The 115343-nt window shown below is 70.6% G+C and carries 91 protein-coding genes and 2 tRNA genes (2 of these 93 cut by a window edge); 53 read left to right on the top strand and 40 right to left on the bottom strand.

Going from position 1 to position 115343, the window contains the following annotated elements; genetic code table 11:
• The 3 genes in view from OVA17_RS04135 to OVA17_RS04125 are tightly spaced (at most 46 nt apart) and all read left to right on the top strand, a layout consistent with a single transcriptional unit that may run on beyond the window.
• Positions 1 to 1606, top strand: the 3' portion of a protein-coding gene (locus OVA17_RS04135) for a circularly permuted type 2 ATP-grasp protein (protein ID WP_267788365.1). It extends 122 nt beyond the left edge of the window; 1606 of the gene's 1728 nt are visible here — the last part of the coding sequence; the start codon falls outside the window, past its left edge; it ends in the stop codon at positions 1604 to 1606.
• Complete coding sequence (locus OVA17_RS04130; protein WP_115917012.1) at positions 1600 to 2532, top strand: alpha-E domain-containing protein; 933 nt, start codon at positions 1600 to 1602, stop codon at positions 2530 to 2532. The genes OVA17_RS04135 and OVA17_RS04130 overlap by 7 nt, the downstream gene beginning before the upstream one ends.
• A 46-nt stretch (positions 2533 to 2578) precedes the next feature.
• A complete protein-coding gene (locus tag OVA17_RS04125; RefSeq protein WP_210076091.1) occupies positions 2579 to 3424 on the top strand; it encodes a transglutaminase family protein in 846 nt (281 codons plus the stop codon).
• 135 nt (positions 3425 to 3559) lie between these two features.
• Here the strand turns inward: OVA17_RS04125 and OVA17_RS04120 are convergent, their stop codons facing one another.
• Positions 3560 to 4195, bottom strand: a complete 636-nt coding sequence (locus OVA17_RS04120; RefSeq protein WP_267788362.1) for a TetR/AcrR family transcriptional regulator — start codon at positions 4193 to 4195, stop codon at positions 3560 to 3562.
• A gap of 72 nt (positions 4196 to 4267) precedes the next feature.
• On the opposite strand from OVA17_RS04120, the gene OVA17_RS04115 reads away from it, so the two are divergent.
• Positions 4268 to 5737: an MDR family MFS transporter gene (locus tag OVA17_RS04115; RefSeq protein WP_267788361.1), complete on the top strand. Its 1470-nt coding sequence runs from the start codon at positions 4268 to 4270 to the stop codon at positions 5735 to 5737.
• A 15-nt stretch (positions 5738 to 5752) separates the two neighbouring features.
• Here the strand turns inward: OVA17_RS04115 and OVA17_RS04110 are convergent, their stop codons facing one another.
• On the bottom strand, positions 5753 to 6748 hold the full coding sequence (locus OVA17_RS04110; protein WP_267788359.1) for a LacI family DNA-binding transcriptional regulator: 996 nt from the start codon (positions 6746 to 6748) through the stop codon (positions 5753 to 5755).
• A gap of 137 nt (positions 6749 to 6885) precedes the next feature.
• On the opposite strand from OVA17_RS04110, the gene OVA17_RS04105 reads away from it, so the two are divergent.
• From OVA17_RS04105 to OVA17_RS04080, 6 genes are all read left to right on the top strand, one after another.
• A complete protein-coding gene (locus OVA17_RS04105) occupies positions 6886 to 7266 on the top strand; it encodes an L-rhamnose mutarotase (RefSeq protein WP_267788358.1) in 381 nt (126 codons plus the stop codon).
• A complete protein-coding gene (rhaI, locus tag OVA17_RS04100) occupies positions 7263 to 8429 on the top strand; it encodes an L-rhamnose isomerase (protein ID WP_210076102.1) in 1167 nt (388 codons plus the stop codon). The genes OVA17_RS04105 and rhaI overlap by 4 nt, the downstream gene beginning before the upstream one ends.
• A gap of 2 nt (positions 8430 to 8431) precedes the next feature.
• Positions 8432 to 9748: an MFS transporter gene (locus tag OVA17_RS04095; RefSeq protein ID WP_267788357.1), complete on the top strand. Its 1317-nt coding sequence runs from the start codon at positions 8432 to 8434 to the stop codon at positions 9746 to 9748.
• A gap of 30 nt (positions 9749 to 9778) precedes the next feature.
• A complete protein-coding gene (locus OVA17_RS04090; protein WP_267788356.1) occupies positions 9779 to 11827 on the top strand; it encodes a bifunctional aldolase/short-chain dehydrogenase in 2049 nt (682 codons plus the stop codon).
• Positions 11824 to 13257, top strand: a complete 1434-nt coding sequence (locus tag OVA17_RS04085; protein WP_267788355.1) for a rhamnulokinase — start codon at positions 11824 to 11826, stop codon at positions 13255 to 13257. The genes OVA17_RS04090 and OVA17_RS04085 overlap by 4 nt, the downstream gene beginning before the upstream one ends.
• Before the next feature lie 66 nt (positions 13258 to 13323).
• A complete protein-coding gene (locus tag OVA17_RS04080) occupies positions 13324 to 14580 on the top strand; it encodes an alpha-hydroxy acid oxidase (RefSeq protein WP_267788354.1) in 1257 nt (418 codons plus the stop codon).
• Positions 14581 to 14992: 412 nt separating this feature from the next.
• On the opposite strand, the gene OVA17_RS04075 is transcribed toward OVA17_RS04080, so the two are convergent.
• The 5 genes from OVA17_RS04075 to OVA17_RS04055 form a co-directional block, all read right to left on the bottom strand.
• Entirely contained in the window at positions 14993 to 15988 is a 996-nt protein-coding gene (locus OVA17_RS04075; protein ID WP_267788353.1) for a S24/S26 family peptidase, read from the bottom strand.
• A 4-nt stretch (positions 15989 to 15992) separates the two neighbouring features.
• The gene (locus tag OVA17_RS04070; protein ID WP_267788352.1) at positions 15993 to 16583 is read right to left on the bottom strand and encodes a hypothetical protein; all 591 of its coding nucleotides are present in this window, start codon (positions 16581 to 16583) and stop codon (positions 15993 to 15995) included.
• Positions 16584 to 16714: 131 nt separating this feature from the next.
• Complete coding sequence (locus OVA17_RS04065) at positions 16715 to 18316, bottom strand: DHA2 family efflux MFS transporter permease subunit (RefSeq protein ID WP_267788351.1); 1602 nt, start codon at positions 18314 to 18316, stop codon at positions 16715 to 16717.
• 183 nt (positions 18317 to 18499) lie between these two features.
• A complete protein-coding gene (locus OVA17_RS04060; protein WP_267788350.1) occupies positions 18500 to 19873 on the bottom strand; it encodes an MFS transporter in 1374 nt (457 codons plus the stop codon).
• Positions 19870 to 20331, bottom strand: coding sequence for a MarR family winged helix-turn-helix transcriptional regulator (locus OVA17_RS04055; protein WP_210076118.1), 462 nt, complete (start codon positions 20329 to 20331; stop codon positions 19870 to 19872). The genes OVA17_RS04060 and OVA17_RS04055 overlap by 4 nt, the downstream gene beginning before the upstream one ends.
• A gap of 88 nt (positions 20332 to 20419) precedes the next feature.
• On the opposite strand from OVA17_RS04055, the gene OVA17_RS04050 reads away from it, so the two are divergent.
• The 7 genes from OVA17_RS04050 to OVA17_RS04020 all read left to right on the top strand — a co-directional run bounded on the left by OVA17_RS04050 (position 20420) and on the right by OVA17_RS04020 (position 29876).
• Positions 20420 to 21268: an alpha/beta fold hydrolase gene (locus OVA17_RS04050; protein ID WP_267788347.1), complete on the top strand. Its 849-nt coding sequence runs from the start codon at positions 20420 to 20422 to the stop codon at positions 21266 to 21268.
• 346 nt (positions 21269 to 21614) lie between these two features.
• Entirely contained in the window at positions 21615 to 22463 is an 849-nt protein-coding gene (locus tag OVA17_RS04045; protein WP_210111339.1) for a carbohydrate ABC transporter permease, read from the top strand.
• A complete protein-coding gene (locus OVA17_RS04040) occupies positions 22460 to 23389 on the top strand; it encodes a carbohydrate ABC transporter permease (protein ID WP_267788344.1) in 930 nt (309 codons plus the stop codon). The genes OVA17_RS04045 and OVA17_RS04040 overlap by 4 nt, the downstream gene beginning before the upstream one ends.
• Before the next feature lie 45 nt (positions 23390 to 23434).
• Entirely contained in the window at positions 23435 to 24754 is a 1320-nt protein-coding gene (locus OVA17_RS04035) for an extracellular solute-binding protein (RefSeq protein ID WP_267788342.1), read from the top strand.
• A 1-nt stretch (position 24755) separates the two neighbouring features.
• Positions 24756 to 26576 (top strand): BNR-4 repeat-containing protein, encoded by a 1821-nt coding sequence (locus OVA17_RS04030; RefSeq protein WP_267788341.1) that lies wholly within the window; start codon positions 24756 to 24758, stop codon positions 26574 to 26576.
• A 65-nt stretch (positions 26577 to 26641) separates the two neighbouring features.
• Positions 26642 to 28897: an FAD-dependent oxidoreductase gene (locus tag OVA17_RS04025; protein WP_267788340.1), complete on the top strand. Its 2256-nt coding sequence runs from the start codon at positions 26642 to 26644 to the stop codon at positions 28895 to 28897.
• 85 nt (positions 28898 to 28982) lie between these two features.
• Positions 28983 to 29876 carry a LacI family DNA-binding transcriptional regulator gene (locus OVA17_RS04020; RefSeq protein WP_267788339.1) on the top strand — a complete coding sequence of 298 codons (894 nt, stop codon included), beginning with the start codon at positions 28983 to 28985 and terminating at the stop codon, positions 29874 to 29876.
• 44 nt (positions 29877 to 29920) lie between these two features.
• Here OVA17_RS04020 and OVA17_RS04015 read toward each other — a convergent pair whose 3' ends face one another.
• Positions 29921 to 30715 (bottom strand): DeoR/GlpR family DNA-binding transcription regulator, encoded by a 795-nt coding sequence (locus OVA17_RS04015; protein WP_267788338.1) that lies wholly within the window; start codon positions 30713 to 30715, stop codon positions 29921 to 29923.
• A gap of 47 nt (positions 30716 to 30762) precedes the next feature.
• On the opposite strand from OVA17_RS04015, the gene OVA17_RS04010 reads away from it, so the two are divergent.
• Positions 30763 to 31761, top strand: a complete 999-nt coding sequence (locus tag OVA17_RS04010) for an acetylxylan esterase (protein WP_267788336.1) — start codon at positions 30763 to 30765, stop codon at positions 31759 to 31761.
• A complete protein-coding gene (locus tag OVA17_RS04005; RefSeq protein ID WP_267788334.1) occupies positions 31758 to 32729 on the top strand; it encodes an acetylxylan esterase in 972 nt (323 codons plus the stop codon). The genes OVA17_RS04010 and OVA17_RS04005 overlap by 4 nt, the downstream gene beginning before the upstream one ends.
• Positions 32730 to 32823: 94 nt before the next feature.
• On the opposite strand, the gene OVA17_RS04000 is transcribed toward OVA17_RS04005, so the two are convergent.
• On the bottom strand, positions 32824 to 33561 hold the full coding sequence (locus tag OVA17_RS04000; RefSeq protein ID WP_267788332.1) for a ferritin-like domain-containing protein: 738 nt from the start codon (positions 33559 to 33561) through the stop codon (positions 32824 to 32826).
• A gap of 293 nt (positions 33562 to 33854) precedes the next feature.
• On the opposite strand from OVA17_RS04000, the gene OVA17_RS03995 reads away from it, so the two are divergent.
• The 6 genes from OVA17_RS03995 to OVA17_RS03970 are packed head-to-tail and all read left to right on the top strand — an operon-like array spanning position 33855 to position 40856.
• A complete protein-coding gene (locus OVA17_RS03995) occupies positions 33855 to 35054 on the top strand; it encodes an inositol-3-phosphate synthase (protein WP_267788331.1) in 1200 nt (399 codons plus the stop codon).
• On the top strand, positions 35051 to 35917 hold the full coding sequence (locus OVA17_RS03990) for an SCO3242 family prenyltransferase (RefSeq protein ID WP_267788329.1): 867 nt from the start codon (positions 35051 to 35053) through the stop codon (positions 35915 to 35917). Before OVA17_RS03995 ends, OVA17_RS03990 begins: the two co-directional genes overlap by 4 nt.
• On the top strand, positions 35914 to 37425 hold the full coding sequence (locus tag OVA17_RS03985; protein WP_267788327.1) for an EboA domain-containing protein: 1512 nt from the start codon (positions 35914 to 35916) through the stop codon (positions 37423 to 37425). The genes OVA17_RS03990 and OVA17_RS03985 overlap by 4 nt, the downstream gene beginning before the upstream one ends.
• A gap of 1 nt (position 37426) precedes the next feature.
• Positions 37427 to 38311: a TatD family hydrolase gene (locus OVA17_RS03980; protein ID WP_267788325.1), complete on the top strand. Its 885-nt coding sequence runs from the start codon at positions 37427 to 37429 to the stop codon at positions 38309 to 38311.
• A complete protein-coding gene (gene eboE / locus OVA17_RS03975; protein ID WP_267788323.1) occupies positions 38308 to 39477 on the top strand; it encodes a metabolite traffic protein EboE in 1170 nt (389 codons plus the stop codon). The genes OVA17_RS03980 and eboE overlap by 4 nt, the downstream gene beginning before the upstream one ends.
• Positions 39474 to 40856 (top strand): nucleotide pyrophosphatase/phosphodiesterase family protein, encoded by a 1383-nt coding sequence (locus tag OVA17_RS03970; protein ID WP_267788322.1) that lies wholly within the window; start codon positions 39474 to 39476, stop codon positions 40854 to 40856. Before eboE ends, OVA17_RS03970 begins: the two co-directional genes overlap by 4 nt.
• A 222-nt stretch (positions 40857 to 41078) precedes the next feature.
• On the opposite strand, the gene OVA17_RS03965 is transcribed toward OVA17_RS03970, so the two are convergent.
• From OVA17_RS03965 to OVA17_RS03955, 3 genes are all read right to left on the bottom strand, one after another.
• The gene (locus OVA17_RS03965; RefSeq protein WP_103208346.1) at positions 41079 to 42083 is read right to left on the bottom strand and encodes a sugar phosphate isomerase/epimerase family protein; all 1005 of its coding nucleotides are present in this window, start codon (positions 42081 to 42083) and stop codon (positions 41079 to 41081) included.
• A gap of 38 nt (positions 42084 to 42121) precedes the next feature.
• Positions 42122 to 43312: a Gfo/Idh/MocA family protein gene (locus OVA17_RS03960; RefSeq protein ID WP_267789354.1), complete on the bottom strand. Its 1191-nt coding sequence runs from the start codon at positions 43310 to 43312 to the stop codon at positions 42122 to 42124.
• A gap of 92 nt (positions 43313 to 43404) precedes the next feature.
• Positions 43405 to 44454 carry a substrate-binding domain-containing protein gene (locus OVA17_RS03955; RefSeq protein WP_210076134.1) on the bottom strand — a complete coding sequence of 350 codons (1050 nt, stop codon included), beginning with the start codon at positions 44452 to 44454 and terminating at the stop codon, positions 43405 to 43407.
• Positions 44455 to 44753: 299 nt separating this feature from the next.
• Between OVA17_RS03955 and OVA17_RS03950 the strand changes: the two genes are divergently transcribed.
• The 3 genes from OVA17_RS03950 to OVA17_RS03940 all read left to right on the top strand — a co-directional run bounded on the left by OVA17_RS03950 (position 44754) and on the right by OVA17_RS03940 (position 48557).
• Positions 44754 to 46229, top strand: coding sequence for a sugar ABC transporter ATP-binding protein (locus OVA17_RS03950; RefSeq protein WP_210076136.1), 1476 nt, complete (start codon positions 44754 to 44756; stop codon positions 46227 to 46229).
• The gene (locus tag OVA17_RS03945) at positions 46226 to 47275 is read left to right on the top strand and encodes an ABC transporter permease (RefSeq protein WP_267788320.1); all 1050 of its coding nucleotides are present in this window, start codon (positions 46226 to 46228) and stop codon (positions 47273 to 47275) included. The genes OVA17_RS03950 and OVA17_RS03945 overlap by 4 nt, the downstream gene beginning before the upstream one ends.
• A gap of 100 nt (positions 47276 to 47375) precedes the next feature.
• On the top strand, positions 47376 to 48557 hold the full coding sequence (locus tag OVA17_RS03940) for an ROK family transcriptional regulator (RefSeq protein ID WP_267788318.1): 1182 nt from the start codon (positions 47376 to 47378) through the stop codon (positions 48555 to 48557).
• A 766-nt stretch (positions 48558 to 49323) separates the two neighbouring features.
• Here the strand turns inward: OVA17_RS03940 and OVA17_RS03935 are convergent.
• The 4 genes from OVA17_RS03935 to OVA17_RS03920 form a co-directional block, all read right to left on the bottom strand.
• Complete coding sequence (locus tag OVA17_RS03935; RefSeq protein ID WP_267788316.1) at positions 49324 to 50589, bottom strand: DUF916 domain-containing protein; 1266 nt, start codon at positions 50587 to 50589, stop codon at positions 49324 to 49326.
• A gap of 72 nt (positions 50590 to 50661) precedes the next feature.
• Positions 50662 to 51933 (bottom strand): hypothetical protein, encoded by a 1272-nt coding sequence (locus OVA17_RS03930; protein WP_267788315.1) that lies wholly within the window; start codon positions 51931 to 51933, stop codon positions 50662 to 50664.
• A 17-nt stretch (positions 51934 to 51950) separates the two neighbouring features.
• Positions 51951 to 52931, bottom strand: a complete 981-nt coding sequence (locus OVA17_RS03925) for a sugar phosphate isomerase/epimerase family protein (RefSeq protein ID WP_267788313.1) — start codon at positions 52929 to 52931, stop codon at positions 51951 to 51953.
• A gap of 134 nt (positions 52932 to 53065) precedes the next feature.
• Positions 53066 to 56599, bottom strand: coding sequence for a PQQ-dependent sugar dehydrogenase (locus tag OVA17_RS03920; RefSeq protein WP_267788312.1), 3534 nt, complete (start codon positions 56597 to 56599; stop codon positions 53066 to 53068).
• Between the two features lie 414 nt (positions 56600 to 57013).
• Here OVA17_RS03920 and OVA17_RS03915 point away from each other — a divergent pair, with 414 nt between their 5' ends.
• A complete protein-coding gene (locus tag OVA17_RS03915; RefSeq protein WP_267788311.1) occupies positions 57014 to 57253 on the top strand; it encodes a Sec-independent protein translocase subunit TatA in 240 nt (79 codons plus the stop codon).
• A gap of 46 nt (positions 57254 to 57299) precedes the next feature.
• Here the strand turns inward: OVA17_RS03915 and OVA17_RS03910 are convergent, their stop codons facing one another.
• The gene (locus OVA17_RS03910) at positions 57300 to 58223 is read right to left on the bottom strand and encodes a LysR family transcriptional regulator (RefSeq protein WP_267788310.1); all 924 of its coding nucleotides are present in this window, start codon (positions 58221 to 58223) and stop codon (positions 57300 to 57302) included.
• Positions 58224 to 58294: 71 nt separating this feature from the next.
• Between OVA17_RS03910 and OVA17_RS03905 the strand changes: the two genes are divergently transcribed.
• Positions 58295 to 59272: a DMT family transporter gene (locus OVA17_RS03905; protein WP_267788309.1), complete on the top strand. Its 978-nt coding sequence runs from the start codon at positions 58295 to 58297 to the stop codon at positions 59270 to 59272.
• On the opposite strand, the gene OVA17_RS03900 is transcribed toward OVA17_RS03905, so the two are convergent.
• From OVA17_RS03900 to OVA17_RS03890, 3 genes are read right to left on the bottom strand one after another with little or no spacing between them, the layout of a single operon-like run.
• A complete protein-coding gene (locus OVA17_RS03900) occupies positions 59220 to 59480 on the bottom strand; it encodes a hypothetical protein (RefSeq protein ID WP_267788307.1) in 261 nt (86 codons plus the stop codon). The two genes, OVA17_RS03905 and OVA17_RS03900, sit on opposite strands and share 53 nt — an antisense overlap.
• Positions 59477 to 60448 carry a WxL protein peptidoglycan domain-containing protein gene (locus OVA17_RS03895; protein WP_267788305.1) on the bottom strand — a complete coding sequence of 324 codons (972 nt, stop codon included), beginning with the start codon at positions 60446 to 60448 and terminating at the stop codon, positions 59477 to 59479. Before OVA17_RS03895 ends, OVA17_RS03900 begins: the two co-directional genes overlap by 4 nt.
• 44 nt (positions 60449 to 60492) lie before the next feature.
• Positions 60493 to 61101, bottom strand: coding sequence for a hypothetical protein (locus OVA17_RS03890; RefSeq protein WP_267788303.1), 609 nt, complete (start codon positions 61099 to 61101; stop codon positions 60493 to 60495).
• A 452-nt stretch (positions 61102 to 61553) separates the two neighbouring features.
• On the opposite strand from OVA17_RS03890, the gene OVA17_RS03885 reads away from it, so the two are divergent.
• The 5 genes from OVA17_RS03885 (at position 61554) to OVA17_RS03865 (ending at position 70525) form a co-directional block, all read left to right on the top strand.
• A complete protein-coding gene (locus OVA17_RS03885; RefSeq protein WP_267788302.1) occupies positions 61554 to 64901 on the top strand; it encodes a family 16 glycoside hydrolase in 3348 nt (1115 codons plus the stop codon).
• Positions 64902 to 64973: 72 nt separating this feature from the next.
• Positions 64974 to 67127, top strand: coding sequence for an MMPL family transporter (locus OVA17_RS03880; RefSeq protein ID WP_267788301.1), 2154 nt, complete (start codon positions 64974 to 64976; stop codon positions 67125 to 67127).
• Positions 67128 to 67232: 105 nt separating this feature from the next.
• Complete coding sequence (locus OVA17_RS03875; protein ID WP_267788300.1) at positions 67233 to 68282, top strand: lipoate--protein ligase family protein; 1050 nt, start codon at positions 67233 to 67235, stop codon at positions 68280 to 68282.
• Positions 68261 to 69226 (top strand): DNA-methyltransferase, encoded by a 966-nt coding sequence (locus OVA17_RS03870; protein WP_267788299.1) that lies wholly within the window; start codon positions 68261 to 68263, stop codon positions 69224 to 69226. Before OVA17_RS03875 ends, OVA17_RS03870 begins: the two co-directional genes overlap by 22 nt.
• 315 nt (positions 69227 to 69541) lie before the next feature.
• A complete protein-coding gene (locus tag OVA17_RS03865) occupies positions 69542 to 70525 on the top strand; it encodes an LLM class F420-dependent oxidoreductase (protein ID WP_267788298.1) in 984 nt (327 codons plus the stop codon).
• Positions 70526 to 70649: 124 nt separating this feature from the next.
• Here the strand turns inward: OVA17_RS03865 and OVA17_RS03860 are convergent, their stop codons facing one another.
• The 3 genes from OVA17_RS03860 to galT form a co-directional block, all read right to left on the bottom strand.
• A complete protein-coding gene (locus tag OVA17_RS03860) occupies positions 70650 to 72110 on the bottom strand; it encodes a carboxylesterase/lipase family protein (RefSeq protein WP_267788296.1) in 1461 nt (486 codons plus the stop codon).
• Positions 72111 to 72391: 281 nt separating this feature from the next.
• Positions 72392 to 73555, bottom strand: coding sequence for a galactokinase (gene galK, locus OVA17_RS03855; protein WP_267788294.1), 1164 nt, complete (start codon positions 73553 to 73555; stop codon positions 72392 to 72394).
• Positions 73552 to 74643 carry a galactose-1-phosphate uridylyltransferase gene (gene galT, locus OVA17_RS03850; RefSeq protein ID WP_267789353.1) on the bottom strand — a complete coding sequence of 364 codons (1092 nt, stop codon included), beginning with the start codon at positions 74641 to 74643 and terminating at the stop codon, positions 73552 to 73554. The genes galK and galT overlap by 4 nt, the downstream gene beginning before the upstream one ends.
• Positions 74644 to 74775: 132 nt before the next feature.
• Between galT and OVA17_RS03845 the strand changes: the two genes are divergently transcribed.
• Genes OVA17_RS03845 through OVA17_RS03835 form a run of 3 tightly spaced genes read left to right on the top strand, consistent with a single transcriptional unit; the run spans position 74776 to position 76327 of the window.
• Positions 74776 to 75741 (top strand): LacI family DNA-binding transcriptional regulator, encoded by a 966-nt coding sequence (locus OVA17_RS03845; RefSeq protein WP_267788293.1) that lies wholly within the window; start codon positions 74776 to 74778, stop codon positions 75739 to 75741.
• 47 nt (positions 75742 to 75788) lie between these two features.
• On the top strand, positions 75789 to 76052 hold the full coding sequence (locus tag OVA17_RS03840) for a hypothetical protein (protein ID WP_210077013.1): 264 nt from the start codon (positions 75789 to 75791) through the stop codon (positions 76050 to 76052).
• Positions 76049 to 76327 (top strand): hypothetical protein, encoded by a 279-nt coding sequence (locus OVA17_RS03835; RefSeq protein WP_267788292.1) that lies wholly within the window; start codon positions 76049 to 76051, stop codon positions 76325 to 76327. The genes OVA17_RS03840 and OVA17_RS03835 overlap by 4 nt, the downstream gene beginning before the upstream one ends.
• 239 nt (positions 76328 to 76566) lie before the next feature.
• Here the strand turns inward: OVA17_RS03835 and OVA17_RS03830 are convergent, their stop codons facing one another.
• The gene (locus OVA17_RS03830) at positions 76567 to 77820 is read right to left on the bottom strand and encodes an MFS transporter (protein ID WP_267788291.1); all 1254 of its coding nucleotides are present in this window, start codon (positions 77818 to 77820) and stop codon (positions 76567 to 76569) included.
• A 66-nt stretch (positions 77821 to 77886) separates the two neighbouring features.
• Here OVA17_RS03830 and OVA17_RS03825 point away from each other — a divergent pair, with 66 nt between their 5' ends.
• Positions 77887 to 78447, top strand: coding sequence for a CGNR zinc finger domain-containing protein (locus OVA17_RS03825; RefSeq protein ID WP_267788288.1), 561 nt, complete (start codon positions 77887 to 77889; stop codon positions 78445 to 78447).
• A gap of 12 nt (positions 78448 to 78459) precedes the next feature.
• Here the strand turns inward: OVA17_RS03825 and OVA17_RS03820 are convergent, their stop codons facing one another.
• The 7 genes from OVA17_RS03820 to OVA17_RS03790 form a co-directional block, all read right to left on the bottom strand.
• On the bottom strand, positions 78460 to 78900 hold the full coding sequence (locus OVA17_RS03820) for a cupin domain-containing protein (RefSeq protein WP_267788287.1): 441 nt from the start codon (positions 78898 to 78900) through the stop codon (positions 78460 to 78462).
• A complete protein-coding gene (locus tag OVA17_RS03815; RefSeq protein ID WP_267788286.1) occupies positions 78897 to 79466 on the bottom strand; it encodes a pyridoxamine 5'-phosphate oxidase family protein in 570 nt (189 codons plus the stop codon). The genes OVA17_RS03820 and OVA17_RS03815 overlap by 4 nt, the downstream gene beginning before the upstream one ends.
• A 206-nt stretch (positions 79467 to 79672) precedes the next feature.
• Positions 79673 to 81394: a glycoside hydrolase family 35 protein gene (locus OVA17_RS03810; protein ID WP_267788284.1), complete on the bottom strand. Its 1722-nt coding sequence runs from the start codon at positions 81392 to 81394 to the stop codon at positions 79673 to 79675.
• Positions 81395 to 81418: 24 nt separating this feature from the next.
• Positions 81419 to 82939 carry an alpha-N-arabinofuranosidase gene (locus OVA17_RS03805; protein WP_267788283.1) on the bottom strand — a complete coding sequence of 507 codons (1521 nt, stop codon included), beginning with the start codon at positions 82937 to 82939 and terminating at the stop codon, positions 81419 to 81421.
• Between the two features lie 74 nt (positions 82940 to 83013).
• A complete protein-coding gene (locus OVA17_RS03800; protein WP_267789352.1) occupies positions 83014 to 84354 on the bottom strand; it encodes an ABC transporter substrate-binding protein in 1341 nt (446 codons plus the stop codon).
• 145 nt (positions 84355 to 84499) lie between these two features.
• On the bottom strand, positions 84500 to 85435 hold the full coding sequence (locus OVA17_RS03795) for a carbohydrate ABC transporter permease (protein WP_373458832.1): 936 nt from the start codon (positions 85433 to 85435) through the stop codon (positions 84500 to 84502).
• Positions 85432 to 86355, bottom strand: a complete 924-nt coding sequence (locus tag OVA17_RS03790) for a carbohydrate ABC transporter permease (RefSeq protein ID WP_267788282.1) — start codon at positions 86353 to 86355, stop codon at positions 85432 to 85434. Before OVA17_RS03790 ends, OVA17_RS03795 begins: the two co-directional genes overlap by 4 nt.
• 110 nt (positions 86356 to 86465) lie before the next feature.
• Here OVA17_RS03790 and OVA17_RS03785 point away from each other — a divergent pair, with 110 nt between their 5' ends.
• The 3 genes from OVA17_RS03785 (at position 86466) to OVA17_RS03775 (ending at position 92778) form a co-directional block, all read left to right on the top strand.
• Entirely contained in the window at positions 86466 to 87512 is a 1047-nt protein-coding gene (locus OVA17_RS03785; RefSeq protein ID WP_267788281.1) for a LacI family DNA-binding transcriptional regulator, read from the top strand.
• 178 nt (positions 87513 to 87690) lie between these two features.
• Positions 87691 to 91551 (top strand): RICIN domain-containing protein, encoded by a 3861-nt coding sequence (locus OVA17_RS03780; RefSeq protein ID WP_267788279.1) that lies wholly within the window; start codon positions 87691 to 87693, stop codon positions 91549 to 91551.
• A gap of 180 nt (positions 91552 to 91731) precedes the next feature.
• A complete protein-coding gene (locus OVA17_RS03775; protein WP_267788278.1) occupies positions 91732 to 92778 on the top strand; it encodes an NAD(P)-dependent alcohol dehydrogenase in 1047 nt (348 codons plus the stop codon).
• Positions 92779 to 93235: 457 nt separating this feature from the next.
• On the opposite strand, the gene pgm is transcribed toward OVA17_RS03775, so the two are convergent.
• Positions 93236 to 94882: a phosphoglucomutase (alpha-D-glucose-1,6-bisphosphate-dependent) gene (gene pgm, locus OVA17_RS03770; protein ID WP_267788276.1), complete on the bottom strand. Its 1647-nt coding sequence runs from the start codon at positions 94880 to 94882 to the stop codon at positions 93236 to 93238.
• A gap of 101 nt (positions 94883 to 94983) precedes the next feature.
• On the opposite strand from pgm, the gene pheA reads away from it, so the two are divergent.
• The gene (pheA, locus tag OVA17_RS03765; protein WP_210076900.1) at positions 94984 to 95946 is read left to right on the top strand and encodes a prephenate dehydratase; all 963 of its coding nucleotides are present in this window, start codon (positions 94984 to 94986) and stop codon (positions 95944 to 95946) included.
• A 1341-nt stretch (positions 95947 to 97287) separates the two neighbouring features.
• Here the strand turns inward: pheA and OVA17_RS03760 are convergent.
• Positions 97288 to 98337 carry an LLM class flavin-dependent oxidoreductase gene (locus OVA17_RS03760; RefSeq protein WP_267788273.1) on the bottom strand — a complete coding sequence of 350 codons (1050 nt, stop codon included), beginning with the start codon at positions 98335 to 98337 and terminating at the stop codon, positions 97288 to 97290.
• Between the two features lie 203 nt (positions 98338 to 98540).
• Here OVA17_RS03760 and OVA17_RS03755 point away from each other — a divergent pair, with 203 nt between their 5' ends.
• On the top strand, positions 98541 to 98981 hold the full coding sequence (locus tag OVA17_RS03755; RefSeq protein WP_267788272.1) for an Asp23/Gls24 family envelope stress response protein: 441 nt from the start codon (positions 98541 to 98543) through the stop codon (positions 98979 to 98981).
• A 216-nt stretch (positions 98982 to 99197) separates the two neighbouring features.
• On the opposite strand, the gene OVA17_RS03750 is transcribed toward OVA17_RS03755, so the two are convergent.
• A complete protein-coding gene (locus OVA17_RS03750) occupies positions 99198 to 100568 on the bottom strand; it encodes a cryptochrome/photolyase family protein (protein ID WP_267788270.1) in 1371 nt (456 codons plus the stop codon).
• Positions 100569 to 100872: 304 nt separating this feature from the next.
• Entirely contained in the window at positions 100873 to 102162 is a 1290-nt protein-coding gene (locus tag OVA17_RS03745) for a diacylglycerol kinase family protein (protein WP_267788268.1), read from the bottom strand.
• Between the two features lie 176 nt (positions 102163 to 102338).
• Between OVA17_RS03745 and serS the strand changes: the two genes are divergently transcribed.
• Complete coding sequence (gene serS, locus OVA17_RS03740) at positions 102339 to 103604, top strand: serine--tRNA ligase (protein ID WP_267788266.1); 1266 nt, start codon at positions 102339 to 102341, stop codon at positions 103602 to 103604.
• Positions 103601 to 104500 (top strand): HAD family hydrolase, encoded by a 900-nt coding sequence (locus tag OVA17_RS03735; RefSeq protein WP_267788265.1) that lies wholly within the window; start codon positions 103601 to 103603, stop codon positions 104498 to 104500. Before serS ends, OVA17_RS03735 begins: the two co-directional genes overlap by 4 nt.
• A 41-nt stretch (positions 104501 to 104541) precedes the next feature.
• On the opposite strand, the gene OVA17_RS03730 is transcribed toward OVA17_RS03735, so the two are convergent.
• Complete coding sequence (locus tag OVA17_RS03730) at positions 104542 to 104832, bottom strand: PLDc N-terminal domain-containing protein (protein ID WP_267788264.1); 291 nt, start codon at positions 104830 to 104832, stop codon at positions 104542 to 104544.
• A 129-nt stretch (positions 104833 to 104961) separates the two neighbouring features.
• On the bottom strand, positions 104962 to 106221 hold the full coding sequence (locus OVA17_RS03725) for a DUF2254 domain-containing protein (RefSeq protein WP_267788263.1): 1260 nt from the start codon (positions 106219 to 106221) through the stop codon (positions 104962 to 104964).
• Positions 106222 to 106450: 229 nt separating this feature from the next.
• Here OVA17_RS03725 and OVA17_RS03720 point away from each other — a divergent pair, with 229 nt between their 5' ends.
• The 5 genes from OVA17_RS03720 to OVA17_RS03700 all read left to right on the top strand — a co-directional run bounded on the left by OVA17_RS03720 (position 106451) and on the right by OVA17_RS03700 (position 110930).
• On the top strand, positions 106451 to 107197 hold the full coding sequence (locus tag OVA17_RS03720; protein WP_267788262.1) for a cohesin domain-containing protein: 747 nt from the start codon (positions 106451 to 106453) through the stop codon (positions 107195 to 107197).
• A gap of 41 nt (positions 107198 to 107238) precedes the next feature.
• A complete protein-coding gene (locus OVA17_RS03715; protein ID WP_267788260.1) occupies positions 107239 to 109071 on the top strand; it encodes an amidase family protein in 1833 nt (610 codons plus the stop codon).
• Positions 109072 to 109171: 100 nt separating this feature from the next.
• Positions 109172 to 109259 (top strand) — tRNA-Ser (locus OVA17_RS03710).
• Between the two features lie 197 nt (positions 109260 to 109456).
• Positions 109457 to 110746, top strand: a complete 1290-nt coding sequence (locus OVA17_RS03705; RefSeq protein ID WP_210076911.1) for an LCP family protein — start codon at positions 109457 to 109459, stop codon at positions 110744 to 110746.
• Between the two features lie 95 nt (positions 110747 to 110841).
• Positions 110842 to 110930, top strand: a tRNA-Ser gene (locus tag OVA17_RS03700).
• A 259-nt stretch (positions 110931 to 111189) separates the two neighbouring features.
• Here the strand turns inward: OVA17_RS03700 and OVA17_RS03695 are convergent.
• On the bottom strand, positions 111190 to 111921 hold the full coding sequence (locus tag OVA17_RS03695; protein WP_267788259.1) for an FAD-binding oxidoreductase: 732 nt from the start codon (positions 111919 to 111921) through the stop codon (positions 111190 to 111192).
• A complete protein-coding gene (locus OVA17_RS03690) occupies positions 111918 to 112508 on the bottom strand; it encodes a molybdopterin-dependent oxidoreductase (RefSeq protein WP_267788257.1) in 591 nt (196 codons plus the stop codon). Before OVA17_RS03690 ends, OVA17_RS03695 begins: the two co-directional genes overlap by 4 nt.
• Before the next feature lie 244 nt (positions 112509 to 112752).
• On the opposite strand from OVA17_RS03690, the gene OVA17_RS03685 reads away from it, so the two are divergent.
• Entirely contained in the window at positions 112753 to 113640 is an 888-nt protein-coding gene (locus OVA17_RS03685) for a DUF808 domain-containing protein (protein WP_267788256.1), read from the top strand.
• A gap of 72 nt (positions 113641 to 113712) precedes the next feature.
• Here OVA17_RS03685 and OVA17_RS03680 read toward each other — a convergent pair whose 3' ends face one another.
• Positions 113713 to 114276 carry a flavin reductase family protein gene (locus tag OVA17_RS03680; protein ID WP_267788254.1) on the bottom strand — a complete coding sequence of 188 codons (564 nt, stop codon included), beginning with the start codon at positions 114274 to 114276 and terminating at the stop codon, positions 113713 to 113715.
• A 247-nt stretch (positions 114277 to 114523) separates the two neighbouring features.
• On the opposite strand from OVA17_RS03680, the gene OVA17_RS03675 reads away from it, so the two are divergent.
• Positions 114524 to 115343: the 5' portion of an ABC transporter substrate-binding protein gene (locus tag OVA17_RS03675; RefSeq protein ID WP_115917206.1), read on the top strand. 164 nt of this gene lie beyond the right edge of the window; only the first 820 of its 984 coding nucleotides appear in the window; the start codon lies at positions 114524 to 114526; its stop codon lies beyond the right edge, outside the window.

Below are 115343 nucleotides of genomic sequence, written 5' to 3'. Positions count from 1 at the left end.
CGAGGCGTACCGGGAGCTGTACCAGACGCTCGCGCAGATGACGCAGGAAGAGCTGCGCGGGCGCACCGAGTCGCTCGCCAGCTCGTACCTCGCGCAGGGCGTGACGTTCGACTTCGCGGGCGAGGAACGCCCTTTCCCGCTGGATGCCGTGCCCCGGGTCATCGCGTACGACGAGTGGTCGCGCATCGAGGCCGGCGTGAAGCAGCGCGTCAAGGCTCTCGAGGCGTTCCTCGACGACGCCTACGGCAATCAGCACTGCGTACGCGACGGCATCCTGCCCGCGGGTCTCATCTCGTCGTCGCAGTACTTCTACCGTCAGGCCGCGGGTATCCGCAGCGCCAACGGCGTGCGCATCCAGGTGTCGGGCATCGATCTGATCCGCGACGAGCACGGCGAGATGCGCGTGCTCGAAGACAACGTGCGCGTGCCCTCCGGCGTCTCGTACGTCATCTCGAACCGCCGCGTCATGGCGCAGACGCTGCCCGAGCTGTTCGTCTCGATGCGGGTCCGCCCCGTCGGCGACTACCCGAACAAGCTGCTCGCCGCCCTCCGCGCCTCGGCCCCGCCCGGGATCGACGACCCGAACATCGTCGTGCTCACCCCGGGTGTCTACAACTCGGCGTACTTCGAGCACACGCTGCTCGCGCGCCTCATGGGCGTCGAGCTCGTCGAGGGGCGCGACCTGCTCTGCATCGGCGGCAAGGTGTTCATGCGCACGACCCGAGGCCCCCAGCGCGTCGACGTCATCTACCGCCGCGTCGACGACGACTTCCTCGACCCGCTTCAGTTCCGCGCCGACTCGATGCTCGGCGCCCCCGGGCTCATGCTCGCCGCGCGTCTGGGAAACGTCACGATCGCGAACGCGGTGGGCAACGGCGTCGCCGACGACAAGCTGCTCTACACGTATGTTCCCGACCTCATCCGGTACTACCTCGCCGAGGAGCCGATCCTCAAGAACGTCGACACTTGGCGGCTGGAAGACCCGGGCGCTCTCGAAGAGGTGCTCGACCGTCTTCCCGAGCTGGTCGTGAAGCCCGTCGACGGTTCGGGCGGAAAGGGCCTGGTCGTGGGGCCCGACGCCTCGCCCGCCGAGCTCGACGCCCTGCGCAAGCGGCTTCTGGCAGACCCGCGCGGGTGGATCGCCCAACCCGTCGTCATGCTCTCGACCATCCCGACCCTGGTCGAAGACGGCATGCGCCCTCGCCACGCCGACCTGCGCCCCTTCGCGGTCAACGACGGCGACGACATCTGGGTGCTGCCCGGGGGCCTCACCCGCGTCGCCCTCCCCGAGGGGCAGTTGGTGGTGAACTCCAGCCAGGGCGGCGGCTCGAAGGACACCTGGGTCGTCGGCGGCTCGGCCCCCTCCCACGTGGAGTACGGGCAGGGCAACGGCGTCTCGGGACTCGTCGCCGACCAGGCCGCGGTGACCGAGGCGATCCCGATCGTCTACGACGGTCAGCCCGCCCCCTCGACGTCGCCGCGCGACCCGCGGCCCGGCTCGACCTCCGGCAAGGAGCAGCAAGAGCAACAGCAGCAGGATGCCGCCGTGCAGCACGGTCCGCAGGCCGAGCAGCAGCAGCAGTCGCAGGAGGTGCCCGGATGCTGAGTCGCATCGCCGAATCGCTGTTCTGGATCGGGCGCTACATCGAGCGCAGCGACGGAACCGCCCGCATCCTCGACGTGCACCTGCAGCTGCTGCTCGAGGACCCGTGGATCGATGAGGACACCGCGTGCCGTTCGCTGTTGAGCGTCATGGGTTCTGCCTGGCCCGAGAACGTCGACTCCGTACGCCGCGACGACGTCCTCGCCCGTCTCGCGGTCGACCGCATGAACCCGTCGAGCATCGCCTATTCGCTGACCGCGGCGCGCGAGAACGCCCGGCGCGCGCGAGAGATCGTCTCGACCGAGCTATGGGAGATCCTCAACACCACGAACGCCCGGATGCCCCGGCGCCTGCAGACCGACAAGGTGCACGAGTTCTTCCAGTGGGTGCGCGAGCGCGCGGCCCTCGCGATCGGCATCGTCGACTCCTCGACGAACCGCGACGAGGCCTGGCAGTTCTTCACCCTCGGGCGCAGCATCGAGCGCACCGACATGACCGCGCGCTTGCTGGCGACGCGCTCGCTCACCGAGGTCTCGGGCCCGTCGTGGACGACGATCCTCCGCTCGTGCGGCGCGTACGAGGCGTACCTGCGCACCTACCGCGGCATGCCGAGCGCCCGCAACGCGGCGGAGTTCCTCCTGCTCGACCGGCTCTTCCCGCGCTCGATCATCTACTCGATCCAGCGTGCCGAGGACTGCATGAGCGCCATCGACCCGCGCGCCGACCGCGTCGGTCACTCCAACACGGTGCTCCGGGCTCTCGGCCAGATCCGCAACGACCTCGAGTACCGCCCCGTCAGCGACATCCTGGCGGAGCTGCCCGAGCACATGCAGCGCGTGCAGACGGTGACCCGGGAGGCGTCGGAGGCGATCCGCTCGCGGTTCTTCCCGACGCAGGCCGAGCCGAGCTGGATCGGAGAGATCTCATGACGGATGCCGTGGCCACTGCCCGGATGACGACCTCGGGGAGCCGTCGATGAAACGTCTGCGCATCGAACACCAGACCGGGTTCGTCTACCCGGGCGACGTCGTCGCCTCGTACAACGAGGCGCGCATGCTGCCGCACTCGACCGACAGCCAGTTCGTGCTGAGCTCGTCGCTCGACATCGAGCCGTCGACCTCCGTCAACCAGTACGTCGACTACTTCGGCACGCGGGTGGCGGCGTTCGACGTGCTGTCTCCGCACGGGGCGCTCACGATCACCGCGCGCTCCCTCGTCGAGGTGCGTCCTCGTCCCATCGAACACGCCGACATCACGTGGGAGCAGCTGGCCTCCGAGGCCGCTCGCTCGATCACGACCGTCGAGCAGTTGACGCAGACCCGTCGCACGACCCCGCACCCCGAGGTGGCGGAGCTCGCCCGCTCGATCGCCGCGCAGCACGACCGGCCCGGCCCCGCGGCGCACGCGATCGCCGAGGCGATCGGCAACGCCATCGACTACATGCAGGGCGTCACGGGCGTGCATTCGACGGCGGTCGACGCGTGGGAGGCGCGAAAAGGCGTCTGTCAGGACATCGCCCACATCGCGATCGGGGCCCTGCGCGAGGTCGGCATCCCGGCCCGATACGTGTCGGGCTACCTGCACCCGAAGCCCTCCGCCGAGGTGGGCGAAGCGGTGACGGGGGAGTCGCACGCGTGGGTCGAATGGTTCGCCGGCGACTGGCAGGGCTTCGACCCGACGAACAACATCGAGATCGGCGACCGGCACGTGCTGGTGGGTCGCGGCCGCGACTACAACGACGTGCCCCCGCTCCGCGGCGTGTACGCCGGCCCCGGCAAGAGCAACCTCAAGGTCAAGGTCACGATCACGCGCGAGACCTGAGGTCCCCGGGCAGGTCCGGACGCGGGCCGTCGTGCGGAGCCTGTGCTCGACACGCCGGGAGCCGGCATCCCGGACAGGCGTGTCGACCACGACGTCCGCGGGACGGCGCGGCACGGTGGAACGGGATGCCGCGGGTCAATCCTGCGGGCCGACCGCGGATGCCGCGGCGCCGAGCAACCGCTGGACGTCGCGGTGCACGGCGAGCAGGTCCGCCGTCTCGCCGCGGTCGGCGCGGCGGGCCCACTCGTCGAGTGCGGTTCGCATCTCGAGCGCCGCGAGGCCGACGGCGGCCCGCACGGGGAGCTCGCTCAGGCCCACGCGTGCGGCGATCTCGGGGATGAAGCGGTCGGACGAGGTCGTCTCGCGGCGGATGGCGGCGCCCAGCAGTGAGGGCTCGTGACCGATCAGCCGGCGCACGCGGAGAAACCTCTCTCGCGCTCGGGCGTCCGCGTGCAGGCGCGCCAGTTCGAGGGCGAAGACGTCTCGGAGAGCGCGGGTGAGGGTGCCGATGTTGTCGCCGTCGGCTCCGACCTCGGCGAGGGCGGAGACGAAGCGCTCGTCGTCGATGAAGACGGCGTCTTCTTTCGTGCCCGCCAGGCGGAAGAACGTGCGCGCCGACACTCCCGCTCGAGCGGCGATCTCGTCGACCGTGGTGCGGGCGACCCCCTTCTGCTCGAAGAGGTCCAGGGCCGCTTGGCAGATCTCGAGGGTGGTCTCGCGTCGACGACGCTCTCGTAATCCCTCGCCGGCGGGTGCCGCTGCGGTCTCCATATCGGCTACAGTAGTCCATGTCTTATTGGCAGTAACTGCCAACTTGTCTTGAACTGCTCAGATTGGTCTCTCATGGTCGCCACCGGAACTGTCCCCACCGCCGCGCCACCCGGAAGGACCGCCGCCCGCCCGGGTGCGGTCATCGCCCTGCTGGTGGTCGCCGCCTTCGTCGTGATCCTCAACGAGACGATCATGGGAGTCGCGCTTCCCGAACTCATGCGTGAGCTCGACATCACCGCGGCCACCGCCCAGTGGCTCACCACGGCGTTCCTGCTCACGATGGCCGTGGTCATCCCGGCCACGGGCTTCCTCATCCAGCGCTTCCCCCTGCGCACCCTGTTCTTCACCGCGATGGGTCTGTTCACTCTCGGAACCGTCATCGCAGCCTCGGCCCCCGGCTTCGGCGTGCTGCTGATCGGACGCATCGTGCAGGCGTCCGGTACGGCGATCATGATCCCGCTGCTGTTCACGACGGTGCTCAACGTGGTGCCCGCGAACCGCCGCGGACGCATGATGGGCCTCATCTCGATCGTGATCTCGGTCGCACCCGCCGTCGGCCCGACGGTCTCGGGGCTGATCCTTTCGGTCTTCCCCTGGCGCGCGATGTTCATCGTGATGGTGCCGATCGCCCTCGTGGCGATCGCGCTCGGCGCCCGCTGGGTCAAGAACCTCACCGAGACGCGTCGCGTGAGCCTCGACGTGCTCTCGGTGGTGCTCTCGGCCCTCGCCTTCGGCGGCATCATCTTCGGCCTCTCGAGCATCGGCGAGGCGGCCGGCGGACACGCGCTCGTGCCGATCTGGGTCCCGCTCGTGGTCGGTGCGGTGGCGCTGGCCGGCTTCGTCGTGCGTCAGCTGCGTCTGGGCGCGACCGACCGCGTGCTGCTGAACCTCGCGGTGTTCCGCCACTCGACCTTCACCATCGCGGTCGTGCTCGTGGTGGTCGCGATGACGGTGCTCTTCGGGGTGTTGATCCTGCTGCCGCTGTATGTCCAGAACGTGCTGGGTCTCGGCACCTTGTCGGCCGGTCTCATGCTGCTGCCGGGTGGTCTGCTGATGGGGCTCATGGCGCCGCTCGTCGGCAACCTCTTCGACCGCTTCGGTGCCCGGCCGCTTGTTCTTCCGGGGGCGATCGTGGCGAGCGTGGCCCTGTGGGGCTTCGCGACCCTGTCGGTGGACACGTCGATCGGGTTCGTCATCGCCGTGCACTGCGTGCTGAGCCTGGGGCTGGCGTTCATGTTCACCCCGCTCATGACCTCGGCCCTCGGTTCGCTCCCTCGCCACCTCTACCCGCACGGCTCGGCGATCGTGTCGACCGTCCAGCAGCTCGCGGGGGCGGCCGGTACGGCGGTGTTCGTGACCCTCATGACGGTGGGCGCGGCGGCGTCGGCGGCGCAGGGCACCGGTGTCGTGGATGCCACGGCCTCCGGCATCCACACCGCCTTCTTCGTCGCGGCGTGCCTGTCGCTGGCGGTGATCGTGCTCGCGGTGTTCGTGCGGACGCCGAAGCAGGTCGAGGGCGCCGAGGCGACGCCCGCGCACTGACGGGCGGGCGGTGCGTCAGGAGCCCGTCGAGGCGCGCGCGATGAGCTCGGGGCGGTAGCGCACGGTCCGTGGCGCGGCGGTCGGGTCGACGATGCTCTCGAGGAGCAGGTCGACCGCCGTCGCCCCGATCGCGTGAGCGGGCTGCCGGATGGAGGACAGCGGGACGACCGTCGCCTGGGCGAAGTCGATGTCGTCGTAGCCGATGAGGGCGAGGTCGTCCGGTACGCGGACCGACCCGAGGATCGTGGCGCCCTGCAGCACTCCGACGGCGAGCAGGTCGTTGGCGCAGAAGGCGGCATCCGGTCGGTCCTCCGCCGGGCGGGCGGCGATCCGCTCGCCCACCGCACGACCGGCCAGGACCGTCAGTGCCGGCGTCGCCAGCACCTCGAGGGTGGCGCCCGGTACCTCGTCGAGCGCGCGGCGCGCGCCGGCGAGGCGGTCGGCGACCTGGCGGACGGAGGCCGGCCCGCCCACGAAGGCGATGCGGCGTCGACCGCGTGACAACAGGTGGCGTACGGCGAGATAGCCGCCCTCGACGTCGTCGACGGAGACGGCGGCGATGCGCGCGTCGGGCAGCTCGCCGTCGACGAGGACGAGGGGGATGCCGGCGGCGGCCAGGGTGGGTGAGGCGAGATCGCTGGGCGTGAGCAGCACGCCGCGTACGCGCTGCTCGCGGAAGAGATCGAGGTAGGCGCTCTCGCGGGCACCGTCATGGCCGCCGTTGCCGAGCAGTACCGTCATGCCGTGCTCCGCGGCGCGGTCTTCGGCGCCGCGGGCGACTTCGGCGAAGAAGGGGTTCGCGCTGTCGAGGACGATCAGGCCGATCGAGCGGCTGTTTCCGGCCCGAAGCTGGCGGGCAGCGTCGTTGCGCACGAATCCGAGGTCGTCGATGGCCTCGTGGACGCGCTCGACGGTCGCGGCGGACACCTTCTCGGGGCGGTTGAGCACGTTCGAGACCGTGCCCACCGAGACGCCGGCGGCGGCGGCGACGTCTTTGATGCTCGGCGTCATCGTTTCTTCCCGGTTGTTGACGAACGTGTGGCGTCCAGGTTACTCTCTGAAACGATTCACCGATTGGAACGATTCAACATCGAATCGTCGGGCACCGTCAGCCCCCTCCGATCCGTGGACGACCACGAAGGAGTGACATGACAGCCCGCGTTGCTTTCACGCTGCGCGTCCGAGCCGAGCTCGCCGACGCGTACGTCTCCCGGCACAGCCCGGTGAGCGCCGAGATGCTCGCCGAGATCGCCGCGGCCGGACGCCGCAACTACTCGCTGTTCCTCGACCGCGCCACCGGCACGCTGTTCGGCTACTACGAGACCGACGACGCCGCCGCCGCGCAGCAGTACCTCGCCGCCTCCCCGATCGCCGCGGCCTGGGAAGCCGAGATGGCCCCCTTCTTCGCCGACCTCGACGGCCGCCCCGACCAGGCGGCCACCCCCCTCGTCGAGGTCTTCCACCTCGCCGACCAGCTCGCGGACGCCGGATCCTCGGCATCCGCCCCGAACGAAAGCACCCAGCCATGACGACGCTGTCACCCGATGTCCTCGCGACCCTCGAGAAGCAGGCGATCGAGCTGCCCTCGTGGGCCTTCGGCAACTCCGGCACGCGCTTTCGCGTGTTCCCGACCGCCGGCACCCCGCGCGACCCCTTCGAGAAGATCGCCGACGCCGCCGAGGTCAACCGCCTCACCGGCCTCGCCCCCTCGGTCGCCCTCCACATCCCGTGGGATCTCGTCGACGACTTCGACGCCCTGCGTCGGCACGCCGAGGACCTCGGGGTGCGCCTCGGCACGATCAACTCGAACACGTTCCAGGACGAGGACTACAAGTTCGGCGCCCTCACCCACCACGACGAGCGGATCCGCCGCAAGGCCATCGAGCACCACCTCGCCTGCATCGACGTGATGGATGCCACGGGCTCGCGCGACCTGAAGATCTGGCTCGCGGAGGGGTCGAACTACCCGGGTCAGAACGACATGCGCGACCGCCAGGACCGCCTGAACGACTCCCTGCGGCAGATCTACGCCCGCCTCGGCGACGACCAGCGTCTCGTGCTGGAGTACAAGTTCTTCGAGCCGTCGTTCTACCACACCGATGTTCCCGACTGGGGGACCTCCTACGTGCAGGTGGCGTCGCTCGGTGACAAGGCGATGGTGTGCCTGGACACGGGACACCACGCACCCGGAACGAACATCGAGTTCATCGTGATGCAGCTGCTGCGGCTCGGGAAGCTCGGCTCGTTCGACTTCAACTCCCGCTTCTACGCCGACGACGACCTCATCGTCGGTGCGGCCGATCCGTTCCAGCTGTTCCGCATCCTCGTCGAGGTCGTGCGCGGTGGCGGCCTGAACAACCCCGAGGTCGCGTTCATGCTCGACCAGTGCCACAACATCGAGGACAAGATCCCCGGGCAGATCCGCTCGGTGCTCAACGTGCAGGAGATGACGGCCCGCGCCCTGCTGCTGGATCGTGACGCACTCTCATCCGCGCAGCAGGCGAACGACGTGCTCGGCGCCAACGCCGTGATGATGGACGCCTTCGCGACCGACGTGCGCCCGGCCCTGGCCGAATGGCGCACCGCGCGGGGCCTTCCCGCCGACCCGATGGCGGCGTACGCCGCCTCCGATTACCAGACCCGCATCGCCGCCGACCGTGTCGGCGGCACCCAGGCCGGATGGGGAGCCTGATCATGACCACGACCACCACCAAGCGGCCGCTCTCGGCCTGGAAAGCCACGATCGCCGTGGCGATGTCGAACTACATCGAGGCGGGCGCGATCATCGCCCTCGCCACGAGCCTCACGCTCTGGCAGGAGTCTTTCGGCTTCAGCGACGGCGTCGTCGGCGTCATCGCGGCCCTTTCGGCCAACGCCTTCGGCTCGGCGATCGGAGCCGCCATCGGCGGCCCCCTCTGCGACCGTCTCGGCCGCAAGTTCATCTACACCTACGACCTCATCGTGTTCATGGTCGGTGCCCTTCTCGTCGCCTTCTCGGGCAACGTCGGCGTGCTGCTGGCCGGAGTCATCCTCATGGGTATCGCCGTGGGCGCCGGGGTGCCGGCATCCTGGACCTACATCGCCGAGGAGGCGCCCAGCGAGCACCGCGCGGCCCATGTCGGAACCGCCCAGCTGGCGTGGTCGATCGGACCGGCCATCGGCTTCCTCCTCGCCGTCGTGGTGGCCCCCCTCGGCCTGTGGGGCTCGCGCCTGATCTTCCTGCACCTGTTCGTCATCGCCGCCGTCACCTGGTGGGTGCGGCGGGGCTTGCCCGAGTCGCGCCGGTGGAAGCAACAGCGGGAGGCGGCGACCAACGCCGGCGAGCGCATCTCGTTCTTCAGCGGTCTGGCGGGGCTCCTGCGCGAGCGGAAGAACTGGACGGCGCTGCTGTTCCTCCTCGGCGTCTACGGCCTGTGGAACACCGTCGCCGGGCAGGCGGGCATCTTCCAGCCCCGGGTCTACGACGCCTCGGGCCTGCACGACCCGGTGCAGCAGAACCTCCTGCAGGTGCTGGTGTGGACCCTCACCGCGGCCGCGACGTACTTCGGGTTCATGCGCTACGGCGATCGCGTGAGCCGGCGCTGGCTGTACTTCGGCGGAGCCGCTCTCGGCGTCGTCGCGTGGGCCGTGCTGATCTACGCCCCGCCCGGACTGGGCTCGCTGCTGTTCTTCGCGGTGGCGTGGGGTGTGTCGGCCGGACTCGGCGCGCAGGCCTTCTACGGCCTGTGGACGGCCGAACTGTTCGCGACCCGCTACCGGGCGAGCGCGCAGGGCGTGCTGTTCATGCTCGCTCGCGTGATGGTCGGACTGCTGAGCCTGGTGTTCCCGATCCTGCTGGCCCAGACCGGGCTGGCCGTGCTCGGGCTCATCATCCTCGCGCTGCTCGTGGCGGCGCTCGTCATCGGCACCGTGTGGGCGCCGAAGACCGAGGGCAAGTCGCTCGATGAGATCGAGCACGAGCGGTACGGCACCGGCGTGCCGCTGTCGACGCCCGTCCCGCCGAATCTCTGATCCGCTCCCGTCCGATCGAAGGGCTTCCCCATGACCAGTTCCCCCTCCGCCGACACCGCCGCCGCCCTCGTCGCGCGCAGCAACCGCCTCGGCTCCGACCCCAAGGTCACCAACTACGCCGGCGGCAACACCTCCGCCAAGGGCACCGACACCGACCCCGTCACCGGTCAGCCGGTGGAGCTGCTGTGGGTGAAGGGCTCCGGGGGTGACCTCGGCACCCTCACCGAGAAAGGGCTCGCCGTGCTGCGCCTCGACCGCGTTCGCGCGCTCGTCGACGTCTATCCCGGCATCGAGCGCGAAGACGAGATGGTCGCGGCCTTCGACTACTGCCTGCACGGCAAGGGGGGAGCAGCGCCCTCGATCGACACTGCCATGCACGCACTGGTCGATGCCGCGCACGTCGACCACCTGCACCCCGACGCGGGCATCGCGATCGCGACGGCCGCCGACGGCGAGGCTCTGACGCAGAAGATCTTCGGCGACGCGGTCGTGTGGGTGCCGTGGCGTCGCCCCGGTTTCCAACTGGGGCTGGACATCGCCGCGATCAAGGAGAAGAACCCGCGGGCGATCGGCACGATCCTCGGCGGCCACGGCATCACCGCGTGGGGAGACACCTCGGAAGAGGCTGAGCGGAACAGCCTGTGGATCATCGACACGGCGCAGGCGTACATCGACGAGCACGGCGCCGCCGAGCCCTTCGGCGGCGTGCGCGAAGGATTCTCCGCCCTGCCCGCGTCGGAGCGCCGCGCGAAGGCGGCGGCCCTCGCCCCGACCATTCGCGGCCTCGCCTCGACCGACAAGCCGATGGTCGGCCACTTCACCGACGCCGATGTCGTGCTCGACTTCTTGGCATCCGAGAAGGCTCCGGCCCTGGCCGAGCTCGGCACGAGCTGCCCCGATCACTTCTTGCGCACCAAGGTCAAGCCGCTCATCCTCGACCTGCCGGCCGACGCCGCGGTAGACGATGCGATCGTCCGGCTGAAGGAACTGCACGTCGCCTACCGCGCGGACTACCAGGCGTACTACGACGCGCACGCCGACGCCGACAGCCCCGCGATCCGCGGCGCCGACCCGCTCATCGTGCTCGTGCCGGGCGTCGGCATGTTCTCGTACGGCGCGAACAAGCAGACCGCCCGGGTGGCGGGGGAGTTCTACGTCAACGCGATCAACGTCATGCGCGGAGCCGAGGCCCTGTCGACGTATTCTCCGATCTCGGATGCCGAGAAGTTCCGCATCGAGTACTGGGCACTCGAAGAGGCCAAGCTCCAGCGGATGCCGAAGCCGAAGACGCACCAGGGGCGCATCGCGTTCGTCACGGGCGCGGCATCCGGAATCGGAAAGGCCATCGCCACGCGCCTCGCCGCCGAGGGCGCGTGCGTCGTCGTCGCCGACCTCGACCTCGACAAGGCCAGGGCGGTCGCCGCCGAGCTCGGGTCGACCGACGTCGCGATCGGGGTCGCCGCGAACGTGGCGGATGCCGAGGGCGTGCAGGCCGCGATCGACGAGACCGTGCTCGCTTTCGGCGGCATCGACCTCGTCGTCAACAACGCCGGACTCTCGCTGTCCAAGCCCCTGCTCGAGACCACCGAGAAGGACTGGGACCTGCAGCACGACGTCATGGCGAAGGGCTCCTTCCTCGTCTCGAAGGCCGCCGCGAAGGCGCTCATCGAGCAGCGCATGGGCGGAGACGTCATCTACATCTCGTCGAAGAACTCCGTCTTCGCCGGGCCCAACAACATCGCGTACTCGGCGACCAAGGCCGACCAGGCGCACCAGGTGCGACTGCTCGCGGTCGAGCTCGGCGAGCACGGTGTGCGCGTGAACGGCATCAACCCCGACGGGGTCGTGCGCGGCTCGGGCATCTTCGCCGCCGGCTGGGGCGCCAACCGCGCCGCGACCTACGGCGTCGAAGAGAAAGACCTCGGCCAGTTCTACGCCAACCGCACGATCCTCAAGCGCGAGGTCGTGCCCGAGAACGTCGCCGACGCGGTGTATGTGCTCACGGGCCCAGAGCTCTCGCGCACGACGGGCCTGCACATCCCCGTCGATTCGGGCGTCGCCGCGGCTTTCCTGCGATGAGCAGCGCCGAGCCGGTCGGGGCCGCGCCGATCGGAGCCGTCCGTGCCGTGGCGGCCGTGGACCTGGGCGCCACCAGCGGCCGTGTGATGATCGGTCGGGTCGGCGACGCGGTGCTCGAGCTCGAGCAGGTCGCCCGCTTCCCCAACGGGCCCGTCGAACGCGAGGACGGGTGGCACTGGGACATCGAGGCCCTGTGGCGCCACGTGCGCGCGGGTCTCGCCGAGGCGCTGCGCCGCGAGCCCTCGATCGAGAGCGTGGGCATCGACTCGTGGGCCGTCGACTACGGACTGCTGCGCGACGGCGAGCTCGTCGCCGAGCCGTTCCATTACCGTGACGACCGCACCGCGCGCGGAGTGGATGCCGTGCACGCGGCCGTTCCGTTCGAGCAGCTGTACCGCCGGAACGGGCTGCAGTTCCTGCCCTTCAACACGCTGTACCAGTACGCTGCCGATCCGCAGCTCGCTACGGCGGAGTCGAGCCTGCTCATTCCCGACCTGTTCGCGGAGCGTCTCACCGGCGAGCGGGTCGCCGAGCGTACGAACGCCTCGACGACCGGGTTGCTCGACGTGCACACGGGGGAGTGGGACGCCGCGCTCGCCGAGGCGCTCGGCACCCCCGCATCCGTCCTGCCCCCGCTCGTGGACCCCGGAGAGACGATCGGGAACGCGCCCGAGGATCTCGGGGGCCTGCCGGTCGTGGCCGTCGGCTCGCACGACACCGCCTCGGCCGTGGTGGCGGTACCGATGTCGTCGCCGCACGCGGCCTACATCTCGTGCGGCACGTGGGGCCTGGTGGGTCTGGAGCTCGAGGCGCCGATCGTGACGGATGCCGCGCGTGCGGCGAACTTCACCAACGAGGGCGGTGTCGACGGGCGCATCCGCTTCCTGCGCAACGTCACGGGCCTGTGGTTGCTCAGCGAGACCGTGCGGGCGTGGTCCGAGGCCGACGGCGCACCCGTCGACCTCGGACAACTGCTCGCGGCCGCGGCGTCGGTCGCGGCACCCGCGCGCCTGTTCGATGCCGACGACCCCTCGCTCGCCGCCCCCGGCGACATGCCCGCGCGGATCGCGGCCCTGCTCGGCGGTGCCGCCCCGGGGCGCTCGGGCCGCCCGATGTTCGCGCGAATCATCGTCGAGAGCATCGCCGAGGCGTTCGCGACGACCCTGCGCGCGGCCGAGAGGCTCGCCGAGCGCGAGATCGACGTCGTGCACCTCGTGGGCGGCGGGGCGCTCAACGCCCTGCTGTGCCAGGCGACGGCCGACCGTTCGGGCCTTCCCGTGCTCGCGGGGCCCGTCGAAGCGACCGCGCTCGGAAACGTCCTGGTGCAGGCCCGCGCGCGGGGGTGCTTCGGCGCCGACGCCTCTCTCGAAGACCTGCGGGCCCGCGTATCGGCGGCCTACCCTCCGAAGCGCTTCTCCCCACGATCCTGAAACCCCTTCCCGACCCGCCCGAGCGGGCATACGATGTGGTCAGACCACACGAAAGAGAGATCCCCCATGGTTCAGCGTCAGCTGCCGAAGGTCGGCGAGCTCCTCGAGCTCATGCAGTTCAAGAAGCCCGAGCTCGACGCGCGAAAGCGCCGTCTCGACGCGGCGCTGACGATCGCGGACCTGCGCGCGATCGCCCAGCGTCGCACCCCCAAGGCCGCTTTCGACTACACCGACGGTGCGGCCGAGGGTGAGCTGTCGCTCGACCGCGCGCGCCGCGCCTTCGAGGACGTGGAGTTCCACCCCGACATCCTCCGCCCCGCGGCCGACGTCGACACCTCGTGCGAGATCCTCGGCGGGCCCTCCGCGCTCCCGTTCGGTATCGCGCCCACCGGCTTCACGCGTCTGATGCAGACCGAGGGCGAGACGGCGGGAGCCTCCGCGGCGGCCGCCGCCGGCATCCCGTTCACGCTCTCGACCCTGGGGACGACCTCGATCGAGGACGTCAAGGCGGCCAACCCCGTCGGCCGCAACTGGTTCCAGCTCTACGTCATGAAAGACCGCAGCATCTCGTACGGCCTCGTCGAGCGAGCCGCCGCGGCGGGCTTCGACACCCTGCAGTTCACCGTCGACACCCCCATCGCCGGCGCCCGTCTGCGCGACAAGCGCAACGGCTTCTCGATCCCGCCGCAGCTGACCGTCGGCACCATCGTCAACGCGATCCCGCGGCCCTGGTGGTGGATCGACTTCCTCACCACGCCCAAGCTCGAGTTCGCATCGCTCAGCACGACCGGGGGCACTGTCGGCGAGCTGCTGAACGCGGCGATGGACCCCACGATCAGCTACGACGACCTCGACGTCATCCGCGGGATGTGGCCCGGGAAGCTCGTGGTCAAGGGCGTGCAGAACGTCCAGGATGCCGCGCGCCTGGTCGACCTCGGCGTCGACGGCATCGTGCTGTCGAACCACGGCGGGCGCCAGCTCGACCGCGCCCCCATCCCCTTCCACCTGTTGCCGAAGGTCGTGCGCGAGGTGGGCAAGGACGCGACGATCATGGTCGACACCGGCATCATGAACGGGGCCGACATCGTGGCATCCGTCGCTCTGGGGGCGAAGTTCACCCTCATCGGCCGGGCCTACCTCTATGGCCTCATGGCGGGCGGGCGCCAGGGCGTCGACCGCACGATCGCGATCCTGCGCAGCGAGATCGAGCGCACGATGACCCTGCTCGGGGTCTCGTCCCTCGCCGAGCTCGAGCCGCGTCACGTCACCCAGCTGACGCGGCTGGTGCCGGTGGCCGACCAGGCGGTCGACGCGCGGGTGTGACGCCGGCTGCGCGACCTCGATGATTCGCGCATCCTCCGGCGGTTCGGCATGGATGCGGCTGAGGTTGGGCGGATCGGTGAGGGTGCGGCGGTGTCGCGGCCGGGGTCGCGCCGCGCGAATCTCCGCGATTCGCGCATCCTCTGGTCGTTGGGGCGAGTTCGGCTGAGGATGTGCGGATCGCTGAGGGTGCGCCGGCGTCGCGGCCGGGGTCGCGCCGCGGGAGTCTCCGCGATTCGCGCATCCTCTGGTCGTTCGGGGCGAGTTCGGCTGAGGATGTGCGGATCGCTGAGGGTGCGCCGGCGTCGCGGCCGGGGTCGCGCCGCGCGAGTCTCCGCGATTCGCGCATCCTCTGGTCGTTCGGGGCGAGTTCGACTGAGGATGTGCGGATCGCTGAGGGTGCGGCGGCGCCCGATCACCGACAGAACGGCCGGCCGAACCCGAGCAGCACGCCTCCCACGGGCACGCTCTCACCCGACTCGGCCGACCACTGCTCGCCCACGTTCGTGCGCACGGTGACCCGGTCGGTGCGAAACAGCGAGTACGAACCGTCGTCCGGCACGCGGGCGGCCCGGAACCGCGGGGGGATGTCGGCGATCACGACGCGTCCGTTGACCAGCAGGTCGAAGCTGCGGGGCTCCCACCCGTCGTATGCCCAGGTCACCACCGCTCCGCCGTCGTTGTAGCAGCCGAGCGTTTCCGGACCGGTGACGCGACCCGCGGTGACGGTTCCGGATGCCGCGGACTCGTCGCTGAACGACGCGGAGGCCGGGGTGCTCACGGTCACCCCCGCTGTCGCGACGGCGACCGCGAAACCGAAGCCGCGTCGGAACAGGCGAGACCTGGCGGGTGGCGCGCGCAGAGCTCGACGGGTCGGAGGGGTGTCCTCGGGCGGCGGGGACGGGTCCTCAGGATCGTCGTCGACCCCGCGGCGCAACGCGACCGCGAGGCAGAGGGCGAATGCCGCCACGACGCCCGCGAGCGGGAGGACCTCGCCGGTGCGCAGCCACACGATCGGCATGCCGATCCCGGGCACCCGCAGCACCCCGACGCCGAGGACGGCATCGGGGTGCAGCGGGGTCGAATCGGCGTCGGGGTTGGCGTCGCCCTTCGTGACGAGATCGCCGTCGGGGCCGAGCTCGGCGATGCGGTGCAGGCGCAACCGGTCAGCCCAGTCGGGGTCTGTCGCCAGCACGACACGACCGGGAAGGAGGGCCTCCCGCGGAACGGGTCGTGACACGACGATGTCGCCCACCTCGATCGCCGGCGTCATCGACGCCGTCATCACGGTGGTCGGCAGCCACCCCAGGGCGACGGGTGCCGCCGCCCAGAACGCCAGCGCCAGTACCAGCGCCACGACCGCTCGCGCCGCCGCCACCCCCGCGATGGAAATGATGCGACCAGAGCGCACGGACTCAGCTGTTCTGGGCTTCCCAGACGAACGAGGCCGAGGCGGTTCCGCCCTGCACGGCATTGGGTGCGTCGTCGGCGAGCTTCCACGTGATGCGGAAGGTGCGCGTCTCGCTCCCGCCCCCGGTCGGGCTCCACGCGGTGACCCCCGAACCGTACGAGGAGAACGTTCCGGTGAAGCCGGAGAGGCGGCCATCGAACACCGTGCGCTGCGAGGCGAAACCGTCGCAGGTGCCGGAGCCTCCGCCGGTGCCCTGCTCCACGCGCAAGATCAGGTGATCGGCCAGGCCCGCGGTTCCCGAGACGTCCGCGGCGTAGAGGCGAACCTGCGAGGCGAGGGTGCCGGTCGAGGTGACCGCGATGCAGTTCGTCCCCCCATCTCCCGGCTTGGCGTTGCCGGCGGTGAACAGTGCGCGGCCCGCGTCGTCGTCGTCGAGCTGGACGGTCCCCGCCCGCCAGCTGTTCTGCCCGTTGGAGGTGGTGTCGGAGAAGGCGGCGTACGAACTCGTCGACACCAGCAGGCCCGCCGCGACGAATGCCGCGGGAAGGGCGATCGCGGTGGCGATGCGAGAGGAACGGCGTGTGAATTTCGGCATGATGAATCTCCCCACAAGATCAGTAAGCGAATTAGACACCGGCACGATAAAGGAGCCGCCGCGAGATGGGCCCGCGCGCCCACGGGCTTGACAGGCCCCACGGGGATATGGCATCCATTCTTCTGAATGGACTAATCGGTTCGCACGTCGCCGTCGTCGCGCCGCCGCGCACCCGTGCCGAGCGTGACGGTCGAGGCGAGCCCCAGGGTCAGGAAGGCGGCCGCGGTGAAGGCCGCCGCTCGGGTTCCGTCGCTGAACGCCGCGCGGGCGTTGATCGCGAGATCCTGCGTCTCCGGTGAGGCGCCCAGGCCCGCGATCGCGGCGCCGGCGCTGTCGACCACCTCCGAAACCACCTGGTCGCGCGGGGCCGCGGGGATCCCTCGCTCGTCGAGGGTGGATGCCAGCACCCCCGCCGTGGTCGAGAAGAGCACCGTGCCGAGGATCGCGACACCGAGCGCTGCCCCCAGCTGGCGCGAGGTTGACTGCGTACCCGAGGCCTGTCCGCTCGCCGAGGGAGGGACGTCGGCCAGGACGACGCCGGTGAGCTGCGCCGTGGCCAGGCCCACACCGAGTCCGTAGACGAAGAGGAAGGGCACGAGCGGCCCCCAGCCGGCATCCGGTCCGATGGTGAAGGCAACGCCCGCGACGCCCACGATCTCGGCGAGAAGCCCCCCGCGCACCACCCAGACGGGCGCGACCCTGCCACTGAGAGCACCCGCGAACCCGCTCGCCACGAACGAGCCGACGGCCAAGGACAGCAGCAGCAGGCCGGTCTGCAGCGCATCGAAGCCGACGACGAACTGCAGCCAGAGGGGCAGCGCCAGGATGATGCCGAACTCTCCCAGAGACACGACGGCCGCGGCGATGTTGCCGTTGCGGAAGGACGTGATCCGGAACAGGTCGAAGGCCAGCAGGGTCGAGAGTCCCCGACGCTGGCGCCGCAGGCCCCACGCGATGAAGGCGACCAGAGAGATCAGGGCCACCGCGAAGGCGATCGGGATGGGGGAGAGCGAGAGTGGCCAGGTCCAGCCGCCCACCGAGGGCGTCTGATCGAGCGTCCACCACCCGTACGTGCGGCCCTCGATGAGTCCGAAGACGAGCGGGGCCATCGTGAGCACCGAGAGCAGCGCGCCGACGCCGTCGATGCGCTGGGCCTTCTCGCTCCGGGACTCCGCGACGGTCAGGGCGACGCCGATCACGATGACGACGCCGAGGGGGATGTTGATGCCGAAAGCCCACCGCCAGGAGAACGACGTGGTCAGCCACCCGCCGAGGAGGGGACCCACCGCGGCCATGCCGCCGATGGTCGAGCCCCACACCGCGAAGGCGATGCCGCGTTCGCGCCCGCGGAAGGTGGCGTTGATGATCGACAGGGTCGTGGGCAGGATCATCGCGCCGCCCACGCCCTGGATCAGTCGCGAGAGGATCAGCAGGCCGCCGGTGGGCGCGAGGGATGCGGCGATCGATGCCCCCGCGAAGATCACGACGCCGAGCTGCATCAGCCGTCGTCGCCCGAAGCGGTCGGCGAGGCTGCCGAACACGAGCAGGAACGACGCGAAGACGAGGGTGTAGGCCTCTTGGACCCATTGCACCTCGGTCGAGGAGATCTTCAGCTCGTCGACGATCGAGGGCACGGCGACGTTGACGATCGTCGAGTCGACGATGATCAGCGACACGGCGATGCTGATGAAGACGAGCCCCGCCCAGCGGCGCCCTGCCTGTGTGTGGTTCATGTAGCTAGCTTATCTAGCTATGTCCAGGAGCGGGAGGGCTTGCGCGAGCGGCGACGATCGCCCCCGCGGCGGGGCGGCGGGGCGGCGGGGCGGCGGGGCGGCGGGGCGTCGGGGCGGCGGGGCGGCGGGGTGACGGGGCGGTGGGGCGGCGCGGCGGGGCGGCGGCGCGCTGGGGCGAGGGCGTCAGCCGCCGTGGCGTGGGCGCGGCGTCGCACGCGGCGAACGTTCGCCCGGCGGAAGCGGAATCGGCGTCGTGCCGGCGACCTCGTCGCTGAAGTCCTCGGGCTCGGCCGCGACGGTCGCGATGGGCCGAGTCTCGTCGAGCGTGAGGCGGAAGCGCTTGGTCTCGTGTCGGTGCAGACGGCCCGACATCGCGGTCCAGGTCGCGCCGATGGCGCACGCGACGACCGCCACGATCGCCGCCAGCGCGATGGCCACGCGAGGACCGAACTGCGCCGCGACCGCGCCGACGATCGGGGCGCCCACGGGGGTGCCCCCGAGGAGGATCGCCATGTACAGCGCCAGCACGCGACCACGCAGGAGGGGGTCGGTCGTGGTCTGCACGTAGCCGTTCGCGGTGGTCAGGGTCGTCACGACGCAGAAGCCGGTCAGCACGAGCGTGGCCGCGTAGGCGCCGTAGCTGGGCGCGAAGACCGAGAGGGCGGATGCCACGGCGAAGCCGCCGGAGCCGACGATCACCACCCGCATCCGGGCGCGCTCTCGTCTCGCGGCGAGGAGGGCTCCGGCAAGGGAGCCGATCGCGACGAAGGAGCTCAGGAGGCCGAAGCCGTCGGCGCCGCGATCGAACTCGAGGGCCATCGTCGAGGCGAAGATCGGGAAGTTCATGCCGAAGGCGCCGAGGAGGAACACCATCACGAAGATGACCACGAGGTCGGGTCGCCGTGCGACGTAGCGGAAGCCGTCGGCCAGGCGAGCGGGGCCGCCGCGGCGGTGACGGGCGACGAGCTCGTGCGGGCGCATGAGCAAGAGAGCGCCGAGCATCGCCAAGAAGGTGAACGCATTGACGAGGAAGACCCAGCCGGTGCCGACGAGCACGATCATGATGCCGGCGGCGGCGGGACCGATGAGGCGGGCCATGTTGAACGACGCCGCATTGAGGGCGACGGCGTTCGAGGCGTTCTCCTGTGAGACCAGGTCGGAGACGAAGGCCTGCCGCGCCGGGTTGTCGAAGGCCGTGACGACACCCAGGGCCAGTGCGAAGCAGAACATCAACGGCAGGGTCATCGCCCCGCTCAGCAGCAGGATGCCGAGTGACACCGCCAGCAGCAGAAGAGCGCTCTGCGTGCACATGATGAGCTTGCGGCGGTCGAACCGGTCGGCGACCCACCCGGTGACGCTCACCAGGAGCAGCGGGGGAGCGAACTGCAGGGCCATGGTGATGCCCATGGCGGCGGCGTCATTGTTCGTGAGCTGTGTCAGCACGACCCAGTTCTGGGCCGTGGACTGCATCCATGCGCCGACGTTCGAGACGAGGGCTCCGATGAACCAGACGCGGTAGTTGAAGATCGACAGCGACCGGAACATCGATGTGCTCATCTGTCGGCCACCTTCCTCATGATCGTCGTGGCGCGGGCCAGCGCCTGTCTTTCTTCGGGGGAGAGCTCGGCGAGAGCCTCTTCGACGAAGGCGTCTCGTCGCCGGACCGTCTCATCGACGATGCGGCGGCCGAGATCGGTGAGGTCGATGCTCACGCGGCGTCGGTCGACCTCATCGGGAATGCGGGTCAGGTATCCCGCGTCCTCCAGCAGCGACACCGTGCGGTTCATCGACGGGGCGGTGACGCGCTCGCGGTCGGCCAGCTGGCCGAGCGTGTGCGCCCCGTGCACCGTCAACGCGGCGAGGACGGCGAACTGCCCGTCGCTCATGGTGTCGACGGCCCGCTGCGCCCGAAGGCGCCGGGCGAGCCGGAACGTGGCCATGCGCAGCTCGGACGCCGCTGCGCTGTGGTCAGAACTCAAGTCGGGAAGGGGGGATTCGTCGACGCGATCATTCATATTCCTAGACGTCAGATTATCTCATTAGCCTTGCTAAAGGAACGGGCGGACCCCGTTCTCCCCGCGTCCGCCGCCCTAGACTCCCCCCATGCCCGAGTTCGTCGACGCCTATGGCATCTCGATCGTCTACGACGTCTACGAAGCGGCCGAGCCCCGGGCGGTGGTGCAGCTGCTGCACGGTGTGGGGGAGCACGCGGGGCGCTACGGCGCACTTATCGAGGCGCTCGTCGACGCGGGCTACACGGTCTATGCCGACGATCACCGCGGTCACGGGCGCACGGGGCTGCGGCAATGGAGCGGTGACCGCCGCAAGCTCGGACGGCTCGGGCCCGGCGGACTCGGAGCCGCCCGCGACGCGGTGTGGACCCTCACGCAGCGCATCCGCGCGGAGCACCCCGACCTGCCTCTCGTGCTGCTCGGACACTCGTGGGGTTCGTTCCTCGCGCAGATGCTGCTGGATCGGCATCCCGAGGCCTTCGACGCCGTGGTGATGACCGGCTCGGCCCTGCGGGTGCCCGGTTCGCTCAACGCCGGGGATCTGAACGCCCCGTGGAAGCACCTGCGGGGCTCGGGCATGCAGTGGCTGTCGAGCGATGAGCAGGTGGGTCGAGACTTCGTCGCCGACCCGCTCACGACCTCCACGCCGCTCGCGCGGCTCTTCGGTCCCCTCGAGACGGCGAAGCTCCTCGGGCGGCCGCGACGCGGCCTCGAACGCGACGTGCCCCTGCTGCTCATGGTCGGTCGCGACGACACCGTCGGCGGGCCGCGCAGCGTGCACAGACTGGCGGACGCCTACACGCGTCGCTCCGGACTGACGGATGTCACGATTCTCGTGTACCCGGGTGCCCGTCACGAGATCTTCGCCGAGCGGTGCCAGGCCGAGGTGCGGGCGGATCTGCTGGCGTGGCTCGACGAGCGGATGCCGCAGCGCCGCTGACCAGGATGGCGCACGTCGCTCTTTGTCGCGGAGTCGCTGTGTTCGTGCGCGGTCAATCGCGTGTGCTATTTCACACTTTGATAACACGTATGAACATGTACGAACACGCCGTAATTCAAGCGTTACCTCCTGCGAATTGACCCCGCGGCCGTGAACGGCCAAGCTGAAGCGGTCGATGGCGGCGCGTGGCGCCGCAAATGGGCCCTCGGGTCCCTCAATGCTGAGGAAAGCGCACACGGACGTGACGATGACAAACTCACAAATCTCAACAGAAGTAAACAACCCCAACAGGACGCCGAGGTGGGTTCAGGCTCGGGCTTCGCGCCCGGAGCGGCTCGGCAACGGCATGTTCGCCGTCCTGTTGGTGGTGCCGGGCATGGCGCTCATGGCCGTCGTCGTGGCGTATCCCCTCGTCTCGGCCTTGGTGACCGCCTTCTTCAAGCAGAGCCTGGTGCTGCCCGGTCGCGAGTTCGTCGGGTTCCAGAACATCGTCGACGTGCTGCAGGACGACTTCCTTCGCCTGCTGTGGCAGACGCTGGTCTTCACGCTCGGCACCACGATCGCCCCGTTCGTCATCGGCTTCGCGCTGGCGCTGGCCCTGAACACGCAGATTCGCGGGTCGAAGGTTTTCCGCGGGCTCATGCTCATCCCCTGGCTCGTTCCGGGGGTCGTCGTCTCGTTCCTGTGGATGTGGATCTTCAACGCCAACTACGGCGTGATGAACGCGATCCTCGAGCCGCTCGGGGTCAGCCCGCAGGCGTGGCTCGCCCAGCCCGGGACCGCGATGTTCGCCGTGATCGTGGCCAAGACCTGGCAGTCGTTCCCCTGGATGATGGTCATGCTCCTGGCCGGCCTGCAGACGGTACCGAAGGAGCTGCACGAGGCCGCCGAGATGGACGGGGCCGGTACCGTGCGCCGATTCTTCTCGATCACCGTCCCGCAGATCGGCGGGATCATCGGCCTCGTGCTGCTGCTGGAGTTCATCTGGAACTTCCAGCACTTCGACATCATCTACGTGCTCACCGGCGGCGGTCCGGCCGGATCCACCGAGACCTTCGCGACCTCGGTGTACGAGACGGCCTTCCACGGTTTCGATCTCGGTCACGCCGGTGCCCTCGGCCTGCTCTGGCTCATCCTGCTCATGGCGCTCGTCGTCGTCTACGTCCGATTCTCCGAGAGGGGCGAGAAGCGATGACCAGCACCGCACTCCCCACCGTCACCCCCGCCCCCGACGTGCCGCCCGTGGTCGCTCCGGCACCCGAGCGTCGTCGTCGCCCGAGCTCGGGGCTGCGCTCCGACCGCCCCGGCGTCCGGCTCGCGTCGTGGGTCGCGCTCATCGTCTGCGGCGGCTTCGCCCTGCTCCCGATCTACTGGCTGCTCGCCACCTCGTTGACCCCGCGGGACCAGGTCTTCTCGTACCCGCCGAAGCTGTTCCCCACCGAGATCACCTTCGACGCCTACACCTCGCTGACCTCCAACCCGCAGCTGTTCACTTACCTGCAGAACAGCGTGATCGTCTCGGTCATCACCGCTCTGCTGTCGGTGATCGTCTCGGCTTACATGGGGTATTCGTTCTCGAAGTTCCGGTACCGCGGGCGCCGCCAGCTGATGTACTTCGTGCTGGCCTCGCAGATGTTCCCGCAGGCGCTGCTGCTCGTCACCCTCTACAGCGTGTTCAGCGCCTACGGTCTGCTCAACACCTACACGGCGCTGGTGCTGTCGTTCACGACCTTCACGCTGCCGTTGTGCGTCTGGATGCTCAAGGGCTTCTTCGACACCATCCCCGACGAGCTGATCGAGGCGGCCCGGGTCGACGGTGCATCGCGCCTGCGCACGATCCATTCGATCGTGCTCCCGCTGGCCGCCCCCGGTCTGGTCGCCGCCGGTCTGTTCGCCTTCGTGCGCGGCTGGAACGACTTCATCTTCGCCCTGACCCTCGCCGGCCCCGACAAGCAGACGCTGCCCCCGGGGCTCGTCAACACCTATGTCGGTGAAGCGGCAACGGCGTGGCCCGAGCTCATGGCCGCCTCGCTCGTCGTGTCACTTCCCGTGGCGATCGCCTTCATGCTGCTGCAGCGCTTCCTCGTCAGTGGCATGACGGCCGGCGCCGTCAAGGGCTGACCGCCCTTCTCCCTTTCTTCTGCTCACCTGTCAAGGAGGACACCTATGTCAGCTTCATCGCTCCCCAACCCGTTGATCACCCGTCGTCGCGCGCTGCAGATGTTCGGCATCGGCGCCGCCGCCGCGGCCCTCGCCGGGTGCGTACCCAGCGGCAGCGCCGGTCCCGCAGCCGGCGCGGCCGGCCTGAACGGCGCCGACCCCACCGACTTCGCGTTCTCGTCGTGGTCGCTCACCGAGGAGTCGGCGAAGCCGGCGCTCGAGGGCACCCTCGCGGCCTACGAGAAGGCCCGCGGCGTCGCGATCAAGCGCACGGCGTTCCCGTACAACGAGTACATCAACCAGCTCATGCTGCAGGTCACGGGCGGTCAGTTCACCGGCGCCGCGCACGTCGACGTCGCCTGGCTCGGAAGCCTCGCGGCCACCGGCAAGCTGCAGGACGTCTCGGCCCTGGCATCCGGTCGCGGCTACACCTCTTCGGCCCTGCAGGCGGCCACCTTCGACGGCGTTCAGTATGCCTTGCCCTGGACCATCGGCGCGATCGGCCTCGTCGCCAACTCCGAGACGCTCGGCAAGGTCGGCGTCGCCCCCGATGCGTTCCCGACGACGGTGGACGAGTTCGAGAAGACCCTGGTCGCGCTCAAGGGCCTCGGAAACGGCCTCATCCCGTACGCCGCCTCGACGAAGGCCGCGCAGCTCAAGGACATCCTCATCTGGATGCAGACCTTCGGCAGCCCGCTGGTCGACGGCGACACCGTCACGATCGGCGATGACGCCAGCATCGAGGCGGTCACCTGGTACAAGGGGCTCTACGACCAGGGCCTGATCGCCGCCGACGTCGATCGCTTCGACGCGCGGAGCCTGTTCGCACAGGGTCGCGCCGCGATGTACGACGACGCCCCCGTGGGCCGTGCCGCGGTGACGAAGGAATCGCCCGACGCGAATCTCGCGAGCAAGCTCGCCCCTGTCTCACGTCCGGTAATGAAGGCCGGCGACACCCCGCGTGCCCTCGTCTGGGGCGGCGCGATCGCCGTGGTCAACGGAACGGGTGCGGCGACCGCGGGCGACTTCGCCCAGTACGCCACGTCCGACCTCGACGCGATCCTGGCCGACTACGCCCTGCGCGGTCTGCCGCCGGCGACCACAGAGGCGCTCTCGTCGTCGGAGGTCGCCGCCGACACCTTCGGTGCGCAGTTCGGCGAGCGCATCACGGCCACGGCCAGCTCGAACCCGCTGTGGAAGTTCACCGCGTACTCGCAGATCGAGTCGGCGATCGCCGACAACGTCCAGGCCGTGCTGATCGGATCCGCTTCGCCGGCGGACGCGATGAAGCGGGCCGGCGAGGCCGCGCAGAAGCTGGTCGGCTGACGTGCGGTTTCTGCGCGGAGGGAGCGCGGCGGCGATCGCCGCGCTCGCCCTCGGGCTGATCGTCGCGCCGTCGGCACACGCCGTCGGTGGGGTGCCGACGGTCGAAGAGCTCCCGTTCGCGGTCGACTCGTCGAACCAGGCGGCGTGGTGGAACCCCCTCGACGTCGTGGGGGACGTGACCTACTTCGCCTTCAACGCCCCCGCGGCCCAGGCCGCGCGGCACGAGGTGCATCTCGCCTCGCGTGCTGCCGACGGCACGTGGGCCGAGGGGTGCCTGCGCACCTCCCCGGGAGCGGCGTGCGTCACCTTCGTCGACGACAACGGTCACAACCAGCCCTCCATCGTCGTCGACGGTGACGGGGTCATCCACGCCTTCGTCTCGATGCACAACGAGCAGTGGAACTACTTCCGCTCCGACACCGCGGGCGACGTGAGCACGATGGTGGATCGCACCTCGACCATGCCCGATCTCGACGTCGACATCACCTACCCCGTGACCGCCCGCGGAGCCGACGGCGACGCGTGGGTGCTGGTGCGGACCGGGACGGATGCCGACGGTGCGCGCGAGGGCGTGCTCTACCACTACGACCGGAATGCCGGCTCATGGGGGCGCGAGACGACCATCGCCGCGGCGAAGGGCTACTCCTTCTACCCCGACGACCTCGAGGTCTCGCCCGACGGTCGCGTGCACGTGCTGTGGGAGTGGGGCCCGTTCCCCGCCGACCCCGCGCGCCACCTCGGCTCGTACGCCGTCTACGATCCGGCGACGGGGTCACTCGCGGACGCTGCCGGCGCCACGGTCCCCGGCCCGATCACCCCCGCCTCGACGGGCGCGATCGTCTGGCGACCGTTCCTCACCGGCGAGACGATCCGCAGCTACACCCCGGCGGTGCAGTCCGCGAAGCTCGCCCTCGACGGCTCCGCTCTCGCGGGCATCGGTTACCGCTTCGTCGAGAAGGACCGCACGGCCTACGACGCCCGCTTCGTGCGGTGGGACGGATCGTCCTGGATCGACGAGAAGGTCGTGGACTCCGCGGCCCTCGGCGACGGCGTCGCCACGTCGGCTGCCGTCGACCTCACCCGCGCCGGGTCGACGACGCGGCTCTACACCGTCGTGACCGCCCAGGTCTGCGGCGAGGTGCGCAGCCGCGCAATCGTCGCCGAGCGCGCCGACGCAGCCGCCGCGTGGACCTATGCCGCTGTCGGTGAGCCGCTTCTGGGCCAGCAGCGCCTGCGGGCACAGACGCGATCGACCGATGACGCCGACGTCGTCTACCTCTCCGCTCCTGCGGCGGCCCCAGCCCGTCTCACCCGCGCCGTCGTTCCTCGAGACGCGGCCGTCGGTCCCGCCACCTCGCTGTCGACCCTCGTCTCGGACCTCCGCGACGACCCGGGCGGCGTGAACGTCGCGCTGGGCGCGACGGCCACCGCCTCGTCGAGCCTGGGAGCAGACACCGGCCCCGCACTCGCCATCGACGGCGTCTGCAGCGACGCCAGCCGGTGGATCTCGGCGGTCGGTGGCACCGCTCCGTGGATCTCGCTGAGCATGACCGCGCCGGCGGCGCTCGACGAGGTGCGCGTGCGCAGCGGCTACAGCGCCGACTCGGGCTCCGCCGCCGTCCTGCGCTCCTTCGAGGTGCAGGTGCACACCCCCACGGGCTGGACGAGTCTCGGCTCCGTCACCGCGAACACGCAGCGCCTCGTGAGCGTCCCGGCCGGCGGCGTCGTCGCGGACGGCGTGCGGCTGCTCATCAGCGACCCGTCGGCATCCACCACCGACGTCGCCCGGGTCTTCGAGATCGAGGCGATCGCCGTGGACTGAGCCCGTCGATCTCTCCCCGCACCACATTCGGACGCCCCCGCGTCCCCAGGAAGGACACCCGCAGAATGCGTTCACACACGGCCGACTACGACGTGGTCGTCGTCGGCGGAGGACTCGCCGGAGTCGCCGCCGCCATCGCCGCCGCCCGGCTCGACCGGCGCGTCGCCCTCATCAACAACCGACCGGTCCTGGGCGGGAACTCCTCGTCGGAGGTCCGTGTCTGGGTGTGCGGGGCGACCGCGCACGGCAATCAGCGGTGGGCGCGCGAGAACGGCATCATCGGCGAGCTGTACCTCGAGAACCAGTACCGCAACCCCGACGGCAACCCCATCCACTGGGACGACGTGGTGCTGGATGCCGTGCGTGCCGAGCCGAACATCTCGCTGTACCTCAACACCGACGTGCGCGACGTGGCCGCCACCGGCCCCGAGGGTGCGCGCCGCATCGAGTCGGTGACGGGATGGACCATGGGAGCCGAGACCGAGACGCGCTTCGTCGCCCCGGTCTTCCTCGACTGCACCGGTGACGGACTCGTCGGCCACCTCTCCGGAGCGAGGGCGCGGCTCGGCAAGGAGTCGCGGGTGGAGTTCGACGAGGACTGGGCGCCGGAAGAGGCCGAGCGCACCTTCCTCGGCTCGACGCTGTTGTTCTACACGAAGGATGTGGGGCATCCGGTGCGCTTCGTCGCACCCGATTCGGCGAAGTCGATCCTCGAGACCCCGATCCCGTCGTCGCGCATCATCCGAAGCGGTGACAGCGGAGCGCACTACTGGTGGATCGAGTGGGGTGGCGAGCTCGACATCGTGCACGACAACGAGCGCATCCGCGACGAGCTGCGCTCGGTCATCCTGGGCATCTGGAACCACATCAAGAACTCGGGCGAGTTCGACGCCGACAACCTCGACCTGGAGTGGATCGGCAACGTCCCCGGCAAGCGCGAGTACCGCCGCCTCGTCGGCGACTACACGCTGCACCAGCGCGACATCATCGAGCAGACGCGTTTCGACGACGGCGTGGCCTTCGGGGGCTGGTCGATCGACCTGCACCCCAAAGAAGGGATGTACTCGACCGGTGCGGGCGCCGTGCAGCGCTTCTCGAACGGCGTCTTCGAGATCCCGTTCCGCTCCCTCTACTCCGCCGACGTCGAGAATCTCTTCATGGCGGGGCGCGACGTCTCGGCCACCCACATCGCGTTCGGCGCGGCGCGCGTCATGGCCACGTGCGCCGCGATGGGCGAGGCGGCGGGGACCGCGGCATCCCTCGCGCTCGCTCATCACACGAGCCCCCGCGGGCTCTACGAGAATCACCGTGAAGAACTCCGACAGCTGCTTTTGCGACAGGACGCCCCGCTCATCGGCGTGGCCGACACCGACCCGCAGAACCTCGCCGCCACGGCGCGGGTGACGGCCTCGGGCGTGCGCGGGGGGCTCGGACCCAGCGAGGCAGCTTCGGTCCGGCTCCATCCGCTCGAGCACGACCTCGGCATCGTCGTGCCCGTGCACCCGCGTCTCGACGGCTTCGACCTGCGGGTCACCGCTGAGCACGACGTCGATCTCGAGGTCGAGGTGTGGTCGACGGGGCTCCCACAGAACGTCGTCCCCGAGCACCTCGAGCACGCGGTCACCGTCGCCGTGACCGCGGGCCAGGCGCAGTGGGTGCACGCCCCGGTGCGGTGGGAGCCGCAGACCCCGGCCAACGCGGTCGTCGTCTTGCGCGCCCGACCCGGCGTGAGCGTGTTCGTGGCGGACGAGCTTCCGCCCGGCATCCTGACCCTCGTCCACACCTCGGATGCCGACGACCAGAACGTCCAGGTGAGCCTCGACGAGCTGCTCGTGCAGTGGCCGACCAAGCCGTTGCGGGGGCGGTCGGTGCAGTTCCGCGTGCCCACGCCGTCAGAGGCGCTGGCGCCCGAGCGTGCGTTCGGCGGCTACCAGCGCCCCTTCGGTGGTCCGAACCTCTGGGCCTCGGCTCCTCTGGCCGAGGGCGACGCGTGGCTCCGTCTCGACTGGGAGCGGCCGGTCGTCGCGCGCGAGGTCGTGCTGATCTTCGACGACGACCCCGACGTCGAGCTCAACACCCTCCACCACCATCGCGATCCCCACCTCGTGATGCCCTCGCTCGTCGAGGCCTACCGGGTCGAGGCGCAGACGGCCGGGGCGCAGGAATGGGTCGAGGTCGCGGCGGTGGCGCAGAACAGGCGTCGCCGCCGCCGGCACCCGCTACCCGAGGGGCTCGGCGCGATCAGCGCCGCGCGAGTGGTGGTGACGGCGACCCACGGCGCGCCGGAGGCCCGCATCGTGGCCTTCCGTGTTCAGGAGTGACATGCCGCGCGATACCGTAGCCCCCAGAACAGACCGCCCCGCGGCGCGCGCGAGCGCCGCCCGGTCCTCGACGAGGAGCCCCGCCATGACCGACACGCCCTCGGCGACGCGGCGGATCTCCCCCCTGTCGCGTCGCGAGCGCACGGGAATCGTCGCGCTGGCGGTGCCGAATCTCGAGGAACCGTACTTCGCCGAGCTGACGACCCTGCTGGCACGCGGCGCCGAGGCGCGAGGGCTGTCGATCCTCATCCAGCAGACCGAGGGTGACCACCAGCGAGAGATCGATGTCGCGAACGGGGTGGGGCTCCCGGCGACCGACGGCCTGATCCACATCCCTCGGTCTTTGACCGTCGGAGATCTGACGCGGCGCACCGACCCGGGTCCGCTCGTCCTGCTCGGCGAGCACATCGCCGTGAGCCCCTTCACTCACGTCTCGATCGACAACCGTCGCACGGCGGACCTGGCGACGGCGCACCTCGCCTCCTCCGGGTGCGGTCGGGTCGCCTTCCTGGGTCCTCGCGTGTCCCGTCCCTCGGATGCCGCGGACCAACGCTTCGCCGGCTACCGCGACGCCGTGTCGCGCCTGGGCTTGGCCGACGAGCCCGGCCTGATCGTGCCGGTCGACGCCTTCACCTCGGAAGAGGGTGCGGAGGCGCTGCGGCGTCTGCACGATTCCGGCATCGCCTTCGACGGCGTGGTGTGCTCGAACGATTCCGTGGCCTTCGGCGTGCTGGCGGCACTGAACGAGCGCGGGCTCGTGGTGCCCGGCGATGTCGCGGTGATCGGTATCGACAACGTACACGCTGCGCAGTTCTCGGTGCCGGCGCTGTCGTCGGTCGCACCCGACGACCACGGCATCGTCGAGGCGGCGTTCGCCGAGCTCGAGCGTCAGATGGCGGCTCGCCCGGGCGCCGACGTCCCGGTCCGGCACATCGTGGTCGACGCCACGGTCATCGCGCGAGCGAGCACGGCGCGGTGAGCGCGGCTGTCGCCGCCCGGTCTTCTCGAGGACGCGGGCGCGTCTCAGTCGTCGCCGTCGGCGGCCACCCACAGCTCGGCGACGTGCGCGCGCAGCGTCTCTTCGGCCTCCTGGGAGAGCCCCGCGTCGGTGACGACGAGGTCGACCTCGTTCAGGTCGACGATCGTGGTGAGTCCCACCGCTCCCCATTTGGTGTGATCCGCGAGCACGACCGCCCGGGCCCCCGCAGCGACCAGCGCGCGGTTCGTCTCTGCCTCAAGCAGGTTCGAGGTCGTCAACCCCGCGGTGAGGTCGATCCCACGGACGCCCAGGAAGACGATGTCGCAATGGAGGTGCTCGAGCGAAGCGACCGCGACCGGGCCGACGAGCGCGTCGGCGGGGGTACGGACGCCACCGGTGAGTACGACGGTCTGGGTGTAGGGCTCGTCCGCCCGGTCGGGGCGGGCGAAGACGTCGGCGACGGGCAGCGAGTTCGTCACGATCGTGAGGTCGTCGATTCCGCGCAGCTCGCGGGCGAGCGCCCAGGTCGTGGATCCACCGCCCAGACCCACCGACATGCCCGCCTCGACGAGTTCGGCGGCGCGGCGCGCGATGGCGCGCTTGCCGTCGCCGTTGCGGCGGGCCTGCGTGGCGAGGTCGCGAGAGCCGCCGATCCCGGGCTGCGGGCTGCGGGCTCCGCCGCGCACCTTGTCGACGCGGCCGTCGGCGGCCAGCACGTCGAGATCGCGCCGGACGGTCATCTCGCTCACACCGAGGGTCACGGCCAGGTCGGGAACCGAGGCGGCGCCCTGGCGGCGGACCTCGGCCAGGAGGCGGGATCGGCGTTCGGCGGCGAGCACGATCGCTCCTCTCGTTCGGGCCTCCAGTCTTCCACGGCGGTTCGCTTGTGAACGGCGTCATCGCCGATCCCGCGGGCGATGGAGCGTACGGCTTCGAGCTGCCGGCCCTGCGCGCGGTGCCACCGGTCGCCCCGCCTGCCGGATTCGCCGAGCGCTGGCGGGCCTGGGCGGCGGAGGCGATGCGGGTCGACCCCGACCCCCGCATGAGCCCCCTGGGGCGGGTCGCCGGCCGTGCCCTGTTCCTGGTCGAGCACACCGTCGCCGACGGCCTGCGCCTGCGCGGGTGGTTCGCCACGACCGTCGACGGGGTGCCGCCCCGCGTGGGTATCGTGCACGGCCACGGCTACGGCGGTCGAGAGGCGCCCGACGTCGACCGCGTCCCGGACGATGCGGCGGTGTTCTTCCCCGTCGCCCGGGGGCAAGGGGTGCTCAACGCCGGTCTCGGGGCGCCGACGCCCGCCGAGGGGCATGTGCTCCACGGCATCCACTCGATCCACGAGTACGTCCTCGGCAGGTGCGCCGTCGACCTCTGGCACGCCGGGTCGGCGCTGCGGGCGCTCGCCGGGTCCGTTCCCCTGTACTACGTGGGCGAGAGCTTCGGGGGCGGGATCGGCGCGCTGGCCCTGCCGTGGGACGACCGATTCGTCGGCGCGACGCTGATCGTGCCGAGCTTCGGTCAGTACGACCTGCGATTGCGCCTGCCGTGCGAGGGCAGCGGGGAGCGGGTGCGCGCCCACGTCGCCACCCACCCCGAGGCGCGCGAGGTGTTGCGCTTCTTCGACGCTTCGACGGCGGCGACCCACCTCCGGATACCGGTGCGTGTGGAGTGCGCGCTGCGCGACCGCCACGTTCCCCCGCCCGGCCAGTTCGCGGTCGCGAATGCGATCGACGAGGCGCCGGGCGCCGAGCTCGAGCTCGACGTGCAGCCCTACGGCCATCGCGAGTACGCCGGTCTCGACGAGGTCCGGACGCGGGCTTTCGCCGCCACGCGCGCTCACATCGACGGTGTGCTCTCGCGCCTCGTCGGAGAGAAGGAGAACTCGTGACCCAGTTCGATCTGCCCCTGGCCGAGCTCAAGGCGTTCTACCCGGAGCGCGAGGAGCCCGTCGACTTCGACCGGTTCTGGACCCATACGCTCGCCGAGGCGCGCGCGGGGGCATGGCCCGCGCGATTCACCCCGGTCGACGCGGCCGACAGCGGTGTGATCGGCGTCGAGGTCGACGACGTCGTCTTCGCGGGGTTCGCGGGACACGAGGTGCGGGCGTGGCTGCTGCGCCCGCGCGGGGCCTCCGGCCCCCTGCCGTGCGTCGTGCAGTACATCGGCTATAACTCTGGCCGCGGCTTCGCGCACCAGCACACGCTCCTGCCCTCCGCCGGCTTCGCGGTGATGGTCATGGACACGCGGGGCCAGACCAGCGGGTCGCTCCCCGGCGCGACCGCCGACCCCGTGGGCGGCGCTCCACACGTCGCCGGTCGCGTGACCGAGGGCCTCGACGACCCCGCCCGCTCCTACTACCGGCGCGTGTTCTGCGACGCGGTGCTCGCAATCGACGCCGTGCGGTCGCACCCGGCCACTGACGCGACGCGCGTGAGCGTGTGGGGCGGCAGCCAGGGTGGGGGCATCGCGCTCGCCGCGACGGCGCTGAGCGAGGGGCTGCGGTTCGCCGCGATCGACTTCCCGTTCCTGAGCGCGATGCGTCGGGCCGTCGCCATCACCGACGCCGCCCCGTACAGCGAGATCGTCACCTACCTGCAGACCCGGCGCGGCGAGGAAGAGGAGGTTTTCCGCACTCTCTCCTATTTCGACGGCGTGAACTTCGCCGCGAGGGCGAGCGTCCCCGCGCTGTTCTCGGTCGGGCTCCGGGATGCCGTGTGCCCGCCGTCGACCGTGTATGCGGCGTACAACCACTACGCGGGGGAGAAGAGCATCCGCGTCTACCCGTGGAACGGCCACGAGGGTGGCGGTCCGGCGCATCAGCTCGAGGTGCTGCGCGCGCTCGCTGTGCACGGCTGACGTGGCGCCCGGGGGCGCTGCTACGGCGTGGTGTAAACAGTGACGCTGGACGAGAGTCGGGTTCGAGACCAGCGGGCGTGACCGGCGCCGCCGCTCAGGACACCGTCGCCTCGACGGCCCGACGGAAAGAGCGCAACGCTGCTCCCCAATAGCGCCGCACGGGGAGGCCGCACGCGCGCAGAGCGGATCCGTGGTCGAGGGCCACGACGGTCGCCGCTCCGACGGCGACCACCCACCACAGGAGCAGGACGAGCGTCCGCACGGGCGTCGTGAGGGCGGCGAGCCCTCCTCGGAGCTGAGCAATCTGAAAAGCGAGGTGATGCTCTTCGTCCAGCGCGATGCGCGTGCCGATTCCGCGGATCACGGGGTCGGGCCCGGAACGCGCAAGGACGACGAAGTAGGGCATGGCGACGGCTTCGGCCGTCAGGAACAGGGCCAGCTCGGTGCGCAGCCCGAGCGCGCGCCGAAGTCGCGTGAAGATGAGGTCGGACCAATGATTGGTCAACGTGCCCGCTCCGAGGTGCTGGAGTCCGCGTCGGAACAGCGCCGAGTGTTTCTGCTCCTCCGCCACCAGGAGTCTCAGGGCCTCCCGTTGAGCGGTACCGCAGCCCTCTGCCTTGCGGAGCAGATGGAGCCCGTCGCCGCCCTCACCCAGCTCGAATCTTTGAAACGACCGCACGAGGATGGCCCGGACTCCGGTCGGTAGGCGGGCGGGAGCCTCCCAGTCGATCATCGCCTCGATCGCGTCGTGGCGTCGACGGTTCGAGGTGAAATGCGTCACCCACTTCTCGAACGCGACGTCGGACGCTGTCGTGTCTCGGTGGGCGGTCATGAGAGCAGTGTCGCAGGCGGCGCTCGAGAATCCTCCTCGACATGCACCCGGCTCCCGACGTCGAATCGGCGGCGAATATTGCACTTCAATGCAACATCTTTTGGTTGCCTTTCCGCAAAAGCCTCACTACTGTCGAACAGACCAGGACACCTCGACGACGAGTCCCCCCGACCACCCCCGGGCCGCCCTCCATCCCCCACCGGAGCGCCCCACCCCCACAGCTCCCACCCGCGGAGTCGCGCCGTCGCGCGTGCCCGGCAATCGACGTCCCTCAACGAAGAACGGACCCTCACGTGAACACTTCGGACACCCGACACACCGCCGACGTCGGCGCCTGGTTCATCGGCGCACGAGGCTCGCTCGCCACGACGGCGACCCTCGGCATCCACGCCCTCGCCGCGGAGGTCGCAACCCCCGTGGGGCTCACGACCGAGACCGACGCGGTGCGCGTCGACGAGTTCGCCGCGCTCGCCGATATCGTCGTCGGCGGCCACGACATCTCGACCACCCCGCTCGAGGAGCGGGCGCGCCAGCTCGCCGCGGGCGGCATGTTCCCCGCGGCCCTCGTCGACGCGGTCGCCGAACGCCTGCGCGAGACCGATCGGAACCTCCGCACCGTCCCCGCGATGACAGCGACCCAGCAGGAGGAGATCGACTTGCTGGCAGCCGACATCGTCGACTTCCGCGAGCGGCACGACCTGCGCGAGGTCGTCGTCATCGACGTCTCGTCCACCGAGCCCCTGCCGCCCTACCACCCGGGATTCGAAGACGACGAGCTGCTGCAGGCAGCCCTCACGACGCCGGGCGTGCGGGTGCTGCCGCCCAGCTCGCGCGCCGCCCTCGCCGCGATAGCCGCCGGAGCCGCGTACGCGGCCTTCACTCCCTCGGCATCCCTCAACCTTCCCGTCCTGCGCGACCGCGCCGAACGGGCGGGCATCGCGTACGCGGGTCAGGACGGCAAGACCGGAGAGACGCTGCTGCGCACCGTGCTGGCCCCGATGTTCACGGCTCGCGGGTTCCGCGTGCAGTCCTGGGCGGGCACGAACCTGCTCGGCGGAGGCGACGGGGCGACCCTGGCCGACCCCGAGGCGGTGCGCTCCAAGCTCGTGTCGAAGAACCGCGGTCTGCACGCCCTCGTCGGCGACGACGTCGTGACCCCCCTGCACATCGACAACGTGCCCGACCTCGGCGACGTCAAGACCGCTTGGGACCACGTCAGCGCAACAGGTTTCCTCGGCAGCCGCGTGACGCTGCAGACCACCTGGAGCGCGTACGACTCGGCTCTGGCGGCGCCCCTGGTCATCGACCTCGTCCGCGCCCTCTCGCTCGCGACCCGCGCCGGTCATGCCGGTGTCGTCACCGCCCTCGGCTGTTTCTTCAAGGACCCGTGGGGCAGCGACGTCCACGGTTTCGGCGAGCAGACCGCCCACTTCGTCTCGTGGGTGCACGAGACCGCCGCCGCCGTCGCGGCAGCTCGGGTCGCCGCACCGTGACCCGGGTCGCGGACTACCTCGACCTCGTCCGCGCCCCCGCCTCGCTCACCGTCCTCGGCGATGCCCTCGTCGGTGCGCTGAGCGCGCGCGGGCCGGGCGCGGACCGACCCCTGCGCGTCGGTGCCCTCGCGGTCTCGTCGGTCTGCCTGTACAGCGCCGGCATGGCGGTGAACGACTGGGCGGATGCCGACCTCGACGCGCGCGAACGCCCGGAACGCCCCATCCCCTCGGGGCGGATCAGCCGTGGCCGCGCCCTCGCGGTCGGCGTGTGCCTCACCGCCCTGGGGGTCGGCTCGGCGTTCGCCGCGGGTCGCGCCTCGGGCCTGGTCTCGGTCGCGTTGGCCGGCGCGCTGTGGGCGTACGACACCGTGTTCAAGCCCACCGCGGCAGGCCCCGTGGTCATGGCGGCGTGCCGGGGGCTCGACGTGATGATGGGCGCCGCGGGCCCGGGGTGGCGCTCGGCGGTGGTCCCCGCGGGCGCGGTCGCCGCGCACACCGTCGCCGTCACCGCGATCTCGCGGGGCGAGGTCGACGGGTCGACCGTGACCACCGGTCGCGCCGCCGCGGCCGCGAGCGTCGCCGTCGCGGCATCCGGTCTGCTCGGTGGGGGAAACCACCCCGCCACCGTGCTCGGGGGAGCGCGCTACCTCGCCGCGGTCCTCCCCGGGCAGTTGGCGGTCGCCCGCCGTCCCGGAGCCGGCGAGGCGCGAGACGCCACCCGCTCCGGCATCCGCGCGGTCGTCCCCCTGCAGTCGGCCCTCGCCGCCCGTGCGGGTTCGCCGCTGGCGACCGCCGCCCTGCTGGGCGTCGAGACTCTCGGCCGCTGGCTCGGCCGCCGCCGATCGAGGGGAGACATCACATGAGCTGGACCTGGGGTTACGGCACCAACGGCTTCACCGACCACCCGCTGCCCGCCGCCCTCGACGTGCTGCAGCACCACGGCTACGGGGCGGTCGCGCTGACCCTCGGCCACCCGCACCTCGACCCCTTCGCCGCCGATTGGCGTGCGCAGACCGAGGCGCTCGCCGCAGACCTGCGTCGCCGCGGCCTGCGCGTGGTGGTCGAGACGGGAGCCCGCTATCTGCTCGACCCGCTGCGCAAGCACCGCCCGACCCTCGTCGACCGCGAGGCCGGGCCGCGCATGCTGTTCCTGCGCCGTGCCGTCGAGATCGCCGCGATCCTGGGCGCCGACTGCGTGTCGCTCTGGAGCGGGGTCGTGCCCGACGACGTCTCGGTCGACCAGGCGCGCGTCCTGCTCGAGGAGCGTCTGCTCGAGCTCACCGGGTTCGCCGCCGACTCGGGCGTCGTCCTCGCCCTCGAGCCCGAGCCCGGCATGCTCGTCGAGACCGTGGCCGACGCCCTCGCGCTCCGCGCCCGCCTCGGCCACCCCGAGAACCTGGGCCTCACCGTCGACCTCGGCCACTGCGTGGTCGTCGAGCCCGAGGGAGTGGTCGGCGCCCTGCGCGCGGCGGGCGCCCTGCTGCGCAACGTGCAGGCCGACGACATGCGGTCCGCGGCGCACGAGCACCTGCCCTTCGGCGAGGGGGAGCTCGACCTGGATGCCGCCCTCTCGGCGCTGCGCGAGATCGACTACACCGGGGTGGTCGCGGTCGAGCTGCCGCGGCACGCGCACGCAGCGCCCGAGCTGGCCCGCGCGAGCATGGCCGCGCTGGTCGCGGCGGCGGAGCGCACGGCGTCCGCGGGACTCGCGGGGGGAGGAGAACCCGCAGGGGGAGAACCCCGCACCCCCGTGGCATCCTCCGTTCCCGGGTCGAGCGCCCCCGCGACACCGGTACCGCACCCCTGGACCACCCGCGCGGTCGAGCAGGTGCGGACGGATGCCACTCGTGCGCCGCGCCTGTTCGCCTCGGCGGGCCGCGAGGTGGGGCGCGATCCCCTCTCCGCCGAGCCCTTCGCGCCGAGCGCCGACGACGCCGCCCGCGCGGCCATCGTCGCGGCCCTGGCCGACAGCGGAGCCGACCCCGACGTGGTGCTCGCGCTGTACCGCCGCGGCGACGACGCCGAGCGCCGGGGCGTGCTGCGAGGGCTCGACGCGATCGAGGCGCCCCCGGCCCCCTGGCGCGAGGCCGGTCTCGAGCTGATCGCCGACGCCCTGCGCGCCAACGACACCCGGCTCGTCGCCGCCGCGCTCGGGACCTTCGCCGCGGAGCACCTCGACGACCACGCGTGGCGTCACGGCGTGCTGAAGTGCGTGTTCCTCGGCATCCCCCTCTCCGTCGTCTCGGGCCTCGGCGCCCGCGCCGACGACGAGCTCGCCGCGATGGCCGAGCGCTTCGCGGCCGAGCGCCGCGCCGCGGGCCGGCCCGTGCCCGACGACCTCTCTCTCCTCCGTGCTCGCGAAAGGGCCTGACATGCGCATCTTCGACCCCCACATCCACATGTCGGCGCGCACCACCGACGACTACGAGGCCATGTATCAGGCGGGCGTGCGCGCGCTCGTGGAGCCGGCGTTCTGGCTGGGCCAGCCGCGCACGAGCGTGGGGTCGTTCCTCGACTACTTCGACGCGCTGATCGGGTGGGAGAGGTTCCGCGCCGCGCAGTTCGGCATCCGCCACCACTGCACGATCGCGCTGAACCCGAAGGAGGCGAACGACGCACGCTGCCGCGAGGTGATGGCCGAGCTGCCGACCTACCTCGCCAAGGACGGGGTCGTGGCGGTGGGAGAGACCGGGTACGACTCGATGACCCCCGAGGAGGACGAGATCCTCCGCCAGCACCTCGCCCTCGGCATCGAGTTCGAGCTCCCCGTTCTCGTCCACACCCCGCACCGCGACAAGACCGTGGGCACGCAGCGCACGCTGGACGTGGTCGCCGAGTCCGGCATCCCGATGCAGCACGTGCTCGTCGATCACCTCAACGAGACCTGCGTCGATGCGGTGGCCGACAGCGGCGCCTGGATGGGTTTCTCGATCTATCCCGACACGAAGATGGACGAGCAACGCGTGGTCGCGATCATGCAGCGCATCGGCCTCGACCGCGTCATCGTCAACTCCGCGGCGGACTGGGGCCGCTCAGACCCGCTCAAGACCGCCAAGACGGGCCTGGCGATGCTCGACGCCGGTTTCAGCGACGACGACGTCGACCGGATCCTGTGGCGTAACCCCCGCGACTTCTACGCGCAGAGCGGCCGCGTGAACACCGATCCGATCGAGGGCTTCGCCCCCGCGAGCCAGGGCCCCGACCTGTTCGAGGGCAACTCAGTGCTGCGCGGCACCGCGTCGCGCCAGGGGGCGTGAGGGTGGAGCTGTCGTACTGCACCAACGTCCACCCCGCCGAAGACCTCGACGGCATCGTCCGCCAGCTCGACGAGCACGCGGGCCCGATCCGGCGGGCGGCGGGTCTCGACCGCCTCGGCGTCGGACTGTGGATGCCGGTGGGCGTGGCATCCGCCCTCTCCGGCGACCCGGGGGCCCGTGCGGTTCTCGCCGACGCCCTCGAGCGCAACGCTCTGGAGCTGCGGACGGTGAACGCCTTCCCGTATCGCGGGTTCCACGACGATGTCGTCAAGCTCGCGGTCTACCGCCCCGACTGGACCACGCGCGAGCGGCGGGACTACACCCTCGACTGCGCGCGCGCCCTCGCGGCCCTGCTCCCCGACGGCGCGGAGGGGAGCATCTCGACGCTCCCGCTGGGGTGGAGAGCGGGGTGGGATGCCGCGGCCGACCGCGCCGCCGACGAGAACCTCACCCGACTGGTCGAGGACCTCGCCGTCCTCGAGAGCGAGACGGGTCGGACGGTGCGGGTCGCGATCGAGCCCGAACCCGGCTGCATCCTCGACGACGTCGCCGACGTGGTGGCGTGGCTCGGCGCCCGCCCCCACCTCACGGACGGGGGGCGTCTCGGCCTGTGCCTCGACACCTGCCACCTCGCCGTCTCGTTCGCCGACCCCGCCGCAGCCGTCGCGGACGTCGCCGCCGCCGGCATCCGGATCGTCAAGGTGCAGGCCTCGGTCGCCCTCGAGGTGCCCGACCCCGCCGACCCGCGCACGATCGAGGCGTTGCGGCCCTTCGCCGAGGAGCGCTACGTGCACCAGGTGCGCGAGGCCGGGGGCACGCGACGGGCCGACGACCTGCCCGAGGTGCTCGATGCCGCCGAGCCGTGGCCGACCGACCGCCCCTGGCGTGTGCACGTGCACATCCCCCTGCACGCCCGGCCCGCAGAGCCGCTGCGCGCCACGACCGAGGTGCTGATCGCCGCGATCGACGCGGTCCTCGAGGCCCCCGGCGGCGGTGACGCTCACCTCGACGTCGAGACGTACACCTGGTCGGTGCTGCCCCGAGAACTGCAGCCCGAAACGCTCGTCAGCGGGATCGCGGCCGAACTGCGCTGGGCGCACACGCATCTTTCCCGCGCTCTCGCCGGGGTCCCGGCATCCGCGATCGACGAAAGGATCCGCGCGTGAACAAGGTTCTGCTGCTGGACATCGTGGGGCTGACCCCGCGCGCGCTCTCGGCGATGCCCCGGCTCTCCGCCCTGGGCCGCTCCGGCGGGCACCTGGGACTCGACACGATCCTCCCGGCCGTCACGTGCAGCGTGCAATCGACGATGCTCACCGGCACGATGCCCCGCGAGCACGGGATCGTGGGCAACGGCTGGTACTTCCGCGGTCTCGGCGACCCCCTGCTCTGGCGCCAGCACAACAGGCTCGTCGCGGGCGAGAAGGTGTGGGAGACCGCCCGCCGCTCGCGCCCCGAGCTGAGGACCGCGAACCTCGGCTGGTGGTTCGCGATGGGAGCGACGACCGACATCACCGTGACGCCGCGTCCGATCTACCACGCCGACGGGCGGAAGAGCCCCGACGCCTACGTGCGACCGGCCACCCTGCACGACCAGCTCGTCGGGGCGCTGGGGGAGTTCCCGCTGTTCCAGTACTGGGGTCCGACCGCGACCATCCAGAGCAGCGCGTGGCTGGCCGAAGCGACCCGGGGCGTGATCACCGAGCGGTGGGGGCCGGCGCCCGATCTGGCGATGGCGTACCTGCCGCACCTCGACTACGACCTGCAGCGCTTCGGACCGAACGGCCCCCAGGCCGACCACGCGGCCCGCGAGCTCGACGACGCGATCGCCCCGCTGCTCGACGACGCGGCCGACCGCGGCTACACCGTCGTGGCGGTCTCGGAGTACGGCATCGAGCCCGCCTCGCGCCCCGTCGACATCAACCGGGCCCTCCGCCGCGAGGGGCTGCTCGAGGTCTACGTGCAGGGCGGCCGCGAGCAGCTCGACCCCTGGACCTCGCGCGCCTTCGCCGTGGCGGATCACCAGGTGGCCCACGTCTACGTTCCGGATGCCGCCGACCTCCCTCGCGTCACGGCGCTGCTGCGCGGGCTCGAGGGCGTCGACGAGGTGCTCGACCGCGACGCGCAGGCGCGGTACGGCCTGGATCACGAGCGCTCCGGCGAACTGGTCGTGGTGGCCGAGCCCGGGGCCTGGTTCACCTACTACTTCTGGCTCGACGACGAGCGTGCGCCCGAGTACGCCCGGGGCGTCGACATCCACCGCAAGCCGGGCTACGACCCCGCCGAGCTGTTCTTCGACCCCGCCGACCGGCTCGCGAAGGCCAAAGCCGGGGCGAACCTGGTGAAGAAGAAACTGGGCCTGCGCTACGCCATGAGCACGGTGCCGCTCGACCCGTCGTGCGTGCGCGGGACGCACGGGCGACTATCGTCGTCGCGCCGCGACGGACCGATGCTGCTCACGAGCGACGCCGGCCTGCTGCCTGACGCCGAGTCGCTGCCCGCCGCGGGCGTGCGCGACCTCGTGCTGCGCGGGCTGGGCGTCTGAGGCGGGCGCTGCCTGTGGCGCGGGCGGTGCGCCGAGAACAGGGGATGCGCCGAGAACAGGACGTTCGGGGCGGATACGTCCTGTTCTGGTGGCATCCCCCTGTTCTGGTGACGCGCGACCCGGCCGCCCCCGCCCCCGACGAAGGTTACGGCCCGCACATGCGGAGGGGCCGGATGCCATGGCATCCGGCCCCTCGTTTCGCTTCCGACCGATCCCCCCGGATCAGCGCTGGCTGAACGCCGCGTCGAACGCCGCCCCCGACGGCTCGTACGACGACAGCTTCCGCACGAAGCCGAGCGCCTCGGGCGCTCCGACCAGGCGGTCCATGCCCGCGTCCTCCCACTCGACCGACAGCGGACCGTCGTAGCCGATCGCGTTCAGCATGCGGAACGCGTCTTCCCAGGGCACGTCGCCGTGGCCGGTCGAGATGAAGTCCCAGCCGCGGCGCGGGTCGGCCCACGGCAGGTGCGACGACAGTCGGCCGTTGCGGCCGTTGCCCAGTCGCTTCTTGGTGTCCTTGCAGTGCACGTGGAAGATCTTGTCCTGGAAGTCCCACAGGAACGCGACCGGGTCGATGTCCTGCCACACCATGTGCGAGGGGTCCCAGTTCAGCCCGAACGCCGCGCGGTGGCCGATGGCTTCGAGCGCGCGCTTCGTCGTCCAGTAGTCGTACGCGATCTCCGAGGGGTGCACCTCGTGGGCGAATCGGACGCCGACCTCGTCGAACACGTCGAGGATCGGGTTCCACCGGTCCGCGAAGTCCTGATAGCCGGCATCCACCATCGCTTCGGTGGCGGGCGGGAACATCGCGACGTACTTCCAGATGCTCGATCCGGTGAAGCCCGTGACCGTTTTCACCCCGAGCTTGGCGGCGAGGCGCGCGGTGTTCTTCAGCTCCTCGGCGGCGCGCTGGCGTACGCCCTCGGGGTCGCCGTCGCCCCACACGCGGTCCGAGACGATGTCGCGGTGTCGCTGGTCGATGGGATCGTCGCAGACCACCTGTCCTTTCAGGTGGTTCGAGATGGTCCAGACCTTCAGGCCGTTGCGCTCGAGGACGGCGAGCTTCTCCTGCACGTAGGCCTCGTCGTCCCAGCGCCAGGGGTCGAGGTGGTCTCCCCAGCAGGCGATCTCGAGGCCGTCGTAGCCCCATTCGCCGGCGAGACGGGCCACCTCCTCGAAGGGCAGATCGGCCCACTGGCCGGTGAAGAGAGTGATCGGTCGCGTCATCGCGTCGTCCTTTCGTCGGTGCGGGTGCGGGATCGGGTTCAGGATGCCGCGAAGGCGCGGTCTGCGGCAGGGGCGGCGGCGAGATCGGCGTCGACCCCGGTCCACACGCCCTCGCCCTCGGAGCTGCGCGCGACGGCGTCGAGCACCTCCTGCACGTGCAGGCCGTCCGCGAAGGACGGGGTGGGCGCGGTGCCCGCGGCGACCGCCTCGACGAAGTCCTTCGCCTGGTGCGAGAACCCGTGCTCGTAGCCGAGCATGTGACCGGTCGGCCACCACGCGGCGACGTAGGGGTGCTCGGGCTCGGTCACGAGGATCCGGCGGAAGCCCTGTTCGGCGGCGGGGGCCGTCGCGTCGTAGAACTGCAGTTCGTTGGGGCTCTCGAGGTCGAACGACAGCGAGCCGAGGGAGCCGGAGATCTCGATGCGCAGAGCGTTCTTGCGACCCAGGCGGAAGCGCGAGGCCTCGAACGAGGCGAGGGCGCCGCTCTCGAGACGGCCGGTGAACAGAGCGAGATCGTCGACGGTGACGGCTCCGCGCTCGGTGCCGGCGGAACCGGAGAGTCCGGACGCGGAAGCGAGGACGGGACGCTGGGCGACGATCGTCTCGAGGATGCCGGCGACGCGGACCACGCGCTGCCCGGTCATGAACTCGGTGAGGTCGACGGCGTGAGCTCCGATGTCGCCGAGGGCGCCGGAGCCGGCGCGGTCCTTCTGCAGGCGCCACGTGAGCGGGGCCTCGGCGTCGCTCAACCAGTCCTGCAGGTACTCGGCGCGCACCTGGCGGATGTCGCCGAGACGGCCGGCGGTGATGAGATCGCGGGCGAAGGTCGTGGCGGGCAGGCGTCGGTAGGTGAAGCCGACCATCGATCGGATGCCGCTGGCGGAGGCGGCCGCGGCGGCCTCGGCCATTCGGCGGGCTTCGTCGACGGTGTTGGCGAGGGGCTTCTCGCACAGCACGTGCTTGCCGGCGGCGAGGGCGGCGATGGCGATCTCGGCGTGCGAGTCGCCGGGGGTCACGATGTCGACGACGTCGATGTCGGAGCGGTGGATGACCTCGCGCCAATCGGTCGCACTCTCTCGCCATCCCCAGGTGTCGGCGGCCGTTTCCGTGCGGGCGTCGTCGCGCCCGACGAGCACGCTCATCTCGGGGGCGAGGGGGAGGTCGAAGAAACGAGGGGCGACGCGCCATCCCTGGGAATGCGCGGCGCCCATGAATCCCGCACCGATCATGGCGATGCGAAGGGGCTGGGTCACGATGACGTCTTTCTGTGGGGGGACGAGGGACGGGGCGCCCGCGACGAACGCGGGCGCCCCGGACCGGGTCAGGACTGGAACGAGAGGTCGATGAAGGACGCGACGTTGTCCTTCGTCACCACGGGGGCGTCCAGCACGATGCGGTTGGGAACGCTGGGGGTGATGAGGTCTCCCGCGGTCTTGCCCTGGGCGATCAGGCGTGCCAGCGCGATGCCGTCGGCGGCCTGCGTCGACGGGTAGATCACCGTCGCCTTGAGGACGCTGTCGTCGGCCTGGATGGACTCCATGGCGTTGCGGCTGCCCGCACCGCCGACCATGATGAACTCGTCGCGACCGGCCGCCGTGACGGCGGCGAGCACGCCGATGCCCTGGTCGTCGTCGTGGTTCCAAATGGCGTCGATCTTGGGGTTGGCCGACAGCAGCTGTGAGGTCGAGGCCTCGCCGCCCTGCACGGTGAAGTCCGCGGCGACGCGGGGGCCGACCTTCAGGCCGCAGTCCGACAGGGCGTCGGCGAAGCCCGCCGAGCGGTCCTGCGTGAGCGGCAGCGAGTCGATGCCCGCGATCTCGCCCACGATGGCGTTGCTGTTGCCCTCGAGCTGCGAGCAGATGTAGGTGCCGGCGCTGACGCCCATGCCGTAGTTGTCGCCGAGGATCGTCGAACGGGCGGCGAAGGGGCTCGAGAACTCGCGGTCGACGTTGATGACGGGGATGCCCGCGTTCATCGCCTTGATTGCGACCTCGGTCAGGGCGGCGCCGTCGCTGGGCAGCAGCACGATGGCATCCACGCCGTCGTTGATGAAGGTCTCGACGGCGGCGATCTGCGCGTTGACGTCGTTGGTGCCCTCGGCGACCTTCAGGTCGACGTCGGGGAAGCTCTCGGCGGCGGCGAGTGCGCCGGAGTTGATGGCGCCGAGCCAACCGTGGTCGGCGGCGGGGCCGGAGAAGCCGATGGTGACGGTGTCACCGGCGGCGGCGTTCTCCTCGGTCGTGGTGCCCTGGCCGACGATGTCCTCGTTGTCGCCGCCCGAACCGGTGCAACCGGCGAGCAGGCCGACCGAGGCGATGACGGCGATGCCGGTCAGGACGAGTCGCGAACGCGACTTCCACTGTGAGCGCATGTTTCCTCCTTGAAATGTGATGCAGCTGGGGTCATCGCGGCCCCGGGTCACTCCGGAAAGAGGGGTCCACTCTGACGCGGCTCACGCTAGCAGAAGTGTCGTCCCGGCGAGCATCTTTTGTTTTTTTATCCGCATAAGTACCGCTGGCGAGCCTTTGTGCCCGAAGAGTGCTCGCGTGCGCGCGGGAGACGGCCGCCCGCTTTCCCTCGGAACACGGGTCGCGCGACGACGAGGCGGCGTGTTATGTTCGCCGCGTGATCAAAGTTGACCATCAGTCGTCATTACTCACCGTCCGAGGCGTGACCAAGTCCTTCGCCGGCGTCCGCGCCCTGCGCGGTGTCGATCTCGACATCGTCGCCGGAGAGGTGCACTGCGTGCTGGGCCAGAACGGCGCGGGCAAGTCGACTCTCATCAAGACGCTCGCGGGCGTTCACCGCCCCGACGAGGGCGAGATCGTCTGGCTCGGCGAGAACGTCGAGATCGCCGATCCCGACGCGGCCATCGAGCTCGGGATCGCCACGATGTACCAGGAGCTCGACGTCGTCGACGGCCTGACGATCGCCGAGAACATCTTCCTCGGGCACGAGCTCGCGCGCGGCGGTTTCACCCAGCGCGCCGAGGCGGCCCGTCAGACGAAAGAGCTCCTTCGCCGACTCGGCCACGCCAACCTCTCGCCGAACACCGAGGTCGGCTCGCTCAGCGCCGCGAACAAGCAGATCGTGAGCATGGCGCGCGCCCTGTCGCACGACATCAAGCTGATCATCATGGACGAGCCCTCCGCCGTGCTCGACACCGAAGAGGTCAAGAACCTCTTCGCGGTCGTGCGGGAGCTCACCGCGGCGGGTATCGCCGTCGTCTACATCACGCACCGGCTCGAGGAGATCCGCGAGATCGGCGACCGCATCACCGTTCTGAAGGACGGCCGTACGACCGCGGTCGGCCTCTCCGCCGCCGACACCCCGAAGGCCGAACTCATCCGGCTCATGACCGGGCGCGAGGTCGCGAACGTCTTCCCGGAGCGGGTGCCCGTGGCATCCGATGCACCCGTCGTGCTCGACGTGCAGGGACTCGGACTCGACGGGGTCTTCTCCGACGTGTCGTTCTCGGTGCGCGCCGGCGAGGTCGTGGGGTTGGCGGGACTCGTCGGATCGGGCCGGTCGGAGATCCTCGAGACCGTGTACGGCGCCCGCCGCTCGAGCGCCGGCTCGGTTCGCGTGCGCGAGAAGGTGCTGCCGCGCGGGTCCGTCCGCGCCGCCGTCGGGGCGGGCATCGGGCTGTCTCCCGAGGAGCGCAAGAGCCAGGGGCTCGTGCTCGACGAGCCGATCTTCGTCAACATCGCCCTCGCCTCGATGAAACGCTTCGCCAAGGGCGGGTTCCTCGACGACCGCGCGGCGCGCAAGGTCGCGCGCGAGCAGATCGACGCCTTCGAGCTGCGCCCCGCCGATCCCGATCGACCCGCCCGCACCCTCTCGGGCGGCAACCAGCAGAAGATCCTGCTCGCCCGCTGGCTCGTGCACGGCACCGAGGTGCTGCTGCTCGACGAACCCACCCGCGGCGTCGACGTCGGCGCTCGCGCCGAGATCTACGCCCTCATCCGCGATCTCGCCGCCGCAGGCAACGCCGTCGTCGTCGTCTCGAGCGAGATCGAAGAGGTGCTCGGCCTCGCCGATGTCGTCCTCGTCGTCGCCGACGGTCGGATTCTGCGCACCCTCCCCTCCCACCAGATCGACGAGCACGGTGTGCTCGATCTCGTCATGAAAGGATCCGCCGCGTGAGCGAGCCGACCACCCCGACCCGTGCACGCACGGTCCCCACAGAGACCGGGGCCGTCGCGGCCCCGGCTCCCGCGCCGGCCTGGCGCCGCTTCCTCTCCGGTTCGGCCGGTCGAAACATCGGCCTCGTCGTCGCCCTGCTCGTGATCGTCGTCGTCGGCGCGATCACCGCCCCCGGTTCGTTCACGAGCGTCGACAACCTGCTCGTCATCCTCCGCCAGGCCTCGATCATCGGCGTGATCAGCATCGGCATGACCCTCGTGATCATCGCCGGCGGCATCGACCTGTCGGTCGGCTCGGTCATGGGCCTGGCCTCGGTCGTGGCCACCCTCGCCGCCGTGCAGGATCTCGCCGACAACCTGCACTGGAGCGTCATGGTCGTCATCGCTCTCGCGGTGGGCGTGGGCGCGGGCCTGATCAACGGCATCGTCATCGCCTACGGCAACGTCGTGGCCTTCATGGCCACCCTCGCCATGCTCGTGGGCGCCCGGGGCCTCGCCGAGATCCTCGCCGAGCGTCGCACGCTCGTCGTGCAGGACCGCGGCTTCATCACCTTCATGAACGCCGACATCCTCGGCGTCGACATCCTCATCTGGATCTTCGCGATCGTCGCGGCCCTGGGCTGGGTGCTGCTGAACCGCACCACGTTCGGTCGACGCACGGTCGCCGTCGGCGGCAACCGCGAGGCCGCGCGCCTCGCCGGCATCGACGTGCGCCGCCACACGATGTGGCTCTACGCCATCACGGGACTGTGCGCCGGCATCGCGGCCGTCATGATCCTCGGCCGCACCACGGCCGGCACGTCGACGCACGGTCAGCTCTACGAATTGGATGCCATCGCGGCGGTCGTCGTGGGCGGGACGCTGCTCGTCGGCGGCCGGGGCACGATCACCGGTACGGTGTTCGGCGTCCTCATCTTCGCGACGCTGTCCAACGTGTTCATCCAGAACAATCTCTCGTCTTCCGTCCAGGCGGTGGCGAAAGGTGTCATCATCGTGGTCGCGGTGCTCCTGCAGCAGCGCTTCTCCCGCCCGCCGGGGCGGGGCTGACGACCCCTTGTGCCGACGGCGGCTGCGTGATTCGCGTAGCCGCCGTCCGTAAGTGGATGGAATGCATTGCTACTAATGGTGTACTGAGGGCGTGAAGAGGATGACGACAGATTCGGTGCAGTCGGTCAACGGCGTGAGCCAGTTGTTCCAGCTGCTGCGAGACGGCGTACCGCGTACGCGTGCGGAACTGGCCAAGTCGACCGGGCTCGCCCGATCGACGGTCGCCGTCCGTGTCGACGAGCTCATGCGGATGGGCCTCATCACCCCGGTCGCCGACGCCGTGTCCACCGGCGGGCGTCCCCCGTCGCAGTTCGCCATCAACCCCGCCGCCAAGGTCGTCGTGGCCGTCGACCTCGGCGCGTCGCACGCCACGGTCGCGATCGCCGATCTCACCGGCAAGGTGCTCAGCGAGCGCACCGGCGAGATCGACATCGCCACCGGCCCCGAGCCCGTGCTGACCTGGCTCGTCGAGACCGCCATGGCGCTGCTGTCCGAATCCGGACGCTCGACCACCGACGTCGCCGCCATGGGCATCGGCGTCCCCGGGCCCGTCGAGCACTCCACCGGCCAGCCGGTGAATCCGCCGATCATGCCCGGGTGGGACCGCTTCGACATCCCCGGCTGGATCTACCAGCACATGCCCGTCCCGGTCCTCGTCGACAACGACGTCAACATCATGGCCCTGGGCGAGCGCAGCATCGCCTGGCCCGCCGTCGACCACTTCATGTTCGTGAAGGTGGCGACCGGCGTCGGCACCGGCATCATCTCCGACGGCCGCCTTCAGCGCGGCGCCCAGGGCATCGCCGGCGACATCGGCCACGTCCAGGTCGCGCGCGGCGCCGACATCCCGTGCCAGTGCGGCAACCGCGGGTGCCTCGAGGCCCTGGCATCCGGCCCCGCGATCGCCCGTGCGCTGCGCGCGCAGGGGATCGAGGCGCACACCGGCTCCGACGTGGTCGATCTCGTCAAGCGCGGCAACATCGACGCGATCCAGGCCGTGCGCCAGGCGGGTCGCGACATCGGCGAGGTGCTCACCACGTGCGTGAGCCTCATGAACCCCTCGGTCATCGCCATCGGCGGCTCCATGGCCCGCGTCGGCGAGCACCTCATCGCGGGAGTCCGCGAGGTCGTCTACACCCGCTCCACGCCCCTGGCCACCGAGTACCTGTCGATCGTGCAGTCGGTGGCCGCCGAGAAGGCCGCGGTGATCGGCGCGAGCATGCTCGCCGTCGAGCACGCCCTCGCCCCCGAGTCGCTGAACGCCGCGTTCCTGCGCGCCTGACCCGCCGCGGGCGGGGGGTCGCGGCCGGGCTCGGCGCGCGTACCCGACGGCGGAGTGTTTTTTCGACATGCCGGTTCGGGATGCCGGGTGCCCGGCGCGTCGTGATGGTTTCCGCCGTTGGGCTCACCGTGTTCGCCGGGGCCGGGGCGACCTGCGGTCTGGGCGCCTGTACCTAACGGCGGAGTGTTTGTTCGACATGTCGGTTCGGGATGCCGGGTGCCCGGCGCGCCGTGATGGTTTCCGCCGGTGGGCTCGGTGTGGCTTCCACGGTCGGCTGGGGGAGTCGGGTGACCCGCGAGCCGTCGGTCTCGGCGGTCGCCGGGGCCGGAGCGACCTGCGGGCCCGGCGCCTGCACCCAACGGCGGAGTGTGTGCTTGACATGCCGGTTCGGGATGCCGGGGGTCCGGTGCGTCGTGATGGTTTCCGCCGTTGGGCTCGCCGTGTTCGCCGGGGCCGGGGCGACCTGCGGTCTGGGCGCCTGTACCTAACGGCGGAGTGTTTGTTCGACATGCCGGTTCGAGATGCCGGGGGTCCGGTGCGTCGCGATGGTTTCCGCCGTTGGGCTCGCCGTGTTCGCCGGGGCCGGGGCGACCTGCGGTCCGGGCGCCTGTACCTAACGGCGGAGTGTTTGTTCGACATGCCGGTTCGGGATGCCGGGGGTCCGGCGTGTCGCGATGTTTTCCGCCGTTGGGCTCACCGTGTTCGCCGGAGGCGTCGGTCGGTCGCTCGCGGCGCGGAGTGTCCCTCTCCACGCCGCGAGCGGGTCTCAGGGCGAGCGGCGCGAGGCGCGAGTGATGGACGCGGGTGTGGTGGCATCCGGCGTACCAGGGTCGGCGCCCGCCCCGGCGGGCACGGGTTCTCGCCGGGCGTCCACACCCGTCCCGGCATCCGATCCACCCGACCCGGCATCCGATCCGCCCGACCCGGCGTCCACACCCGTCCCGGCATCCGATCCACCCGTCCCGGCATCCGCCCCCTCGGCATCCGCCCGCGCGGCGGCCACCGCGGCGGCGATCTCGCGCGCGTGAGCGGCCTTGCGTCGTCGCGCGGCGACGATGCGCCAGGCCACCAGCAGGGCGATCGCGGCGAGGATCGCGAGCGCGGTCCACGGCACGGCGGCGGTGGCGGCGGCAGCCTGCGACACGAGCGGGTCGAGGGTCGAGGGCTCGGCGCCGGCCAACGTCCGCGAGACCACCTGCGAGGTGGCCGTCACCTCGGCCGACAGCAGCACGAGGGGGACCACCCCGGCAACCTCGACGGTGCGCTGCAGCGAGCTGCCGGGGAGCAGTTCGGGGGCGTCGTCGGCCGCGGTCACGCCCGCCCAGCCGAAGGGCCCGCCCAGGGCGACCTCGACATCGGGGTCGAGCCGCGTATTGCCGGTGTTGGTGAGGGTGTAACTGACGGTCGCGGATCCCGTCTCGGCGGGGTTCGCGGTGCCGTGGTAGTCGACGAGGACGTCGCCCACGGCCAGCGCGGGTGCGAGGTCGCCCTGCACGCGCAGGTGCACGCGCGAGCCCAGGCGGCGTTCGGTGACGGTGCCGTTGTCGGCCGTCACGAGCATGGATGCCACGATGCCGGCCGCATAATCACCGGGGGCCGCGTCGGCCGGGACGACGACGGTGAAGGGGACCTCGGCGCTCGCGCCGCTGTCGAGCGTGAGCTCGGACGAGTCGATCGAGACCCAGCTGCCGAGGTCGGTGGACTCCACGCCTCCGGCGAGGATGTCGAGGGCTCCGTCTTCGGTGAGGAAGCCGTCGGCGGCGTAGACGCGCAGGGTGATCGGCTGGGAGCTGCGATTGGCGACGTACAGGGCATCGCCGACGGTGCCGCCCGGGAGGAGGTCGTAGGCGTAGTTGGGCCGGTCGCGCCCCTGAGCGGTGTCGGCGGGTTTGACGCTCCACGTCACCGTGGTCTCGGCGGAAGGAGCGGCGGCCGCGGTGGCGGCGACGGGGGTTCCCAGCAACAGCGCGAGGCCGGCGAGGAACGAGACGAGAGTACGGAGGGGACGGGGGGAGGTCTTCGCCTGGGACATGGGCGTGGCTTTCGTGTGGAGGGGTCCCGTCGGGGCCACGCTCTCGAGGAGCGCGACCCCGACGGGTGGGGATCAGCTGAGGGCGGTCAGCGTCACGGTCGCGGTGTAGGTGCCGCGGGGGGTCTCGAGCGGGAGCTTGAGATCCAGGTCGGCGCCCACGAGCGAGGAGCCGCGCTCGTGGCCGTCGTTCGCCTGCGCGAGGGTGCGCGCGACCGACAGGCCCTGGCCGCTGTCGAAGCCGGAGGGCACGGGAGCGCCGGCGACGGCGCCGCCCTGCGTCTCGAGGACCTCGGGCGTCCAGCCGAGGTACTTGCTCGACACCTCCTGGCCTCCGGCGGTGAAGTTCGACACCTGTGCGGTCAGCGACCACCCGGGGTTGCCGGCCCGGGTGTCCTGCACGCGGATCGGCACGATCTCACCGGATGCCGCGTAGTGGTCGAGGTTCTCGGTCGCAACTCCCAGGTCGACCAGGCGCGAGGTGCCCTCGATCGACCAGGTGAGCTCGCCCGAACCCTGGTCGGGGACGGTCACGGCGATCGACTGGTCGCCCGTGGGAGGAGCGGTCGGCGCCTCGCCCGTGTAGTCGCCCGTGGTCGAGCCGGCACGGACGCCCGCACCGAACGCGGCCGCCGGGGAGTTCCCGTCGAGAGCGAGAGCGCCGAACACCGTGGTGTTCGCCACGCGCAGGTTCGCGGTGTTCCCGGTGAGGGACAGGCCTCCGCCGATCGAGTTGGCGAACGCGTCGGAACCACCGTCGGCGGTGGCGCCGATGAGCACGTCGCGCGAGCTGCCGCTCACGGTGACGTCACCCTTGACGACGGCCCCGGTCATCGACACGCCCCAGCCCGCGCCGTCGACCGACACGTCGGCGCCCACCGAGGTGCGCACGATGTCGACGTAGGTGGCCTGCTGCGTGAGCAGCGAGCCCGAGATGGCGCTGTCGACGACCTCCACGTCGATGCCGCCGGCTTCCACCGAGCCCCCGACCTTCAGGTCGTTGACGTAGAGGAATCCCACGGTGGTGTCGGCGGAGTACGCGCTGATGTCGCCGGCCACGCTCGTGCCGTCGAGCGAGACGCCGTACGCGTCGGTGGCGACGACGTCTCCCGTGACGGTGACCGAGGTGGCATCCAGCCATCCGCCCGCCTCGACGACGATGTCGCCCTCGACGGTCGCGCCGCCGAGGATGCAGTCCGCGCCGCCGGGGACGATCAGGTTGCCCGAGACGCTCTGGCTGCCCAGGTCGTCGGTACAGGTGAGGTCGGCCGCGTACGCGGGCACGGCGACGACGCTGCCCCCGATGACGAGGAGGCCGACGGTGGTCAGTTTCGTGATTCTGTTCATCGGTTCTTCCTCGTCGCTCAGCCGCGCAGGGCTGCGATGTTGTCGTAGCTGCGGTCGGCGTTGGCGAGCGAGTCCCCGGGGTTGACCGGCACCGTGGAGGCGTTGTCCTGTTCGAACATGCCGAAGCGCTGGCCGCGGTCGCGCAGCTGCGACAGGAACGCCGTGTAATCGATGTTCCCGGCGCCGAACTCGACGATGTCGTAGCCGTTGGCGCTGCTCGGGTTGAGCTTGCCGTCCTTGAGATGCAGGATCGGGAAGCGGCGGGGGTCGCGCTTGATGTAGTCGATCGGCTCGAACCCGGGGTACAGGTGCTTTCCGACGTGCGCCCAGTAGACGTCCATCTCGAAGAACACCGTCTCGGGGTTGAGGTTGGCCCAGTACAGGTCGTAGATGCGCTCGTTCGTGTCGGTCGTGAAACCCCACTCCTGGGCGTGGTTGTGCAGGTAGAGCTTGATTCCCGCTGCGCGCCCCTTCTCGCCCATCTGGTTCCACGTGCCGATGGCCTGCATCCAGGCATCCTTGGCGAGGGGTCCGCCGTACCCGCCGGCGATGGGCCCGCCCTGACCCAGGTGCGGCATGCCCAGCACGTGCGCGATCTCGAGCTGCTGGTCGATGTTGGCCGGGGTGAGGTTGACGTGCGCGCCTGTCGCGCGCAGGCCGTTGTCGTCGAGCAGCTGGCGGATCTCCTGCGGGGTGATGGCGCCGACGCCTCCCTGCGTGTAGCCCGCGAACTCGATCTCCGAGTAGCCGATGCGAGCCAGCTCCTCGAACACCGCACGGAAGCCCAGCGAGCTGACCTTGTCTCGGACGGTGTAGAGCTGGATGCCGATGCGGTTGACGGGGACGAGACGCTTGCCGGCGCTGACCGGGGGAGCGGCCGCCGCGGCGCGGGCGCCGAAAGCGGTGGATGCCGAGGCGGCGGCGGGCATGGCGGCGGCGCCGATGCCGACGGCGACGGACGACGCCGCCAGGGCCTTGAGCAGGGTACGCCGGCTCATGGGTCGATCCGACACCGTGGGGTGCGCGTGGTCGTGGTGGTGACTCATGACTCTCCTTCGAGGTGGGTCCGCCCCGGGGTCGGGGACGACCGTGGGGGTGGTGGGGGCCGCGGTGCGCAACCCCCACCCGGGTGTTACTTCTTGACGGTCAGGTTCGCGCTGCCGCTGCTCTTCGCGATCCCGCTCGAACCGGTGTACGACGCCTGCACCTGGTAGGCGCCTTCCGCGCTCAGCTTGGGCAGGGTCACCTGGACGGTGCCGTCTGCGCCGAGCGTGCCGGTGAGGGCGGCGACGATCGCGTTGTTACGGCGGATGGTCACCGTGGCGTCGCCGGTCGGGACGATGCCCGTCGACGAAGCCACCTGGACCGTGGCGGTGGCCGCCACGGCGGGCTTGACCGGTGTCGGCGAGACGGCGACCGAGGTCGTCGACTTCGCCTGCGAGACCGTGAGACGACCGATGCCGGCCGAACCCTTGAAGGTCTCGTCGGCCCCGTAGGTGGCCCGCAGGGTGTGCGTGCCGACCGGGAGATCCGCCGGGAGGGCGACGACGGCGTTGCCGTCCGCGTCCAGCGTCGCGCGACCGAGTTCGGTCTCGCCGACGGTGAGCACGACCTCGCCCGTGGGGGCGCCGCCCTCTCCGCGCACCGACACCGTCACGTCGCCGGGGGCGCCGTAGGTGACGCGCGGGGAGCCGAGCGAGACGAGCGTGCGGGTGTCGACGGTCGGCTCGTTGGGAGCGTCGAGGTCGATCGTGAACGACACGGAACCGAGCTCCGAGACGTTGCCGCCGGTGTCGGTGGCCCGGTAGCGGATGTCGTAGACACCGTCCTGATCGAACGTCACCCCGTACTGCTGGTTCGCCGCGAGGTTCACCCAGGTCGCGCCGTTGTCGCGCGAGTACTGGACGCTCGCGAGCGTGCCGTTGTCCGCGGCCTGGACCGCGAAGCGGACCGGCTCGTTGAACACGCCGCCGACACCCGTCGGGCTGGCGGGGGACAGCGTGTGCGCGACCGTCGGCGGCGTGACGTCGCCGACCCCGTCGCCCACCATGGTCAGCGCGTCGACGGCGAGCTCGTCGGCCGAGGTGACGTAGAGCGCTCCGGAGCCCTCGGGGGCGTCGAAGGCGACCTCGACGTCCTGCCAGCCGCTGCCCGCGGGGATGGTCGCGGTCGCGAAGGGCTCGGCGTCGACCGCTCCCCAACGAAGCTGGACCTCTCCCGCACCGCTGGCGCGGACCACGGCACCGTCGATCCCGGCGAAGTTCACCGGGTCGTAGGCGAGGTAGTCGCCCGCTCCCAGGCCGCGGACGGCGTTGCCGCCCGAGGCGTCGGCGTCGGCGTACGTGGCGACGCCCTCGCGACGGATCGCGTGCTCGGCCTGCTGCAGCTTCGGGTTGAGGCGAACGGTCGCCTCACCCGTGGCGGGCGGCAGCCCGTTGGCGCCCGCGTCGGTGTAGGTGACCACGACCGCGCCGTACAGCAGGGCACCGGGGCCGTGCTCGGGCGAGTTCGGGTCGGTGCGGAACACGCCCGTGCATCCGGTCCCCGAGACCTCGGGGTGGGCGTGCTCGTCGTGGCCGAGACCGTAGGTCCACGTCACGCGGGAGCATTCCGTGGCGTCGCCGTCCTCGGCATCCGTCGTCGTGACCTGGAAGGGGATCGCCTGACCCCAGTCGAAGAACGCACCGTTGCCGGGGAAGGCCACGGTCACCTCGGGCGCCTGATTGCCCACCGAGATGGTGCGCGAGGTCAGGCCGAAGCGTCCGCCCGGGTCGGACACGCGCAGGCGGGCGCTGTAGTTGCCCAGTTCCGTGTACGTGTACGACGCGGTCGCGCCGGTGGCGTCGTAGGTGCCGTCGCCGTCGAAGTCCCACTCGTAGGTGAGGGTGTCCGCGTCGGGGTCGGTCGAGGTCGACGCGTCGAACTCGACGGTCAGGGGAGCCTGCGACGACGAGGTGGGCGTGGCGGTGAAACGCGCCTGGGGCGACTTGTTCCCGGCGACGTAGTCGATGCGGTAGAGACCGGCATCGGGGTTCGCGCGGAAGAAGCCGTCACCGTAGTCCAGCACGTACATCGAGCCGTCGGGCCCGATCTCCATGTCCATGGGGTTGTCGTGCGGCGGCTGGCCGAGGGTGCTCAGCGCGGCGTTGGGCAGGAAGTCCTCGATCGCGCTGACGTCGAAGGTGTCCCAGTCCAGCGTGAAGGCGGCGATGTAGTCCTGCGAGAACTCGCCCATGAAGGCCTTGCGGTCCCAGTGCTGGGGGAGCTTCGTGGGCGAGGGGTTCGTCTCGTCGTAGTGGTAGACGGGTCCGCCCATCGGGCCCTGGCCGCTGCCCGCGCCGAAGTTCACCAGTTCGTCCCACGGCTGGTCGCCGGGGTTGTCGCCGTACCAGAGGGTCGCGGGCTGCGCGGGAGGAAGGTCGGTGAGACCGGTGTTCCAGCGCGACTCGTTCTTGAGGTTGGCGGGGTCGAAGAACGCCCCCGGCGTCGCCGTGGCGAAGTCCCAGTCGTTGTACGCCTGGTTGTCGGCGTGCACGTACGGCCAGCCGGCGTTCTGCGGCTCGTCGAGGCTGATGGCGTTCCACTCCACCAGGCCCATGGGGCCGCGGCCCGCGGTCTGGGCGACGGCCTTCGTGGCGTCGGGGCCGTAGTCGCCCCACGACAGCGAGTTGGTCTCGACGTCGACCTCGATGCGGAAGGGGTTGCGCACGCCCATCACGAAGATCTCGGGGCGGGTGAGTTCGGTCCCGGGAGCGAAGAGGTTGCCCTCGGGGATCGTGTACGAGCCGTCGTCCTCGACGTGGATGCGCAGGATCTTGCCGCGCAGGTCGTTGGTGTTACCGGCACCGCGGCGAGAGTCGAAACCGGGGTTGTAGCCGGGGGCGTCGTTGTTGGGCGCGAAGCCGTTGGCGCCCGGGGTGGATGCCGGGGTGTTGTCGCCCGTGCTCAGGTAGAGGTTGCCGTCGCCGTCGAACCCGATGTCGGCGCCGACGTGACAGCACTGGCCGCGCTGGACCTCGACGTCGAGGACGACCTGCTCGCTCGCGAGGTCGAGGGCCTCTCCGTTCCACTGGAAGCGGGCGAGCCGGTTCACGCCGACCCACTGGTCCCAGTACGACTCGTCGGCTCCGGCGGGGAGGGTGTTGGGGGAGTTGCCCGCCGGGGTGTCGGCGACGCCGTCGCCGTCGGCGTCGCGCGGGGAGTAGACGAGATAGACCCAGTTGTTCTCGGCGAAGTTCGGGTCGAGGGCCACCGTCTGCAGACCGTCTTCGGAGTTGGCGTAGACGTCGAGCGTGTTGGTGACGCGTGTGACGCCCGTCGCGGGATCGGTCAGGCGCACGTCTCCGTTGCGAGCGGTGTGCAGCACGCGCTTGTCGGGGAGGACCGCGAGGTCGATGGGCTCGCCCACGTCTTTCGTGAGCAGCACGCGCTCGTAGTTGCTCCAGTCCAAAGCGCCGCCGTCTTCGCCGGTGTCGCCGGGGTCGGGGGTGCCGGGGTCGGTGGGATCGCCGTGATCGCCCCCGGGGTCAGTCGTGCCGTGGTCGTGCCCGTCGTGCGCGAAGGCCGGGACGGGTGCTGCGGCGATGGCGCCCAGGCCCAGTGCGGTGGCCGCGAGGACCGCCGTCAACCGGGACCGGACGACCGGATGCCGAGAAGTAGAGTTCATCGTGAAACAGCTCCTGTGAATGCGTTCGAGTTGTTTTCACCGGGTCGCCACACAGTCGGTCTCAACGACTGATCGTGGCGGCCCGGGCTCTTCCTGCGGTGGCGGTCGGCCACGCGCCGTGTCTGCTCCTTACTCTTCGTCGAGTGGGAGGGGTCGCCGATCACCGCCTCTCGGGCGGTTCGTGGGGCGAGCCTCGGGGGGATGAGGTGTCCGGTTGTGAGGGACGTCGCTCGTCGTCATCTTGACGGATGTTTTTCCATAGGTCAATCAAAAGTTGCGTAATGTGCACACAACAAAAGTGCGCTTGACGCGAGCCTTGTGGTTTGCTTTCGTCGCGGGCTACCATCGCCGCACGGTGCGTCTCGCGCCGCCCCCACTCGTCGGCGAAGAGGCCGGCACGGCCGAGGAGGCCCCATGCTTCATGGACTGACCGGATGGCACCTGCTGATCGTCCTCGCGGTGATCGTCCTGTTGTTCGGCGCTGCCAAGCTGCCGGCGCTGGCGCAGAGCGTCGGCAGGTCGGCCCGCCTGTTCAAGGGCGAGTTGAAGGCGATGAAGGACGACGACGCGGTACCGCTCGACCACGCGGTCGCGCCGGCGCACCCCGAGCCCCGGTCCACGGCGGTCGTCGCGGATCCGCCGCCGACGCGCTGAGCACCTCGCGACAAGGGGATCCACCCGCCACGCTGCGCTCCGCGGATCAGACGGGGTCGACACCGGAGATGTGCGCCGACGCCCGCGCCGACACGGTGCGCAGCGCCGACAGCACACGCCGCACCGCGGCGTAAGCGAGCGCGTCGGGCCGCGCCAGTGCGTCCACGTGGCGCACCAGGGCGAGGTCGGCGAGCGGTCGCAGCACCAGCCCGTCGACGGCGAGGGGCGTCGTCGTGGTGCGCGGCATGACGGCGATCGCTGCGCCGGCGCGCACGACCTCGGCCGTCACCGAGAACTCGTTGATGCGGTGGGCGACGTCGAGAGGGCGCCCCACGTGTGCGGCGAGATGGTCGAGAACGCCGGCGAGCGGGAATCCGGGGTGCACCGACACCCATCTCTCGGCGACGAGGTCGGCCGCACGCAGCTCGTCGCGTCCGGCGAGCGGGTGGTCTGCCGGCAGGGCGATGTCGAGCGGCTCTTCTAGCAACGGCACCGTGACCACGCGGTCCGCGGGCCACGGTTCGTCGTGCGCGAGGCGGTGCGCCACGACGAGGTCGTGGTCGGCGGTCAGCCCCGGAAAATCGCGGTGCGCCACATCGGCGTCGGCGAGGTGCAGTGGCGGCGTGCCGTCGAGTTCGCGCAAGAGGGGCCCGAAGAGCGCGAGTGCGGCGCTGTGGAAGGCCGAGACGCGCACGGGGCGGTCGCTCGCGTCGAGGAACGCACCCACGGCCTCTCGCGCCGACACGAGAGCCTCGTCGACCCGCGCGCCGGCGGCGGCGAGGGCCTCTCCGGCGGGCGTGAGGGCGAGGGTGCGCCCGCGCCGGGTGGTCAGCGGAACGGGCACGTGCGCCTGCAGCGCGGACAGCTGCTGCGACACCGCCGACGCGGAGACGTGCATGCGCTGCGCCACGGCGGCCACGCTTCCGCGGTCTCGGAGCTCGCGCAGCAGGCGAAGATGACCGACATCCATAAGGAAGAACTTACGACACGGTGAAGAAGGATCCCATTGTTCTTCCGCGTCGCCCGCGTCACGGTGGGGGCATGCCCCGCCGCGTCCCGGAACTCGTCGTCGACCTCCTCCTCGTCGCGGTCGCCGCGGTCTGGGGTGCCAGCTTCCTCGCCGCGAAGGAGTTGGTGTCCGAGACCGGCGTCGCCTCCGGCGTGGCGCTGCGCTTCGTCGTGGCCGCGATCGCCCTCGGCATCCTGTGCCTGATGAGACGGGAACGGATGCCGCGGGGGCGCGGCCTCGCGATCGCCGCTCTGCTCGGCTGCTCGCAGGCGGCGATCATCGGGCTCGAGACCGCGGGCGTGCACCTCACCTCGGCGACCAACGCCGGGCTCCTCATCAGTCTCGCCCTCGTCTTCACCCCGGTGCTGGAGAGCGTCGCCGCGCGCTCGTGGCTCCCGCGGACGTACTTCGTCGCGGCCGTGGCTGCGGTGGTCGGCGTGGCCCTGCTCGTCTCGGACGGCGGCCTCCGTACCCCCAACCTGGGCGACGCTCTCGTCATCGCCGCGGCGGTCGTCCGCGCCGTGCACGTCACCGCGAGCGGGCACCTCACCCGCGGCCGACACGACAGCACCCTCGCCGTCGTCTTCGTCCAACTGGTCGTGTGCGCCCTGGCCTCGTCCGCCGTTGCCGGCGCCGACCTGCCGCGTGCGGCCGCGGGGCTCTCGGCATCCGGATGGGTCGACGTGCTCTTCCTCGGACTGCTGTGCTCGGTCTTCGCGTTCGTGGTGCAGTTGTGGGCGGTGCGGCGCACCTCGGCGACCCGCGCGAGCATCCTCATGGGTACCGAGCCCGTGTGGGCGCTCGCCGTGGGTGTCGCCATCGGCGGCGAGGCGGTCGGTGCCCCCGGGCTGATCGGTGCCGCGCTGATCATCGCCGCGTCGTACGCGGGACAGGCGATCGAACGACGGCACCGCCGCTCGCGCGAGGCGGCGCAGGGTGGTGCCGTCGTCGGGCCGATCAGTTCTGCTCGGGTCTCGGTCGACGCCACCGCGCCCACGCCGTCGCCGTGAGACCCGCTCCGACCAGTGCGACCGCGAGGAGGATCGACGCGATCTCGCCACCGGTCAGGGGCAGGCCGCCCCCGGGGGATCCGGGACCCGCGCCGGGCGGTGGGGAGCAGTCGACCGTGCAGGTGGCGCTCGGCAGGGGGGTGATCTCGACGGTGATGCCGACGCCGTCGTCGGCGACGGCCGCGGGGAACAAGAGCGTGTCGCTCATGAGACCTCCACCGCCTCGCGCCGACCCTCTTCACGGGCGCGCGCCACGAGGTCGTCGAGGCGCCGGCGGGAACGGCGACGCCCGGACGCGGCGGCTGCGACGATGAGGGCGAGCCCGACCGCGGCGGCGAGGTGCAGCCACGGCACCGCCCAGACGGTGACGCTCTGCGTCACGGGCGTCGCGGCGAGCATCGAGTCGGGCACCGCGGCATCCACCGTCACGTCCTTCGTCAGCAGGAAGAGCGGCCACGCGGGCTGGGGCTCGGTTCGCACGTCCCGCGATTCGCCGGGCAGCAGCACACCGCGTTCCGTCGTCGTCGACTCCACCGCGTCGGCCACGGCGAGAGCGGTGTTCCCGGTGTTCTCCGCCGTGTACGCGTAGGTGATCGACCCCGGCGCGAAAAGGTTCCACGACGGCGTGTATTCCGCGCGGACCTCGCCGACGCCCACCGCGGGGGCGAGCTCGCCCGTCACACGGGTCGAGACGCGGAAGCCGACGCGGCTGTCCACTCCCACTTTCGTGCCGTCCGCTCCCGCGGAGGTGGAGCGAACGGATGCCGAGACCCCGGCCGCGTGATCGCCCGGGGTGGCGTTCGGTGGCACGACGATCTCGAACGAGACGACGCGCGTCTCGCGGGGAGCGAGCGTGACCGACGGTTCGATCGTGATCCAGGTGCCCGCATCGACCGAGGTGCGATCGGCCGGGAGCATCGTGAAGCGCCCGGTCTCGGTGTAGTAGCCGTCCGCCGCGTCGAGGGCGAAGGTCGCCTCGCTCTCGCTGAAGTTCTTCACGGCGAGATGCTCGGTGACGCGCTGGCCCGGATCGATCTCGACCTGCATGACCCGTCGACCGTCCGCTCCCTCGGCCGAGGCCGGGGTGACCGACCAGGTGACCGAGCCGGCGGTGTCGTCCGCCAGGACGGGAGGGGCCGCGGCGATCGCGGCCGCGGCCACGATGAGCCCGGCCACCGTGGCGGACCCTCCGCGTGAGAGCGCCGCCCTCATCGCGGCGCTCACCCCTCGAGCAGGGTCAGCGTGATGGTCGCCGAGTAGGCGCCGGGCGCGACGGTCGCCGGCGTCTGCAGCACGAGGCCGGCGGAGGCCGAGTACGCCCCACCCGCGGCGGCGGCGGAGTTGTCGGCGTTGGCGAGCAGTTCGGCGTCGACGAAGCCGCCGATGCCCGGGTCGACGGGGTCGCCGGGTGCGACGAGCGCGGAGTCGCCCGCGACAATGGTGGGATACCAGCCGAAGCTGTCGGCCGACGAGATCGCGGGCTGGCCGGCGTCGCCGGCGAAGTCGCTGATGGCGCCCATGACGTACCAGTACGCCTCCGGGTCGACATTCTCGGGAAGGCGGGTGTCGGTGACGGTGACCGTCGGCAGCGTGCCCGTGAAGGTGCGGTCGGTGCCCGACGCCTCTCCCTCGGTGAGGGTGGTGGCATCGTCGGCGACGGTCAGGGCCAGGACGCCGGGCTCGGCCGCGGGGGCGATCTCGACCTGCACGTCGACGGTGTCCTCATCGGCGGCGAAGGCGCTGCCGCCGCCCGCGGCTGCCAGGATGCCGACGCCGAGAGCGGCGACTCCGATGCGGGCCGTCAGGCCGCGACGCGAGGTGGGGGACATGGGTGCTCCGTTCTTCCACCGCGAGGCGGTGGAGTCGTCGGCGGGCGCCGGCGGGTGGTCGGGACGACCGGCGTCCCGCCGGTCGCTGAACGAGGGGGCCGTCGTTTCGGGCGGGCGCGGCGGACTCCGGGGAGCCTCGTGGCGGCGCTGTCACGGGTCGGTTCTGCGGGTTCGTTGTGACAGTAGTGCGGCTTACGCGCGGCGTCAAGCAAAAGATGACTGGCGTTCGGAAGCTCTAGGGGAGGCGCTTTTCCGGGGCAAACCAGGGCCGCGGTGGGCAGGAGCCCTTCCGTGAGCGGGACTGCGAGGGACAATTTCAGCAGTTCTTAACGGTATTTAGTCAAGTTTTGTAGACGTACCGGCAAAAGACTTCTACAGTGACCACGGTCGAGGGCGACCTGTGCGATCCGAGCGGTCGACGCCGTCCCCGCCGCTGATCCGAAGGAGCAATGATGCCCGTACCCGCTGTCTTGTCCGGCCCCCGCCGGCGCAGCACCCGCGTCGCGAGAACCCTCGTGGCCGGTCTCCTGGGCGGAGCACTCGTGGCCACAGGAGCGATCCTGCCCGCCGGTGCCGCCGTCGCCCCCGCCGTCAACACCCCGGCGGACCTGCCCAAGCAAGAACCGGGTGTGACGCTTCGCACCTACTCCACCCCGCCCCTCACCGAGCTCTGCACGCTCAAATCGGGACAGACCCCCAACGTCGACAAGCTCATGTCGACGATCGACTGGAGCACCGACGAGCAGTTCGGTGCGGGTGACAACTTCATCACGCACGCCCTGGCCAACCTCACCGTCAGCACCCCCGGCTCGTACGCCTTCCGTCTGACGAGCGACGACGGTTCGCGCCTCACTCTCGACGGCACGCAGCTGATCGACAACGACGGCCTCCACGGAGCGGAATCGGTCGAGGGCACCGTCACGCTCGACGTGGGCGTCCACGACCTCTTCGTCGAGATGTTCGAGGCCACCAACGGTCAGCAGCTCACGGTCGAGTGGAAGACGCCGGGCTCGTCGAGCTTCACCGTCATCCCGAACGACGTCCTCAGCACCGAGGCGGGCGTCGTGCGCGTCACCGCCCCCGGGACGAAGTACTGCGAGGGCAGCACCGACTCCGCCGGAGACGGTCTGCGCCTGGATGCCGTGAATCCCGACTACACGCTGGTGAACCTGCGCCCCGAGGGCTTCACCCCCAAGGTCTCGGGGCTGGCCTTCCTCGGCAACGGCGACCTCGCGGTGCTGACCACCGGCTCGGTCAACTCCGGTGGCTGGGACACCTCCACCCCCGGCAAGGTCTTCGTGCTCAAGGGCGCCCAGGCGGCCGACGGCCCCGAGGACGTCACCGTCGTCGAGGCGGCCGGCGGTCTGCTCAACCCCATGGGCATCGACGTCATCGACGACAAGATCTACGTCTCGGAGCGCTACCAGCTCACAGAGCTCAGCGACACGAACGGCGACGGCTCGTACGAGACGAAGCGCAAGGTCGCGGAGTACCCCTCGGGCAACAACTTCCACGAGTTCGCCTTCGGCCTGATCCACGACGAGGACAACTTCTACGTCAACCTCTCCGTCGCGATCGACAACGGCGGAGCCACGACCAACCCGCAGCCCGCGAAGAACCGCGGCACCTCCGTGAAGATCGACCGCGCCACCGGAGCGATCAGCTACGTGGCCGGGGGTCTGCGCACACCCAACGGCGTCGCCTTCGGTCCCGAGAACGAGCTCTTCGCGATGGACAACCAGGGTGCCTGGCTGCCGGCGAACAAGCTCGTCAACATCAAGCAGGACCGTTTCTTCAACCACTACACAAATCCCGCCGGTCCCTTCGACGCCAACCCGGTGACCCCGCCGGTGGTGTGGATCCCGCAGAACGAGATCGGCAACTCCCCGAGCACGCCCATCATGCTGAAGGACGGCCCCTTCGCCGGCCAGATGATGTTCGGCGACGTCACCTACGGCGGCCTGCAGCGCGCCTTCCTCGAGAAGGTCGACGGCGAGTTCCAGGGAGCGGTCTTCCGCCACTCCGCGGGCTTCGAGGTCGGCGTGAACCGCGTCATCGAGGGTCCCGACAAATCGCTCTACATCGGCGGCACGGGTGAGGGCGGCAACTGGGGCGAGGCGGGCAAGCTCACCTACGGTCTGCAGAAGCTCGTCCCGAACTCCACGCAGGACACCTTCGACATGAAATCGATGAAGGTCGTCGAGGGTGGGTTCGAGATCGAGTACACCCAGCCCCTGTCCGACGAGACGGTGGCGAACCTCGCCTCGGCGTACCGCGCCGAGCAGTGGCGCTACCTGCCGACCTCCACCTACGGCGGTCCCAAGATCGACGAGGAGATCCTCTCGCTGACCAGCGCCACGGCATCCGCCGACCGCAAGACGGTCACGGTCGCGTTCGACGGCCTCAAGCAGGGGCGCGTGGTGCACCTGCGCTCGCCGCAGCCCTTCGCCGCAGCCAGCGGTGACAAGCTGTGGAGCACCGAGGCCTGGTACACGCTCAACTCGCTGCCGGGCTACGTCTCGCCGGCCGACCAGGGATGGTACGAGGCCGAGGAGGCCCGCCTCATCGGCGGCGCCAAGTTCGACGCCGAGCACAGCGGCTACTCGGGCGCCGGTTTCGCCGGCGGCATGTGGCAGGCCGGTTCCGCGTTCGAGTTCACGGTGAACGCCGAGGACGCGGGCACCGTCCCGGTCAACGTGCGCTACTCCAACGGCCCCAACCCGGCCCCCGGTTCCAAGGACGTGAACCTCTACGTCAACGGGCAGAATCTCGGCCGGTGGGACTTCCCCTCCACGGGTGACTGGAAGACCTGGGCCACGATCACGCGGGACATGCCGTTGGTCGCCGGGACGAACACGATCGCGCTGAAGTACGACTCGGGCAACAAGGGCAACATCAACGTCGACGTCCTGTCGATCGGCACCGCCGACATCTGCGCTCCGGCGCAGGTCGAGGACGGGTACCGCTCGCTGTTCGACGGCACGCTCGAGAGCCTGAACGCCGGTTGGCGCATGGCGGGCCCCGGGGGCTTCGGTCGTCAGAACGACTGCAGCATCCGCGGCGAGGGCGGCATGGGGCTGCTCTGGCACAAGGCGCAGGAGCTGAACGAGTACAGCCTCAAGCTGGACTGGAAGCTCATCGCCGACCACAACGGTGGCGTCTTCGTCGGCTTCCCCGACCCGCAGAACGACCCCTGGATCGCGGTGAACCAGGGCTACGAGATCCAGATCGACGCCTCCGACGCCGCCGACCGCACCACCGGTGCGATCTACACCTTCCAGGGTGCGGATGCCGCGGCGGTCGAGGCTTCGCTCAAGCCGGTCGGGTCGTGGAACGCGTACGAGATCGTCGTGAAGGGGCAGAGCATCAAGATCTTCCTCAACGGCACGCTGGTGAACGATTTCACCAGCACCGATCCCGCGCGCGACCTGTCGCAGGGCTTCATCGGCCTGCAGAACCACGGCGGCGGCGAAGCGGTGTCGTACCGCAACGTCCGTGTCATGGAGATCGACGAGCCGGCACCTCTCGCGGTGACGGCCTCGGCCGAAGTCCGTTGCATGGCGAAGAAGGCGACGCTGACGGTGCGCGCCACCAACACCGACACGCTGCCGGTCGACGTGACCCTCGAGACGGCGTGGGGCGAACGGGTCATCCCCGCCGTCCAGCCCGGGAAGACGGTGTTCCACACCTTCACCACCCGTGCCGTGTCGGTCCCCGCCGGTGAAGCGACGGTGTCCGCGACCGGCGACGGTCGCACCGGCGAGGCCACGGCCTCGTACGCGGCCAAGAGCTGCGGCTGATCCCCCCCCGGCGCCCTCGGTGGCGGACTCGCGTCCGTCGCCGAGGGCGCTCCCCCTGTCCCAGAGGTCCCCATGCTCTCCTCCCTCGGCCGCCGCGTCAGCCGGCATCGCCTGATCGTCCTTCTCGCGTGGGCCCTGCTCGTGGTCGTCGGCGGCGCCCTCGCGGGTGACGTCTTCGACCGCACCGTCTCGGTCGCCGACGCCCCCGCCGGCAGCGAGTCGCTGCGCGCGAGCGAGCGCCTCGACGCCCTCGATCCCGAGGGCGAGATCGTCACCGCCGTCGTCCGCGGTGCGGACTTCTTCTCCCCGACGCTGCGCGACAGCGCGACCGCGGTGATGTCGTCGATCCGCGCCGTGCCCGGGGTGGCCGAGGCCACCGACGCCTACACGGCCGGCGGGGCGATCGGCGACGACGGGCGTTCGTCGCTGGTCGTCGTCGAACTCGCGCGGGGCCTCACCGGCGACGAGGCCGTCGCCACGGCATCCGCTGTCTCCGACCTGCTGAAGGGGATCGCCGCCCCCGAGGTGCTCGTCGGCGGCCCCCTCCTGGCCGAAGAGGCCTTCGTCGACCGCGCCACCGCCGACGCGGCCCTCGGCGAGAGCGTCGCGATCCTCGTCCTCGTCGTGTTGCTCACCGTCGCGCTCGGGTCGTTGCGCATCGCGCTCGTCCCCGTGGTCGCCGCCCTCGCGGCGATCGCACCGACCCTCGCGATCCTGGGCCTTCTCGCCCGCGTCGTCGACGTCAACGAGTTCGCGGTCAACGTCGTCACGATCCTCGGCCTCGGTCTCGCGGTCGACTACAGCCTGCTGGTGGTGCTGCGCCTGCGCGAGGAGCGTGCGGCCGACCCCGCCGTCCCCCTCGACGACCTGATCGCCCGTACCGTCTCGGGCGCCGGTCGGGCGGTGCTCGTGTCGGGTCTCGCCGTGACGGTGGCCCTTCTGGGCATCCTGGTGCTCGGCGACCCGTTGCTGTCGGGCATGGCGCTGGGTGGGGCCGTGGTCGTGGTCGTGGCGACCCTCGCGGGTCTCACCCTCGTCCCCGCCACGCTCTCGCTCCTGCACCGCGCCCTCCCTTCCGCCGGAGCGCGCACCTGGGCACGCCCCTGGGCCGGTCGCGCCGCGCGCGAGGGGGTGCTCGCCCGTTCCACGCGCCTCGCGCAACGGCGCCCGGGCCTCGTCGCCGTCGCCGCCGCGGCCCTGCTGATGCTGCTCGCCGCCCCCGTGGCATCCCTCGCCCTCGACGACTCCGACATCCGGTCCCTTCCCGCGGACGCCGAGGAGCGACGGGCGTACGAGGCGACGACGACCGGCTTCACCGGGATCGGGATCGAGCCCGTCACGGTCGTGCTCGACGGATCGATCCAGGATGCCGCCGTCACCGGCGTCCTCGATCGGATCGCCGCCCTGCCCGAGGTCGCCGACGCCGACGTGGTGCAGCAGCTGCCGCCCGAGGTCACCGCGGTCGCCTTCACCCCGACGGGCGACAGCGCGACGGGGCCGGCGGCGCAGAGCCTGGTCGAGGCGGTGCGCGAGCTCGACTCCCCGGTCCCCCTCGAGGTCACGGGGCCCGCCGCCTTCCTCATCGACACACGTGATCACCTGGCCTCGCGCCTGCCGTGGGCGCTCGCGATCGTCGCCGCCGCGAGCTTCGCGCTGCTGTTCGCCCTCACCCGCTCGGTCGTCGTTCCGGTGAAGTCCCTCGTGCTGGCGGGCCTCACCGTGGCCTCGACGCTGGGAGTGCTCACCGCGATCTTCGGGTGGGGGTGGGGCGCGCCCTTGCTCGGGTTCGAGCCGAGGGGCGCGCTCGATGTGACCACGCCCCTGCTCATCGGGCTCCTGGCCTTCGGGTTGACCATGGACTACGAGGTGTTCCTGCTGGCCCGCATCACCGAACGCTGGCGCTCACGCGATCTTTTTGTCGACCCGCGCTCCGCCAACGCCGAGGCCGTTCGCCACGGCATCACGCGCACGGGTCCGGTGGTGACGCTGGCCGCCGCGGCGATCTGTCTCGTCTTCCTCGGCTTCGCGTTCGGCGAGCTGGTCGCGATGAAAGAGATCGGGGTCGGGATGATCGTGGCCGTCGTCCTCGACGTCACCGTCGTGCGCGGGCTGTTGCTGCCCGCCGTGATGACGCTCCTCGGGCGCGCCAACTGGTGGCCGGGTACGCGACCGGCCGTCCCCGCCCCGCCCGCGCCGCTTCCGACCCTCGAGACCGCATCCCGCTGACATGTCGGCGTCGAGTCGACACCGTCTCGTCGGCGGGATGCCGTCTCGCGTTCCCCGCGGTCCCGGTCCGCCGCGCGCGCGGTCGCACCGCCGTAGGCTGGAGTCATGCACGGCGAGTACAAGGTCCCCGGCGGGAAGCTGGTCGTCGTCGACCTCGAAGAGCGCGAGGGGCGGATCCACGGCTTCCACCTCGCGGGCGACTTCTTCCTCGAGCCCGACGACGCTCTCGACGACATCGACGCGGCCGTCAACGGTCTTCCGGTGGAATCCGACGTCCCTACCATCGCCGCGGCCATCCGCGCGGCCCTCCCCGAGGGGGCGCAGCTCCTGGGCTTCACCCCCGAATCGGTGGCGACCGCGATCCGCCGCGCGCTCGTCACCGCCCCCGGCTGGGCGGACTTCGAGTGGGAGGTCGTCCACGACGCCCCCGTCTCGCCCCGCATGAACCTCGCCCTCGACGAGGTGCTCACCACCCGCGTGGGCGCGGGGCTGCGAAAGCCCACGCTGCGCCTGTGGGAGTGGGATGAGAGCGCCGTCGTCATCGGCTCGTTCCAGTCGCTGCGCAACGAGGTCGACCCGGCGGGCGCCGAGAAGCACGGCTTCGACGTCGTGCGCCGCATCTCGGGCGGCGGCGCCATGATGATGGCGGCGAACTCGATCGTGACCTACTCGCTGTACGTGCCGGCATCCCTCGTCGCGGGCATGACCTTCGCCGACTCGTACGCGTTCCTCGACGACTGGGTGCTCCAAGCGCTGCGCTCGCTCGGCATCGACGCGGTGTACCAGCCGCTCAACGACATCGCCGGCCCCCACGGCAAGATCGGCGGGGCCGCGCAGAAGCGCCTCGCCAACGGCGGAGTCCTGCACCACGCGACCCTCAGCTACGACATGGACGGCCAGGTGCTCACCGAGGTGCTGCGCATCGGACGCGAGAAGCTCAGCGACAAGGGCACCGTCTCGGCCGCCAAGCGCGTCGACCCGCTGCGCAGCCAGACGGGCCTTGCCCGCGCCGAGGTCATCGAGCGTTTCATCCAGACCTTCACGACTCTGTACGGGGCGACCACCGGGCACATCAGCGACGAGGAGTACGCCGAGGCCCGGGCTCTCGTCGACTCCAAGTTCGCCACCGACGCGTGGCTGCAGCGCGTCCCGTGAGCGCCGACGACCTCACCGACGCGCCCGCACCGGGCGGCGTCGAGATCCATCACGCCGACAACCTCAGCGTCACCCCGGCCTATGCCGACGGCTCTTTCGCGCTTGTGTACCTCGACCCGCCGTTCAACACGGGGCGCACGCGCTCGAAGGCGGTCGAGTCGGCGACGCGTAAGGCGCCGGTCGAAGAGGCCCCGGATGCCGAGCGGCTCGATCCCGTGGCATCCGATCCCAACATGCTCGAATTCCCCGCCGAGGAAGAGCCGCCGCCGCCGGTCGTGCAGCGCGGCTTCCACGGCCGCGAGTACGCGCGCCTGCGCGGCGACCTGCGCACCTACGACGACCGCTTCGACGACTACTGGGGCTTCCTCGAGCCGCGGCTCGTCGAGGCGTGGCGGTTGCTCGCCGACGACGGCACCCTGTACCTGCACCTCGACTACCGCGAGGTGCACTACGCCAAGGTCATGTGCGATGCGCTGTTCGGGCGCGACAAGTTCCTCAACGAGCTGATTTGGGCGTACGACTACGGCGCGAAGACCAAGCGTCGTTGGCCCACCAAGCACGAGACGATCCTGGTCTACGTGAAGAACCCGGCGAAGTACTTCTTCGACTCGGATGCCGTGGACCGAGAGCCGTACATGGCCCCGGGTCTCGTCACCGCCGAGAAGGCCGCGCGTGGCAAGATGCCCACCGACGTGTGGTGGCACACGATCGTGCCGACCACGGGTCGCGAGAAGACCGGGTACCCGACGCAGAAACCCGAGGGCGTGCTGCGCCGGATGGTGCAGGCGTCGTCGCGCCCCGGCGACAGGGTGCTCGACATGTTCGCCGGCAGCGGCACGCTCGGCGCCGTCGCCGCGCCGCTCGGGCGTCACTCGGTGCTGATCGACGACAACGCCGATGCGGTGGCCGTGATGCACAAGCGCCTGGAGCCGTACGCGAGCTGAGGCCCCGTCGCTCGCGGCTCGCTCGTGGGGTCGGTGATTCGCGCAACTTCAGTCGCGGTGGCTGTTGTGGGGGTGAGGTTGTGCGTATCGCGGAGGTGAGGGGCGCCCGCGTTGTGGTGCGCGTCGTGGCCCGTGGTCGCTCGCGGCTTGCTCGTGGAGTCGGTGATTCGCGCAGCTTCAGTTGTGCTGGCTGTTGTGGGGCTGAGGTTGTGCGTATCGCGGAGGTGAGGGGCGCACGCGCCGCATTCAGGCCCGCCGCGGCGGGTTCGGGCTCGACCGGTGTCCGATGTCGGTGCCCCCGCCTAGGGTGAGCCCATGGACTTCGGCATCTTCGTTCCCCAGGGCTGGCGCTTCGACCTCGTGGGGATCGACCCCGCCGAGCACTGGCGTGTGATGAACGCGCTCGCGCAGAGCGCCGACGACGGCCCCTGGACCTCGCTCTGGGTCTACGACCACTTCCACACCACGCCGGTCCCCAGTGCCGAGGCCACGCACGAGGCCTGGACGCTCATGGCCGCCTTCGCCGCCGCCACCGATCGCGTCCGCCTCGGCCAGATGTGCACCTGCATGGGGTACCGCAACCCGGCGTACCTCGCGAAGGTCGCGGCGACCGTCGACGCGATCTCGGGCGGCCGTACCGAGATGGGCATCGGCGGCGGCTGGTACGAGCACGAGTGGAAGGCCTACGGGTACGGTTTCCCGCCCATCGCCGAGCGCCTCGGACGCCTGCGCGAGGGCGTCGAGATCATGCACCAGGCGTGGACCACGGGCGAGGCGACCCTGTCGGGCACGTACTACGAGGTCGACGGAGCGATCGTCCAGCCCCAGCCCCTCCAGCCGGGCGGCATCCCGCTCTGGATCGCCGGCGGCGGCGAGAAGGTCACGTTGAAGATCGCGGCGAAGTACGCCTCGTACACGAACTTCGGCGGCTCGCTCGAGGAGTTCGACCACAAGTCCGAGGTGCTGCGCGGGCATTGCGAGGCCCTCGGCCGCGACGCGTCCGAGATCACCCGGTCGACGAACTTCAACACGATCGTGGCCGAGACCGAGGCCGAGGCATCCGACCGCCTGGCCGCGGTCGTCGCGCGCCTGCGCCCGCACGTGGGCGACGAGCGGGCGGATGCCATCGAGGCCGACTACCGCTCCTCCGACGCCTTCGGCACCCCGGAGCAGATCGTCGAACGCCTGCGCGAGCGTGCCGCCCACGGCCTCGGCTACGCGATCCACTACTTCCCCGAGGCCGCGTACGACACCTCGGGCATCTCGCTCTTCGAGCGCGAGGTCATGCCGCATCTCTGACCCCCCGGCGTCGGAGCGGCCCTCCGTGGCCGCAACGGATTCGGGTAAGTGCAGCGGTGAGCCCGCGGCATCCGATTCTGGTGCGCGTCTCCGATTCTGCGGCGCGCCCACCCCCGGTGAGCGCTCAGACCAGCGGGGCGACCTCGGCGTAGGCGTCGCGTTCGACGGCGGGGGCGGATGCCGGGGCACCGAACACCCGTGCCCGCCGGGTCTCGGCATCCCAGGCCGGCCACCCCGGGTCGCGGTCCCGCGCGAACGAGACCGCCGCCCCGTGCATGAGCGTGGCCAGGTCGGGCGGAGGGGTGCCCGCGATCGTGGCGACCCCGTCGGCGTCGAGGTGGTCGAACCAGAACGGGACGTCGAGGCAGTGGCACGCGACGCCGATGGTCGGCACGGGCGACGCCCACGCGAAGCGATACACCCAGGTCGGGCCCGTACCGCGCGCCCGAGCCGTCTCGAGCACCGTCGAGCGGATGACGCGGTCGGTGAAGAAGCCGCCGAGCACCGCCGCGGTTCCGCGTCTCCGGGTGCGCTCGAGGTAGGCGCGTCGTCGCGTGCGCCGCAGGCCGAGCACGGCCAGGGCGAGCGGAACCGGGACCACCCGGAGCGCGCCGGCGTAGCGCGCGGTGAGCGCCGTGAACTCGTCGTCGGTCGACCCGATCACCAGCGGTATGTCGGCGCAGGCGCCGTCGGAGAGAGCGTCGAGCGGATGCCGGGGCAGCACGTCGCCGTCGATGACCGGCCCGAGCGGCAGACCGTCGTCGAGCAGGGTCGCCAGCGACGTGATTGCCCGGGCGAGGTGCGGGGCGAGGGCGCTCCTCTGCGCCGCGAGGACGCGCTCTTCGGGCACGGAGGCGAAGCCCCGGCGGTCGGGGCGGACCCCCGCTCTGTCGGCGACACGAGCGGCGAAGCGCTCCGCCGAGGCGAGCGTCACCGCGCCGATCGCGGGCGAGATCGCCATAGCCCCCGAGAAGAGACCGGATGCCGCGGGGCTGGTCATCAGCGCCAGCACCGACCCGCCGCCGGCCGACTGACCCGCCACCGTGACCCGGGCCGGGTCGCCGCCGAAGGTGCGGATCTCGTCGCGCACCCACTCGAGGGCGGCGATCTGGTCGCGCAGGCCCCGGTTGGTGGGGGCGCCGTCGATGAGCCCGAACCCGTCGAAGCCGATGCGGTACGAGATCACCACCGTGATCACCCCGTCGCGCGCGAAGGCGTCGCCGTCGTACCAGCGGCTCGCGGGGGAGCCCGAGGTGAAGCCACCGCCGTGGATCCACACGAGCACCGGGAGGGCGGCATCCCGGTCCCGGTCCGCCGGAGCGAACACGTTGACGTTCAGTGTCGCCTCTCCCGGGACGCTCGGCTCGGGGATGAGGGTGATGCCCGTGTCGCCTCGCTGCGCGGTCGGTCCGAAGACGGTGGCGTCGCGCTCGCCCTCCCACGCGTCGATCGGCACAGGAGCGGCGAAGCGCAGCGTTCCGACGGGAGCCTGAGCGAACGGGATGCCGAGGAACACGGCGGTGGTGCCGCGCCGGAAGCCGCGGACGGCGCCCTTCGAGGTGTGAACGAGCGCAGCGGCATCCATGTCTTCATCCTGCCCTCGCGCAGCGGTGGTGCTCCACCCGCGCAGCGCGCCAGCGCGACGGTTCGCCGGTGGGGGCCGTCCGTCGTAATCCGTTCCGTCCCCGACCGGGTGGTGCCGGTGCCTGGCGCACCTTTCGACCCACGCAGAAACGCGATCCACGCGCAGAAACGCGAGCAGAGCGCGTTTTTGCGTGTGAATCGCGTTTTTGCGTGAGGGGTCCGGGCGGGGTGGGGCCCGCCGCGTGCGCAGGAGCTGGCGTCGTGGCCGGAACCGCCGGAGGGTCAGGCGTCGCGGCGCGCGCCCTCGGAGGCCGTCACCGTGAAGATGTTCGGAGCACGGAAGCCGGATGCCGCGAACGCGGCGCGCAGCGCGGCCGTCGCCGCCGGAACGAGTCCGGTGGGGATCAGTGCGATCGCCGCTCCGCCGAAGCCGCCGCCGGTCATGCGCGCCCCCAGCGCCCCCGAGGCGAGTGTCGTCTCGACGGCCAGGTCGAGCTCGGGGACAGAGATCTCGAAGTCGTCGCGCATCGAGACGTGCGAGGCGACGAGCAGGTCGCCGATCGCGGTGGGGCCGTCGGCGTCGAGGGCTGCGACCGTGTCGAGCACGCGTTGGTTCTCGGTGATCACGTGGCGCACGCGGCGGAACGTGACCTCGTCGAGGATCTGTTCGGCGCGCGGGAGGTCGTCGACGGTGAGATCGCGCAGAGAGGAGACGCCGAAGGCTGCGGCTCCGCGCTCGCAGGCCTCGCGGCGCTCGCGGTACCCACCGGTGGAGTGCGCGTGCTCGACGAGCGTGTCGGTGACGAGGATCGACAGGCCGGCGTCGGCGAAGCCGAGGGGCACCGCGCGCGTGGCGAGGGTGCGGCAGTCGAGGAAGGTCGCGGCGTCGGCGACGCCCAGCATCGAGGCCATCTGGTCCATGATCCCGGTGGGGGCGCCCACGGCGTCGTTCTCGGCGACGCGGCCGACGCGAGCGAGGGCGACCTTGTCGAGACCGGCCGTCCACACGTCGTTCAGGGCGGAGGCCACGGCCCCCTCGATCGCGGCCGAAGACGACAGGCCCGCGCCCACCGGCACGTCCGAGGCCAGAGCGATGTCGAGGCCGCGGGCCGCGGCATCCGGAGCCTCCCGCAGCAGCGCCCAGGCCACACCGAGCGGGTAGCCCGCCCAGTCGAGGCCACCGCCGGCGATGCGCGCGTCGAGGTCGGCGAGCGAGACCTCCACGGCGTCGGGAGCGAAGGTCGAGCGCACGCGGATCACGTCGTCGTCGCGCAGGGCGACGGCGGCCGCGGTGCGCTGGGCGATCGCGAAGGGGAAGACGAAGCCCTCGTTGTAGTCGGTGTGCTCGCCGATGAGGTTGGCGCGGCCGGGGGCCGACCACACTCCGACCTCGGCGGCGTCGGTCAGCGTGGTGAGCAGGGCGCGGGCGTCGTCGACGGCGGTCATGCCGTCACCTCCGGAACGGTGTCGAGGGCGGCGCGCAGGCGCTCGGCCTGCGACTCGGGGGTCACGTCGCCGATCCAGGCGCCCATGGCGGCCTCGCTTCCGGCGAGGTACTTCAGCTTGTCGGCGGCGCGGCGGGGCGAGGTGATCTGCAGGTTGAGGCGCACGGCGTCGCGGCCCCGTCCGACCGGGGCCTGATGCCAGGCCGCGATGTAGGGCGTGGGCGTGTCGTACAGCGCGTCGATGCCGCGGAGCAGCCGCAGGTAGAAGGGGGCGAGTTCGTCGCGCTCGGCGTCGGTCGTCTCGGACAGGTCGGCCAGGTGGCGGTGCGGCAGCACGTGCACCTCGATGGGCCAGCGGGCGGCGAAGGGCACGTACGCCGTCCAGTGCTCGCCGCGCAGCACGACGCGCTCGCCGGCTTGCTCGAACGCGAGGATGCGTGCGAACAGGTCGTCGGAGGTGCGCGAGATCGTGTCGAGCAGGCGGTGCGTGCGCGGGGTCACGTACGGGTAGGCGTAGATCTGGCCGTGCGGGTGGGGGAGGGTGACGCCGATCTCTTGCCCGCGGTTCTCGAAGGGGAACACCTGGCGGATGCCGGGCAGAGCCGACAGCGCTGCGGTGCGATCGGCCCAGGCCTCGATCACGGTGCGGGCGCGGGTGCGCGAGAGCGAACCGAACGAGCCCTCGTGCTGGGGGCTGAAGCACACGACCTCGCAGCGGCCCACCGAGGTGCGGGTGCGGCCGAGGCCGAGGTGTTCGAGGTCGTCGTCGCTGCGGGGCGGATCGACGGCCGCCGGGGCATCGCCGATCGCGGTGTCGAGGGCGGGGCCGAACGAGGGCGACTTGTTCTCGAAGACCGCGACGTCGTAGAGCGAGGGGATCTCGGACGGGTTGGTCGGCGTCTGCGGCGAGAGCGGGTCGAGGTGCGCGGGCGGCAGGAACGCGCGGTTCTGCCGATTGGATGCCACGGTGATCCAGTCGCCGGTGAGGACATCCTGACGCATGGTGGCGGTGGCGGGCCGGGGGTCGAGCGTGCGGGCGTCGACCGAGCGCTCAGCGCCGAGAGCCGTGCCGGGGTCGTCGAAGTACATCAGTTCGCGACCGTCGGCGAGACGCGTCGAGCGCTTGATCACGCCGGCGCTGAGGGTCTGCGCGGAGGGGGTGTCCGTGTTCACGATAACACGCTACATCTGGGCCGTGATATCGTCAACATAGGGGGAGCGATGCGCGTATCCATGGCCGATGTGGCCGCGAAGGCCGGGGTCTCGGCGCAGACGGTGTCGCGCGTGGTCAACGGCAGCCCCCGCGTCGACCCCGCGACGCGGGCGCGGGTCGAAAAGGCCATGGCCGACCTCGGCTACCGCATGCACCGTGCCGCGCGCGCGCTGCGCACGGGCCAGACCTCCACGATCGGACTCGTCGTGTCGACCCTCGCCTCGGTCGGCAACTCGCGCATGCTGCAGGCCATCTCCGAGGCCGCAGCCGCTCGCGACTACGCCCTGGCCGTCGTGACCGTCGGTGAACGCGGCATCCACGAGGCTTTCGCCCGACTCCGCTCCCAGGGCGTCGACGGCGCCGTCGTGCTGAACGAGGCGACCGAACTCGCGCGCGATGCCGAACCCCCCGCCGACCTGCACCTCGTGGTCGTCGACTCCCCGCCCGACGAGCGCTTCTCGATCGTGCAGACCGACCACGCCGGGGGAGCGCGTGCGGCCACCGCGCACCTGCTCTCGCTCGGGCACGCGAGCGTGCACCACGTCGCCGGTCCCGCCCGTTCGTTCGCCGCCGCCGAGCGCGAGCGCGGCTGGCGCGACGCCCTCGCCGACGCCGGGGTGGCAGCTCCCGCACCCGTTCGGGGCGACTGGACCTCGGCATCCGGGCATCGCGCGGCAGTGCATCTCAGTGACGCCACCGCCGTCTTCGTCGCCAACGACCAGATGGCGCTCGGCGTTCTGCGCGCTTTCGCCGACGCGGGTCGGGGCATCCCCTCCGACGTCGCCGTGGTGGGCTTCGACGACATCGTGGATGCCGCGGAGTTCCGCCCCCCGCTGAGCACGGTGCGCCAGGACTTCGACGCCCTCGGCGGTCGCGCCGTGGCCGCTCTCGTCGCAGCGATCGAGGGGGGAGCCCCCGTCGTCGAGACGGTGCCCGCGGCCCTCGTGGTGCGTGCGAGCAGCGGGGGCAGGTGACGAGTCAGAGGTGGTACACCTCGTTCGCTCGGTGGTACACTGACCGCATGCCGACCACCCGACCGCGCACGCAAGTGACGCACACGCGAGCGGTCGAACAGGCCCTGGAGATCGCGCGCTCTCGATGGCCCGACGAGTCGCCCAGCGCTTTGCTCATGCACCTGGTCGTGCGGGGTGGGCAGGCGATCCAGGATGAGCAGTCGCAGCGTGAGATTGATCGTCGCGCCGCCGTGGACGCGGCGGTCCAGCGACTGGCGGGGATCTATCCCGACGGGTATCTCCACGAGCTCCGCGGGGACTGGCCCGAGTGATCGTTCTCGATGCCGGAGTCGTCATCGCCCTGTTCAGCCCCGACGATGCCCACCACGACCGGGCGAAGGCTCTCTTCGCCCGACAGGCGGGGCCCTTCCTCCTGCATTCGCTGACCGTCGCGCAGACCCTCGTCGCCGCCGCACGTGTCGAGCGCGAGGGGGAGTTGTGGGACGCCCTGCGCAGCCTCGGGGCAGAGGCCTCGGGGCAGAGGTGGCGGCGATGGGGCCCGATGAGCCCCTGCTGCTGGCGCGATTGCGTGCCACGCACGCAATGAATATGCCCGACACGTGCGTTCTCGCGGTGGCGGTGCACCGGCGCGTACCCCTCGCCACCTTCGATACGCGACTGGCCGCCGTGGCCGACGAGATGTCGCTCTTGTTCTCCGTCGACTGACCCGGCGCAGATCCCCTCGTCTTGCTCGGCGCGCCTGGCCCTCTGTCCGTTGCGGGGCGAGGACGCACTCCCGGATGCCGCGGAGCCCGTGATCGCGACGCCGTGAGGCGCTGCCGTCGGTCAACCCAGAGCGATGCTCGCGGTGGTGCGGACGGTGCGAAGCGGCGAGGCCGCCACCCACACGACGGTGAGGGCCACCCCGACGCAGCCCGCGGCGATCCCGGCTCGGGTGCCCAGCGCTTCGCCGACGAGGCCGCCGAGGCCCGCACCGATCGCGACGACGCCGTACGAGATCCACCGTACGGTCGCGTTGACCCGCCCGAGCAGGAGGTCGGGCGTTCGCAGCTGCCGCAGGGTGAGGGCCACCACGCTCGAGAGCGAGGTGCCCGCGCCGTTGACCGCGAACACGCCCACGAGCACGCAGACGATCACGGGCGTCGACCACGCGGCATCCACGAACGGTAGGGCGCCGAGCACGAGGCTCTCCGCCCCCGCGCAGGCGATGAGCACCGGTCCGACGCCGAAGCGCCGCACGCTCGCGGGGGCGGCCGCAGCGCCCACCACGGCTCCCACCGCGCCGAGGCTGAAGACGAGGCCGAGATGCCCCGCCGTCAGGCCGAGCTCGCGAACGGCGTGCACGAGGAGCAGCACGGTGATCCACTGGGCGAACAGGTTGTAGATCGCCGAGAAGCCCACGAGCGAGACCAGGTAGCGGTCGCGTCGCACGAAGCTCAGTCCCTCTCGCAGTTCCGCGAGGGCGCCGCGCCGCTCGCGGAGGGGGTCGGGCTCCCCGGCGCGGATGCCGATGAGCGCGACGGCCGAGACGGCGTAGGTGACGGCCTGCGAGAGGAGGGCCCACGGGGCGGTGAGGGTCTGCACGAGCCACCCGCCCAGACCCGGCCCGCCGACCTGTGCGGCCGAGGCCGTCGCCTGTAACCGGCCGTTCGCCGCCTCGAGTCGGTCGCGGGCGGCGACCGTGGGCAGGAACGATTGGTAGGCCACCTCGAAGGCGACGGTGAAGGCCCCGATCACGAAGATGAGCCCGAGCAGCACGGGAAGGGTCAGAGAGCCGCTCACGGCAACGGCGACGAGCACGATGATGAGGGCTGCTCGAGCGGCATCGGCGGCGATGAGGACGGGTCGCCGCCGCCGGCGATCGACGATGACACCGAGGGGGAGCGCGAGCAGAAGGAACGGCAGCCACCGGGCGACCCCCACCAGTCCGGCCTCCGCCGCCGTCGCGTGCAGCACCACCACGGCCAGCAGGGGAACGGCGAGGTCGCCGATCTGGCTGCCCACGGCCGAGGTCGTCTGCGCCAACCAGAAGCGGTCGAAGTCGCGACCCAGACGTTTACTAACGTGTGTTTCCGTCATCACCCGTTAACAATGTCGGTCGCGAAGTAACGCGTCAACAGCTTTTCGCGCATTAGGCTGTCGGGTATGGGCGCGACGACGTTTCCGCGGGTCGGGGGCCACCCGGCCTTCGACCTGGTCGACACGGTGCACTGGCGACTCGACGACGCCCGCGCGATCGACACGCTGCCGGACTTCGGGGCGGTGCTCGAATGGTGCACCGAGATCGGGCTGATCGCCGATCCGGGCATCGTCCGCGCGACACCCCGAACGGCCGCGGCGGAGCACGCCGCGATCATCGCGCTGCGCGAAGCCGTCTACGAGGCCGTCTTCGAGGACTCTCCGGATGCCGTGGCCCTCATCGCCCGTGAGCACGTCGACGCTCTGCGCCGTTCAAGCCTGGAGCGCGGCGACGACCGGTGGCAGTGGCATCCGCCCGCCGATGTGACCGGTCCGCGCGCGGCGATCGCCCTCCTCGCCCACGACCTGCTGACCTCCGATCTACGCGCGGCGCGCCAGTGCGGCGACGACGCGTGCGGCTGGGTGTACCTCGACACCTCCCCCCGGCACAACCGCATCTGGTGCACCGCCGCCGGCTGCGGCAACCGCAACCGCGTCAAGCGCCACCACGCGAGATCGCGCGTCTGAGGGAAACCGCCGTCAGGCCTCGGCGCCCCACGGCATCGGCCGCTCGGGATCGCGAGAGCTGTCGTCGGGCAGGGGCGGAAGCGCCTCGCCACCCGCGCGGATGCACAGCCACCGCAGTTCGCTGTCGCCGCCCGGGGTCGCGCGCCAGGTGCGCCAGACGTTCTGCCCGACCCGCACGACGCTGCCGGGACCGACGTCGACCACGTCGTCGTCGAGGCCCATCTGGCCGCGCCCCTCGAGGAAGACGTACAGTTCCTCGACCCGGGTGTGCGTGTGCCAGTAACCGGCCTCTTCTCCGGGCAGCAGAGCGTTCGCCGTCATCCCGATGAACTGCATGGTCAGCTCCTGGTCGACGACGCGCCGCCCGTCGCGGGAGCGCGCCGGGGCGAACCCCCCGAAGTGGTCGCGCCAGTCGTCCAGCCCGCCGATCTCGGTGACCTCGTAGTCGCTCATCGGTTCTCGCTTTCGTTCGCGGGTTCGGTCAGCTGCCAGCCCTCGGCGGTGCGCCGGTAGATCGTGCGCAGGTGCCGGCGGTCGGGGGAGCCCTGCCAGAACTCGACCCGGTCGGGGACGAGTCGCCAGAGGACCCAGCCGCCCGGCTCGATGCCGTCGCGGGCGGCGGCGGACCGAGCGGCGAGGTCGGCCGCGCTGTCTTCGGCGGAGGCCTCGACCACTCGTCCGCGCACGCGCACGGCCCGCAGCACCGCCGGCCACCAGAAGTTCAGCGCCGCAGCGGGCTGGGTGGCGAGTTGCGCACCCTTGGCGGAGGCGCGCGGACCGGCGAAGGCCCACCCCTGCGGCCCCAGGTCCTTGAGGATCAGCGTGCGGGCGTCCGGGATGCCGTCGGCATCGACCGTCGCGAGGGTGGCGCCGTGCGCCTCGGCGACGCCGGCGTCTACGGCCTGCCGGATCCACCGCTCGAACAGGGCCTCCGGTGCGGCGGGGAGTGCCTCGGCATCCTGCTCGGGGGGAGTCCCGGTGAGGGAGGGGATCGACCGGAGCCACGCAGCCATCGTCATGCCCCCATCCTGCTCCTCCCGGGCACGCGCCTCTCCCGCGTGAGGCTCCAAGAATCGTCGCTTTCGGCGCTCCGGACGCGACAAAGGCGGCGCCTCACGCGCGAGCAGGCACGAAAGGCGCGACGAGGACAGGGGATGCCACGAGAACAGGCCGACCCGCGCGGGATCGGCCTGTTCTCGGCGCACGCGCCTGTTCTCGTGACGGACTACTCCTCGAGCTGCCCCAGCGACGGTTCGGCGACGAAGCGGGCGACGGTCTCGATCGCGTGCTCCAGCTCGAGCACGACGATCTCGTTGGCACCCGCACGGGTCGCGGGACCCGGGATGTAGAGCGTGTTCTGCGGCACGTTGTTCCAGTACCGCCCGAGGAAGAAGCCGTTGACGAAGGCGTAGCCCTTGCCCCACGAGGTGGTGTCGAGGAACAGATCGGCGGGCGCGTCCAGGTCGAACGAACCGCGCAGCAGCACGCGGCCCACCGAACCGGCTCTTGTTCCTTCCGCGGCTTCCAGGGCGACGGGCGTCGCCGTCCAGCCCGTGAGCGTCTCGCCGTTCAGGGTGACGGGTCCGAATAGCCCCTTGGCCTCGCCGAGGCGATCGGCGTAGTTCACGCGGCCCTGGTCCTCGACGAGGACCGTGAGCCGAGCACCCGCGGGGATCGTGAGGGCGCGCTCGTGCAGCGTCCGCGAGAGTCGACCCACGGGAGTGTCGTCCACGTGCACCCACGCCAGATCCCGCACCTCGCCGAACACGAGCGCCGCGGGACCCGAGAACGCGGGCAGCTCCACGTCGTACCGCACGAGCGGGCCGAGGTGGGCGATCTGCTCGAAGCTCGGCGGGTCGTCGGCGATGGCCACGGGCCCGGGGGCCGGCATCCAGTCTCCTTCTCCCGACAAGCCCACCTCGAAAGCGGGTGCCTGCGGGCGGGGAGCGGGGACGACCTCGGGCACCGGGGCGTACTTGGCGATGACGTCGCGGAAGGCGTGGAACTTCGCCGTCGGGTGGCCCGACTCGTCGATGGGGGCGTCGTAGTCGTACGAGGTGACGATGGGGTCGAAGCGGCCCTTGTCGTTCGCGCCGTTCGTGGTGCCGAAGTTCGTGCCGCCGTGCACCATGTAGATGTTCACCGAGGCCCCGGCGGCGAGCAGCACGTCGAGGTCGTGGGCGGATGCCGCGGGGTCGGTCGTGTGGTGGATGCTGCCCCACCAGTCGAACCAGCCGTCCCAGAACTCGCTGCACATGAGCGGGCCGGTGGGCTGGTGCTCGCGGAGGGTCGCGAGGCGCTCCTCCGACCGCGAGCCGAACGAGCCGGTGAGGTGGAGGCCCGGCAGGCTCCCGGCCTCGAGCATCCACGGCATCGGCTGGTCGACGGTCGTCAACGGGACCGTGATGCCGGCGTCCTCGGTCACGCGCACCAGCTCGCGCAGGTACGTCTTGTCGGATCCGTAGGCGCCGTACTCGTTTTCGATCTGTACGAGCACCACATTGCCGCCGCGATCGATCTGGCGGGGCGCCACGATCTCGTAGACCCGGCGCAGGTACTCCGACACCGCATCGATGAACTGCGGTTCCGAGCGACGGATGCCGATGCCCGGCGTCGAGGTCAGCCACACCGGCAGTCCGCCGTTGTGCCATTCCGCGCAGATGTACGGGCCCGGGCGCACGATCGCGTGCAGGCCTTCCTCGGCGATCAGGTCGAGGAAGCGGCCGAGGTCGTTCCACCCCGTGGCATCCCACTCCCCGCGAACGGGCTCGTGGGCGTTCCACGCCACGTAGGTCTCGATGGTGTTGAGCCCCATGGCCTTGGCGGTGCGGATGCGGTCGACCCAATGTTCGGGGTGGATGCGGAAGTAATGCAGCGTTCCGGAGATGACCTGGTGGGGCTTCCCGTCGAGCAGGAAGTCGGTCTCGCCGATGGAGAAAGTCGTCACGATGTCTTTCGGGTTCTCAGGGGATCAGTCGACGAGGCGCGCGCGCAGGCGTACCCACGACAGAGCGGGGAGGGTGAAACGCAGGATGCCGTCGTCGCCCACCTCGACGTCGAGTCCGACGGGGGCGACGGGCTCGCCGTCGGCGGAATTGGTGGTGTGGCGGTCCCCGCCCTCGGGGATCGTGACGACCACGGCTTCGACGGCGTCGACCCGGCCGAGGTCGAGCTCGACCGGGGTCGGGGCCTCGAGGTCGCGGTGCACGAGGAACACCGACACGGTGTCGCCGTCGACGGTGGCGACCGTGTCGACGGCGTCGACCGGGCCGAGCCGCGGGGTGTCGATGGTAGCGCCGTCGACACGCGGGACGACGACGCGACCGGATGCCGCCTTGGCCGTGAGGGCGAAGGGGTGGAAGGTGGTCTGCCGCCAGGCTGCGCCGCCGTCGGGCTCGGTGCGGATGGGGGCGATGACATTCACGAGCTGCGCGAGGTTCGCCATCGACACGCGGTCGGAGCGGCGGATGAGCGTGATCAGGAGCGAGCCCACGACGACGGCGTCGGTCACGGTGTAGTCGTCTTCGATCAGGCGCGGCGCGATCGGCCAGTCGCCCGTGAACACGCGCGGCTTGTCGACCTCGTTCCAGCGGGTCTGGTTCCAGACGTTCCACTCGTCGACGCTGATGCCGATCGGGCGGCCGTCGGGGGTCGTCGCCCCGACCTCGTCGATGATGTCGGCGACCTCGCCGATGTAGCGGTCCAGGGCGACTCCGCTGGCGAGGAAGCTGGCGGGGTCGGCGGGGTCTTCTTCGTAGTACGCGTGGACCGAGATGTGATCGATCAGTCCCGCGGTGTGGCGGAGCACGGTGCGCTCCCATTCGCCGAACGTCGGCATCTCGTGATTCGAGCTGCCCGCGGCCACGAGCTCGACCGTCGGGTCGATGAAGCGCATCATGCGTGCGGTCTCGGCGGACAGGCGGCCGTACTCGTCGGCGGTCTTGTGGCCGATCTGCCAGGGGCCGTCCATCTCGTTGCCCAGGCACCACAGGCGGATGCCGAACGGGTCTTCGCGGCCGTTGTCGCGGCGGCGGTCGCTCAGCGCGGTGCCGGCGGGGTGGTTGGCGTACTCGAGCAGGTCGGCGGCCTCGGCCACGCCGCGCGTGCCGAGGTTGACCGCCTCCATGACCTCCAGGCCCGCGGCATCCGCCCACTCGGCGAACTCGTGCAGGCCCACCTGATTGGTCTCGGTGCTGTGCCACGCGGCATCCAGCCGAACCGGACGCTCTTCGCGCGGGCCCACACCGTCCTCCCAGCGGTAGCCCGACACGAAGTTGCCGCCGGGGTAGCGCACGACGGTGGCGCCCAGCTCGCGCACGAGCTCGAGCACGTCGGCGCGGAAGCCCTGGCCGTCGGCGGTGTCGTGCCCGGGGGAGTGGATGCCGTCGTACACGCAACGGCCCATGTGCTCGACGAACGAGCCGAACAGGCGGCGGGGGACGTCGGCTCCGACGGCGGTGCGGTCCACGACGATACGGGTGGGGGAGGTCATTCGGGTCTCTCCTGGCGAGGGAAGGGAAGGGGCGGGCCGCATGCGTGCACGCGGACCCGCCCCCGGGGAACTGCTTACTTGTTGACCGAGAAGCCCTGGTCGTTGCCGTACTGGACGAGCTGGTCCTGCCACGCGGTGAGGCCCGCGTTCAGGTCGCTCTTCTTCGAGTAGGCCTGGCCCACGGTGTCGCCGTAGATGCTGTTGGCGTACACCTGGAAGGGCAGGTAGCTCCAGCCCTCGCGGACCTCGCTCGAGGCCTGCGTCAGCACCTGGTTGATCTGCTGGCCGCCGAAGTAGTCCGACTTCTTGTCGACGAAGGCGGGGTCGCTCAGCTGCGCGGTGGTCGAGGGGAAGCCACCCGACTCGGCGAAGATCTTCAGGCTCTCGTCGTCGTTGTTGAGCCACTTGAGGAAGCCGGCCGCGAGGGCGGGGTTCTTGCTCTGCTTGGTCACGGCCTGGCCGCCGCCGCCGTTCTCCGCCGTCACGGCCTTGCCGTCGTAGGTGGGGATGGGGGCCACGGCCCACTTGCCCGAGCCGTCCTTGACCGAGGACTCCAGGACGCCGGGCATCCAGGCGCCGATCACGAGAGAGGCGATCGAACCGTCACCGAGGCCCTTGAACCACTCGTCGCTCCAGCTGGGGGTGTTGGAGATCAGGCCGCCTTCGATGAGACGGTTCCAGTTGTCGGCGAACTTCTTCGAGCCCTCGTCCTGCAGGTCGATGGTGACGTCGGTGCCCGAGGTCTTGAAGGGCGTGCCGCCGGCCTGCCAGATCATGCTGGTCGTGAAGCCCGAGTCGCCGTTGTCGGCGGTGATGTACTTCGTCGGGTCGGCGGCGTGCAGCTTCTCGCCCGCGGCGACGTACTCGTCCCACGTGGTGGGGACGGCGATGCCGTACTGGTCGAAGACCGACTTGTTGTAGAAGAGGGCCATGGGGCCCGAGTCCTGCGGCAGGCCGTACAGCTTCCCGTCGAAGTTGACCGAGCCCCACGGGCCGGTCGCGTAGTCGCCCTTGAGGTCGGCGAAGCCGTACGACGACAGGTCGACCAGCGAGTCCGAGAGCGCGAACTGCGGGAAGGCGTAGTACTCGATCTGCACGACGTCGGGAGCGCCCGAGCCCGCCTTGATGGCGTTCTGGAGCTTGGTGTACTCCTCGGTGTTCGTGCCGGCGTTGACGTAGTTGACCTTGACCTTGGGGTACTTCGCCTCGAAGGCCTTGACCTGCGCCTCGGCCGAGGGGGTCCAGGACCAGTACGTGATCTCGCCGCCGGCCTCGAGGGCCTTCTCGATGTCGTCGGCCGATCCGCCGGCAGCACCGCCGGCGTTACCGCCCGAGCACGCGGTCAGCGCGCCGACCGTCAGGGCGGTGGCGGCGACGGCGAAGACGGCCCGCCGAGCGGCGGTGCTCTTGCGCATGAATGTCATCGGTTCCTTCACTTCGTTGTTGTGGATTCGGGGCCGAGGCCCCGGGGGTGTTGTGTGTTCCGGGGCAGGACGCTCCGGTGGTGTGGTGTTGCGGGTCATCCGGGGGGATACCCCGGTCAGGGGGAGCTGGGGGTGATCACTCCTTGACGCTGCCGGCGGTCAGACCCGACTGCCAGAAGCGCTGGAGCAGCAGGAAGGCCGCGACGATCGGGATGATCGAGAGCAGCGATCCGGTGATCACGAGGTTGTAGATGGGCTGCGCGGCGACGCCGGTCGCCTGCGCGTTCCACTGGTTGAGGCCGACCGTGAGCGGGTACCAGGCGGGGTCGCTCAGCATGATCAGCGGGAGGAAGTAGTTGTTCCACGTCGCCACGACCGCGAACAGCAGCACCGTGACGATTCCCGGGGTGAGCAGGCGGATCGAGATGGTGAAGAAGGTGCGGAACTCGCCCGCCCCGTCCATGCGGGCGGCTTCGAGCAGCTCGGTGGGGATGGCATCCGTCGCATAGACCCAGATCAGGTAGAGACCGAAGGGGCTGATGAGCGAGGGGATGATGATGGCCCACGGGGTGTTCGTGATGCCCAGCTGGCTGAACAGCAGGAACGTCGGCACCGCCAGAGCGGTACCCGGAACGGCGATCGCACCCAGGACGACGGCGAAGACCGCCTTGCGGCCGCGGAAGTTGTACTTCGCCAGGCCGTAGCCCGCGAGGGTGGCGAGCAGGGTCGCGCCACCCGCGCCGACGACGACGTAGAGCAGCGTGTTGCCGAGCCAGCGCAGGAAGATCCCGTCGCGGTAGGTCAGGGTCTGCACGATGTTGTCGCCGAGGGCGAAGTCGCTGCCGAACCACAGGCCGAACGTCGAGAAGAGCTCGGGCTGGGTCTTGGTGGAGTTGATGAGCAGCCACGCCAGGGGCACGAGCGTGTACAGCAGGTAAAGCGCCATGACGATGCTGAGGACCACGGACTTCTTGCTGTGCGTGGGGGAGCTGCGCGCGAAGCGGCGGCGCGTGCCCTGGCGGGAAGTGGTCACGGCCACGGTGTCGGTACGGGGTGCGGTCGCGGTGGTCATCGCGCCTCCTGACGGGAGCCGCGCAGCTGCACGACGTAAGCGATGACGGCGGTGATGACGCCCATGATGATGGCGATCGTGGCCGCGTAGTTGTACTGCTGGCCGGCGAACGAGAGGTTGTAGGCGTACATGTTCGGCGTGAAGAACGTCGAGATCACGTTGGGTGCCAGGGGCTTGAGGATGTTCGGTTCGTTGAAGAGCTGGAAGCTGCCGATGATCGAGAAGATCGTCGCGATCACCACGGCGCCGCGGACGGCGGGGATCTTGATCGAGAAGATCGTGCGCCACGCACCCGCTCCGTCGATGGATGCCGCTTCGTACAGCTCGTTCGGAATGGTCTTCAACGAGGAGTAGAAGATGAGCATGTTGTAGCCGACAAACTGCCAGGTGACGATGTTGCCGATCGACAGCAGCATCCACTCCGGCAGGAATGGCTGCACGACCTGTCCGCCGAGGAGGTCGTTCAGGTTGCGGGTCAGACCGAACTGGTCGCCGTAGATGTAGCCCCACATGAGTACGGCCACGACGGCGGGCACCGCGTAGGGCAGGAAGATCACCATGCGGTAGAAGCCGGCGGCGTGGAGGCGCGCGCTGTCGATGGCGAGGGCCGCACCGAGCGCGAGCAGCAGCATGATCGGCACCTGCACCACGAGGAAGAGCAGGACGCGTCCGAAGCCGTCCCAGAACTTCGCGTCGCCGAAGGCGGCGATGTAGTTGTCGAGCCCCACGAAGGCGTTGCCGCCGATCAGCTGGTCGCGGAACAGGCTGAGGTACACCGAGTACGCCAGCGGTGCGAGAAAGACGAGCGCGAAGACCAGGGCGAACGGGAGGACGAACAGCCAGCCGCGGTCGTCGATTCGGGTGCGCCGCTTGCGCCGGGGGGTGCGCAGGGCGGGCGGGGGTGCCGCGGTGGTCGTCATCGTCCAGTGCCTCTTCGTTGGTGCGCATTTCGGTCGGGTGGCCGAGATGTTGACGTAAACATAACTCGACACCGCTAGTGTGTCAACGTCAACATTCCGAGGGAGCCTGCATGAGCGAGACGACGACGACGTCGACCGCGATCCCGACACGCGAGCGGCGGCGCGAGGTGTCGATGGCCGACGTGGCGGCAGCCGCGGGGGTGTCGGGTCAGACCGTCTCGCGCGTCGCCAATGGCCGCACCAACGTCGACCCCGAGACGCGCCAGCGCGTGCTCGATGCGATGTCGACCCTGGGGTACCGCCCGAACAGCGCCGCCCGCGCGCTGCGTTCGGGGCGCTTCCGCAGCATCGGCGTGATCATGTTCTCGCTGAGCTCGTACGGCAACACGCGCACCCTCGACGCGTTGGCGTCGATGGCCGCGGCATCCGGATACTCCATCACCCTCATCACCGTGCAGTCGGCGTCTCAGTCCGATGTGTCGGGGGCGTTCCTGCGCCTTCACGAGCACGCGGTCGACGGAATCGTGATCTTGATCGAGACCCACCGGCTCGGCGAGAACGAGCTCTCGCTGCCGACGGGGCTGCCGGTCGTCGTCGTGGATTCGAGCGCCGACTACCCCTACGCCGTCGTCGACAACGATCAGGCCCAGGGCGCACGCCTGGCCACCGAGCACCTGCTCGATCTGGGGCATGAGAGCGTGTGGCACGTGTCGGGACCGCCCGAGTCGTTCGCCGCGGAACGTCGCCGCGACGCATGGCGTTCGGCCCTCGAGGATCGCGGATGCCGTGTGCCCGAGGTGCAGATCGGCGACTGGACGGCCGAGTCGGGGCATCGCATCGGGCGGGAGCTCGCGGAGGATCCGGCCGTCACCGCCGTCTTCGCCGCGAACGATCAGATGGCGCTCGGCGTCATCCGCGCGCTGCACGAAGCGGGACGCGACGTGCCACGCGAGGTCAGCGTGGTCGGCTTCGACGACATGCCGGAATCGGCGAACTTCTGGCCGCCGCTGACGACCGTGCGCCAGCGTTTCGAACGCGTCGGCGAAGAGGCGATGAGCGCCCTCATCGCCGACATCGAGGGCGACGCGGGCGAGCACACCCGCACCCTGGTGCCCACGTCGCTGGTGGTTCGCGCCAGTTCCGGCCCGCGCCCCTGACTCGCGCGATCGGGTGCGGCCGCGCCGGGCGACACATTCCGCGCACCCGTTGCGGTCATCCATAGCGCTCCCTTAGGCTCGGTGTTGACGTCAACATGTTGACGTCAACACCCCCCACCTGAGGTCGCACCGCTGCGGCCGGATCGGAATGACGATGAAGTCAGCTCGACTGTTGTCGATGACCTGTGCCGTGGCGCTGGCCGCCGGCGCGATCACCGCCACGGCCGCCGTGGCACCTCCGCCCGCCGAGGCGGCCGCCGCCGCCCCCGTGCGCATCACCCCCAACCCCGCCACCGCCTCCGAGAAGCCGTTCGAAGGGTGGGGCACGAGCCTGGTGTGGTTCGCCAACGCGACCGGCAACTACCCGGCCGACGTCCGCCAGAAACTCTTCGACGCCGTCTTCGGCGACGACGGGCTGAACCTCAACATCGCGCGCTACAACATCGGCGGCGGCAACGCCTCCGACGTCCCGTCGTACCTCCGCCCCGGCGGCGCGGTGCCCGGTTTCTGGAACCCCGACCTGAAGGCGACCGATGCCGAGGGTGCGATCACGTCGAACTACGCCGATCGCGAGCGCTACAAGGCGGCCTGGAACCCCGACGACCCCGCCGCCTACGACTTCACCAAGGACTCCGCCCAGCGGTGGTGGCTCGACGCCCTGAAAGGTAAGATCACCCACTGGGAGGCCTTCAGCAACTCCCCGCCGTACTTCCTCACGCAGAGCGGATACGCCTCGGGCGGCATCAACAACGCCACGAGCGAGCAGCTCGCCACCGCCGACATGGACAAGTTCGCCGGCTACCTCGTGAACGTCGTGGACGAGCTCGAAAAGGCCCACGGCATCACGTTCGACACCATCGACCCGTTCAACGAGCCGAACACGAACTACTGGCAGACCCAGATCCCCGACGGCGCGACCTGGCCGACCGGTGGGCGCCAGGAGGGCGCCCACATCGGGCCTCAGGCGCAGGATGCCATGGTCAAGGCCCTCGCGGCCCGCCTCGGGCAGTCGAGCACCACCACCGACGCCGTCATCTCGGCGATGGACGAGACCAACCCCGGGATCTTCGCGACCAACTGGAACACCTGGTCGGCGCAGTCCAAGAGCCAGGTCGACCAGCTGAACGTGCACACCTACGGCACCGACGGTCGACAGGTCGTGCGCGACATCGCCAAGGCCGCGGACAAGCCGCTGTGGATGAGCGAGGTCGAGGGCAACTGGACCGCCCAGGACAAGGGCTTCGTCACCGACGACATCGAGAACGGTCTCGGCATGGCCCAGCACATCGTGGGTGACCTGCGCGAGCTCGAGCCCGACGCCTGGGTGTTCTGGCAGCCCGTCGAAGACCTCTACAACATGGAGAAGGTCGAGAAGCTCAACTGGGGCAGCGTCTTCATCGACTTCGACTGCAACGCGCAGGGGCAGTCGGAGCGTCGACTGAAGGACGGCGACGCCGACCCCTCGTGCCGGGTGCTGACGAACGAGAAGTTCAACACGGTGCGCAACTTCACGCACTACATCGCGCCCGGTGACCACCTCATGGCCACCGACAACGCGCAGTCGACCGCGGCGATCGACGCCGACGGACAGGGCGCGACGATCGTCCACGTCAACGCCGAGGCCGCCGAGCGCACCGTGCAGATCGACCTGCGCGATTTCGGTACCGTCGCCCCCGGTGCGACCGTGACCCCGATCGTCACGACGCAGTCGACGGCCGACGCGCCGTCGGTCAACGCGTTGAAGACGGGGCAGCCGGTCGCCGTCGACGCGGCATCCCGCACCGCGACGCTCACCATCCCCGCGAAGTCGGTCGTGACGTTCGAGATCGACGGCGTCTCGGGAGTCTCTCCCGACGCCGCCGCGTTCCGAGACGGTCAGACGGTGCAGCTGTCGGGCCTGCAGAGTGGACTCGCCCTCGACGGCGGCTCGACGCTCGCCGTACGGACCCCCGCCACCACGGCCGACACCGCCCGCGCCCAGTCGTGGACCGTTCGCACGATCGACGGCAAGGGCACCAACCGACACCGGTTCACCCTGCAGAACGGGACGGGGAAGTTCCTCGCCTCGAGCGGCACCAGCACCGCCCTGGTGGATGCCGATCCGGCCGCGGCCGCGTCGAACCCCGCACTGCAGTGGATGGCGTCGACGACCGACGGCACCTACTACTCGATACTGAACGTCGCAGCCGAGCGCGTCCTCGACGTCAACGGAGCGAGCACCACCCCCGGCGCGTCCGTCGGACTGTGGACCTCGAACGGCGGCGGCAACCAGCAGTGGCGCATCGCCGGGACCTCGGTCGTCGGGGCGGAGCCGGTGACGGTGGCGACCGCCGTGGGCGTGAGCCCGACGCTCCCGAGCACCGTCGACCTCCGTTACGCCGGTCGTACCCTTCGCAGCGCCGTGGTGAGCTGGCAGCTCGATGGGGTGGACTTCTCGCGCGTCGGAACGGTCCAGGTGCGAGGGACCGGCACCGACCTGTTCGGCAACGCCTTCGAGGCCACGGCCACCGTCGAGGTGGGGCCCTACACCGCCACGCGGCCGGCATCCGTCACCGTTCCCGCCGGGAGCGCGCTCGACGTGGTGCGGAGCCAGGCCGACGGCAGCGTGCAGGCGGAGCTGAGCCCCTCGGGCTCGGGCTTCTGGGTGCCGGTCCAGTGGAGCTGGGACGGACTCACCGACGCCTCCTTCGCCCAGACGGGGACCGTCGGCGTGACGGGCGTGGCCACCGGGCCCAGCGGCGAGAAGCTCGACGCGCGCCTGACGGTGATCGTCACCGCGGCGTCGGAGCGCAACGTCGCCCCGCAGAGCCAGCCGTCGGCGACCTTCACCGAGAGCTCCCAGTACGGGGTGGGCAACACCATCAATGGCAGCTCCACAGACAAGGGGTGGTCGAACTGGCGTTCGGGCACGAAGAACGAGCAGGACACGCTGAGCTACGCGCTGAAGCAGCGCGAGACGCTCACCCACGTCGCCGTGCAGTTCTACCGCGACGGCAACACCATGAGCTGGCCCGCGACCCTGCGGGTGGACCGTCGCGTGAGCGGCGGGGACTGGATCCAGGGAGACCTGGTGACCGTGCCCACCCCCTCGAGCGGTGCGCCGAAGGTCGATGTGCCGGTCGCCGGCGCTGCCGACGAGGTCCGCGTGGTCATGAACGCCCGTTCGCAGACGCACATGATCGTGTCCGAGGTCGAGATCTTCGCGGCGGCCCCGGCTCCCGCGGGTATCGCCGATCTCGCCCGCCTCACCGTAGGTGACACGCCGGTCGAGGGGTTCGCCCCCGACGTGCTCGATTACACCGTCTCGTCGACGGGTGCGACCTGGCCGGCCCTGCACGCCCTGGCCGTCGACGAGGACGCGAGCGTCGTCATCATCCAGCCCGGTGCGTCCGAGTCGGCCGACACGGCACGGCTGGCGGCGCTCGCCGCGACCGGCGGCGTCGGAACCGTGCAGGTCACGGCCCCCGACGGCACCTCGCGCACCTACTCGGTCACCGTGAACCGGACCGTCGGCGTCACCAGCGTCACCGTGACGGGCGAGCCCCGCGTGGGCTCCACCCTGCGGGCGACGGTCGTGACCGATCCGGCCGAGGCGGCCGCGGCGTACTCGTGGATGCGCGACGGCGTCGCCATCGACGGTGCCACCGCCGACAGCTACGCGCTGACGGCGGCCGACGAGGGGCGTCAGATCACCGTCGAGGCGACCGCGACGGCGGCCGGCTTCGCGGCGGGCACCGCTCGATCGGCGGCGGTCGTCCCCACGGCGGCGGTGTCCGACCCGGGGACGGGCGGCGGAACGGACGGCGGATCGGGAACCCCGGGCGCCGGTACCGGCTCCACCGGACCGGGGGCCGGAGCCGGTGACGGCTCGCCGGCGAGCTCCGCAAACACCGGAGCGGGCTCTGCGGCGAACGGGCGCGACCTGGCCACCACCGGCCAGAACACCGAAGGCGTGCTCGTCCTGAGCATCGGCGCGCTCGTCCTGCTCCTGCTCGGAGCCGGGGCGGTCGTGCTGCGGCGTCGCCGCTCTCGCGTGTGACTCTCTGAAACCGAAGGCCGTGTCGGTCGCCTCCCCGCGACCGGCACGGCCTTCGGCGTCGCCGAGGGGCCGGGGTGCCGGCATCCCTTCCCCTTCGCGCACATCCGTGCAACCCCGAGCCGTGCGGCCCCGACCCGGGGGAGGATGGATGCATCCGCATCGACCCTCCTGAGGAGAACCATGCACGTCAATGCCTACGCGGCGTCGTCCGCGACCTCGCCCCTCGAGCCCACGACCATCGAGCGTCGTGACGTCGGCCCGAAGGACGTCCTGATCGACATCGCCTACGCCGGCATCTGCCACTCCGACATCCACACCATCCGCGGCGAGTGGGGCAACGTCCCCTACCCGCTGACCGTGGGCCACGAGATCGTCGGCACGGTCGCCGAGGTCGGTTCCGAGGTCACCAGCCACAAGGTCGGCGACCGCGTCGGCGTCGGCTGCATGGTCAACTCGTGCCGCGAATGCGAGAACTGCCTCGCGGGCGAGGAGCAGTACTGCGAGAAGGGCAACATCGGCACCTACGGGGCCAAGGACGTCGACGGCACGATCACCCAGGGCGGCTACAGCGAGAAGATCGTCGTCGACGAGCACTTCGTGTTGCGCGTTCCCGAGTCGATCCCCTACGACAAGGCCGCCCCGCTGCTGTGCGCCGGCATCACGACCTACTCGCCCCTGAACCACTGGAACGCGGGCCCCGGCAAGAAGGTCGCCGTCGTCGGTCTCGGCGGTCTCGGTCACATGGCCGTCAAGATCGCCCACGCCATGGGCGCCGAGGTCACCGTGCTCTCGCAGACGCTCAGCAAGAAGGACGACGGCCTCAAGATGGGCGCCGACCACTACTACGCGACGAAGGACGACGAGACCTTCGAGAAGCTGAAGAAGACCTTCGACCTCATCATCAACACCGTCAGTGCCCCGCTCGACCTCAAGCAGTACCTCGGCCTGCTCGCGCTCAACGGCACGATGGTCAACGTCGGCGCCCCGCCGGAGCCGCTGCCCATCCAGGTCTTCACCCTGTTCACGAACCGTCGCTCGTTCGCCGGTTCGTCGATCGGCGGCATCCGCGAGACCCAGGAGATGCTCGACTTCTGCGCCGAGAACGGCATCGCGCCCGAGACCGAGCTCATCTCGGCCGACCAGATCAACGAGGCCTACGAGCGCGTGCTCAAGAGCGACGTGCGCTACCGCTTCGTCATCGACGCGAAGACCTTCGCGCCCGCCTGACCCCGGCTCCGGCCCCGGATGCCACGGCCCCGACGTTCTCGAGAGCGTCGGGGTCGCGGCGTTCCCGGCGTTCCGCCTGAACTCGTCGGCTCGTCGTCTCGTCGCCCCGGTTCGGCCCGCGCGCGTACCGTCGTGCGGAGTGCGTGCCGGACACGCCGGCTACGCGCCTCGGCATCCCGGCGTTTTCCCTCCGGCTCCGCCCGAAGGTACCGACCGGCTCCGCCCGACGGCGCCGACCGAGTCCGCCCGACGACGCAGTCCGCGGGCGGGCACCGCGCGTACCGTGGTGCGGAGTGCGTGCTGGACACGCCGGCTACGGGCCTCAACATCCCGGCGTTTCCCGGCCGACTCCGCCCGACGGTACCGACCGACTCCGCACGGCGGCTCGCCCGGCGACGCGCCACACGCGAAAGCGGCGCCACCCCTCGGGGCGACGCCGCTTCCGGCTGCGAAAGACTCAGGCCTGGCCGAGTGCCGCCGAGACGACGGCCCGCGCCTCTTCCTGCACCGCGCGCAGGTGCTCTTCGCCGCGGAGCGACTCGGCGTACAGCTTGTAGACGTCTTCGGTGCCCGAGGGGCGGGCGGCGAACCACGCCGACTCGGTCTGCACCTTGAGCCCGCCGATCGCCGCGCCGTTGCCGGGCGCGTGCGAGAGCTTCGCGGTGATCGGCTCACCCGCGAGCTCGGTGGCGGTCACGGCATCCGGAGACAGCTTCGACAGAGCCGACTTCTGCGCGGGCGAAGCCGGGGCATCGACGCGCTGGTACGCCGAGGCGCCGAACTCGCTCTCGAGCTCCGCGTAGCGCTGCGAGGGAGTCTTGCCGGTGACGGCGAGGATCTCGGCGGCCAGCAGGCAGAGCAGGATGCCGTCCTTGTCGGTGGTCCAGACGGTTCCATCCTTGCGCAGGAACGACGCTCCGGCCGATTCCTCGCCACCGAACGCGACGGAACCGTCGAGCAGACCGGGCACGAACCATTTGAACCCCACCGGGACCTCGAGCAGCGTCTTGCCGAGTGAGGCGGCGACGCGGTCGATGATCATCGACGACACGAGCGTCTTGCCCACGGCGGCGTCGACCGGCCAGTTCGGGCGGTGCGAGAACAGGTAATCGATGGCGACCGCGAGGTAGTGGTTGGGGTTCATCAGCCCGGCGTCGGGGGTGACGATTCCGTGGCGGTCGGCATCGGCGTCGTTGCCCGTGAGGATGTCGTACTCGTCACGCGCGGCGACCAGCGACGCCATGGCCGAGGGAGACGAGGGATCCATGCGGATCTTCTCGTCCCAGTCGAGGGTCATGAACTTCCAGGTCGGGTCGACCTCGGGGTTCACCACGATCAGGTCGAGCCCGTACACCTCGGCGATGAGTGCCCAGTACTCCACCGACGCGCCGCCCAGCGGGTCGGCACCGATGCGGACGCCGGCGCTCTTGATGGCATCGACGTCGATGATGGATGCCAGATCGCGCACATACGCGTCCCGGAAGTCGTACTGGCCCAAGCCGTCGAGATCGATGTCGGCGTGACGCGTGCGCTTCACGCCCTCGAGGCCCGCGGCAATGAGCTCGTTCGCGCGGTCGGCGATCCAACCGGTGGCGTCGGTGTCGGCGGGGCCGCCGTGCGGCGGGTTGTACTTGAAGCCGCCGTCGCGGGGCGGGTTGTGCGAGGGCGTGACGACGATGCCGTCGGAACGGCCCGGGTCGTCGGCGGCCAGGTCACGGTTGTACGTGAGGATCGCGTGGCTGAGAGCAGGCGTCGGCACCCAGGCATCGCGCGAGTCGACGCGCACGTCGACGCCGTTGGCGACCAGCACCTCGATGGCGCTGCGTTCGGCGGGCAGCGACAGCCCGTGGGTGTCGCGGCCGAGGAAGAGCGGACCGGTGATGCCCTGTGCGGCGCGGTAGTCGACGATCGCCTGGGTCGTGGCGAGGATGTGGTCCTCGTTGAAGCTCGTGCTCAGCGACGACCCGCGGTGACCGCTGGTGCCGAAGGCGACTCGCTGCTCGGGCACCGCGGCATCCGGCTTGCGGTCGTAGTACGCCGCGATCAGTTCGTCGATGTCGATGAGATCGGATGCCTCTGCGGGCTGCCCTGCGCGACTGCTCATACGTCCAGTCTGCCCGCTGCATCCGACATGCGCACACGTCGTGACGCATTCCGAGCGAATCCGTCGGTGAGCGGCCTGCGTGACGCGGCTAGGCTGAGCCGGTGCTGCCCGACACAGACTCCGCGCCCGCCCGCCGTACCTATAGCTACCTGGGGCCGGCCGGAACCTTCACCGAGGCCGCCCTCGCCCAGGTTCCCGAGGCGCGCGACCAGATCTGGCGGCCCGTCCGTAACGTCGGCGAAGCACTCGCCGATGTGGTCGAGGGCCGTTCGGATGCCGCGATGATCGCGATCGAGAACTCCGTCGACGGCGGCGTCTCCACCGCGCAAGATGCCCTGGCCACCGTGCCCGGACTGCGCATCGTGGGCGAGTACCTCGTGCCGGTGAACTTCGTGCTCGTCGCACGCCCCGGAACGACTCTGGACGACGTATCGCTGATCGCCGCGCATCCCGTGGCCTACGCGCAGTGCCTCAAGTGGCTGAGCGAGAACGTGCCCGCGCACGCGCACCTGCCGGCCGAGAGCAACGTCGCGAGCGCCCTCGGCGTCCTCGACGGCACGAGCGCCGCCGACGCGGCCATCGCCGCTCCCGGAATCGTCGCCCACCACGACGTGACGGTGCTCGCCGAGAGCATCGGCGACAACCCGAACGCGGTGACGCGCTTCGTGCTCGTGAGCCGCACCGTCGCCCCCGCGCCTCCCACGGGCGCCGACAAGACGTCGCTGATCGTCGAGCTGCCCGAGGATCACCCGGGTGCCCTGCTCGAGCTGCTCGAGCAGTTCGCCACGCGCGGGATCAACCTGAGCCTGTTGGCATCCCGCCCCATCGGCGACGCCCTCGGCCGCTACCGCTTCGTGATCGACGCCGATGGCCACGTGCTCGACGAACGCATGGCCGATGCGCTGCTGGGTCTTCGCCGTTTCAGCCCCAAGGTGATCTTCCTCGGGTCGTACGCCCGCGCCGACCGGGCGATCGTCCGCTACCCGCAGCGCTACAGCGACGACGTGTTCGTCGAGGCGCGCGACTGGCTGCGCGGCCTGCTGAGCGGCGAGCCCGAGGCCTGACCCCGGTTCTGCCGCTGCCGCCGGAACGCCGCCCCCGGGCCGTCGTGCGGATGTCGTGTTCGACATGCCGTCTCCGGATGCCGTGACTCGGCGTGTCGTCGGCGGCCTCCTCCGGACGGCCCGTCCCGCCGAGGCCCACGCCGGGTTCTGCCGCCGCCGCCGGGACACCGCCCGCGGGCCGCCGCCCCGGGCCGTCGTGCGGACGTCATGTTCGACACGCCGTTTCCGGATGCCGTGAGTCGGGGTGTCGTCGACGACCTCCGCCGGACGGCCCGTCCCGCCGCGGCCCGCGCCGGTTCTGCAGCCGCCGCCGGGACGCCGCCGCCCCGGGCCGCCGCCCCCGGGCCGCCGTGCGGACTTGTCGTTCGACACGCCGTCTCCGGATGCCGTGACTCGGCGTGTCGTCGACGACCTCCGCCGGACGGCCCGTCCCGCCGCGGCCCGCGCCGGTTCTGCAGCTGCCGCCGGGCCGCCGCCCCGGGCCGTCGTGCGGACGTCGTTCTCGACACGCCGTTCCCGGATGCCGTGACTCGGCGTGTCGTCGACGACCTCCGCCGGACGGGCCGGGCCGCCGCCCCGGGCCGTCGTGCGGACTTGATGTTCGACATGCCGTTTCCGGATGCCGTGACTCGGCGTGTCGTCGACGACCTCCGCCGGACGGCCCGTCCCGCCGCGGCCCGCGCCGGTTCTGCAGCTGCCGCCGGGCCGCCGCCCCGGGCCGTCGTGCGGACGTCGTTCTCGACACGCCGTTCCCGGATGCCGTGACTCGGCGTGTCGTCGACGACCTCCGCCGGACGGGCCGGGCCGCCGCCCCGGGCCGTCGTGCGGACTTGATGTTCGACATGCCGTTTCCGGATGCCGTGACTCGGCGTGTCGTCGACGACCTCCGCCGGACGGCCCGTCCCGCCGCGGCCCGCGCCGGTTCTGCAGCTGCCGCCGGGCCGCCGCCCCGGGCCGTCGTGCGGACGTCGTTCTCGACACGCCGTTCCCGGATGCCGTGACTCGGCGTGTCGTCGACGACCTCCGCCGGACGGCTCGTCCCGCTGCGGCCCGCGCCGGTTCTGCAGCTGCCGCCGGGCCGCCTCCCCCCGGGCCGTCGTGCGGACTTGATGTTCGACATGCCGTTTCCAGACGCCGTGACTCGGGGTGTCTTCGGCGGCCTCCGCCGGACGGCCCGTCCCGCCGACGCCCGCGCCGGTTCTACAGCCGCCGCCGGGCCGCCGCCTTCGGGCCGCCGCCCGCGGGCCGCCGTGCGGATCTCCCGCTCGACATGCCGTTTCCAGACGCCATGATTCGACGTGTCGCCGACGACCTCCGCCGGACGGCCCGTCCCGCCGCGGGTCAGGCCGCGACGGTCGCGGGAGCCGCGATCAGCTCGAGCGTCTGCGCGCGGCCCTCGGACGTCTCGCCCTCGTACGCGCCCGCCACGGGCGACACCATGATCTCGTCGACCCCGTGCTGTGCGGCGAAGGCGCTGAGCTGCGAGCGCACGTCGTCGCCCGTGCCGACGAACCACTTCTGCCGGGTCGAGGCCATGATCGACTCGGTCATCGCGTCGAACGGGTTGGCCTTGGCGGCCTCGATCGTCTTGAGCGGCGTGAGGGGGCGATTGGTGCGCAGGCGTGCCATCATCCGCAGCTGCGGGATCGCGCGCTCCTCGGCCTCCTCCGAGGTGGGAGCGGCGACGACGTTCGCGGTGACGAAGGTGCGGGGGCCCTCACCCGACTCGTTCGGCACGAACTGGTCGCGGTAGAGCTGCAGAGCGTGTTCGAGGCCCTCGCCCGCGAAGTGGTTGGCGAAGACGTACGGCAGACCGAAGCTCGCTGCGAGCTGCGCGGAGTAGTCGCTCGATCCGAGCAGCCAGACCTGGGGGATTCCGGATGCCGCGGGCGTGGCCTTCACCTGATACTCGGTGCCCGAGGTGAAACGAACGGTGGCGCCCTCGGGGGAGGTGAGCGCCATGATGTCGGTGACGTGGTCGGGGAAGCGCGAGACGTCGCTCGTGGTACCCGAGCGGTTCAGCAGCTGAGTGATGACGGGGTCGCTGCCGGGGGCGCGGCCGATGCCGAGATCGATGCGGCCCGGGGCCAGGGCCTCGAGGGCGGCGAACTGCTCCGCGACGATGAGGGGCGAGTGGTTGGGCAGCATCACGCCGCCCGAGCCGACGCGGATGCGCGAGGTGCGCGCGGCTGCCGCGGCGATCAGCACCGGGGGAGTGGTGGATGCCACGGAGGGCATGTTGTGGTGCTCGGCGAACCAGTAGCGGCGATAGCCGAGACGGTCGGCGCGTTCGACGAGGTCGAGCGCCGCACTCACCGCTTGGGCACTGGTCTGCCCGTGCCGCACGGGTACGAGGTCGAGAACGGAGAGGGAGGGGATCGCGTCGTTCACCTTCAGGGCAACGCGGCGACGGCATCCGATATTCCTCCGTGTCAGTGCGGAGCCCCGCAGAGGCGCCGTGTCGTGAAGGCCGGGGGAACGGCATCCATCCTCAGCCTTCTCTCAGAAAAAAGGCGTGACGAATGCGCGGCCCGCCGCGTCTCATCTATGACATCGCGGGACACACGGTCCCGGAACGACGGAAGGAAGCGAACATGGCCGAGAACACCACCACCGCCACGACCACCCCCGCCACGACCACCCCCGCCCACAAGGACGGCGGCTCGACCGTCATCGTCGACGCCGTCGTCGCCAAGGTCGCCGGCATCGCCGCGGCCCAGGTTCCCGGCGTCCACGCCCTCGGCGGCGGTGCCGCTCGCGTCATCGGCAACATCCGCCAGGCGGTCGGCGCCAAAGACCACGCCCAGGGCGTGAGCGTCGAGGTCGGCGAGACCGAGGTCGCCGCCGACATCTCGATCCAGGTCGACTACCCCGAGCAGCTGCAGCGTGTGGCATCGGACGTGCGCGCGGCCGTCCACCAGGCCATCACCGAGCTCGTGGGTATGAAGGTCGCCGAGATCAACGTGACCGTGGTTGACGTCTTCATCCCGGGCGATGACGACGAAGACCAGGCCGACGAGCAGCGCGTCAACTGACAGTCGTTCCGAGAGGGGCGTCGCCGAGAGGCGGCGTCCCTTTCGCGTACCCGGATGCCGGCTCCCCGGCACTCCATGAAAACTGCTTCCGCCTCTGCCTCGGCTAGGTGAGCGGGGGTTCACCTGGCACGGATCGATTCGACCTCGGTCGGCGCACGGGCACTCATCGGTGGCGAGCCGCGCGGAACGGCGCCCGGCCGGACGAGACCCCGGGTGTCAGCTCCCGTGCCGCACCTGGGCGTACGCGTCGAGCGCGCGTTTGCGCGTTTCGCCGAGGTCGACCATCGGCTCCGGCGGGTTCTCGTCCAGGTATTCGGGTGCCCACTCGCGCACGTACTGATCGTGCGCGTCGAACTTCTTGCGCTGTGTCTCGGGGTTGAACACGCGGAAGTACGGGGCGGCATCCGCTCCGCTTCCCGCGACCCACTGCCAATTGAAGGGGTTGCTCGCGGCATCCGCATCGACCAGGCAGTCCCAGAACCACTGCTCGCCGTGTCGCCAGTCGATCAGCAGGTTCTTGATGAGGAAGGATGCCGTGACCATGCGCACGCGATTGTGCATGACGCCGGTGTGCCAGAGCTGGCGCATCCCGGCATCGACCACGGCCACCCCCGTCTTGCCCTGCTGCCAGGTCTCGAGGTGGGAGCGGTTCAGCTTCGGCCAGGGGAAGGCGTCGAAGTTGCGACGCCAGTTCACCGTCGCGATGTCGGGCGAGTGGAACGTGACGTGCCAGGCGAACTCCCGCCACACCAGCTCGGACAGGAAGCCGCCCGCGCTTTTCGCATGCTCACCCGATCCCTTGTGTTCGAGGGTCTCGTGCCACACCTGGTACGGGCTGAGCTCGCCCCAGCGCAGGCGCGGGGACAGGTTCGAGGTGGCGCCGCCCGCGAACTCGTCGCGATACTTCGAGTAGTCGCCGAGGTCGTCGTCGAGGAACTCCTTGAGACGCGCCTTCGCCGCCGGTTCCCCGGGCTCCCAGGTCTCGCGCAGACCTCCGGCCCAGTCGGGCTTCGACGGCAGCAGGCCCCATGACGACAGCTCGTCGGAGTCGACGGATGCCGACACCCCGGGCACCTTGCGTGCCTCGGGCATCGGCGGACGCGGGGCCGCGAGCTTCTGTACCGCCCGGGCGAACGGGCTGTAGACGCCGTAGGGCTTGTCCGACTGCGTACGCACCGTCCACGGTTCGTACAGCAGGTTGGCGGCGAACGAGGCGACATCGACCCCCTCGCCGCGCAGCTTCTCTTTGAGGCCCGCGTCGATCTCGCGCTCGACCCCGCCATAGCGCCGGTTCCAGAACACCGCGCCGGCTCCGACCTCTTCGACCACGGCCGGGAGGACCTCGGATGCCTTGCCCCGGCGAAGCACGAGGGTGCTCCCGCGTTCCGCGAGGCGCTCGCCGAGCGACGTCAGCGACCCGTGCAGCCACCACCGCGCCGCCCCGCCGATCGTGCGAACGCCATCGGACTCCTCGTCCAGCACGTAGAGCGCGATGATCGGTTCGTCGCGGTCGAGGGCCGCGCGGAGCGCCGGGTTGTCGGTCAGGCGCAGGTCGTCACGGAACCAGACGATCGAGGGCGAAGCCATTCCCCGACGCTATCGATCGCGGCATCCGGCTCTTCGGGCTTGACACCCGCCGTGCGATCGCGCCGCCCGCCGCTCGGCTGGACCAACGAGATCACGTGACCTGGCGCCCCGACGCGCGGCTGAACCGGCGAGATCACGTGACCTCGCCGACGCCACGCGCCGTGGCGCGTGCGTTCGGCCAGATCACGTGATCTGGCGCCCCGACGCTCGGCTGAACCGGCGAGATCACGTGACGTCGCCGACGCCACGCGCCGTGGCGCGTGCGCTCGACCAGATCACGTGATCTGGCGCGAACCCCGCCCGGTCAGAGCGTTGAGGTGTCGTGGCCCTTCGGCAGCGCGACCACGAGCCCGCCCGCGATGATGCGGGTGTAGATGCGCGTCGCCTCACCGAACTCGTCGCCGTCCAGCTCGATCGGCTGCGCGGGGGCCGTGGCCAGTTCGATGCCGGTGCCACGGAGGTAGCGCACCGAGGTGTCCTTGCGACGCTCGAGCACGCGGCGGCCGGCGCGGAATTTGCGCAGCACCGAGTTGTCCCACACGATGCTGCGCCACACGCCCAGCCAGCCCAGCACACCGCTCGGCTGGAGGACCGCCACGTCGAGGCGGCCGTCTGCGACGGAGGCATCGGGGATGAGCGCCACGCCACCCTGCAGGGCCCCGCAGTTCGCGAAGAGCACGCTCTGCACTTTCGCCGAGTGCAAGCGGTGTCCGTCCAGCTGGTACATGACGCGGAACGGCTTCGCCGAGACGAGCGAGCGCGCCGCTCCGTCGACATAGGCGACCCAGCCGACCTGCTTCTTCAGATCGTCACGCGTGTTCTGGATCATCGCGGCGTCCAGGCCGATGCCGGCCATGACCGAGAAGCCGTGCTCTTCGACCTCGCCGTCGACGCGTCGGATGCGGGCGATGCCGGTGTCGATGGAGAGGATGTCGCCCTCGAACGTCGCGCGGATCATCGCGTCGGTGTCGGTCAGCGGGAGGTTGAGGTTGCGGGCGAGCAGGTTCCCCGTGCCGCTCGGGATGATCGTGAGCGGGACGCCCGTCGAGGTCAGAGCCTCGGCCACCGCGCGCACCGTGCCGTCGCCGCCGGCCACGAGCACGGCGTCCACCTTCTCGTCGAGAGCAGCGCGGGTCGCGTCGTCGCCGAGGTCGTCGACCGTCGTCTCGTAGAACAGAGGCTCGGCCCAGTCGGCGGCGACCGCGAGCTCGGCGACGCGCGCGCGCAGCGTCTCGGGTTCGACCTTGGTGGGGTTGTAGACGAGGGCGGCGCGCTTCTTCTGGGTCGGCTCGGCATCCATGGGTGCCTCGTCGCCCTCGGCGTCGACGCGCTGGGTCTTGCCCGGCGTCTCTTCCGAGGTGTCGGGGGCGACGTCCTCGGGCTGGCGGATGACGTCGTCCGGCTCGGCCGCGTCCTTCGGGTGGGGGGCGTCTTTGCGTGGACGGTCGCCGACGTCGTCGCCCAGGCGCGCGGCGTGGAAGTGGTCGTCGGAGCCCTCGGCCGCGGCGGCATCCGCCTTCACCTCGGCGGGGGCATCGGCGGAGACTGTTTCGGGAGCGTCCGCGTCGTCACGCGGCTCGTCAGGGGCGGCCATGGCATCCACCATAGGTGCGTGCTCGGTCCCGCCACCCCTAGCCGGGCGGGCTTGACGGAGGGATGCCGAAGACCCATGTGCCGCGGAGATGAGCCTGTCGTCACGCGCTGCGGCACCCGCAGCGCGTGGTCGGGACGACGCAGGATCCGCCCCGGCGGCGACCATAGGATGGACGCGTGATCGACCTGACTCTGCTGCGTGAAGATCCCGAGCTCGTGAAGCGCTCCCAGATCGCCCGCGGGGAGTCGCCGGATTCGGTGGACGAGGCCCTCGCCGCCGACCGCGACCGCCGCGCCGCCATCACCGCCTTCGAAGAGCTGCGTGCGGCGCAGAACGCGCACGGCAAGCGCGTCGCGCAGGCACCGAAAGACGAGAAGGCCGCGCTCGTGGCAGAGGCGAAAGAGCTCAGCGAGCGCGTCAAGACCGCTCAGCACGCCGTCGCCGAGGCCGAGGTCGCCGCCGACGCCGCCCTCGGCAAGATCGAGAACATCGTTCTCGAGGGAGTGCCCTCCGGAGGCGAAGAGAACTTCGTCACGCTCCGCACCCACGGCGAGATCCCCGCCTTCGACTTCGAGCCGCTCGACCACCTCGCCCTCGGCGAGAAGCTCGGCGCGATCGACATGGAGCGCGGCACGAAGGTCTCGGGCAGCCGCTTCTACTTCCTCACGGGGATCGGCGCGCGTCTCGAGCTCGCGCTCATGACCCTCGCTCTCGACCGGGCGTTGCAGGCCGGTTTCACCCCGATGATCCCTCCGACGCTCGTGCGTCCCGAGGTCATGCGCGGCACCGGGTTCCTCGGCCAGCACGCCGACGAGGTCTACCACCTCGACAAAGAAGACCTCTACCTCGTGGGAACGAGCGAGGTTCCCCTCGCCGGGTACCACATGGACGAGATCCTCGATCTGGAGCGCGGCGCCAAACGCTACGCCGGGTGGTCCACCTGCTACCGCAGCGAGGCGGGCTCGTACGGCAAGGACACCCGCGGCATCATCCGCGTGCACCAGTTCAACAAGCTCGAGATGTTCGTCTACACCGACCCGGCCGACGCCGAGGCCGAGCACGAGCGCCTCGTCGCCCTGCAAGAGGCGATGCTGCAGGACCTCGGTCTCGCCTACCGGCTGATCGACGTCGCGGCCGGCGACCTCGGCTCGAGCGCCGCGCGCAAATTCGACATCGAGGCGTGGGTGCCCACGCAGGGCGCCTACCGCGAGCTCACCAGCACCTCGAACTGCACGACTTATCAGGCCCGTCGCCTCGACACACGTTTCCGCCCGGACGGCGGCAAGACGCAGCCGGTCGCCACCCTGAACGGCACCCTGGCCACGACCCGCTGGATCGTGGCCCTGCTCGAGACGCACCAGCGCGCCGACGGGTCGGTGACGGTGCCCGAGGTGCTGCGACCGTACCTCGGCGGTCTCGAGGTCATGGAGCCGATCGCGTGACCGACGAGGCCGCCCTGCCCGATACCGGTGTCGTCGAGAGCACGCCGAAGCAGGAGGCGGCCGACCTGGTCGCCGATCTGGCCGATGAGGCGCCCGCGGGGCGCATGCTGATCGCCCTCGACATCGACGGCACGGTCCTGCTCGAAGACGACACCCTGAGCCCCGGGGTCGTCGAGGCGGCGGCCGGAGCTCAGGCTGCCGGCCACGAGGTCATGCTCGCCACCGGTCGCAGCTGGGACAGCACCCGCCCCATCATGGATCGCCTCGGCATCCGTCCCGAGTATGCGGTCTGCTCGAACGGTGCGATCGTGATGCGCCGGGTCGGAGACGCCGACGCCGCCGTGTACGAGCGTGCTCATGTCGAGACGTTCGACCCCACAGAGGTGCTGACACTTCTCGGCGAGCACCTGCCCGATGCGCACTTCCTCGTCGAACTGCCCGACGGCTCGCGACTGTTCACCGACTACCTCGACGACTGGAACCTCCAGGGCGCGAACAAGGTGTCGTTCGCCGAGCTCTCGCTTCAGCCGGTCTGCCGGGTGGTCGTGGTGGCGCCCGAGCAGACCGACCAGGATTTTCTCGAGCTCGTCGAGCGCATCGGCCTCAGCCAGGTGTCGTACGCGATCGGGTGGACCGCGTGGCTCGACATCGCCCCGCAGGGCGTGGACAAGTCGACCGCCCTCGAACTCGTGCGCGGCTGGCTCGGCATCGCACCCGAAAGCGTGCTGGTGATGGGCGACGGCCGCAACGACATCGAGATGATGCAGTGGGCGATCCGCAACGGCGGTCGCGCGGTCGCGATGCACCAGGGTCCGCCCGAGGTGCACGCCGCAGCCGGCGAGGTGGGCCTCTCGGTCACCGAGGGCGGCGTCGCCGCGATCCTGCGCGCTCTCTGATCGGTCGGCACCCGGCGGTGCGCCGACCGGCCCCCGCGGGGTCAGACCCGCGCGGAGCCGCTCGCGACGTGCGCGGCGCGGTCGGCGAGGTACGCGGTGCGGTCCACGACGGTCGCGGGGCGACTCGCCGCCCGGTGGTCGACGACGCGCGCCGCTTCCCACGCGACGAGACCGATCGGGGGCAGCAGCAGCAGTGCGGTCGCCCAGGCGGCTTTGAGGCCGACGGACGCGTGCGGGTCACGGATGACGACGATCGCGGCAAGGATGGATGCTGCGTAGACCAGCGCGAAGACGGCGAGAACGATCTGCGCGGACAGTGTGGTGACGACCATGATGACCTCCTCAACTCGAACGGCCCGGCGGGTCGTGGGGTGATGTTCCCGGTCTACGCCGGTCGCAGGGAGGGTTCAATCTCTGCGCGCGCGTGCGCAGCAAGTCCATAACTGCGGCGTATGCGACACTTAGACGCCGCGCGAGCCCCACGCCTCTCGCGCGGCGGCACGCAGGGTGTGCGCGTCGGAGCGGTCCAACGCCCTCCGACTGCGCGCGAGGGCCGCGCGGGCGGCATCCCGGAAGACCTCGGCCCGGTCCGGAGCGGATGCCGCGAGCGAGGCGAGGCACTTCTGCAGGCGCACCTGTACCTCGACGTCGGCCGCTCCGTCGCGCGCCAGAGGGCGGAAGGCGTCGTCGACGAGGTCCGTGAGGTGCGGCGCGGGGACGAACACCCGCTCGAACGCGACGGACGGATCGATCTCGACGGCGAACGCTCGGGAGAACACTCGCTGCAGGGCGGCGATCACCTCGATCGCCGTTCCGGGATCATTGGTCGCGGCCGAGAGCGCGCGGCTGCCGATCTCGGTGAGGGCGATGACCCCGAACCGCGGGTCCTGTTCGTACGTCCGGTGGTGCTCGATGCGGAACGCCCGGCGCACCGCCGCCTCGACGGCGTCGTCGACTCGGCCGGCGACGAGGGCGACGGGCACGCGGGCGTCGGCGATGCGTCCGGGTGTGGCGTGCACGTGCACTTCGAGATCATGCTGGCGGGCGACGCGGTCGAGCCCTGCGACGTCGACATGAGTGACGTATCCCACCTCAGTGGCATGCACGGCGACGGCTCCCGAGGGCGGCGCGATCGAGGGGCGAGCCCCCAGCGTCGGCCGTTCCGCGTGCCACTCGAGGGAGGCCGTGGCGGCTTTCTCCACGCGGTCGATGACGTCGGCCATCCGCCCGAAGGTCGACAGGTGTGAGATCCATCTCAGCAGGGTGAAGACGACGATCCCGATGACGACCAGTGTGCTGACGAAGAGGATCGCCCGCCCTTGCGGGTGGTAGTAGCCCGTCGACAGGGCGACGATCCCGACGAGCGAGAAGGTGAAGGCGCCGACGAAGGTCGACACGGCGTTCTGCGACGTCGTGTCGGCGATCAGCAGGGGCGTCGAGCGGGGGGTCGCCGTCGTCGTCGCCGAAGAGAACGCCGTGACCATCGCCGTCACCGAGAAGGTGCTCACCGTGAGCATCGCCGTGGCGATGATCTGCAGCAGCGAGCCCACGGCATCCTGGCCCAGCTCCAGACCGAACTGGAACGGCAGGAGCGGTCCGAGAAGACCCGCGGCCAGGGCCACGACGACGCCGATGACCGTGAAGAGCGCCGCGCGCACCCACACCTGCCTTCCGAGTCGGAGGAAGAAGGATGCCAGCGGGCCGCGGGTCGTCATCGCCATGACGTCGACGCTATCCGGCGCGTCCTCCCGAACGCGGGGGCTGGACGAGACCCTTCACGCACCTGAGAAAGCCGTTTGATGTGCCTATGGATATGCGATGGAAATGTGCGGCAACTTGTCCGACATGCTGCCCTGTCAGAGTCGGGGCACCCCTCACGATCTCCGGATGCCGAGAGGCCTGCGCGGCCCGTGATCGTGCTCGTTCCATCACCCGAGGAGCCTGCCCCCCATGTCTTCACACAGCCCCGTCCCACGCCCGAGAGCGTCACGCCGTCTCGGCGTCGTCCTCGTGGCGGCCCTGGCCCTCTTCGGGCCTCTGGCTGCCGCGCCCGCGGCTCACGCCGCGCCTCCCGCCGCGACGCTCTCGCTCGCGCTGAGCCCGACGAGCGTCACCGCGGGCGAGTCGTTCGTTGCCACCATCACGGGGGCGGCGGTGAGCGACCTGTACTCGTACGACCTGGAGCTCACCTACGACCCCGCGTTCGTCGAGCCCGGCGCCGACGCGCCCACCGGTCCCGCCGGCGGATTCACCTCGAGCGTCACCGGGCCCGGCACGCTCACCGTCTCGCACACGCGCCTCGGGTCGTCTCCGGGACTCTCGGGGGCGAGCGATGTGGTCCTGGCATCCGTCCCTCTCCGTTCTTTCGCGGCGGGGTCCGCCCTTGTCCAGCTGTCGTCGGTGCGTCTGGTGTCGTCGACCGGAGCGGTGGTGACGGCGACCGCCGTGGCATCCGGAACCGTCGTCATCGCGGCAGTGCCCGCTCCCGTGCCGCAGCCCTCGGTGTCGCAGCCGTCGTCTCCCTCGGCCTCCGCATCGGCCACGGCCACCCCGGCGCCCGCGGCCCAGGGCCCGGGTGACCTCGCGACGACGGGGATCGATGCGACCCCGTGGTTGATCTCCGGCGCCCTCGGTGTCGCCCTCGTCGCCGGAGGCGCGCTGATCGTGCTCCGCCGTCGTCAGGCGGTGCGCGAATGACCGCGTTCCGCTCGTCCGTCCCCTCTCGTGAAGGATCCGTCATGACCCCCCTGGCCCGCCGTGTTCTGGCCGTGTCCGCCTCGCTCGGCGTCGTCGTCGCCGGGGCCGTCGTCGCTCCGGCCGCTGCCCTCGCCGCTCCCGCTCCCGCTCCCGCTCCCGTCGAGGCTCCCTTCCAGGCGCCGTATTACACCGAGCTCGACGTCACCGGCGATGAGCAGGTGACCACGGCTGACCTCGAGGCCCTCGCCCCGCACCTGGGAACGACCTCGAGCGATGCCGGATGGGCGGATGCCGCGCGCTTCGACCTCGACGACGACGGTGCCGTGACGGCATCCGACCTCGCTCTTCTCTCGGAGCGCATCATCTACGACGACGGCCCCTTCCAGATCGTCGAGGCCGACGCGGTGGCGATGCAGGCGGCGATGAACGCCGGTGTCATCACGTCGGTGTCGCTCACCCAGCAGTACCTCGACCGCATCGCGGCGTACGACAAGGTCGTTCGTCCCGCCGGTGTGCGCCCGCTCAACTCGATCATCACGACGAGCGAGGTCGCGCTGAAGGCTGCCGCGGCCGCCGACGCGATCCGGGCCGAGAAGGGCATGACCGGAATGCTCCTCGGCATCCCCGTCGCCCTGAAGGACAACTACAACACCGTCGACATGCCCACCACCGCCGGCTGCGGCTGCTGGAACGGCAACCAGACCTCGACCGACGCCACGATGGTGAAGGGCCTCCGCGCCGACGGAGCGGTCATCGTCGCCAAGGCCTCGATGGACGAGTTCGCCATCAACCTGTCGTCGCAGTGGTCGGCCTTCCAGCCCAACGGAACGGCGCTGACCGTCTCGAGCCCCTACGACACCACCCAGACCTCCGGCGGCTCGAGCGGAGGAACGGGAGCGGCCATCGCGGCCAACCTTGCCGGCATCGGCTTCGGCACCGACACCGGTGGGTCGATCCGCATCCCCTCGACGTACAACCAGCTCGTGGGCGTGCGTCCGACGGTCGGTCTCGCCAGCCGCGACGGCATCGTGCCCCTCGCGCTCTCGCAGGACACGGGTGGTCCGATCGCCCGTTCGGTCCAGGATGCCGCGATCGCCCTCGACGCGGTCGTCGGCGAAGACGCGGGTGACCCCGTCACCGCGCGGCAGGCCGGCAAGGTGCCGGAGACCTACACGTCGTACCTCGACAGCGGGTCGCTGAATGACAAGAAGTTCGGGTACTTCCCCCGACTGGTGGGCACGAACACATCGACCGTTGCGGCGTTTGAGAAGGCGGTAGACGCGCTGGAAGCGAAGGGGGCGACGGTCGTCGAGCTGACCCCACCCACCGGGTTTGACGCCATCGTGGGCGAGGGCAGCGGCAGTGGTCCGGAGTTCAACCACGACCTGCAGAACTACATGAACGCGTACCTCAACCCCTCGGTGAGCGCGCGGAGCCTGCTCGCGATCTCGCAGTCACCGAACATCGTTCCGACTCGCGCGAGCAACCCCTACGGTCAACGCGCAGCCGTGACGGAGTCGACCTACCAGGCCTGGGCTGGTCCGCAGGGGTCGCACACCCTGCAGCTCGCCAAGGGCAAGCAGATCATGACCGATTTCATGAACGAGCAGAAGCTGGATGCCATCATCTATCCCAGCGCGAACGCCTACACCGTCGTCTCGACCGCCAACATGCGCTTCAGCCCCAACACGGGCTTGCCGGCGGTGACGGTGCCGATGGGACAGGTCCTGACAAGTGGAGGAACGGCCGGTGGAGTGAATCTGGAATTCCTCGGTCGCGACTTCTCCGAGGGGCCGTTGCTCGGCTTCGCCTACGGCTTCGAGCAGGCGACCCACGCCCGCACGACGCCCGCTCTCTACGGCCCGCTCGGCTGAGCTCGGCCGGCGGCCCCGGGTGCACGTTCGCCCGGGGCCGCCGCGCTCACGTCCCGTCGTGTCGCGCCGCGTTCGCGGCTCGGTAGACTCGGTGCGTTCAGGAGGGTTGTCCGAGCGGCCGATGGACCTGGTCTTGAAAACCAGTGGGCAGCAATGTCCCGTGGGTTCGAATCCCACACCCTCCGCCACGACGAAGGCGGGCCCCAATCGGGCCCGCCTTCGTCGTCTTCGCCCGCCGCGATACCTGCCTGTTACGAACGCGCATGAAACGCCCGATCCTCACGGCATTCACAGATCGCGGTCCCTAGTATTACCCCGACCTCTCGCCGATTCGTCGAGGTCGACGTGCTGCCGGGCCGGTGGCATCCGTCTCGAAAGGACCCGAGTGAGCAAGACCTCCACCCCGCGCGGTCAGCGAACCGTCGCGCGTCACGGGCGACTCACGTCGCCGGGCCCTCTGTCTCAGCTGTTCCGCGGTGTGGCGATCGCCCTCGCCGTCCTCTTGGTCTCGGGCGGCGCCGTCCTCGCTTACGCCGCGGTCGACCTCACCCAGAGCTTCACCGCCGACGCGGTCGAGCTGAAGGGCCAGCCGGCCGTTCCGCCGGACCTCGGAGAGCTCAAGGGCGGCGTGAACATGCTCCTCGTCGGTACCGACGAATGCGAGCCGAGCTTCGCCCAGCTCTTCGGCGACCGTTGCACCGGCGCCGACTCCGAGGGCAGCCTCAACGACGTCAACATGCTCGTGCACATCTCTGACGCGCCTCGCCGCGTCACGGTCATCTCGTTCCCTCGCGACCTCATGGTGCCGATCCCCTCGTGCACCGACAAGGACGGCAACGAGACCTCCGCGATGAGCAAGCAGCAGATCAACTCCGCGTTCTCGTACGGCGGACTCTCGTGCGTCGTGCAGACCGTCTCTGAGCTGAGCGGTCTCGAGATCCCCTTCGCCGCGAAGGTGAGCTTCGGCGGCGTCATCAACATCACCGATGCGATCGGCGGCGTCGACGTCTGCATCGCCAACGGCATCAAGGACCGCTACACCGGCATCGACTGGCCCGCCGGCATGCGCACGGTGCAGGGCCTCGACGCTCTGCAGTTCCTCCGTACCCGTCACGGTGTCGGCGACGGCGGCGACCTGGGCCGCATCTCGAACCAGCAGCAGTACATGTCGCGTCTGGCGAACAAGCTCAAGAGCCAGGACGTGCTGTCGAACCCCGCGACGCTCTACAAGCTCGCCTCGACCGCGCTGCGCAACGTCGACCCCTCGACCTCGCTGACGAACCCGCTGACGCTCGTGCAGATCGCCTCCGCGGTCAAGGACGTGCCGTTCAACGAGATCGTGTTCATCCAGTACCCGACGTACACCGACCCCTCCAACCCCAACCGCGTCGTGCCCGATCGCACCGACGCCGACACGCTGTGGGCGGCTCTCTCGGCGAATCAGCCCCTCGAGCTGTCGGGCAATCTCAGCGACGGCAACGGCGTGGTCGTGGACAAGAATGCGACGCCGGCTCCCACCCAGACGCCCGCCCCGGTAGAGACCGCCAGCCCGACGCCGACCGCGACCTCTCAGGCCTCGCCCGCGCCCACGTCGGACGCGATCCAGCTGCCGAGCGGCATCGCCGGACAGACCGCCGCGCAGTCCACCTGCTCGAACGGAAACGTCCGCGGCTGAGCCTTGCCGCCCGGCATCTCGAACGTGGTTCGAATGCCGGGCGGCATCCGGTTAGTATGGACCGGTGTGCTCGCGCCGTCAGGCGTCGATCACCTGGAGACGTCGCATAGTCAGGCCTAGTGCACCACCCTGCTAAGGTGGAGTCCCCGTAAGGGGACCGAGGGTTCAAATCCCTCCGTCTCCGCAGAAAAAGCCCCGGCGCGCCGGGGCTTTTCTCGTTCCTGTCGTCCGCCCTGTCTGCCAAAGGGCGCGTCGGTCGAATGCAGGTACGGGCTCAGCCGGGGCAGCGGCGACGAGTTCCATCGCGCTCGCGTGCACGACGGCCGAGGCCACCTCTCCCCGCTTTCCGCAATGGGCTCGGCGGACGACGGATGCCGTGGCATCCCACCTCGAGAAGCCTGACGGTCAGACCGCCCCGGGGCATCACCGTCGAGCGGAGCCGTTCAGGCGCCTCCGAACCTCTCCGTTCGCACGTGGGCGGGATCATGTCCGGCGTCGATGAGCCACCTCGCGACGGCCTCGACGAAGGGGGTCGGGCCGCAGACGTAGATGCGCGGCCGCTCGTGTGGGGAAAACGCGGCGCTGCGCAGGCTTTCGGGTGTCACTCGGCCGGGGGGTACCGACGACCCGGTCGGCGCGCGACGGGTGTAGACCATGTCCCGACGGAAGCGGTCGTCGGTGAGGGCGGTCAGCTCGTCCGCGAAGAATACGTCTCCGGGAGAACGCACCGAATACAGCAGGCGGAACGGCGCGGGGTCGTCGCTCGCCGCGTGCGCCGACGCCATCGCGAAGAGGGGCACGACGCCCGAGCCTCCGGCGATCAGCTGCACGGGCGAAGGGTCGTCGGAGGGATGCCAGATGAAGAACGCGCCGAGGGGACCGTGCACCTCGATCTGGTCTCCCGCACGGAGGTCGTGCACGAGGAAGGGCGATACCTCTCCCTCGGGCACCTCGTCGACGGCGAGCACGAGACGCGTGCCCGCGCCCGACGAGGCCAGGGAGTACGAACGAGACGCCTGGTAGCCGTCGGGCGCCGTCAGGCGGACGTCGACGTGAGCGCCCGCGTCATTGCCGGGCCAGGTGGGCACCTCGAGCTCGATGCGGCGCGCCGTCGTGGTCTCGGGATGCGAGTCGACGACGGTTGCGACGTGCCAGGCGGGGGAGCGGCGGGTCACCCGTAGCGCTCTTCCCGCCACGGGTCGCCGTGCGAGTGGTAGCCGTTCTGCTCCCAGAACCCGGATTTGTCGTTCGGCATCGTAACGAGCCCCTGCGCCCACTTCGCGCTCTTCCAGAAGTACAGGTGGGGCACGAGCAACCGTGCGGGTCCCCCGTGCTCGGGGGTGAGCGGTGCTCCGTCGGCTTCGAAGGCGATCCAGCTCTTGCCGCCGAGCAGGTCGTCGAGCGCGATGTTCGTCGTGTAGCCGCCGAAGGAGTGCACCATCGCGTAGCGGTGCGAGGTCTCGACCTCGGCGAAGAGGCGGTCGAGCGAGACACCCCGCCAGGGCATGTCGAGTTTGGTCCAATGCGTGACGCAGTGGATGTCGACGGTGATGTCCTCCACCCCGAGCGCCTCGAGTTCGGCGTGGGTCCAGCGGTGCACACCGTTCTCCGTACCGATCGCGAACTCCCACGTCTCGTCGGCGACGACGGGGGTCGGGCCGGCCGAGAGCACGGGCCAGTCGCCGACGAGCGTCTGCCCGGGCGGAAGCCGCGGATCGCGCTCCCGTCGCCGGCCCGAGAACCCTCGCGTGATGAACGACATACGACCCCCTGCTGCTCGTGTTGGCCTCACCCTAACCACGGGCGTGCGCGGAACACAGCGCCTGGACAGGAGGAGAATCGGCGAGCGGGGGACCTGACGCCGCGGAATGTCCTCCGCTCGCACGATCCCCCCCCCCGCGCGAAGCGACCCCGCGCGCCACCCCCGTCGAGGCGGCGCCCCGGCCCGATAGGGTCGTGCCTGCGGTGCGCATGCGCCGTGCCCCTCGCACCCCCGGGAGAAGCGCATGTCGGTCGGTCTGCTCGCCGTCGTCGATGACATCCTCAGCGCCGCCATGCGCGCCAGCGCGAAGACCGCCGGGGTCGTGATCGACGACGCCGCCGTGACTCCGCAGTACGTGCAGGGGCTCACCCCCGCGCGCGAGCTGCCCGTGGTCTGGAAGATCGCGCTGGGCAGCATCATCAACAAGTACGTGATCATCATCCCGATCGCACTCCTGCTCACCGCCTTCGCGCCGTGGGTGCTGCCGTACCTCCTCATCATCGGCGGCGGCTTCCTCTGCTTCGAGGGTGCCGAGAAGGTGCTCGAATGGTTCGGCGTCAGTCACGGCGAGCACGGCGCCGACGAGCCGCGCGACGAGAAGAAGCTCGTCCTCGGTGCCGTCCGCACCGACCTCATCCTCAGCACCGAGATCATGCTCATCGCCCTGTCGAGCCTCGACCCCGACTTCGGCATCTGGATGACGCTGGGGGCCTTGCTCGTCATCGGCCTGGCCATGACGGTGGTCGTCTACGGCGCGGTCGCGCTGCTGGTGAAGATCGACGACATCGGTCTGCGGTTCATGAAGAGCCCGTCGCGGGGCGTCCGTCGTTTCGGTGCTCGGGTCGTGGCATCCATGCCCGCGGTCTTCCGCGTGATCAGCGTGATCGGCACCGTCGCGATGCTGTGGGTCGGTGGACACCTCGTGCTGCAGAACCTCGCCGAGACGCTGTGGTCAGGACCCTACGACGTGGGCCATCTCGTTACGCACGCGATCGAGGCCGCCGGTCCCGTGGTGGTGTGGATCGTCGAGACCGCGATGTCGGCTGTCTTCGGGCTGATCCTGGGGCTCATCATCGTGGGCGTCGTGACCGGCATCTCGCGACTGACGCGACGCGGCGCAGCCGCGCACTGATGCTCACCCGCGGGCGGTCCAGAAGCCCCCGCACAGTTCCATTCCCGCCGCCGTACGCGCCGCCCGGCGCGGTCAGTCGTCGAGGCGCGAGTGCTCGCCGAGGCGGTGCCACGCGCGGTTGTGGTAGACCAGCGCCGCACCCGGCTCGCCCGGCTCGAGATCGCGCTCGACGTCGACCTGCAGGGCCTGAGCGGCGATGACGGTGGAGCCGCCGGCATCCATCCGGCTGACGACCTTGCACCGCAGCCACGCGCGCACGCCGTGGTAGACGGGCTCGCCGGTGGACAGGCGCGACCAGGTGGAGGTGTCGGCGAAGCGGTCGAGGCCGCTGGTGGCTCCCGCGCGGGCGAGAGCGATGTCTTCGGCGTCGAGCAGGTGCACCACGATCGTGTCGGCGGTGACGATCGTGGGCGTCGCCGACGAGAGCGCGGACACCGAGAAGATCAGCAGCGGCGGGTCGGCGCTCACCGACGACACCGACGAGGCGGTGAGGGCGACGGGGCCGTTCTCGCCGTACGCGGTGATGACGGCGATGCCGCCGGGGTGGCCGCGGAACGCCCTCTTGAAGTCGTCCGCCGAGACCGAGGTGCCGATGGCGGGGGTGCTCTCGGGGGCGCCGTGCGGAAGCGAAGTCATGTCTACGACGGTAGGCGTTTCCGCGGCGGATGGGCCCGCGGGGTGCAACACGACGAAACGCTGACAGCGATCACGCCGAGCGATCCCTCGCTGGTGTGAGGCTTCACATTTATCGATCCGTGATTTTCTGCGGCGTGAAATTGCTTGACACATCGCGACCTGTGAGCGCTAACATTTACACACGGCTCACCCGAGGGGCTGCATCACATGACCGGCATCGGAGCCGGCGAAACGAGGAGGTTTCATCATGAAGGCGAACAAGATCATCGCGGGCATCGCGCTCGTCGGCGCGATCGCGTTCACGGCGACCGGCTGTGCCGGTGCGGGCGGCGGCGGAAACGCCGGTGGCGGCAGCGGCGACAAGATCACGGTCGGCTTCGCCCAGACCGGCTCCGAGAGCGGGTGGCGCAGCGCCAACACCGAGTCCATGAAAGAGGCGTTCAGCGAGGCCAACGGCTTCAACCTCGTCTTCAACGCGGCCGACAACAAGCCCGAGGCGCAGATCGCCGCCGTCCGCAGCTTCATCAACCAGGGTGTCGACGCCATCGTGCTCGCCCCCATCGTGAGCGACGGCTGGGACGACGTCCTGAAGGAGGCGAAGGATGCCAACATCCCGGTGATCCTCGAAGACCGCACGGTCTCGGCATCCGACGACCTCTACGCGAGCTGGATCGGCCTCGACTTCAAGCAGGAGGGCGAGACCGCGGGCAAGTGGGCCGCCGAGAACTTCGGCTCGACGCCGACCAACCTCGTCGTGCTCGAGGGCACCACGGGCTCCTCGGCCGCCACCGACCGCGCCACCGGCTTCAACGAGGCGATCAAGGGCACCGACATCAAGGTGCTCGACTCGCAGACCGGCAACTTCACCCGCGCCGACGGCAAGACCGTCATGGAGGGCTTCCTCCAGAAGTACGGCTCGCAGATCAACCTGCTCTTCGCGCACAACGACGACATGGGCCTCGGCGCCCTCGAGGCGATCAAGGCCGCGGGCCTCAAGCCCGGCACCGACATCAAGATCGTCACCATCGACGCGGTGAAGGACGGCATGACCGCCCTCTCCAACGGCG

This window comes from Microbacterium sp. SL75, from assembly GCF_026625865.1.
In the GTDB taxonomy this organism is placed as follows: domain Bacteria; phylum Actinomycetota; class Actinomycetes; order Actinomycetales; family Microbacteriaceae; genus Microbacterium.
The sequence above is the reverse complement of the archived record's forward strand: the minus strand, read 5'-3'. Positions and strand labels throughout refer to the sequence as shown.

Bases quoted from the DNA above. Each gene is read 5' to 3' on its own strand.
- OVA17_RS03890 (WP_267788303.1), bottom strand. From the start codon at position 61,101: ATGTCCCCCACCTCGCGTCGCGGCCTGACGGCCCGCATCGGAGTCGCC.
- OVA17_RS04095 (WP_267788357.1), top strand. From the start codon at position 8,432: ATGACCACGACCACCACCAAGCGGCCGCTCTCGGCCTGGAAAGCCACG.
- OVA17_RS03865 (WP_267788298.1), top strand. From the start codon at position 69,542: ATGGACTTCGGCATCTTCGTTCCCCAGGGCTGGCGCTTCGACCTCGTG.
- OVA17_RS03845 (WP_267788293.1), top strand. From the start codon at position 74,776: ATGCGCGTATCCATGGCCGATGTGGCCGCGAAGGCCGGGGTCTCGGCG.
- OVA17_RS04060 (WP_267788350.1), bottom strand. From the start codon at position 19,873: ATGAGCACATCGATGTTCCGGTCGCTGTCGATCTTCAACTACCGCGTC.
- OVA17_RS03925 (WP_267788313.1), bottom strand. From the start codon at position 52,931: ATGAGCCGGCGTACCCTGCTCAAGGCCCTGGCGGCGTCGTCCGTCGCC.
- OVA17_RS03875 (WP_267788300.1), top strand. From the start codon at position 67,233: ATGCACGGCGAGTACAAGGTCCCCGGCGGGAAGCTGGTCGTCGTCGAC.
- OVA17_RS04040 (WP_267788344.1), top strand. From the start codon at position 22,460: ATGACCAGCACCGCACTCCCCACCGTCACCCCCGCCCCCGACGTGCCG.
- OVA17_RS03980 (WP_267788325.1), top strand. From the start codon at position 37,427: ATGCGCATCTTCGACCCCCACATCCACATGTCGGCGCGCACCACCGAC.
- OVA17_RS04050 (WP_267788347.1), top strand. From the start codon at position 20,420: ATGCCCGAGTTCGTCGACGCCTATGGCATCTCGATCGTCTACGACGTC.
- OVA17_RS04125 (WP_210076091.1), top strand. From the start codon at position 2,579: ATGAAACGTCTGCGCATCGAACACCAGACCGGGTTCGTCTACCCGGGC.
- OVA17_RS03680 (WP_267788254.1), bottom strand. From the start codon at position 114,276: ATGACTTCGCTTCCGCACGGCGCCCCCGAGAGCACCCCCGCCATCGGC.
- OVA17_RS04130 (WP_115917012.1), top strand. From the start codon at position 1,600: ATGCTGAGTCGCATCGCCGAATCGCTGTTCTGGATCGGGCGCTACATC.
- rhaI (WP_210076102.1), top strand. From the start codon at position 7,263: ATGACGACGCTGTCACCCGATGTCCTCGCGACCCTCGAGAAGCAGGCG.
- OVA17_RS03860 (WP_267788296.1), bottom strand. From the start codon at position 72,110: ATGGATGCCGCTGCGCTCGTTCACACCTCGAAGGGCGCCGTCCGCGGC.
- OVA17_RS04070 (WP_267788352.1), bottom strand. From the start codon at position 16,583: ATGCCGAAATTCACACGCCGTTCCTCTCGCATCGCCACCGCGATCGCC.
- OVA17_RS03690 (WP_267788257.1), bottom strand. From the start codon at position 112,508: ATGTCGTTCATCACGCGAGGGTTCTCGGGCCGGCGACGGGAGCGCGAT.
- OVA17_RS03935 (WP_267788316.1), bottom strand. From the start codon at position 50,589: ATGTCCCAGGCGAAGACCTCCCCCCGTCCCCTCCGTACTCTCGTCTCG.
- OVA17_RS03820 (WP_267788287.1), bottom strand. From the start codon at position 78,900: ATGAGCGACTACGAGGTCACCGAGATCGGCGGGCTGGACGACTGGCGC.
- OVA17_RS03915 (WP_267788311.1), top strand. From the start codon at position 57,014: ATGCTTCATGGACTGACCGGATGGCACCTGCTGATCGTCCTCGCGGTG.
- OVA17_RS03730 (WP_267788264.1), bottom strand. From the start codon at position 104,832: ATGGTCGTCACCACACTGTCCGCGCAGATCGTTCTCGCCGTCTTCGCG.
- OVA17_RS03965 (WP_103208346.1), bottom strand. From the start codon at position 42,083: ATGACGCGACCGATCACTCTCTTCACCGGCCAGTGGGCCGATCTGCCC.
- OVA17_RS03750 (WP_267788270.1), bottom strand. From the start codon at position 100,568: ATGGCTTCGCCCTCGATCGTCTGGTTCCGTGACGACCTGCGCCTGACC.
- OVA17_RS03725 (WP_267788263.1), bottom strand. From the start codon at position 106,221: ATGGCGATGACGACCCGCGGCCCGCTGGCATCCTTCTTCCTCCGACTC.
- OVA17_RS04065 (WP_267788351.1), bottom strand. From the start codon at position 18,316: ATGAACCACACACAGGCAGGGCGCCGCTGGGCGGGGCTCGTCTTCATC.
- OVA17_RS03775 (WP_267788278.1), top strand. From the start codon at position 91,732: ATGCACGTCAATGCCTACGCGGCGTCGTCCGCGACCTCGCCCCTCGAG.
- OVA17_RS03720 (WP_267788262.1), top strand. From the start codon at position 106,451: ATGTCTTCACACAGCCCCGTCCCACGCCCGAGAGCGTCACGCCGTCTC.
- OVA17_RS04085 (WP_267788355.1), top strand. From the start codon at position 11,824: ATGAGCAGCGCCGAGCCGGTCGGGGCCGCGCCGATCGGAGCCGTCCGT.
- OVA17_RS03795 (WP_373458832.1), bottom strand. From the start codon at position 85,435: ATGACCACCGCGACCGCACCCCGTACCGACACCGTGGCCGTGACCACT.
- galK (WP_267788294.1), bottom strand. From the start codon at position 73,555: ATGACCGCCGTCGACGACGCCCGCGCCCTGCTCACCACGCTGACCGAC.
- galT (WP_267789353.1), bottom strand. From the start codon at position 74,643: ATGTACTTCGACGACCCCGGCACGGCTCTCGGCGCTGAGCGCTCGGTC.
- OVA17_RS04020 (WP_267788339.1), top strand. From the start codon at position 28,983: ATGACCGACACGCCCTCGGCGACGCGGCGGATCTCCCCCCTGTCGCGT.
- OVA17_RS03930 (WP_267788315.1), bottom strand. From the start codon at position 51,933: ATGAACAGAATCACGAAACTGACCACCGTCGGCCTCCTCGTCATCGGG.
- OVA17_RS04000 (WP_267788332.1), bottom strand. From the start codon at position 33,561: ATGACCGCCCACCGAGACACGACAGCGTCCGACGTCGCGTTCGAGAAG.
- OVA17_RS04110 (WP_267788359.1), bottom strand. From the start codon at position 6,748: ATGACGCCGAGCATCAAAGACGTCGCCGCCGCCGCCGGCGTCTCGGTG.
- OVA17_RS03745 (WP_267788268.1), bottom strand. From the start codon at position 102,162: ATGGCCGCCCCTGACGAGCCGCGTGACGACGCGGACGCTCCCGAAACA.
- OVA17_RS04055 (WP_210076118.1), bottom strand. From the start codon at position 20,331: ATGAATGATCGCGTCGACGAATCCCCCCTTCCCGACTTGAGTTCTGAC.
- OVA17_RS04080 (WP_267788354.1), top strand. From the start codon at position 13,324: ATGGTTCAGCGTCAGCTGCCGAAGGTCGGCGAGCTCCTCGAGCTCATG.
- OVA17_RS03785 (WP_267788281.1), top strand. From the start codon at position 86,466: ATGAGCGAGACGACGACGACGTCGACCGCGATCCCGACACGCGAGCGG.
- OVA17_RS03755 (WP_267788272.1), top strand. From the start codon at position 98,541: ATGGCCGAGAACACCACCACCGCCACGACCACCCCCGCCACGACCACC.
- OVA17_RS03905 (WP_267788309.1), top strand. From the start codon at position 58,295: ATGCCCCGCCGCGTCCCGGAACTCGTCGTCGACCTCCTCCTCGTCGCG.
- OVA17_RS03685 (WP_267788256.1), top strand. From the start codon at position 112,753: ATGTCGGTCGGTCTGCTCGCCGTCGTCGATGACATCCTCAGCGCCGCC.
- OVA17_RS04120 (WP_267788362.1), bottom strand. From the start codon at position 4,195: ATGGAGACCGCAGCGGCACCCGCCGGCGAGGGATTACGAGAGCGTCGT.
- OVA17_RS03800 (WP_267789352.1), bottom strand. From the start codon at position 84,354: ATGCGCAAGAGCACCGCCGCTCGGCGGGCCGTCTTCGCCGTCGCCGCC.
- OVA17_RS03715 (WP_267788260.1), top strand. From the start codon at position 107,239: ATGACCCCCCTGGCCCGCCGTGTTCTGGCCGTGTCCGCCTCGCTCGGC.
- OVA17_RS03880 (WP_267788301.1), top strand. From the start codon at position 64,974: ATGCTCTCCTCCCTCGGCCGCCGCGTCAGCCGGCATCGCCTGATCGTC.
- OVA17_RS04025 (WP_267788340.1), top strand. From the start codon at position 26,642: ATGCGTTCACACACGGCCGACTACGACGTGGTCGTCGTCGGCGGAGGA.
- OVA17_RS03940 (WP_267788318.1), top strand. From the start codon at position 47,376: ATGACGACAGATTCGGTGCAGTCGGTCAACGGCGTGAGCCAGTTGTTC.
- OVA17_RS03920 (WP_267788312.1), bottom strand. From the start codon at position 56,599: ATGAACTCTACTTCTCGGCATCCGGTCGTCCGGTCCCGGTTGACGGCG.
- OVA17_RS03815 (WP_267788286.1), bottom strand. From the start codon at position 79,466: ATGACGATGGCTGCGTGGCTCCGGTCGATCCCCTCCCTCACCGGGACT.
- OVA17_RS03985 (WP_267788327.1), top strand. From the start codon at position 35,914: ATGAGCTGGACCTGGGGTTACGGCACCAACGGCTTCACCGACCACCCG.
- OVA17_RS03840 (WP_210077013.1), top strand. From the start codon at position 75,789: ATGCCGACCACCCGACCGCGCACGCAAGTGACGCACACGCGAGCGGTC.
- OVA17_RS03805 (WP_267788283.1), bottom strand. From the start codon at position 82,939: ATGACCTCCCCCACCCGTATCGTCGTGGACCGCACCGCCGTCGGAGCC.
- OVA17_RS04115 (WP_267788361.1), top strand. From the start codon at position 4,268: ATGGTCGCCACCGGAACTGTCCCCACCGCCGCGCCACCCGGAAGGACC.
- pgm (WP_267788276.1), bottom strand. From the start codon at position 94,882: ATGAGCAGTCGCGCAGGGCAGCCCGCAGAGGCATCCGATCTCATCGAC.
- OVA17_RS03830 (WP_267788291.1), bottom strand. From the start codon at position 77,820: ATGACGGAAACACACGTTAGTAAACGTCTGGGTCGCGACTTCGACCGC.
- OVA17_RS03955 (WP_210076134.1), bottom strand. From the start codon at position 44,454: ATGCGCTCACAGTGGAAGTCGCGTTCGCGACTCGTCCTGACCGGCATC.
- OVA17_RS03960 (WP_267789354.1), bottom strand. From the start codon at position 43,312: ATGATCGGTGCGGGATTCATGGGCGCCGCGCATTCCCAGGGATGGCGC.
- OVA17_RS03790 (WP_267788282.1), bottom strand. From the start codon at position 86,355: ATGACGACCACCGCGGCACCCCCGCCCGCCCTGCGCACCCCCCGGCGC.
- OVA17_RS03910 (WP_267788310.1), bottom strand. From the start codon at position 58,223: ATGGATGTCGGTCATCTTCGCCTGCTGCGCGAGCTCCGAGACCGCGGA.
- OVA17_RS03825 (WP_267788288.1), top strand. From the start codon at position 77,887: ATGGGCGCGACGACGTTTCCGCGGGTCGGGGGCCACCCGGCCTTCGAC.
- OVA17_RS03885 (WP_267788302.1), top strand. From the start codon at position 61,554: ATGCCCGTACCCGCTGTCTTGTCCGGCCCCCGCCGGCGCAGCACCCGC.
- OVA17_RS04105 (WP_267788358.1), top strand. From the start codon at position 6,886: ATGACAGCCCGCGTTGCTTTCACGCTGCGCGTCCGAGCCGAGCTCGCC.
- OVA17_RS04090 (WP_267788356.1), top strand. From the start codon at position 9,779: ATGACCAGTTCCCCCTCCGCCGACACCGCCGCCGCCCTCGTCGCGCGC.
- OVA17_RS04035 (WP_267788342.1), top strand. From the start codon at position 23,435: ATGTCAGCTTCATCGCTCCCCAACCCGTTGATCACCCGTCGTCGCGCG.
- OVA17_RS03780 (WP_267788279.1), top strand. From the start codon at position 87,691: ATGACCTGTGCCGTGGCGCTGGCCGCCGGCGCGATCACCGCCACGGCC.
- OVA17_RS03900 (WP_267788307.1), bottom strand. From the start codon at position 59,480: ATGAGCGACACGCTCTTGTTCCCCGCGGCCGTCGCCGACGACGGCGTC.
- OVA17_RS04045 (WP_210111339.1), top strand. From the start codon at position 21,615: ATGTTCGCCGTCCTGTTGGTGGTGCCGGGCATGGCGCTCATGGCCGTC.